Source organism: Coprococcus sp. AF51-11b1, from assembly GCF_027682785.1.
Taxonomy (GTDB): Bacteria; Bacillota; Clostridia; order Lachnospirales; family Lachnospiraceae; genus Allocoprococcus; species Allocoprococcus comes.
Genome location: NZ_JAQCZB010000003.1, coordinates 48,339 through 163,172 on the forward strand (window position 1 = coordinate 48,339; position 114,834 = coordinate 163,172).

129 protein-coding genes and 1 pseudogene (1 of these 130 cut by a window edge) are annotated in these 114,834 nt (G+C 41.1%); 54 read left to right on the forward strand and 76 right to left on the reverse strand.

What is annotated here, in order from left to right; all coding sequences use genetic code 11:
* The 13 genes from PGY05_RS04240 to PGY05_RS04300 form a co-directional block, all read right to left on the reverse strand.
* Positions 1-1,462, reverse strand: a 1,462-nt coding sequence (locus PGY05_RS04240; protein WP_270475407.1) for a hypothetical protein, incomplete at its 3' end; no start/stop codon positions are given.
* 40 nt (positions 1,463-1,502) lie between these two features.
* The gene (locus PGY05_RS04245; protein WP_195256023.1) at positions 1,503-2,243 is read right to left on the reverse strand and encodes a hypothetical protein; all 741 of its coding nucleotides are present in this window, start codon (positions 2,241-2,243) and stop codon (positions 1,503-1,505) included.
* Between the two features lie 18 nt (positions 2,244-2,261).
* On the reverse strand, positions 2,262-2,945 hold the full coding sequence (locus tag PGY05_RS04250) for a TIGR00266 family protein (protein WP_055156124.1): 684 nt from the start codon (positions 2,943-2,945) through the stop codon (positions 2,262-2,264).
* A gap of 43 nt (positions 2,946-2,988) precedes the next feature.
* On the reverse strand, positions 2,989-3,339 hold the full coding sequence (locus PGY05_RS04255; RefSeq protein WP_055283089.1) for a hypothetical protein: 351 nt from the start codon (positions 3,337-3,339) through the stop codon (positions 2,989-2,991).
* Positions 3,340-3,707: 368 nt separating this feature from the next.
* Complete coding sequence (locus PGY05_RS04260) at positions 3,708-5,150, reverse strand: helix-turn-helix transcriptional regulator (protein WP_270475408.1); 1,443 nt, start codon at positions 5,148-5,150, stop codon at positions 3,708-3,710.
* Positions 5,151-5,344: 194 nt separating this feature from the next.
* Entirely contained in the window at positions 5,345-6,709 is a 1,365-nt protein-coding gene (locus tag PGY05_RS04265) for an ABC transporter substrate-binding protein (RefSeq protein ID WP_330672953.1), read from the reverse strand.
* A 150-nt stretch (positions 6,710-6,859) separates the two neighbouring features.
* Complete coding sequence (locus PGY05_RS04270; RefSeq protein WP_055248353.1) at positions 6,860-7,483, reverse strand: response regulator transcription factor; 624 nt, start codon at positions 7,481-7,483, stop codon at positions 6,860-6,862.
* Positions 7,480-8,757, reverse strand: a complete 1,278-nt coding sequence (locus tag PGY05_RS04275; protein WP_270475409.1) for a sensor histidine kinase — start codon at positions 8,755-8,757, stop codon at positions 7,480-7,482. The genes PGY05_RS04270 and PGY05_RS04275 overlap by 4 nt, the downstream gene beginning before the upstream one ends.
* Positions 8,754-10,421, reverse strand: a complete 1,668-nt coding sequence (locus PGY05_RS04280) for a histidine kinase N-terminal 7TM domain-containing protein (protein ID WP_330672954.1) — start codon at positions 10,419-10,421, stop codon at positions 8,754-8,756. The genes PGY05_RS04275 and PGY05_RS04280 overlap by 4 nt, the downstream gene beginning before the upstream one ends.
* Positions 10,422-10,507: 86 nt before the next feature.
* On the reverse strand, positions 10,508-10,930 hold the full coding sequence (locus PGY05_RS16560; RefSeq protein WP_330672955.1) for a CHC2 zinc finger domain-containing protein: 423 nt from the start codon (positions 10,928-10,930) through the stop codon (positions 10,508-10,510).
* An 11-nt stretch (positions 10,931-10,941) separates the two neighbouring features.
* Positions 10,942-11,247 carry a plasmid mobilization protein gene (locus tag PGY05_RS04290; RefSeq protein ID WP_117824691.1) on the reverse strand — a complete coding sequence of 102 codons (306 nt, stop codon included), beginning with the start codon at positions 11,245-11,247 and terminating at the stop codon, positions 10,942-10,944.
* On the reverse strand, positions 11,237-12,316 hold the full coding sequence (locus PGY05_RS04295) for a site-specific integrase (RefSeq protein ID WP_270475410.1): 1,080 nt from the start codon (positions 12,314-12,316) through the stop codon (positions 11,237-11,239). The genes PGY05_RS04290 and PGY05_RS04295 overlap by 11 nt, the downstream gene beginning before the upstream one ends.
* Positions 12,313-12,507 carry an ICEBs1 excisionase gene (locus tag PGY05_RS04300; RefSeq protein ID WP_117824689.1) on the reverse strand — a complete coding sequence of 65 codons (195 nt, stop codon included), beginning with the start codon at positions 12,505-12,507 and terminating at the stop codon, positions 12,313-12,315. Before PGY05_RS04300 ends, PGY05_RS04295 begins: the two co-directional genes overlap by 4 nt.
* A gap of 187 nt (positions 12,508-12,694) precedes the next feature.
* Here PGY05_RS04300 and PGY05_RS04305 point away from each other — a divergent pair, with 187 nt between their 5' ends.
* From PGY05_RS04305 to PGY05_RS04315, 3 genes are all read left to right on the forward strand, one after another.
* Positions 12,695-13,240, forward strand: coding sequence for a helix-turn-helix domain-containing protein (locus PGY05_RS04305; protein WP_117824688.1), 546 nt, complete (start codon positions 12,695-12,697; stop codon positions 13,238-13,240).
* Positions 13,241-13,334: 94 nt separating this feature from the next.
* A complete protein-coding gene (locus tag PGY05_RS04310; protein WP_117824687.1) occupies positions 13,335-14,423 on the forward strand; it encodes an AAA family ATPase in 1,089 nt (362 codons plus the stop codon).
* Positions 14,423-15,166, forward strand: coding sequence for a DUF3226 domain-containing protein (locus PGY05_RS04315; RefSeq protein WP_117824686.1), 744 nt, complete (start codon positions 14,423-14,425; stop codon positions 15,164-15,166). The genes PGY05_RS04310 and PGY05_RS04315 overlap by 1 nt, the downstream gene beginning before the upstream one ends.
* Positions 15,167-15,407: 241 nt before the next feature.
* Here PGY05_RS04315 and PGY05_RS04320 read toward each other — a convergent pair whose 3' ends face one another.
* The 6 genes from PGY05_RS04320 to PGY05_RS04345 form a co-directional block, all read right to left on the reverse strand.
* Complete coding sequence (locus PGY05_RS04320) at positions 15,408-16,022, reverse strand: GNAT family acetyltransferase (RefSeq protein ID WP_270475411.1); 615 nt, start codon at positions 16,020-16,022, stop codon at positions 15,408-15,410.
* Positions 16,015-16,209 (reverse strand): hypothetical protein, encoded by a 195-nt coding sequence (locus PGY05_RS04325; RefSeq protein WP_117824684.1) that lies wholly within the window; start codon positions 16,207-16,209, stop codon positions 16,015-16,017. Before PGY05_RS04325 ends, PGY05_RS04320 begins: the two co-directional genes overlap by 8 nt.
* Positions 16,210-16,309: 100 nt before the next feature.
* Positions 16,310-17,245, reverse strand: coding sequence for a reverse transcriptase family protein (locus PGY05_RS04330; RefSeq protein ID WP_270475412.1), 936 nt, complete (start codon positions 17,243-17,245; stop codon positions 16,310-16,312).
* Complete coding sequence (locus PGY05_RS04335; RefSeq protein WP_118017733.1) at positions 17,245-17,538, reverse strand: helix-turn-helix domain-containing protein; 294 nt, start codon at positions 17,536-17,538, stop codon at positions 17,245-17,247. Before PGY05_RS04335 ends, PGY05_RS04330 begins: the two co-directional genes overlap by 1 nt.
* Positions 17,539-18,143: 605 nt before the next feature.
* Positions 18,144-18,539, reverse strand: a complete 396-nt coding sequence (locus tag PGY05_RS04340; RefSeq protein WP_270475413.1) for a TnpV protein — start codon at positions 18,537-18,539, stop codon at positions 18,144-18,146.
* Between the two features lie 104 nt (positions 18,540-18,643).
* A complete protein-coding gene (locus tag PGY05_RS04345; RefSeq protein WP_270475414.1) occupies positions 18,644-18,838 on the reverse strand; it encodes a hypothetical protein in 195 nt (64 codons plus the stop codon).
* A gap of 227 nt (positions 18,839-19,065) precedes the next feature.
* On the opposite strand from PGY05_RS04345, the gene PGY05_RS04350 reads away from it, so the two are divergent.
* The 3 genes from PGY05_RS04350 to PGY05_RS04360 are packed head-to-tail and all read left to right on the forward strand — an operon-like array spanning position 19,066 to position 24,766.
* On the forward strand, positions 19,066-20,016 hold the full coding sequence (locus tag PGY05_RS04350) for a helix-turn-helix domain-containing protein (RefSeq protein ID WP_270475415.1): 951 nt from the start codon (positions 19,066-19,068) through the stop codon (positions 20,014-20,016).
* Between the two features lie 44 nt (positions 20,017-20,060).
* Positions 20,061-22,100 (forward strand): DNA methyltransferase, encoded by a 2,040-nt coding sequence (locus tag PGY05_RS04355; RefSeq protein ID WP_270475416.1) that lies wholly within the window; start codon positions 20,061-20,063, stop codon positions 22,098-22,100.
* A gap of 2 nt (positions 22,101-22,102) precedes the next feature.
* Complete coding sequence (locus PGY05_RS04360) at positions 22,103-24,766, forward strand: DEAD/DEAH box helicase family protein (RefSeq protein ID WP_270475417.1); 2,664 nt, start codon at positions 22,103-22,105, stop codon at positions 24,764-24,766.
* Between the two features lie 221 nt (positions 24,767-24,987).
* Here the strand turns inward: PGY05_RS04360 and PGY05_RS04365 are convergent, their stop codons facing one another.
* The 6 genes from PGY05_RS04365 to PGY05_RS04390 form a co-directional block, all read right to left on the reverse strand.
* Positions 24,988-25,287 (reverse strand): type II toxin-antitoxin system RelE/ParE family toxin, encoded by a 300-nt coding sequence (locus PGY05_RS04365; protein WP_055248365.1) that lies wholly within the window; start codon positions 25,285-25,287, stop codon positions 24,988-24,990.
* A gap of 1 nt (position 25,288) precedes the next feature.
* A complete protein-coding gene (locus tag PGY05_RS04370) occupies positions 25,289-25,537 on the reverse strand; it encodes a type II toxin-antitoxin system prevent-host-death family antitoxin (RefSeq protein ID WP_021905858.1) in 249 nt (82 codons plus the stop codon).
* A 127-nt stretch (positions 25,538-25,664) separates the two neighbouring features.
* A complete protein-coding gene (locus PGY05_RS04375; protein ID WP_270475418.1) occupies positions 25,665-26,720 on the reverse strand; it encodes a helix-turn-helix domain-containing protein in 1,056 nt (351 codons plus the stop codon).
* A 162-nt stretch (positions 26,721-26,882) separates the two neighbouring features.
* A complete protein-coding gene (locus PGY05_RS04380; protein ID WP_270475419.1) occupies positions 26,883-27,470 on the reverse strand; it encodes a helix-turn-helix transcriptional regulator in 588 nt (195 codons plus the stop codon).
* Positions 27,471-27,669: 199 nt separating this feature from the next.
* Positions 27,670-28,044 carry a TnpV protein gene (locus PGY05_RS04385; RefSeq protein WP_195479127.1) on the reverse strand — a complete coding sequence of 125 codons (375 nt, stop codon included), beginning with the start codon at positions 28,042-28,044 and terminating at the stop codon, positions 27,670-27,672.
* 4 nt (positions 28,045-28,048) lie between these two features.
* Complete coding sequence (locus tag PGY05_RS04390) at positions 28,049-28,735, reverse strand: hypothetical protein (protein WP_270475420.1); 687 nt, start codon at positions 28,733-28,735, stop codon at positions 28,049-28,051.
* 21 nt (positions 28,736-28,756) lie between these two features.
* Between PGY05_RS04390 and PGY05_RS04395 the strand changes: the two are divergent.
* A pseudogene (locus tag PGY05_RS04395) lies at positions 28,757-29,110 on the forward strand (helix-turn-helix domain-containing protein); the annotation flags it as partial.
* A gap of 669 nt (positions 29,111-29,779) precedes the next feature.
* Here PGY05_RS04395 and PGY05_RS04400 read toward each other — a convergent pair.
* From PGY05_RS04400 to PGY05_RS04435, 8 genes are all read right to left on the reverse strand, one after another.
* Positions 29,780-32,458, reverse strand: coding sequence for a DUF4116 domain-containing protein (locus PGY05_RS04400; protein ID WP_270475421.1), 2,679 nt, complete (start codon positions 32,456-32,458; stop codon positions 29,780-29,782).
* A gap of 181 nt (positions 32,459-32,639) precedes the next feature.
* Complete coding sequence (locus PGY05_RS04405; RefSeq protein ID WP_117502880.1) at positions 32,640-33,932, reverse strand: plasmid recombination protein; 1,293 nt, start codon at positions 33,930-33,932, stop codon at positions 32,640-32,642.
* A gap of 129 nt (positions 33,933-34,061) precedes the next feature.
* Positions 34,062-34,337, reverse strand: a complete 276-nt coding sequence (locus PGY05_RS04410; protein WP_021869279.1) for a hypothetical protein — start codon at positions 34,335-34,337, stop codon at positions 34,062-34,064.
* A 74-nt stretch (positions 34,338-34,411) separates the two neighbouring features.
* Positions 34,412-34,645, reverse strand: a complete 234-nt coding sequence (locus tag PGY05_RS04415) for a hypothetical protein (protein ID WP_055168133.1) — start codon at positions 34,643-34,645, stop codon at positions 34,412-34,414.
* Between the two features lie 100 nt (positions 34,646-34,745).
* Entirely contained in the window at positions 34,746-35,876 is a 1,131-nt protein-coding gene (locus PGY05_RS04420) for an AAA family ATPase (protein ID WP_055168131.1), read from the reverse strand.
* Positions 35,873-36,196, reverse strand: coding sequence for a plasmid mobilization protein (locus PGY05_RS04425; protein ID WP_021869175.1), 324 nt, complete (start codon positions 36,194-36,196; stop codon positions 35,873-35,875). Before PGY05_RS04425 ends, PGY05_RS04420 begins: the two co-directional genes overlap by 4 nt.
* On the reverse strand, positions 36,180-37,280 hold the full coding sequence (locus tag PGY05_RS04430) for a site-specific integrase (protein ID WP_021869174.1): 1,101 nt from the start codon (positions 37,278-37,280) through the stop codon (positions 36,180-36,182). Before PGY05_RS04430 ends, PGY05_RS04425 begins: the two co-directional genes overlap by 17 nt.
* 20 nt (positions 37,281-37,300) lie before the next feature.
* Positions 37,301-37,480, reverse strand: a complete 180-nt coding sequence (locus PGY05_RS04435; protein ID WP_021869173.1) for a DNA-binding protein — start codon at positions 37,478-37,480, stop codon at positions 37,301-37,303.
* Between the two features lie 217 nt (positions 37,481-37,697).
* Between PGY05_RS04435 and PGY05_RS04440 the strand changes: the two genes are divergently transcribed.
* The 9 genes from PGY05_RS04440 (at position 37,698) to PGY05_RS04480 (ending at position 47,035) form a co-directional block, all read left to right on the forward strand.
* Entirely contained in the window at positions 37,698-38,258 is a 561-nt protein-coding gene (locus PGY05_RS04440; RefSeq protein WP_021869172.1) for a helix-turn-helix domain-containing protein, read from the forward strand.
* Between the two features lie 404 nt (positions 38,259-38,662).
* Positions 38,663-39,838: a MarR family transcriptional regulator gene (locus PGY05_RS04445; protein WP_023921589.1), complete on the forward strand. Its 1,176-nt coding sequence runs from the start codon at positions 38,663-38,665 to the stop codon at positions 39,836-39,838.
* Positions 39,839-39,840: 2 nt separating this feature from the next.
* Positions 39,841-40,371, forward strand: coding sequence for a hypothetical protein (locus PGY05_RS04450; RefSeq protein ID WP_005333547.1), 531 nt, complete (start codon positions 39,841-39,843; stop codon positions 40,369-40,371).
* 132 nt (positions 40,372-40,503) lie between these two features.
* Entirely contained in the window at positions 40,504-41,352 is an 849-nt protein-coding gene (locus tag PGY05_RS04455) for a MerR family transcriptional regulator (protein ID WP_117470887.1), read from the forward strand.
* Between the two features lie 328 nt (positions 41,353-41,680).
* Positions 41,681-42,208 (forward strand): DUF5697 family protein, encoded by a 528-nt coding sequence (locus PGY05_RS04460; RefSeq protein ID WP_117536971.1) that lies wholly within the window; start codon positions 41,681-41,683, stop codon positions 42,206-42,208.
* Positions 42,209-42,214: 6 nt separating this feature from the next.
* Positions 42,215-42,916, forward strand: a complete 702-nt coding sequence (locus tag PGY05_RS04465) for a DUF6100 family protein (RefSeq protein WP_117536972.1) — start codon at positions 42,215-42,217, stop codon at positions 42,914-42,916.
* Positions 42,917-43,025: 109 nt separating this feature from the next.
* Complete coding sequence (locus tag PGY05_RS04470) at positions 43,026-44,132, forward strand: hypothetical protein (protein ID WP_022415648.1); 1,107 nt, start codon at positions 43,026-43,028, stop codon at positions 44,130-44,132.
* Positions 44,122-46,092 carry a VirD4-like conjugal transfer protein, CD1115 family gene (locus PGY05_RS04475; protein ID WP_270475422.1) on the forward strand — a complete coding sequence of 657 codons (1,971 nt, stop codon included), beginning with the start codon at positions 44,122-44,124 and terminating at the stop codon, positions 46,090-46,092. Before PGY05_RS04470 ends, PGY05_RS04475 begins: the two co-directional genes overlap by 11 nt.
* 19 nt (positions 46,093-46,111) lie before the next feature.
* Entirely contained in the window at positions 46,112-47,035 is a 924-nt protein-coding gene (locus tag PGY05_RS04480; protein WP_023921587.1) for a S1 RNA-binding domain-containing protein, read from the forward strand.
* A gap of 495 nt (positions 47,036-47,530) precedes the next feature.
* Here the strand turns inward: PGY05_RS04480 and PGY05_RS04485 are convergent, their stop codons facing one another.
* The 9 genes from PGY05_RS04485 to PGY05_RS04525 form a co-directional block, all read right to left on the reverse strand.
* Positions 47,531-49,987: an ABC transporter permease gene (locus tag PGY05_RS04485; RefSeq protein ID WP_227617543.1), complete on the reverse strand. Its 2,457-nt coding sequence runs from the start codon at positions 49,985-49,987 to the stop codon at positions 47,531-47,533.
* A gap of 5 nt (positions 49,988-49,992) precedes the next feature.
* A complete protein-coding gene (locus PGY05_RS04490) occupies positions 49,993-50,664 on the reverse strand; it encodes an ABC transporter ATP-binding protein (protein ID WP_172676439.1) in 672 nt (223 codons plus the stop codon).
* 95 nt (positions 50,665-50,759) lie between these two features.
* Positions 50,760-52,013, reverse strand: coding sequence for a sensor histidine kinase (locus PGY05_RS04495; RefSeq protein ID WP_005333534.1), 1,254 nt, complete (start codon positions 52,011-52,013; stop codon positions 50,760-50,762).
* Complete coding sequence (locus tag PGY05_RS04500; RefSeq protein ID WP_005333533.1) at positions 51,986-52,660, reverse strand: response regulator transcription factor; 675 nt, start codon at positions 52,658-52,660, stop codon at positions 51,986-51,988. Before PGY05_RS04500 ends, PGY05_RS04495 begins: the two co-directional genes overlap by 28 nt.
* Before the next feature lie 225 nt (positions 52,661-52,885).
* A complete protein-coding gene (locus PGY05_RS04505) occupies positions 52,886-53,269 on the reverse strand; it encodes a hypothetical protein (protein WP_226850873.1) in 384 nt (127 codons plus the stop codon).
* A gap of 55 nt (positions 53,270-53,324) precedes the next feature.
* Positions 53,325-53,558, reverse strand: coding sequence for an LPXTG cell wall anchor domain-containing protein (locus tag PGY05_RS04510; protein ID WP_005333531.1), 234 nt, complete (start codon positions 53,556-53,558; stop codon positions 53,325-53,327).
* Between the two features lie 61 nt (positions 53,559-53,619).
* Positions 53,620-53,949, reverse strand: coding sequence for a DUF1648 domain-containing protein (locus PGY05_RS04515; protein ID WP_022415592.1), 330 nt, complete (start codon positions 53,947-53,949; stop codon positions 53,620-53,622).
* An 85-nt stretch (positions 53,950-54,034) separates the two neighbouring features.
* The gene (locus PGY05_RS04520; RefSeq protein ID WP_005333529.1) at positions 54,035-54,748 is read right to left on the reverse strand and encodes a hypothetical protein; all 714 of its coding nucleotides are present in this window, start codon (positions 54,746-54,748) and stop codon (positions 54,035-54,037) included.
* A 155-nt stretch (positions 54,749-54,903) separates the two neighbouring features.
* On the reverse strand, positions 54,904-55,215 hold the full coding sequence (locus PGY05_RS04525) for a helix-turn-helix domain-containing protein (RefSeq protein WP_179960461.1): 312 nt from the start codon (positions 55,213-55,215) through the stop codon (positions 54,904-54,906).
* 448 nt (positions 55,216-55,663) lie between these two features.
* Between PGY05_RS04525 and PGY05_RS04530 the strand changes: the two genes are divergently transcribed.
* From PGY05_RS04530 to PGY05_RS04590, 13 genes are all read left to right on the forward strand, one after another.
* A complete protein-coding gene (locus PGY05_RS04530; protein WP_005333524.1) occupies positions 55,664-56,041 on the forward strand; it encodes a hypothetical protein in 378 nt (125 codons plus the stop codon).
* Between the two features lie 18 nt (positions 56,042-56,059).
* On the forward strand, positions 56,060-56,770 hold the full coding sequence (locus PGY05_RS04535; protein WP_005333522.1) for a hypothetical protein: 711 nt from the start codon (positions 56,060-56,062) through the stop codon (positions 56,768-56,770).
* 15 nt (positions 56,771-56,785) lie between these two features.
* Positions 56,786-57,694 (forward strand): hypothetical protein, encoded by a 909-nt coding sequence (locus tag PGY05_RS04540; RefSeq protein ID WP_005333520.1) that lies wholly within the window; start codon positions 56,786-56,788, stop codon positions 57,692-57,694.
* 1 nt (position 57,695) lies between these two features.
* Positions 57,696-59,387 carry a lysozyme family protein gene (locus tag PGY05_RS04545; protein ID WP_005333517.1) on the forward strand — a complete coding sequence of 564 codons (1,692 nt, stop codon included), beginning with the start codon at positions 57,696-57,698 and terminating at the stop codon, positions 59,385-59,387.
* A gap of 10 nt (positions 59,388-59,397) precedes the next feature.
* Positions 59,398-60,018, forward strand: a complete 621-nt coding sequence (locus tag PGY05_RS04550) for a DUF5038 domain-containing protein (protein WP_023921583.1) — start codon at positions 59,398-59,400, stop codon at positions 60,016-60,018.
* A complete protein-coding gene (locus PGY05_RS04555; protein ID WP_270475423.1) occupies positions 60,015-63,212 on the forward strand; it encodes a TraG/VirB4 family ATPase in 3,198 nt (1,065 codons plus the stop codon). Before PGY05_RS04550 ends, PGY05_RS04555 begins: the two co-directional genes overlap by 4 nt.
* A 56-nt stretch (positions 63,213-63,268) precedes the next feature.
* Positions 63,269-66,901 (forward strand): VaFE repeat-containing surface-anchored protein, encoded by a 3,633-nt coding sequence (locus PGY05_RS04560; RefSeq protein WP_270475424.1) that lies wholly within the window; start codon positions 63,269-63,271, stop codon positions 66,899-66,901.
* A gap of 61 nt (positions 66,902-66,962) precedes the next feature.
* A complete protein-coding gene (locus tag PGY05_RS04565; protein WP_136017835.1) occupies positions 66,963-67,331 on the forward strand; it encodes a hypothetical protein in 369 nt (122 codons plus the stop codon).
* Between the two features lie 62 nt (positions 67,332-67,393).
* The gene (locus tag PGY05_RS04570; RefSeq protein ID WP_008373818.1) at positions 67,394-67,669 is read left to right on the forward strand and encodes a hypothetical protein; all 276 of its coding nucleotides are present in this window, start codon (positions 67,394-67,396) and stop codon (positions 67,667-67,669) included.
* A gap of 160 nt (positions 67,670-67,829) precedes the next feature.
* Positions 67,830-68,249, forward strand: coding sequence for a DUF3268 family zinc-finger domain-containing protein (locus tag PGY05_RS04575; RefSeq protein WP_173867491.1), 420 nt, complete (start codon positions 67,830-67,832; stop codon positions 68,247-68,249).
* Between the two features lie 13 nt (positions 68,250-68,262).
* Positions 68,263-68,850, forward strand: coding sequence for a sigma-70 family RNA polymerase sigma factor (locus tag PGY05_RS04580; RefSeq protein WP_173867490.1), 588 nt, complete (start codon positions 68,263-68,265; stop codon positions 68,848-68,850).
* 20 nt (positions 68,851-68,870) lie between these two features.
* Positions 68,871-69,557 carry a cell division protein gene (locus PGY05_RS04585; protein WP_173785600.1) on the forward strand — a complete coding sequence of 229 codons (687 nt, stop codon included), beginning with the start codon at positions 68,871-68,873 and terminating at the stop codon, positions 69,555-69,557.
* Between the two features lie 13 nt (positions 69,558-69,570).
* Positions 69,571-70,017, forward strand: coding sequence for a hypothetical protein (locus PGY05_RS04590; protein ID WP_117827098.1), 447 nt, complete (start codon positions 69,571-69,573; stop codon positions 70,015-70,017).
* 188 nt (positions 70,018-70,205) lie between these two features.
* Here the strand turns inward: PGY05_RS04590 and PGY05_RS04595 are convergent, their stop codons facing one another.
* The 9 genes from PGY05_RS04595 to PGY05_RS04635 all read right to left on the reverse strand — a co-directional run bounded on the left by PGY05_RS04595 (position 70,206) and on the right by PGY05_RS04635 (position 76,766).
* Positions 70,206-70,880 (reverse strand): helix-turn-helix domain-containing protein, encoded by a 675-nt coding sequence (locus PGY05_RS04595; protein WP_242992886.1) that lies wholly within the window; start codon positions 70,878-70,880, stop codon positions 70,206-70,208.
* A gap of 165 nt (positions 70,881-71,045) precedes the next feature.
* Positions 71,046-71,390, reverse strand: coding sequence for a hypothetical protein (locus tag PGY05_RS04600; RefSeq protein WP_109215035.1), 345 nt, complete (start codon positions 71,388-71,390; stop codon positions 71,046-71,048).
* A 74-nt stretch (positions 71,391-71,464) separates the two neighbouring features.
* Positions 71,465-72,262, reverse strand: a complete 798-nt coding sequence (locus tag PGY05_RS04605; RefSeq protein WP_173785603.1) for an EcsC family protein — start codon at positions 72,260-72,262, stop codon at positions 71,465-71,467.
* Between the two features lies 1 nt (position 72,263).
* Positions 72,264-72,623 (reverse strand): YccF domain-containing protein, encoded by a 360-nt coding sequence (locus tag PGY05_RS04610; protein WP_173785604.1) that lies wholly within the window; start codon positions 72,621-72,623, stop codon positions 72,264-72,266.
* A 3-nt stretch (positions 72,624-72,626) separates the two neighbouring features.
* Entirely contained in the window at positions 72,627-73,061 is a 435-nt protein-coding gene (locus PGY05_RS04615; RefSeq protein WP_173785605.1) for a hypothetical protein, read from the reverse strand.
* Positions 73,062-73,322: 261 nt separating this feature from the next.
* Positions 73,323-74,219 carry a sensor histidine kinase gene (locus PGY05_RS04620; protein WP_173785606.1) on the reverse strand — a complete coding sequence of 299 codons (897 nt, stop codon included), beginning with the start codon at positions 74,217-74,219 and terminating at the stop codon, positions 73,323-73,325.
* Positions 74,220-75,071 carry an ABC transporter permease gene (locus PGY05_RS04625; protein ID WP_173785607.1) on the reverse strand — a complete coding sequence of 284 codons (852 nt, stop codon included), beginning with the start codon at positions 75,069-75,071 and terminating at the stop codon, positions 74,220-74,222.
* A complete protein-coding gene (locus tag PGY05_RS04630; protein WP_117980468.1) occupies positions 75,064-75,990 on the reverse strand; it encodes an ABC transporter ATP-binding protein in 927 nt (308 codons plus the stop codon). The genes PGY05_RS04625 and PGY05_RS04630 overlap by 8 nt, the downstream gene beginning before the upstream one ends.
* 77 nt (positions 75,991-76,067) lie before the next feature.
* Positions 76,068-76,766 carry a response regulator transcription factor gene (locus PGY05_RS04635; RefSeq protein WP_005333481.1) on the reverse strand — a complete coding sequence of 233 codons (699 nt, stop codon included), beginning with the start codon at positions 76,764-76,766 and terminating at the stop codon, positions 76,068-76,070.
* Between the two features lie 325 nt (positions 76,767-77,091).
* Here PGY05_RS04635 and PGY05_RS04640 point away from each other — a divergent pair, with 325 nt between their 5' ends.
* The 12 genes from PGY05_RS04640 to PGY05_RS04695 all read left to right on the forward strand — a co-directional run bounded on the left by PGY05_RS04640 (position 77,092) and on the right by PGY05_RS04695 (position 86,374).
* On the forward strand, positions 77,092-77,793 hold the full coding sequence (locus tag PGY05_RS04640) for a single-stranded DNA-binding protein (protein ID WP_117980470.1): 702 nt from the start codon (positions 77,092-77,094) through the stop codon (positions 77,791-77,793).
* 141 nt (positions 77,794-77,934) lie between these two features.
* Complete coding sequence (locus PGY05_RS04645; protein ID WP_022415111.1) at positions 77,935-78,711, forward strand: hypothetical protein; 777 nt, start codon at positions 77,935-77,937, stop codon at positions 78,709-78,711.
* Between the two features lie 16 nt (positions 78,712-78,727).
* Positions 78,728-80,539: an AAA family ATPase gene (locus PGY05_RS04650; protein ID WP_005333473.1), complete on the forward strand. Its 1,812-nt coding sequence runs from the start codon at positions 78,728-78,730 to the stop codon at positions 80,537-80,539.
* 9 nt (positions 80,540-80,548) lie between these two features.
* The gene (locus tag PGY05_RS04655; protein ID WP_005333471.1) at positions 80,549-80,815 is read left to right on the forward strand and encodes a helix-turn-helix domain-containing protein; all 267 of its coding nucleotides are present in this window, start codon (positions 80,549-80,551) and stop codon (positions 80,813-80,815) included.
* Positions 80,812-82,929: a vWA domain-containing protein gene (locus PGY05_RS04660; RefSeq protein WP_270475425.1), complete on the forward strand. Its 2,118-nt coding sequence runs from the start codon at positions 80,812-80,814 to the stop codon at positions 82,927-82,929. Before PGY05_RS04655 ends, PGY05_RS04660 begins: the two co-directional genes overlap by 4 nt.
* 16 nt (positions 82,930-82,945) lie before the next feature.
* Positions 82,946-83,632: a hypothetical protein gene (locus PGY05_RS04665; RefSeq protein WP_005333468.1), complete on the forward strand. Its 687-nt coding sequence runs from the start codon at positions 82,946-82,948 to the stop codon at positions 83,630-83,632.
* Between the two features lie 62 nt (positions 83,633-83,694).
* A complete protein-coding gene (locus PGY05_RS04670) occupies positions 83,695-84,213 on the forward strand; it encodes an AbrB/MazE/SpoVT family DNA-binding domain-containing protein (RefSeq protein ID WP_117470410.1) in 519 nt (172 codons plus the stop codon).
* A 19-nt stretch (positions 84,214-84,232) separates the two neighbouring features.
* The gene (locus PGY05_RS04675) at positions 84,233-84,481 is read left to right on the forward strand and encodes a hypothetical protein (RefSeq protein WP_117718927.1); all 249 of its coding nucleotides are present in this window, start codon (positions 84,233-84,235) and stop codon (positions 84,479-84,481) included.
* 5 nt (positions 84,482-84,486) lie between these two features.
* Positions 84,487-85,065 carry a hypothetical protein gene (locus PGY05_RS04680; protein ID WP_117470479.1) on the forward strand — a complete coding sequence of 193 codons (579 nt, stop codon included), beginning with the start codon at positions 84,487-84,489 and terminating at the stop codon, positions 85,063-85,065.
* On the forward strand, positions 85,046-85,423 hold the full coding sequence (locus tag PGY05_RS04685) for a hypothetical protein (RefSeq protein WP_117470412.1): 378 nt from the start codon (positions 85,046-85,048) through the stop codon (positions 85,421-85,423). The genes PGY05_RS04680 and PGY05_RS04685 overlap by 20 nt, the downstream gene beginning before the upstream one ends.
* Entirely contained in the window at positions 85,423-86,037 is a 615-nt protein-coding gene (locus PGY05_RS04690) for a hypothetical protein (protein WP_117470413.1), read from the forward strand. The genes PGY05_RS04685 and PGY05_RS04690 overlap by 1 nt, the downstream gene beginning before the upstream one ends.
* Positions 86,038-86,089: 52 nt before the next feature.
* The gene (locus PGY05_RS04695; RefSeq protein ID WP_117470414.1) at positions 86,090-86,374 is read left to right on the forward strand and encodes an elongation factor Ts; all 285 of its coding nucleotides are present in this window, start codon (positions 86,090-86,092) and stop codon (positions 86,372-86,374) included.
* A gap of 34 nt (positions 86,375-86,408) precedes the next feature.
* Here PGY05_RS04695 and PGY05_RS04700 read toward each other — a convergent pair whose 3' ends face one another.
* From PGY05_RS04700 to PGY05_RS04760, 13 genes are all read right to left on the reverse strand, one after another.
* The gene (locus PGY05_RS04700; protein ID WP_243111592.1) at positions 86,409-86,729 is read right to left on the reverse strand and encodes a winged helix-turn-helix domain-containing protein; all 321 of its coding nucleotides are present in this window, start codon (positions 86,727-86,729) and stop codon (positions 86,409-86,411) included.
* A gap of 143 nt (positions 86,730-86,872) precedes the next feature.
* On the reverse strand, positions 86,873-87,745 hold the full coding sequence (locus PGY05_RS04705) for an ABC transporter ATP-binding protein (RefSeq protein ID WP_117718928.1): 873 nt from the start codon (positions 87,743-87,745) through the stop codon (positions 86,873-86,875).
* A gap of 4 nt (positions 87,746-87,749) precedes the next feature.
* Positions 87,750-88,406 (reverse strand): hypothetical protein, encoded by a 657-nt coding sequence (locus PGY05_RS04710; RefSeq protein ID WP_022415113.1) that lies wholly within the window; start codon positions 88,404-88,406, stop codon positions 87,750-87,752.
* Positions 88,403-89,467, reverse strand: a complete 1,065-nt coding sequence (locus PGY05_RS04715; protein ID WP_005333443.1) for an ABC transporter permease — start codon at positions 89,465-89,467, stop codon at positions 88,403-88,405. Before PGY05_RS04715 ends, PGY05_RS04710 begins: the two co-directional genes overlap by 4 nt.
* A 70-nt stretch (positions 89,468-89,537) precedes the next feature.
* Complete coding sequence (locus tag PGY05_RS04720; RefSeq protein WP_117718929.1) at positions 89,538-90,740, reverse strand: HAMP domain-containing sensor histidine kinase; 1,203 nt, start codon at positions 90,738-90,740, stop codon at positions 89,538-89,540.
* A complete protein-coding gene (locus PGY05_RS04725) occupies positions 90,728-91,402 on the reverse strand; it encodes a response regulator transcription factor (protein WP_023921570.1) in 675 nt (224 codons plus the stop codon). Before PGY05_RS04725 ends, PGY05_RS04720 begins: the two co-directional genes overlap by 13 nt.
* Positions 91,403-91,496: 94 nt before the next feature.
* Positions 91,497-91,898, reverse strand: a complete 402-nt coding sequence (locus PGY05_RS04730; RefSeq protein WP_008373942.1) for a winged helix-turn-helix domain-containing protein — start codon at positions 91,896-91,898, stop codon at positions 91,497-91,499.
* Positions 91,899-92,127: 229 nt separating this feature from the next.
* Entirely contained in the window at positions 92,128-93,333 is a 1,206-nt protein-coding gene (locus tag PGY05_RS04735; protein ID WP_117537007.1) for an ABC transporter permease, read from the reverse strand.
* Positions 93,317-94,207: an ABC transporter ATP-binding protein gene (locus PGY05_RS04740; protein ID WP_008373946.1), complete on the reverse strand. Its 891-nt coding sequence runs from the start codon at positions 94,205-94,207 to the stop codon at positions 93,317-93,319. The genes PGY05_RS04735 and PGY05_RS04740 overlap by 17 nt, the downstream gene beginning before the upstream one ends.
* Positions 94,191-94,955: a hypothetical protein gene (locus PGY05_RS04745; protein WP_117470419.1), complete on the reverse strand. Its 765-nt coding sequence runs from the start codon at positions 94,953-94,955 to the stop codon at positions 94,191-94,193. Before PGY05_RS04745 ends, PGY05_RS04740 begins: the two co-directional genes overlap by 17 nt.
* The gene (locus tag PGY05_RS04750) at positions 94,952-95,467 is read right to left on the reverse strand and encodes an RNA polymerase sigma factor (protein WP_117470420.1); all 516 of its coding nucleotides are present in this window, start codon (positions 95,465-95,467) and stop codon (positions 94,952-94,954) included. Before PGY05_RS04750 ends, PGY05_RS04745 begins: the two co-directional genes overlap by 4 nt.
* A gap of 103 nt (positions 95,468-95,570) precedes the next feature.
* Positions 95,571-96,296: a M15 family metallopeptidase gene (locus PGY05_RS04755; RefSeq protein WP_008373954.1), complete on the reverse strand. Its 726-nt coding sequence runs from the start codon at positions 96,294-96,296 to the stop codon at positions 95,571-95,573.
* Positions 96,297-96,369: 73 nt separating this feature from the next.
* Positions 96,370-96,624 carry a hypothetical protein gene (locus PGY05_RS04760; RefSeq protein WP_005333435.1) on the reverse strand — a complete coding sequence of 85 codons (255 nt, stop codon included), beginning with the start codon at positions 96,622-96,624 and terminating at the stop codon, positions 96,370-96,372.
* Between the two features lie 277 nt (positions 96,625-96,901).
* On the opposite strand from PGY05_RS04760, the gene ligA reads away from it, so the two are divergent.
* The 4 genes from ligA to PGY05_RS04780 all read left to right on the forward strand — a co-directional run bounded on the left by ligA (position 96,902) and on the right by PGY05_RS04780 (position 101,426).
* Positions 96,902-98,896: an NAD-dependent DNA ligase LigA gene (ligA, locus tag PGY05_RS04765; protein ID WP_270475426.1), complete on the forward strand. Its 1,995-nt coding sequence runs from the start codon at positions 96,902-96,904 to the stop codon at positions 98,894-98,896.
* Between the two features lie 77 nt (positions 98,897-98,973).
* Positions 98,974-99,477, forward strand: coding sequence for an NADAR family protein (locus tag PGY05_RS04770; protein ID WP_023921566.1), 504 nt, complete (start codon positions 98,974-98,976; stop codon positions 99,475-99,477).
* A 21-nt stretch (positions 99,478-99,498) separates the two neighbouring features.
* Entirely contained in the window at positions 99,499-99,972 is a 474-nt protein-coding gene (locus tag PGY05_RS04775) for an LPD11 domain-containing protein (protein WP_005333427.1), read from the forward strand.
* An 89-nt stretch (positions 99,973-100,061) separates the two neighbouring features.
* Entirely contained in the window at positions 100,062-101,426 is a 1,365-nt protein-coding gene (locus tag PGY05_RS04780) for an ATP-binding protein (RefSeq protein WP_008373962.1), read from the forward strand.
* A gap of 63 nt (positions 101,427-101,489) precedes the next feature.
* On the opposite strand, the gene PGY05_RS04785 is transcribed toward PGY05_RS04780, so the two are convergent.
* From PGY05_RS04785 to PGY05_RS04810, 6 genes are all read right to left on the reverse strand, one after another.
* Positions 101,490-101,852, reverse strand: a complete 363-nt coding sequence (locus PGY05_RS04785) for a type II toxin-antitoxin system HicB family antitoxin (protein WP_005333424.1) — start codon at positions 101,850-101,852, stop codon at positions 101,490-101,492.
* Complete coding sequence (locus PGY05_RS04790) at positions 101,836-102,093, reverse strand: type II toxin-antitoxin system HicA family toxin (RefSeq protein WP_005333422.1); 258 nt, start codon at positions 102,091-102,093, stop codon at positions 101,836-101,838. The genes PGY05_RS04785 and PGY05_RS04790 overlap by 17 nt, the downstream gene beginning before the upstream one ends.
* Positions 102,094-102,150: 57 nt before the next feature.
* Positions 102,151-102,450 carry a hypothetical protein gene (locus tag PGY05_RS04795; RefSeq protein WP_023921564.1) on the reverse strand — a complete coding sequence of 100 codons (300 nt, stop codon included), beginning with the start codon at positions 102,448-102,450 and terminating at the stop codon, positions 102,151-102,153.
* Between the two features lie 12 nt (positions 102,451-102,462).
* Positions 102,463-102,684: a DUF5348 domain-containing protein gene (locus PGY05_RS04800; RefSeq protein WP_008373966.1), complete on the reverse strand. Its 222-nt coding sequence runs from the start codon at positions 102,682-102,684 to the stop codon at positions 102,463-102,465.
* Between the two features lie 52 nt (positions 102,685-102,736).
* A complete protein-coding gene (locus tag PGY05_RS04805) occupies positions 102,737-103,390 on the reverse strand; it encodes a recombinase family protein (RefSeq protein ID WP_023921562.1) in 654 nt (217 codons plus the stop codon).
* Positions 103,391-103,595: 205 nt separating this feature from the next.
* Entirely contained in the window at positions 103,596-103,853 is a 258-nt protein-coding gene (locus PGY05_RS04810) for a winged helix-turn-helix domain-containing protein (RefSeq protein ID WP_005333415.1), read from the reverse strand.
* Between the two features lie 307 nt (positions 103,854-104,160).
* On the opposite strand from PGY05_RS04810, the gene PGY05_RS04815 reads away from it, so the two are divergent.
* Positions 104,161-104,502 carry a winged helix-turn-helix domain-containing protein gene (locus tag PGY05_RS04815; protein ID WP_005333412.1) on the forward strand — a complete coding sequence of 114 codons (342 nt, stop codon included), beginning with the start codon at positions 104,161-104,163 and terminating at the stop codon, positions 104,500-104,502.
* A 153-nt stretch (positions 104,503-104,655) separates the two neighbouring features.
* Here the strand turns inward: PGY05_RS04815 and PGY05_RS04820 are convergent, their stop codons facing one another.
* Positions 104,656-105,180 carry a PadR family transcriptional regulator gene (locus PGY05_RS04820; RefSeq protein WP_005333410.1) on the reverse strand — a complete coding sequence of 175 codons (525 nt, stop codon included), beginning with the start codon at positions 105,178-105,180 and terminating at the stop codon, positions 104,656-104,658.
* A 210-nt stretch (positions 105,181-105,390) separates the two neighbouring features.
* On the opposite strand from PGY05_RS04820, the gene PGY05_RS04825 reads away from it, so the two are divergent.
* The gene (locus PGY05_RS04825; RefSeq protein ID WP_005333407.1) at positions 105,391-106,746 is read left to right on the forward strand and encodes an MATE family efflux transporter; all 1,356 of its coding nucleotides are present in this window, start codon (positions 105,391-105,393) and stop codon (positions 106,744-106,746) included.
* Between the two features lie 130 nt (positions 106,747-106,876).
* Here the strand turns inward: PGY05_RS04825 and PGY05_RS04830 are convergent, their stop codons facing one another.
* On the reverse strand, positions 106,877-107,065 hold the full coding sequence (locus tag PGY05_RS04830; protein ID WP_005333406.1) for a helix-turn-helix domain-containing protein: 189 nt from the start codon (positions 107,063-107,065) through the stop codon (positions 106,877-106,879).
* On the reverse strand, positions 107,065-107,505 hold the full coding sequence (locus tag PGY05_RS04835) for a sigma factor-like helix-turn-helix DNA-binding protein (protein WP_023921559.1): 441 nt from the start codon (positions 107,503-107,505) through the stop codon (positions 107,065-107,067). The genes PGY05_RS04830 and PGY05_RS04835 overlap by 1 nt, the downstream gene beginning before the upstream one ends.
* Before the next feature lie 413 nt (positions 107,506-107,918).
* Between PGY05_RS04835 and PGY05_RS04840 the strand changes: the two genes are divergently transcribed.
* Positions 107,919-108,248 carry a helix-turn-helix transcriptional regulator gene (locus PGY05_RS04840; protein ID WP_005333402.1) on the forward strand — a complete coding sequence of 110 codons (330 nt, stop codon included), beginning with the start codon at positions 107,919-107,921 and terminating at the stop codon, positions 108,246-108,248.
* 150 nt (positions 108,249-108,398) lie between these two features.
* Here PGY05_RS04840 and PGY05_RS04845 read toward each other — a convergent pair whose 3' ends face one another.
* The gene (locus tag PGY05_RS04845) at positions 108,399-108,770 is read right to left on the reverse strand and encodes a hypothetical protein (protein ID WP_005333400.1); all 372 of its coding nucleotides are present in this window, start codon (positions 108,768-108,770) and stop codon (positions 108,399-108,401) included.
* 4 nt (positions 108,771-108,774) lie between these two features.
* A complete protein-coding gene (locus PGY05_RS04850) occupies positions 108,775-109,713 on the reverse strand; it encodes a ParM/StbA family protein (protein ID WP_020436706.1) in 939 nt (312 codons plus the stop codon).
* A gap of 217 nt (positions 109,714-109,930) precedes the next feature.
* On the opposite strand from PGY05_RS04850, the gene PGY05_RS04855 reads away from it, so the two are divergent.
* The 4 genes from PGY05_RS04855 (at position 109,931) to PGY05_RS04870 (ending at position 112,554) form a co-directional block, all read left to right on the forward strand.
* Positions 109,931-110,431 carry a hypothetical protein gene (locus tag PGY05_RS04855; protein ID WP_270475427.1) on the forward strand — a complete coding sequence of 167 codons (501 nt, stop codon included), beginning with the start codon at positions 109,931-109,933 and terminating at the stop codon, positions 110,429-110,431.
* Between the two features lie 149 nt (positions 110,432-110,580).
* A complete protein-coding gene (locus PGY05_RS04860) occupies positions 110,581-110,892 on the forward strand; it encodes a hypothetical protein (RefSeq protein WP_109215048.1) in 312 nt (103 codons plus the stop codon).
* A gap of 167 nt (positions 110,893-111,059) precedes the next feature.
* Positions 111,060-112,193 carry a hypothetical protein gene (locus PGY05_RS04865; RefSeq protein ID WP_004844113.1) on the forward strand — a complete coding sequence of 378 codons (1,134 nt, stop codon included), beginning with the start codon at positions 111,060-111,062 and terminating at the stop codon, positions 112,191-112,193.
* Positions 112,186-112,554 carry a hypothetical protein gene (locus PGY05_RS04870; protein WP_004844112.1) on the forward strand — a complete coding sequence of 123 codons (369 nt, stop codon included), beginning with the start codon at positions 112,186-112,188 and terminating at the stop codon, positions 112,552-112,554. The genes PGY05_RS04865 and PGY05_RS04870 overlap by 8 nt, the downstream gene beginning before the upstream one ends.
* A gap of 170 nt (positions 112,555-112,724) precedes the next feature.
* On the opposite strand, the gene PGY05_RS04875 is transcribed toward PGY05_RS04870, so the two are convergent.
* Positions 112,725-113,564, reverse strand: coding sequence for a helix-turn-helix domain-containing protein (locus tag PGY05_RS04875; RefSeq protein ID WP_004844111.1), 840 nt, complete (start codon positions 113,562-113,564; stop codon positions 112,725-112,727).
* A 283-nt stretch (positions 113,565-113,847) separates the two neighbouring features.
* Here PGY05_RS04875 and PGY05_RS04880 point away from each other — a divergent pair, with 283 nt between their 5' ends.
* Both PGY05_RS04880 and PGY05_RS04885 read left to right on the forward strand, forming a co-directional pair.
* Positions 113,848-114,180 (forward strand): hypothetical protein, encoded by a 333-nt coding sequence (locus PGY05_RS04880; RefSeq protein WP_270475428.1) that lies wholly within the window; start codon positions 113,848-113,850, stop codon positions 114,178-114,180.
* Positions 114,181-114,311: 131 nt separating this feature from the next.
* Positions 114,312-114,834, forward strand: the start of a protein-coding gene (locus PGY05_RS04885) for a replication initiation factor domain-containing protein (protein ID WP_242853877.1). Its footprint extends 596 nt past the window's final position; the window shows 523 of its 1,119 coding nt (coding positions 1-523); its start codon is at positions 114,312-114,314; its stop codon lies beyond the right edge, outside the window.

Sequence of the window (114,834 nt, forward strand, 5' to 3'; positions counted from 1 at the left end):
TGAAAAACATCAATTCATTTGCTGATCCGTCGTCTCGTTCCTGTGTCAGCATAATTAACAGAGAGCCGTCATCTAAAAGCTGCATATCTTCCAGCCATGGATAACTGACACCAAATATGTCCTCTGTAGAAATTGCACCTACGTGCGTTCCATCTTTTGCCCAAAATTGTATTTCACGCATATTTCCATCTGCAGCCACAAAACCATTTTCTGTTTCCGCCATGCCTGTAATGGAACCGAGCTTGTCCGGAGAACTGATATCTTCTCCACCTAATTTCAAAAGCTGATTGCCATCATAATCATAGACAACAATTTTTGTGCCTTCATCTTCCACAGCCATGGAGCCGGCAACCATAATATGACTATTCGTGATCTGTACGTCATCTATCATAGAAAATAGTCCCTTGCGTTCTTCATCTTTATTTAATCCGGTCAGTATCCACGGTTCTGCCGTCAGGTTACCGCCTTGATTCGCAATCTTCTGAGTATCACTGTTCACCCAGAAACTGATTCCCCATTCTCCGGATGGATGCATATTCAGATCTCCGTCTACTGTTGTCTGAAGTGCCTTTTCCCCATCTTTTACGCCAATTACATCTCCAATTCCAGGCGAAAGATATAACATTCCACTGCTGTCCCCAGACAAATATTCAAAATCATCGTCTAATTCCATCGAAGATACGAATTCAAGTCCACTTTCTGAATATTCATAAGTATCCAGTTTGTTCTCCAGCAAATGGAACACTTGATTGCCCTGTTTTACAAACTGATGATCCATAATCTGCATAACTCCCTGTGCTTCTTTAAATGGGATATATTTCGGAACGATTGTATAAGAACCTACCATCTGCTCTGCCAATACAGGTTCAACAGGCTCTCCCTCCCATGGCCATGGTGCGTCTTTATTTCCTTCATCCTCTAATTTCAGCACAATTCCTTCTAACAATTCTTTGTCAGAATCATCTATTTCCTGTCCTCTTACTCTGATATCATAGGATGTGCCAGACTGTTCATAACGATACATATACGTTTTTTCTATGGAATTACTTTCCGGCATTGCTGTATATTCTGCATTTCCTATTGTTACAGTGTCCATTTTTCCTTCAGCATATGCCTCTAAATCCACTCCAAAGGCAATTAAACTCTTTCGATATGTATATGAATCCTCCTTGGTCGCTTCTATAGAAATGACATTCTCGGATCCATCTACTGTATCTCCATCAAAAAATCTAACGTAAGAATATTCTTCATCTTTCTTCATATTCTCTTTATCGTAGTTCCATGCCTTCGGATAATACACTGTAAATAAACTTAATTTAAGACTTTCTCTGTCTTTAAATTCTGTTTCTTCCTGCTCTGCTTTTTCCGATTTTTTCTTCTCCGGATTCTTTTTTTGTCCACATGCCGCTATCATCATCATGCATATCATGATACACAGCACACACCATAGTTTCTTTTTCATGGCGTCTTCCCTCCTTTCATGATTTCCACATCCTTTTCAGTTATTCACTGTCACTTTTTACACAGTGGAATGTGTAGTAGTCATCATCATCACTGTAGTCTACTTTCAAAGTACCATCGTCATTTATCATCACTGTAAGAGATGGATTTTCTGATTCAATCGAACAATATCCCAGTGCAACTGACCATGGGAAAGTCCCAATCTCCTCCCCTTTATAAATAACTGTTACATTACGGTCACTTTTGAAATCAAGACGCAGTGCATCATTGATGTTGTCTACTCCTTCCATAGAAGTCTGAGGTCCGTCTCCTAAAAGTTCTTCCACGCTTTCTGCAGCCCACTCACCTATGACTGCATTTTCCTCCTCTGTCAGATAGAGTGCCGGATCCATTGCATCCGTTCCATCCTTTGCAAAAATCACCTTTACTCCCATCTCGAGCATATTATCAAAAGAAATAATATCTTTTCCGATGATTCCCACCATCTCTTCTCCTTCGATACTCAAGATAAACTGATTATCTTCGACAGACCATTTCCCATTCCCGGTAGTGTCTCCAACTGAAAAGGAAACTTTTCCGTTGTTTTTTACTTCAAATTCAAAAGCACCTCCGAAAGTTTCATCTATACTGACAGACATTCCCATCATCTGAGCGGACACCGCTACCCATTTTCCTTCATACGGGTTCTTCTCTTCTGTTTTTCCGGAGCCTCCACAACCAGTCAATATTATCATACTGATGATAAGCACTAGTCCAAATAACAAATTCAACTTCTTTCTCATAATCTTCTCCCCTTTCAATTACTTCTTATCTGCAAAAAAAGGAGTCAGCAATTCTGCTACCTTACTGATTGGCATTGTCTGCAAGATCACCTTTCCCGGTCCTTTCACAACGGTATTAAAAATGCCTTCTCCTCCAATCAGCATATTTTTTACTCCTTTTACAGCTACAACATCCATAGTGCAGGTTTCTTCCATTGCCGCTAAGTACCCCGTACTGATCAAAATTTCCTGTCCTGCACTCAAATCATACTCCACTGCATGTCCATCAATTTCTACAAACGCGGTTCCATTTCCGCTCAATCTCTGCATAATGAAACCTTCTCCTCCAAATATGCCTTTCCCTAATTTTTTCTGAAAATGCATGGACAGTTCTACGCCTTCTTCTGAAGCAAGGAATGCACTCTTCTGCACGATCATGGAGTGACCGTTGCTAATCTCCAATGCTTTAATCGCTCCCGGAAAACTTGATGCAAATGCAATCATTCCGTCTGCACCTTCTGCGGTATATCTGTTTTGAAACGCAGAATCACCAGACATCAGTCTGCCGAACATTTTCTTCATTCCGCCTCCGGAAATCGTCTCCATTTTCATGTTCGGGCTCATCCAGCTCATACTTCCGCTTTCTGTGATCATAGATTCTCCTGCTGATAATTCACATACAACAACTGGTAAATTTCCTCCTAAAATCTCATATTTTTTCATAGTAAAGTTCTCCTTTCTTTTTTCGTTTTTCATTTTTCTTTTTTCATCCTACAACAGTACCTTTTTCATTAAGTTTTGCGGCACATTGCACACACATATCCAGATCATCACAGATCAAAAAGCAATGGTCACATACAAGGCGCTTACATATCGGACAAATATTAAAGATTTCTTTCGCCTGATTCAATGCTTTTTGAAATGCTAAATTCTTTTCCCGGTCATAAAGCGTATCATAAATAATCTTCCGATTTTCATTTTCCGGTTTTTTCCCCGCTTTGGAAAAACGAATTGGTGTGCTTTTCCATACTGTTTTACATTCCATGCAGCATAGCGAAAAGCAAAACTCATCCGGTGTAGAACAATCTATTAAATCCTTCTTCGTAATATATTCCACATTTTAACCTCCTTGTTAACCTCCTTGCTCTATCACCATCCCACTCTCAGTTCTCCCTCCTTATCCATTTCCTTTATTTTTTCTTTTATCGGGCGGCCACCATTTCGTAATGAAAGCGTAGCAGATTCAGAAAGCAAATACTATGGTCGCCATTCGTATATTATGCTTATTTTTCAAAATACGAACGATTAGTATACTATATATAGCGTTTTATTTTTACCTCTCCGCTATATATGCGCAATATCTTTTTATGAAAATATAAAAGAGATCTATCGGCAAACAAAAAAAGACCCTAGCATCATTTCTGATGCTAAGATCTTGATTGGTCATCTTAACTTAATGACATTGCTGTAAAGACTCTTTTTCGTTTACTCAGTTCTGCTATATGTCAGCTTATCTAACTGATCGCATTTTCGAAATAACTCAATATACAGCATTAATTCCTCTCTGACAGTTATCCCCAGTTTTCGATTCATATTTGTATTATGCTTTCTCGCTGTTCCAATACTGATATAAAGCAAAGAAGCAATCTCCTGTATCGTGTATCCATCAACATAATACTGAAGAACCATCCTCTCTGACGGAGTCAGAGTTTCCACGCGCAAAGCAAACGCCTTGAGCATTTCTTCTATATTCGGAGGAATGCCTCCATTTTCCAGTTTCTCCGTATTCCTTTTTTTCTGCATAAAATCAACCAGTGCATCCACTTCTGAAATGCCTGATAAGTTTTCGTCCGTCAGCGTATCCTCCTGCAGTGCTTTTAAACTCCGAAGAATCGGCTTCACAAAACGATGGGACATACCGACAGAAACAACCAATAATAAAATCAGGAACAACAACGTACCGATGATCCAGTCCCTTCGATTGTCCGCTGTTAATTTTTCATAATTCGCTTCTGATATTAATGTCAGTACCGCAAGCGGCATACCATTACAACTCTTCAATCCAAGCAATTCATGCCTGCCTATATAATTCCCGAAAGCGGTAGAATATGTATTATAATATTTTCCTTTCTTCACTGTCATCGTTCCTGATGGTGAAAGATACGTTTCTTTTGTATCTCCGAACATCGCCTTATCCAGATAGATGTTTCCTTTTTTGTCCACAGGAGCCAGTACTGTCACTATATTCCCACAGGAACCTTCCACCATAGGATAAGACAGCCTGAAATACAGATTACTCATCTCCATACCGCACAAACCGCGTACTTTTCCGGTACTGTCTAAAACCGGGACATATAAAAGCTGCACATCCTCCCATGTATCACTCAGCTCCAGCCGGTCTGTCCACAGGCAGCTCTCTACCAGCCGGTTTCCATCAAACTGCATAATCTGTTCATACCCCGACAATGCGGACGTATCAAATTCTAAATTCCAACGGTTATGGAGCTGTACCTGCTCTGCTCTTGCAATATCAGCATTTCCCCTGAAAAAAACTACGTGCTGTTTGCTTGTATTTACTGCCTTTAAATCAGACAGGCGCAGGTAGATTCCCATGCGTGATGTATCTGCATATTCCGTCTTCGTATTTACCGTTGCATCCAATACAACAAAAACTCCACTGCAATACTTCACGTCCAATGCCGATTTCAAGGAGGGATACAACGCAGCCTCCAAATCCATAATCAACTGAGGATTATCATTCAAATCTGAAAATGTCTTTCCATTGACTGTCAGGCATTGGTTCAATTCTTTTGTAATGTCTTCCGATAAAGAAATACTTCTCGCCATCATAATATCAGTCTGCTCTGTCATAGTTGACAACGTATTTTTCTGCTGGGAAGACAACATTTCCCGTACTTTAAAATCCATTCCCGGAAGGACTCCCAAAATACTGAGTAATAGAACTGTCACTAAAAAAAGTGTTAAAATCACCACGCACCAATAAACAATCAGTCTTTGCTGCATACGGATGCTTTGTCTCTTTATTCCTTTTATAATCTTCCAAAAATTTATTTTCTTTTCTCCCATATGTCAGCCACCTCTTTTTGCCGATCCGGCAGACATTATTGTGTGTATGCTGCTTTGAAATCCTCTAATGTCTCTGAAACAAGTTTATCCATATCTTCCGGATGTTCCTGCCACTCCAACCGCTTTACTGACAGGGTTTGCCTGATAAGTTCTTCAAACTTTGTTTCCAGATCCAGATAGGAATCCAATTTCGGAGCAGTATAAAATGTATAGTTCTCCTGCGTCTTTAAAAAAGCCTGATACAGGGATACATACATCGGATCACTTAACCTCTCGATCGCCTCCGGAAGGTAAACATCGAAAGCTTCCTGCTTTACCGGCATATATCCAAGACTGGTCACAAATTCCACATTCTTTTGGACCTCCGTCAGCCATTTAAGAAACGTAATACAGGCTTTTTCTTTTTCCGGTGTAGATTTTACCGTACAAATACCGGCACCCCGCTGCATGACCATCGTTTCTCCCCTGGCAAATACGGGACATGGCATGGAAACAATCTCTACTTTTTCCGATGTATTATCCGCATACGTAACTTCGTCTGAATAATACAACACGCTGGCTGACGAAGCCACCGATACAATCGAATCTCCCGTTCGCAAAGGTTCCGTTGCATAACCGCTGCGAAGCCATACTCCTCCGGACAGTGCCGCTTTTGCATAAGGTTCCCATACTGTTTGAAATTCCGGTCCGAAAGCCAGATTCTCTCCCTTAAAGAAATTTTCACCCAGAGATTCTACACCTACCTGAAAATAGTTAAAATGATAATCATGAACGAAAAAATTCTTTCCATCATCAGGAATGTCCGGCGTCTGGTTATCTGTCCATGCAGCATATTGTTCTGCCATTGCGAAGAGTCCTTCCCATGTTTTTAAATCTTCCATCTTCGCTCCTGTTTCTTTCGCGAAACGATCAAATGCTGTTTTATTGATAAACATAACTTCCGTTGATTTTGCTACCGGCAAAATGGAAAGTCTTTCATGAATGACACCTTCTTCCAAAAAAGCCGGAATAAATTCGTTCAGTTCTTCTTCTGTAAAATAATCATAATAATCTACAAGTTCCGTATCATCCGGCATCGCCAGAACTGTTTTAGGATAGGAAACAAACATATCCGGCAGTTTAGAGGCTCCTGGATCTCCAAATGCGGATGCCAGTACATTTTCATGTATCGTATTCGTATTTGTAACACTGCCAACCTGTACTCGGATATTTTCCTCTTTTCCAATCGTTTCATTAAATTCATCAATCAGATCGTTTAATGGCGATTCTGTCTGTCCGCCATATACATGCCACAATGTAACGGTTACCGGATCTTCTTTTTTCTTCTGCCCACACCCTGTAAAAACTATAACCGCAATCATTACCAAGAACAGGCAGCTTCTTCTCATAATATATCTCATATTATTTATCTCCTTTCCAGACAGTGTCTTATAAACAATCTGACATCTCAGCAAAGAACAGAACCATCGGATTGAGACACTTTTACATAGTATATGATATCGGTTTTCAGAGTCTTAAGCACTCCCCATATGGGTAGTAAAATGCTATTTTTAAAATCCATTTATAATCAGATTTTTCTTTGTAACAGCTACCGCCAATTTCGTTTTGGAATCAAAATTCGTTTTCTGCAACATATTTTTGATATGCCATTTTACAGTTTCCGGTGATATACACAAGCTCTCTGCAATTTTTTTATAGGATTCTCCTTCCACCACTAATCGCAGAACTGCTAATTCTCCAGGTGTAAAATCACAGCTTTTCGCCGTTCCGATCATCACAACCGGCGGAGCATCCGGATACACGTTCTCCCCTTTCATCGTACGATCCATAACCTCCAACAGTTCTTCTTTACCGGCATCTTTATACCAAAAACTTTCTACTCCCGCTTTGCGCGCCCTATCAATAAAACTGCACTCTACTAAAGAAGTCACGATAATTACTTTTATCTGGGGCATTGTCTTTTTAATCTTCTCCGCTGCCACAAGACCACTCTCATCATTCTCCGTACAGACATCCATCAAGACAAGTTCACACCTGCTCTGTCTGCATACGGTTTCTGCCATAGCTGCGTTTGTGATAGAAGCCGCCAGACAATATCTCCCACTGGACTGAATATAATTTTCCATATCTTCCCGAGCCATACGCTGGTCTTCCACGATTAGTACCCGTATCATCTCCGCACCTCCTTTGGTATCTTAACGATTATTGAAAATTTTGACTCCGCACAAATTCTCAATGTACCTCCACATTGCTCCACCCTTTTTCGTATACCGGATAATCCTCCTCCTTCTTTGACATCCTTCTCCATTGCTTGTCCATTATCTGTAATCACCATAATCCATTCTTGTTCCCCACTACTGCATTTTACATACAGTTCGCTTGCCCCTGCATGGCGGACACAGTTGGAAAGTGCCTCCAAAAGTATTATATCCATCAGTTCGAAAATATGAGATTCCCAGACTTGTTCTCCTGTATAAATAATTTTCACACCCAAAATCTCCGCTCTTTCCTGCACCTGCCTGTGCAGTTGTTCGCCTTTCACAGACTCGTTATCTTTATTCAGCAAGTCTAATGTCTGCTTCCATTGCGAAAGGAAAACATCCCGGTCTGCTTCCGATTCGCGCAGCAACATCCGCTGTGCCGCCAGGACGCTATATCCCAGATTATCATGCACTCTCATTTTCATAGATAACATTTCTTCTTCTCTGGTCAGCGTTATTACATTCTTAGAAAGTTCTTTCATAGCCACAGACATTTCCTGAAGTTTCTGATTTTCTTCCTTCAGCAACACTTTGTTCCGATATAATTCCGACACTTCAGAAGCAAGAACTTGAAAAAAATGATCTCCGGCTGTCGTAATAATCTCTTTCTCTGAAAATTTCCACACACTTCCATCCGCAAAGCAGTATACTTTCAAATCAACATCATAAAATACATTCTCTTTCAGAGGATGTCCCAGTGCTTCCTCCAGTTCTGTAATATTCTGTATATCTCTTCCCGCCAGATTCTGGCAAATTTGATACATTTTTCGATTCATCAGTTTAGGCATTCCGTTCCCATCAAAAAAAACAATTCCGCTCGGCAAATTGTCCAGACTTTCCTGAACTGCATTTTCCCTCAGGCAGCTCTTGCGGTACTTATAAATTCCAAAAATCTTCAATCCCACATATAAAAAAACACCAATTCCTATAACAATTAAAATCACATACGGTATTTTAAATAATATCATGGAATCTTCTTCGTAAAACGCCCGTTGCCACACACACAAGACAGCTGTTATAAGGAAAATAACTATAAGCAATACACTGTCCAGCAGCAACATCTTTCTTTGTCTTTTTCCTGTTCCTTCATAAATAACCAGAATCATACACAGCAAAGTCAAAAAAATAAAAAAGCAAACAATCGTAATCTGATACTCCGGTGAACAGTTTTCAAATGTTTTTATCATTTGCCGCCACCTCCTCCCAGAATCAGAGAAAGCAGCCATGATCCGTCAAAATCCTGCTCCGCATAAGCTCCATATCGTCTTGCAATTTCCTGCAGATCTGTTTTGCATTCCACACTCATAGACATGATGATCCGCGCCTCTCTGCGTTTCAGATTTACATTAAATGCCAACAGATCTTCCAAAGATTCCTCTATGACTGCTTCAAAAAAATCATAAATCTGCATAGCATCTTCACTTCGTATTTCTTCTAACGCGGTGGAAAAACCTGCCTCAACATGATTCCATTCCAGATTCTTTATCGTTTCCCTGAAACATAACTCCAACTCTCTTATCGGAAATTTTACTGTCTGCTCCGCAATAAAAATAAGATTACTACGCCTTTTTATATAGGCTCCGATCACAACTATCTTCCCTAATATTTTTTCCCTTTTGTTCTCATCTTCTTCCATAGAATATGCTTCAATGAATTCCGTCAAAAGTTTACTCTGCCTTGCCGTCTGTTTCTGCATTTTATCATACAGCTGATTCTTCACAGAAAGTTTTTCTACTTCTCTTGTTGTTCTCAGATTTTCTTCCTCAATCAGATTCGCATCTTTTAATTCTTCCTTCCGATCTTCAAGCTCTCTTACGATTTCCTGTAATTCTGACAGGTTTTCCTTCCACAACACATAGCCTCCCAAAATTGGTTTTCCTGACAGCCTGATCCCATTTTCTAACATGATCGGACATTGAACTACCTGCCTTACGATTTCCGGTGCAATATATTCCGAATCCTGAGATTGATAAATGCATTTTCCACTCTGATCTGTAATCTGTGCTGAAATTGTAGATGCTGCAAATAATTGTGCGTATCCTGTATTGGAAGGGATCAATCCGCACTGGATGCAGCTTTCAATGATCAAAGCAAACAGAAGGCATAATGCAGCTGTCATATCGCTTGAAAATATTTTCCAGAAGGGCAGATTCAGATAATAGGCGATGCCATAGACAACCGACAGACCATAAGCACCAAAAGGCATCCAAAGCATTTTCCTGTTTTTAATTTTTCTACACCTTAATAGAATAATCAAGAGTGCCACCAGCAGACATCCAAGATCCCAGGCGACTATAGCATAATACATTGCTCCATATCCATAGACTCCTACTTCATAGGAAGCTGCTTCCCCCAGTCTTCCCTCCGGGAAAGTAAAAACTAACTGGTGCAGATCATTCGTTAATACAATCCCTATCAGAAACAATGCCGGAAAAAACAGCAGACACCGTCTTTCCGGTAATTTATAATTCTCCGGCTGCCGTATATAAAATGCCAGATAAAGACTGACCGTAGGGAGTAACAGCATAGGAATATAATAAAGATACCAGGCGTAGCGCAGTGCTGTCGGCATCTCATACGGTATTTCAAATTTACACATACGAACGAGCATCCAAAAAACCATCATCACTGCAATCATTATTAAACAACGACGGGGTTCCTTTTGGATAATTCTCTTTTGAAAAGAAATCGCCCATACCAGATAAAGTCCTATATAAATAAAAGGCCTTAAAAGGTGACAAATAGATTGCAGATAAGGATTGGTAAAGGACACATAATGAAGCAGAACTGCCACACCTACGCATAGTGCTACACTTCCGACGTATACTGTAAATTTCTTTTTATCTGACACTGTGCGTACTCCTTTCTGTTACGTTTTGCACTATATCTTGTTTACAGTATATCATAATCTCCATTTCAAATTATATCTTTTATTTTTCAGGTGTATGCAAAAAACTCGACTTTGCCATTGCAGCTATATCTCCAACTCCATTTTTTAATGCAATGCTTGACCTCTATCGGCAACCGGAAATCTTCTACAATCTTCAATGCTGCCTCATATTGCGATAAACCAAACATCCGGGATACATAGTCAATCGCATCCCCTCCCACGGCGCAAGCAAAGCAATGATAATTCTTATCAATCTTCATACTTGGGTGCTTATCATCATGGAAAGGGCAACAGGCTAACCCATTTCTTCTGACCTGCAGACCATAGTTTTCCGCTACTTGTCTCGCCGTCAGATACCCCTTTACCTCTGAAAAAATATTCAATATGCAATTTTCTCCTTTCCTCCGGAGAAAGCCTTTGCTATAATAAATGTGTGTGTTGGATAGAAAGGCTTTGTTCTTTTTATTCATGATTGCCCTTGTTATTCAGCAGGGGCATTTTTATTTACTTCGAGCAATTGCTTTACCAATTCCAGCAGTAATCTTTCCTCTTCTGTATTGCCATTTTGTAAATGTGCCAATATCTGCTCCAATACTTTTGCCACCCTGACCGACATATAATTTCCGGCAATCACCGTTACCTCCTGCCCTAAAACTGCTTTCCGGTAATATTCACCTTTAGATATCCCCGAAAAAATTATCTTCGCTTCCACTTGGCTTTTTTCTTCGTCGCTCAACCAAAAAGCAATTGTATTGCGCCGAAACCTGTCTTCTCGTTTACACGCCACTCTCCTCACCTCTTTCCACTTTTCCAAGTCTATCTGCAATTTTTACCTGCGCATCCATAGACTGATGACAATAGGTTTCAATCGTAGTCGTAACCTTTCCATGCCCTAACCGTTTTGCAATCTCAACTGGGCTGAATCCAATCTGCACAAGCATACTTGCATGACTGTGACGGGTACAATGAACTGTAATTTTCTTTACTCCCGACAACTTTATTCCACGCTCCATTTCGTGTTCAAAGAAGCTCTTTGTCCGTCCGGCAAAAAGACGTGTTCCCGGTCTCACATGATACAATATCGCAATATATTCCTTAAGTTCCTCCTGCAATTCCTTATGTATCGTAATCACTCGAACCGAGCTTTCCGTCTTTGGTGCCGTAATCAGATCCTCTCCATCAAGCCTCGTAAAAGATTCATCAACGGTTATGGTTCCCTGTTCAAAATCAATATCTTTCACCTGTAACGCCAGCAATTCTCCTATTCGCATACCTGTCCAAAATAAAATCTGAAAAGCAAGCCATGAATCCTGCTTATCCATAATCGCATCTGAAAACTTCTGAAACTCCTCCAGCGTCCAATACGGTCTTTCATCCGCTTTACTCTTTCCCATACTTCCGGCTTTACGACAGGGATTGGAACGCAAATCATAGAAATTTACTGCATAATTCAAAATGGCACTAAGCTGGTTATGTATTGTTTTCAGATATGTGGGCTTAAACCCTTTTTCAATCATTTCTCCCTGCCATTTGCGTATCATGGGAGCTGTAATTTCATTAATTGGCGTCTTTCCGAAGTATGGCAACACCTTGTCATTCATCACATACTCTTTCTGCTTCATGGTAGTTTTTCGTAAACGCTTTTCCATATCCGCCTTATAAATCTCCCAGAAGTCCGCCAACGTCATTGTCGGATCAGATGATTGCTGCAACATGAAATGTGCGTACCATTCTTCTGCTTCTTTCTTGGTCTTAAAACCTCTTTTTTGTGATTTCTTTTTGGTTCCCGTCCAATCTGTCCAGCAATATTGTATCCGCCATGTACCGTTCGGATCTTTCTTCGCATTGCAACTCATGCACTTACCTCCTTTGCTCCTCCGTACCATTTTTCCTTAAAATACTCCACCGGAATCTTTCCGGCGATTGTGAGAAACCTTTTACTTGCCAAATCCTTATTCATTTCTCTAAGGATTTTGTAAGATTTTCCCATGCTCACACCAAGCATTTTTGCAATGTCCTCTGCACTGTAATAGATTTTTTCATTCATATTCTTTCCTCCTGTTCTGTTTTTATTTGTTTTTGTATAGTATCATTTTGTTACGTTTTTATCATATCGTAACTTTTGTTTCGCGCCAATATCTTTTTGCTTTATTTTTTTGTTCTTGTGTGTTATCCTATATATGATGTTAAACAGTTTCACAAAAATATAGCTTTAGAGCAGGAGGCATGTTGTTATGACCATCGGGGAAAACATAAGACGTATTCGGCAGGAACGTAATCTTACTCAAAGACAATTAGGAGAAATGGTTGGAGCAAGTGAAGCCTACATTCGTGCCTATGAAAGCGGCAGAAGAAATCCCAAGCCATCATCCCTTGAAAAAATAGCAGACGCTTTATCTGTCAATCCTGAAGTACTGGCAAATTCTGATTTTGATGGTATAAAAACCATACACAGACTTTTTCAGATATTCCGGCAATACGATGGACAACTCTTTGAATGCCAGGATAAAGATGGAAATGATATGGTTGGAATCAGCTTTGGAACATTGTCTTTGATGCGATCATGGTTAGATCGTTATGAAGAATATATGGAAGAAGTTGAAAAATGCAATGAAATAAAAGATGTTAAGAAACGCGGGGAAGCTCTGTTGAAAGCGGAGGCAGACTTTAACCTTTGGATGGATATTTATCCTGAGTCGGAACCATGGCAGGAACGGCTTAAGATTCAGAAGGCTCATGATGAAGTTATGGATAAGATAGGACGAACTTTTTTCGAATAAGAACATCAAGAATAATGGGGAAAAATAAGAGTATAATAAACAAATAATATTAGATGATGGTTCCTATATCACAAAATAAAAGGAGAAATTGAAAATGGCTATTCACATTAAAAACTTTAATATTCAATCATACCGTGGAATACAAAATCTTACATTAGAAAATTTAAATAGTATTAACATTTTGACCGGTAATAATAATAGTGGCAAGACTAGCATCTTAGAAATATTATCAACTGTTGATAATCCTCAAGATATTGGAGCTTGGGTGTTACCTTCTAGGACTACTAATAGCCGCATTCGTAGTCATTCATTTTTTAATGGATTTTCTAGTATGTTTCCTGTCGATAATGAAAACAAGTATGTATCATATGAATTTTTAACTTCAGATAACATAAAGACTCAGGTAAAATTAGAAGGAGAATTAGAATCTACACAAATTCCTGAAGATGAAATGCATCGATTGAATGGTTTATTAAGAACAGGCTCCTCTAAAGAGGAAAGTGAGATTATTGATACAACATGTTTACATTTATCAACATTTATAAATAATCAAATAGTAAATGAATATACTTTATACGATTTTCAAACAAGAATATCAAGATTTGTAAACAAAAAACCCTTTTTCGTGCGAACAACCTATGTTTCGCCCGTTGACCATGCCACTGGAATGCTCTATCTTGATGATGTTTTAGCTGATACTCAACTGTATGAGCAATTACTAAATATACTTCAGGAATTCGATAATAATATTATTAGTATCACTTCAATAAAAACTAAAAATGCAATACCTGAATACATGGTATTGACTAAGAATCATCATTCTGCTATTCCTTTAAACTCATATGGTGACGGAATGAAAAAAGCCTTATTATTATTAAGCGCCATTGTACGTTCGCAAAATGGAATTTTGTTGCTAGATGAATTCGAAACTGCTATCCATACCTCTGCAATGGATTCCGTTTTTTCTTGGTTATTACAAAGTGCCCTAAAGTTGAATGTTCAAGTTTTTTTAACTTCTCATAGTAAAGAGGCTATTGACAAGATATTAAAAATGAATGATACCATTCAGTCAAACATCAATGTTTACACTTTGTATAATTGCAATGGTAATAATTATGCACGAATGCTAAATTGCCTAGATGCAATAAATGCACAAGATAAATTAGGATTGGAGTTAAGATAATGAATAATATAATAATATGCGAAGGCTCTACAGATTACTATCTCCTTCAGTACTATATGCGAGAAGCCTTAGATTGGAATGATGACAAACAAATTCAATCAAATATTTTAAAAATACCAGGTCAAAAGTCTAGAAATTTAATAAAGGATTCGAATATACTAACCATTATGTCTGCAGGAGGATGTAGCAGACTTACAGAAGGTCTTAATGAAACATTAACGAGAAATTATTTAACACCACCTGACTTATCTGAAATGTATTCAAAAATTATCATTGTTACAGACAGAGATGAACATGATACTGAAAATGATTTTATTCAATCCATTCAATGCAAATTAGACCATTTTAATGTATCTTACACAAAAACACTTACCAATAACAACTGGATATCATGTGAAATGAAAAACCAATTAGGAATACCAGAAAAATTTGATATTTTACTGCTTGTTATTCCTTTTGAGAAAAATGGTGCCATGGAAACTTTTCTACTTGATGCAATTAGCAATGAAAACCCTTATGACAAAAAAATAATACAGTCATGTAACTCATTTGTCGACAATGTTGATCCAGAAAAAAAATACTTAACCTCTAGAAGATATATCACTAAGGCTAAGTTTGATACATATTTTTCAATAAGAACTCCTGCAGAACAATTCGCAGAAAGACAGCAAATATTAAAAAATGTCAAATGGGAACAATACACTAAAATCCAAACAGATTTCTTAAAATTATCCGAAATATAAATGTACCCAAATCGTACCCAACGCCATCAAAAAAATCCCTACAAAGCCTATAAATACAAGCTTTGTAGGGATTTACCTATTTACTCAAACTCGATTTAAGCAACTATATATTGTGTCTAACCAAGTGTTATATTGCTATATTTTGTATAATTATTCTTGATATTCTATGTATTCTTCATTGTTTTGAGGCTTTTTGCAAGCATTTTGCAATCATACATATACTGCGTTTTCATTTATTATCTTACATTACCTTCAACAATTGAACCAATTTATGAATCTCATCCTTATCCCTACATTTCATTTCTCGGACATCAAACTGTTTAAACCCATTCTTATCTTCATAAAAATGCATTAATTTGTCATTATCCTCAGCTTCAAGGAAAATTACCATTCCTCCAGCCATATATTGAAGTTCCTTTATAGTATCTACAGCCGCATGAAGTAACTGTCCTCCGGTAATCTTCTCATTAGCTCCATCCTTAAAGTTCTTTCCCAATTGTGCAATAAGATATGCTGAAAGTGTATATATACCATTTTCTTCATCCAATTCACTTACTCTGGCTATTTTACGTTTCATAGTATTACTAAAATTTTCTGCATTTACAGTAATTGGTTTAATCGTGATTGTAAAATATCCAACTAATGAAGCATCTTCATTAGAAAATACCAGATATGTAACGGACTGATTTTTCTTTGTAAATTCTATTGATTGTTCTTTCAAAAATCTCTCTACATCCGGATTCTTATCACAAAAAAACTCGGAAAGGAGTTGTCGTAACTCATCCTCTCCGAGATCTTTATCGCCTTTGGCAGACAAGTATTCACGAATGTTAAAGACTGTTACATCATTAAGCATTTGTTTTCTTCCTTTTTGCCATAAATTTTCTAACTTCTTCTGCGCCATGCAAATGTGTAATCCTTAAGTCTGGTGTTTGTGCTCTATGAAGAGACTCCTGATAGGATTCCTCGATAGCATTAGCAAACTTTTCTACTTGTCTTTGACCAGAAACGACAAAGTTCTTAGTAATACTTGAAGTTGCCATATCTAACACCTCCTTCTATAGTATGGCTCATACACAATTATTGTATCCCTCACTTATATTATATGGTCGAAAAAAAACTTTTTCAACTATTATTTTTTATTCAGCTTATCAAATTAGTTAATCGATTGATTTCTGGAAATTTTCCTTCTTCAATGTTTCTCGAAGCTAAAATTCTCCCTTTCAAACTATTCAGCTTTCTGATTTCAATATCTGACAGTTCTTTTCCGCCAAGATATTTCAATTCTTGAAAGTCATCATACACTCTCTTTTGTAATCTATTTGGAACTTTCAATTCATGCTGTCCTGTAACAATCGTACCTGTTATCGGAACACTCTTGCCTTTTGAATAATACTTTACTTTTTTATATTTAGGTTTATGTCCATATTTTCTCAAAATACAATCCACTTCATTTTTCATTCGATTTATATCAAATGGCTCTTTTGCTGAAAAAGTCATATCATCAACATATACCGTATATTCGCATCCATACTTACATGCTACACTATATATCTCGTTAAACATGCTTTCATATGCATAATATGCAATGATCTGACTGGTAGGACATCCCGTCGGAATTCCTCCATCATAAGTAACTATATCAGTACATAATCCTGCCAAATCACCTGCCATCATCAATCGGTTCTTAAAGAAAAGAAAAACATATTCTCTAGAACAATTATCATAAAACTTCTTGATATCCATCGTCAAAAAATAATTTGAATTTAAATGACTTTTTCCATTATCTATATAGCATTTTCCTTTTTCTCCGGAAATTAGCCATATAGGTCTCTCCACATTCTGTAATAGCTTTAATATTCTGGTTTGTATTTCCTTAATTCTTTTATCTGGAGCTGTAATATTTCTCTTCTCTCTACTATCCTTTTTGTCAATTTGAAAACTATGATAATGTACAATAGATAATATGTCTTTATATTCTTCTTCAGTTATACAAAGAACTTTTTTCAATTGCTTGGAACTTTTTTTCTTATATAATGCACACTGTGTAATATCATACTTATGACTTTCTTTCCGCATTACTCCTCCATATCAGGTGTCATTTTTTCAATAAGCTTAATCATCATATTTCTAATAAATTTATCACCTTTATTGCTTTTGCTTGCCTCTTCATAATTTTCCGACAACAATATTAAAGATGATAATTTCATATCATATATCTTTGAATACTTCTCAAGTAATTCCAAAGAAGGTTGTTTCTTATTATTTTCTATTTCGGAAAGGTAGCTTTTTGAAATACCAAGCAATTCACTTAATTCAGATGCTTTATAACCATATATTGTTCTTGTGCGCTTTAAAATATCTCCTATCAAGCCGATCCCTCCTTCCGAAAATAATTTATATAATATAAAGTCTTACGACGAATAATCAAAATTAGATAGGTTTTCCATAGCCACCTCTTTACTTAAAAATCTGAAGAACATACTGTATTATCTGTACCAGCATCCATATTGCTTCGATTCCTTGAAACAGAAATTTAAAAATTTTGCTTCTTAGTTTCTTACGCTTTTTCTCAGATTTTTTGTTAGGTTTCTGAGGTGTCATTCGGACATTCTGCACGAGCAGCATTTTTTTCATATAATTCACTCCTTTAGAAGTTGGTAATATAGTGTACAACTTCCACCCCGAAAGAAGTGTGGTGCATACAGAACAACCTATCTAACCCTTTGAGCTCTGCCGAGCTCCCCGAGCGAGGCAGAGCGTGCGGTGCTTGCAGCGTGCTACGGGTCTTTGCGTAACATGCCGGCCCCTAACAGTAGAACATCCACATTTAAGAATGTTCCTCAAGCGCTAAGCGCTCCAATTTATGGGATTTGACCTCGATACAAATAGTATCGTTATGCTGTACTTATATAATAGAGAATGATAATTTAATTGTCAATATCTTTTTTCGCTAACAGCGAATTATTTTTACCGATCACACATACACCACCTCCATCACCACAACCTCCTCCGCGCAAGCAATAATATTATTCATCTTCCCTACCCACAGCATCTGATTCTCAGCTTTTAACTGCTCTGTCACGCCTTGTTTCTCCTTCATCTTTTCCACGAGCCTGTCCCGCATCTCATAACATGCCTCGTCAATCTCATGCAGATATTCATTTAGTCTTCCATCAAGTAACAGCTCCATATAATATCCATGTTTGAACTCTTTCAGATACTCACATCTCATATGTCCAAACTTTCCGATATTATAATTTGTTCCCTCCGGTAACTGTAAATCCGGATAATAAATATCATCATCACCTAATACATAAGTAATACCATTCTCTACAATAACTTTTATCCACCTTTCTACGATTTTTCTCAAATCTCAACATCAATAATAGCCTCTGTGCTATAGTAAATGTGTAAGCGATACATCACAGCTTCTGATGTGTTATTGACCTTTCTCTTGCCGGAGAAAGGTCTTTTTTATGCTTGTTTTACCATGCCATAACAGTTTTCCTCGTAAAACTTTCGTTTTGCCTTGCCAGACAAAACGATAAGATTCGGATTGATAGCAAGCATGCGATCATTGAGCTGCTTAATAATCTTATAGACTTGTGCTCGGCTGACTCCCCAATCATCACAGACTTCTGTAACGTCTACATACATCTTTTTATTCATAGGTTGATTCTCCCTTTCTTCACTTCAATGTCTTATGAAAACATTTGCGATTATTCAATGCGTACATTTTTGTACTTGTGTGATTATGGTATAATATCTTTTTTCGTAAAGTACTTTTTTGTACTTTAATTCTATTTTATATTAACTTTTCTGTTCACTTTTTTATTTGTTCGTGGTACAATAATGCTATTAAGCAATAAATCACTTATCGTAAAGGAGATTTTTATATGACTCTTGGAGATAAAATAAGAAAATATCGAACACTAAAAGGTCTGACACAGGCACAACTTGGCTCCATGGTCAAATTGACCGGAGACCGCATACGTCAATATGAAAATGATGTAAGAAAACCAAAGGATGGAAAACTGTTTGAGATTGCTGATGCACTGGACATAAATCCTTCTACGCTTGCTGAACCAGATTTCGATGATCCCACAAGTGTAATGCATGTACTTTTTGAATTAGAAGATATCTATGGATTGCATTTCGAAAAAGTTGGTGAGAATTATCAATTAGCCTTTTCAAAGGGAGAATATTCGAGTGCTAACTGGATTATTGAGGGACTTTCAGCATGGGTTAAAAAAAGAGACGAATTACAACCGGATATCAATGACTCAAATAGTACCATTGCGGATAAGAAAAACGATTATATCCGTTGGAAGGCAAGATATCCATATAATTTTGCCGAAGAGATTACCAACAATTTTGCACTGGTGCAAAAGTTTAATGAAGATGCCTCTTCTCTGCTATCTTCTGACAGGCACCCGATTACTCGTTTTTCTGAATTTTATCGAAGCTTGCTTGCGTTGGAAGATGCCGGAATCAGATCCACTATATCCGTTGATGAAATTATGAGCAAACGAAGTGCCACTTTTTATATTGAATTAGATTACATTATGAACAGTTCGAATGAAATCAAGAAACTCTATATGGAATTCAGGCAGTGCTGGTATGATATGAAAGAAATCGGAATTGAAATACACGAATCGCCGGTTCCTGTAAATGGAAATATGAACATAGCACTATATTCCGATAACATGCAGCTTATAACATTGTTTCACGCACATATGCGTCACTTAGAAGAAAAAAATTCACCTATGTATGACGAGGACATGTATAAAGCTGAAATTGAGGATACATTGCAGATATTCAATGTTCCTCTCTGTGACTATATTTAAATAATACTACTATTAAAAAAGAAAAATACTATGGAGGCTTTTCAATGTTTGGAGAATTTGAAAATGTGTATGATGTTTTAAAAAATGATGATAGATTAGTTGCATCTGATGGAACATTAATGAAAAATAGAATATACGAATTATCATCAAAATTAGATGAAACATTTTTACAGCTACTTTTAGATAATGAAGTTACTAAAAATATGTTTTTTAAGAATGTAAATGGTATCTTTGTTTTTGATTCACAAAAATTCAATTGGGTAATTGATAGCAAAGAATTTTTACCGGATTCTTATTCTGAATACAAAAAAGATATTATGCTTGTGGACGATAATAATAACTCTATTTCCAAAAGGGATAATGTTGTTCTTTCTTTTCCTTACAAAGATTGTATATTGGAGATGGACTCAACAGAGGAAACAGAAAAGCGCAAAGAAGTGTTTTTCAATGAAACATTAATGAAGAAGGAAATAGATACATTATTGTCTCCTAAAATTTTTGCTAATGTAAAAAGAATAAGCAAGGATGGAGAAGAAGCTGCTGTTGATCTTCAAAATGACAATTTAATTATTAAGGGTAATAATCTTTTATCAATGTATAGTTTGGTTCCTAGATACAAGGGTAAAATTAAATGTATGTATTGGGATATTTTATATAATCGTGAAAAAGATTATGTTCCATACAATGATAGTTTTAAGCATACTTCTTGGCTTACTATGATGAAAAATAGATTAGATGTTTCAAAAACTTTACTGAAAAAAGATGGCGTTATTTTCTTGCAATGTGATGATACAGAAATGCACTATCTAAAGGTATTATGTGATGAAATTTATGGAAGAGATAATTATGTGAATACATTATCTATTAAAATGAAAAACCTTGCAGGAGCTTCTGGCGGAGGAGAAGATAAGAGGTTCAAAAAAAATATTGAATATATTTTGATTTATGCAAAAGATTATGAGAGTTTAGAACCATTTAATGGGGTATATGTATATACAGAGATGTCAGAGCTTATTGAACAATATATTGAGAATGGTGTTGATTGGAAATATAAAACTATTTTATATGATGCTGGTGAAAAAGAATATATTGGTTCAACAGTAGATGGTACTGGAAATGAAATCAAAGTATATAAAAGAATAAATCCAATTTATAAATCAATTAAACAAGCGGCAAAAGACGAAAATATAACAGAAAAAGAGGTTTATTCTAAGTATGGGACGAAAATCTTCCAAACAACAAATGCCCAATCTTCAATCAGAACAAGAATTATAGATTATAAAATTGAACAAAATATTCAAGAAGATTTATTATCAATTGAGTATATTCCTAAAACAGGAAGAAATAAGGGAACTTGGTATGAACAATTTTATAAAGGGGATAAGTGTAGATTATTTGCTTGGTTAAAAGATACAAGTGAAGAAAAAGATGGTATCTTATATAAAAAAGAAATGCAGGGAACATATTGGGATTTTACTGGTGCAATGAAAAATGTCAATAAAGAAGGTCAAGTTCAATTGGCAAACGGAAAGAAACCCGAAGAACTTGTTGGTGCAATTCTTGATTGTTGTATGAAGTCCGGAGATATTGTTTTAGATGCTTATTTAGGTTCTGGAACTACTGCGGCCGTTGCTCATAAAAAAGGCCTTACCTATATTGGATTGGAGCAATTAGACAAGCATATTGAATTAGCAAAAACAAGATTATCTAATGTTATCAATGGTGATAAATCAGGAATTTCTTCTGATGAAAATTGGAATGGTGGTGGTTCATATATTTATTGTGAACTTGCAGAGAATAGTCAAACTTATATAGATAAAATTTATAAAGCAAATACCATTGAGGAATTGGTTGATATATTCAATTTCTTGAAGGAATCAGAATTTATTTCTTATAGAGTAGATATTAACAAGATGAAAGATGATGACTTTATTCAATTGTCAATTGATGATGCTAAAAAAGTGCTTATAAGTATTATTGATAAAAATACTTTATATATTAATTATTCGGATATGGACAATGAAGATTATGTTATCGATGATAATGATAAAGCATTTACAAAAGACTTTTATGAGGGGGTATAGTTATGCCTGATATTGATAAGAGTAAATTCAAATATTATCAAATAGAAAAGCAATTTAAAGAAGGGTTTGTTGAAAGACCGGAAATACCAGAATATATTGTTAATAATTTGAACCATAAATTTGAATTAAGAGAATATCAAAAAGAGGCTTTTCAAAATTTCATTACATATTTTGAAGATGATAGGTTTAACCATAATAAGCAAATTTGGACTTTGTTTCATAGTGCAACAGGTAGTGGAAAAACCTTAATTATGGCTGGTTTAATTTTGTATCTTTATAAAAAAGGTTATAGAAATTTTATCTTTTTTGTAAATCAAAGTAATATTGTCGCAAAGACAAAAGAAAATTTTAAAAATGAATATTCAAGTAAATTTTTGTTTGAAAGAAAAATTGTAATCGATAGAAGGACTGTTGAAATCAATGAAGTAAAATCATTCCAAAATATTGATGATACAAGTGATGATATTAATATCCTTTTTACAACTATTCAAGATTTACATGGTAAGCTCAATAATATAACAGAGTATTCTATTTCATATGAAGATTTTGATGATAAGAAAATAGTATTGATTGCAGATGAAGCTCATCATATTAATGCTGCGACCAAGAAAAAATTATCTGCTGCTGAAAAAGAAGAGGACAGAAATTGGGAAGATACAATCAATAATATTTTTAGAGCAAATCGAGATAATGTTTTATTAGAATTTACTGCTACTTGTGATTTGAAAAATCCTAACATTTTAGAGAAATACTGTGGAAATCCTGCAGAAATCATTTTTAATTATACATTGTTGGAATTTAGGGCTAGTGGATATACAAAAGATTTATTTAATTTAAGAACTACTTTAGACCCAATAACAAGAACTATTCAAGCAATGCTTCTTAGTCAATATAGATTGAAACTTTTTCAAGATAATCATATCCATGATATGAAGCCTGTTATTCTTCTTAAAACAGATGGAACAACAGATAATTGTGATGCTTTCTTTGAGAACTTCAAAGAATATATGAAAAATGAACTTGATGAAAATGTGATTGCTATTATTAGAAATCAAGCGAAAGACATCATTAAGGAAATGTTTGATTATTTTGATTCTCATGGTTTGACTAATAGATTATTAGTTGATGAATTAAAACAAGAATTTTCAGAAGAGCATTTGATAAAAGTTCATAGTAAAGTTAAAAATATAAACGATTTACAAGTAGAATTAAATGATTTGGAAAATCCTAGAGTTCCATATAGAATGGTATTTACTGTTGATATGTTGCATGAAGGTTGGGATGTACTAAATTTATTTGATATTGTACGATTATATGATGAACGAAAGGATGGTACAAGTGTTTCTCCTGTTACAACTCAAGAAGCACAATTAATTGGTAGAGGGGCAAGATATTTTCCTTTCAAGCTAAATCAAGAAATTATCGGAGCTGAAAATGAGCAATACAAAAGAAAATTCGATGCAATTCCAGACAATCCTTTAAAAGTTTGTGAAACATTATACTATCATTGTATTGATAATTCAAAATATATTTATGATCTGCAAAGAGCATTAGAAGAAACGGGATTTAAACAGATTAATGAGGAGGTAAAATTTGAATATAAATTGAAAAAAGATTTTATCGAAAGCGATATTTACAAGTACGGAAAATTGTTTATAAACTCTTATGAAGAAAAACCGGCTGCGGAAATATCAAAAATACCTGATACCTTTACAATAATGTCTAGTACAAATTTAGTTAAGAGATCCTCTGTTTCGAAATTATATGAGAGAATAGAAGAAGAAAATACGATAGATGAAAAAATTGTCGAGCGTACTCACAAAGTAACCAAAGTTGACAAAAGAATTTTATTAAAGGCATTAAGAAAATTTCCTGTTTATGAGTTCTCAAGATTAAAGTCATATTTCCCGTTATTAAAATCTCATAGCGAATTTCTATCTTCTAAAGATTATGCAGGCAGATATGAATTTGTAACAATAACATCTGGAGAACCAACTAATGAAGATATTTATCAAGGAGCATTAAGATTATTTGAAATATTGTCTAATAAGATTCTTTCTATAAAAGCACCGTTACAAGGAACCCATGTATTTAAAGAAATAAAATTATCAGATTATATTGTCGATTCTCCAAGAGAGAAGAAATACGATAATAATGAAATTGAGCAAAAAGAAGGTGAAGGAATTTCTCAAAATGCACCTAATATTAACCCAGCTTACAGATATGACTTATCAGATAAATCCTGGTTCGTATACGATGATAATTATGGAACAACCGAAGAAAAAAGATTTGTAAGATACTTTGCAACACAAGTAGAAGAATTAAAGAAAGTATATGAGACTGTTTACTTGATAAGAAACGAAAGAAAATATCATTTATATTCTTTTGATGATGGCAAAAGATTTGAACCTGATTACATTTTAATACTCGGTAACAAATCAACAGTGGTTGAACAACAGCAGATTTTTATCGAACCCAAAGGTCAGCACTTAATAGACAACGATATCTGGAAAGAACATTTCCTTTTACAATTAGAAGATGACTCAAAATGTATAGCTTATCCAGGTTATGACAATTATTCCGTCAAGGGATTACCATTTTACACTCACAATGTAAAAGAACAACGATTCAAAGAATATTTTGAAAAGCTTTATAAACACAACTAATTTCAAAAAACTGCAAGCATTTTGCAAGCACAGAAAACGGGAAGTCTTGATTTATAAGGCTTCCCGCTATTTTTACATTATTCAAACTCGCAAATAAAATCTTATCACTATACACTTTTGTATAGGGATTATGGTTCTATCTGGTTTTATATGTGTTCCACTGTCCAAAGTCCACAGACTGTACTGAACGGTGTTATCAATTTGTTATCACATCTCTGTTATCAATCAAAGATTCTCGTGATATCCTGATATCGGTTAACTACACGATAAATCTCTACATATTCGTTACCGACCTTGTAGATAATAACATAATCTTCCCATATCGCATATTTATAATCTGTCCGAAAGCTGACCCGTTTGGAGAGATCCGACCCCATTTCAGGAAACATCTGAAGGTTTTCAAATTTACCGTAAATTTCCTTTATGGTCTTTGCTGCATATTCTTCGTTATCTTCAGCAATATAATCTCGGATGTTTTTCAAATCCTTTGCAACAATCGGATTGATCCGCAATTTTAACATCTTATTCCCCCACAAGTGCTTTCAGTTCGTCCAGATCCAGCCAACCTTCGCCATCTTTCACTGCTTCTTCAGCTTCCTGCAGCTTCAAGAGAAGCTTTTTCTCTGCACGGTCACGCTCATAATCTTCAATATCCATGACAACGAAACGTCCTCTGCCATTCTTAGTCAGATATACCGGTTCTCCTTTATGACAGTTTTTCAGGACTTCATTATAATTTCTCAAATCAGATACTGGTAAAATATTTGCCATATTCTTTCAGCTCCTTCCTTTGATTTTAAATTGTTTCTGCTACTTCTATTATACACAAAAAGCTGTAAAATTCAACGTAGATTTTTACAGCTTTTATTTTATCATTTCTATATATTTTTATCGCAATCTATTTCAAATATTGAGAAAAAATCGCCTCCAATTCTTTATTTCCTTTCAAAAATTCATACTCTTCTTTATTTTCAATTTCTGCAGCTAATGCACGAACAAAATTATTTCCAACGCCTGAAAAAGACTTTCCCTGTACTGTATCCACATATCTGTAATATAAAGGTGATTCCACCATCTTCCATGGCTTCTGTGACTCCATCAGCACTTCTTTTATCAACTGAATACATTTTTCTACATCCTTTCGATACACGGCAATCAATAGATATGGTACTACTTTACCGTAATCCCACAGACCAAATAACGATACCATATGTTCTGTGATTTCGGCAATCTCCTCTGCTTTACAATGATTTCCGGTTTCTTCTTCCATTTCTATCAACTTATACAGATAGTTTTGTATATTCGTAACTGTCTGCATCAGTTTTCCCTCTAAAAAGAACGCTGCAATATCTGTCCCTTCCTGGTGTGCTAGTACATTCGTCTTCATAATTGTGGCATCTATCACAGTATCTGGAATTTTATCCAAAAAGATATTTGCTTCTTTATATTTTTCCATTTGTATATATTTCGCTGCAAGCATAAAAATACTGGAAATCCTTACCTTTTCATTCGGACTTTCAGCAGTTCGTTCCAGCCATTCAACAATCACATTATTGCATTCCAACTTTTTCTCATCATCGACATCGGATAAAGTTAACGCCGCATTTAAAACAGTAGCAATTGAATAAATCAACGAATCACAATGAGGATATTCCTTTATTTTATTTTTTCCCATCTCAAAAGCTTTTATAAAGCTATCCAATGAAACTTCCGAAAGCTCATTCACAAATTGTCCAATCTCTTTTTCTGTCAATTCTTCACGAAATGAAAATAGTTCATTCATATCAATTTTTAATAATCGAGCAATTGCCGGAAGTAATGATATATCTGGATATGTGTTTCCTTTTTCCCATTTATTTACCGCAGGAGTAGAAACGTCCAAATAATCCGCCACCTGTTCTTGTGTTAATCCCGCAGTTTTCCGATAGTTTTTTATCTTCTCACCAATTTGCATTGTTCCTACCTCCTGTTTATATTCTCATTATAGTATTTCTAATATGTGTTTACAATTGAGCCTTCGTTTAATTATGGCTTCGATTTCTTAACTACCGGTTAAAATCTGCGAGAAAAATGCTCTATTTTATAATTCTACAAATCAAAATATCCTTAAATTTAATTAATTCAAGAATACGTGCATCAGTACTCCAATTAAGAAGCAAATCATCGCTGTAACACCCGCACTGATAATAACCTTTAATATATTTTGATAAGGACGTTTTCCCACTTCAACTGCCTTATGAAGTTCATCCAATTTTTTTCCCTCCGTAAATGCAACAATTTCCTTATAGGTTTGTATATCATTTTTCTTTTTTAGTTTTTCAATCTTTAACGCCCAGTACATTGTAATAATAAATAAAATCCCAAACGGAATATACGCATACCTTCCGAGCCACATAAACAAAGGTACTGCCGATATAATCAACACGGCCAAATGAACTGTATAGATGGAACCATAATAATTAAACTTTTTAATTTCTTGCTCGCTAATAATTTCTTTCATTTTCTCTATATCTCCTTTAATTAATTGATCGAGAGATGCATTAAACAATGAACTAAGAAGTAACAAGCTATGAATATCAGGATAACTCTTTTCGTTTTCCCAATTAGAAATTGTCTGTCTTGTTACATATACCTTTTCTGCCAATTCCTCCTGTGATAGATGAAGCTCTGTTCGGTATTTTTTTATCTGTATACTCAGCTCCATATAATTTCCTCCCTTCGCAAGTAATTTGTTCTCTTGATCTAAACCAAGAATAATCATTTTTTCATTATCTGTCTATCAAAGATATTTTACTTAACGGAAAACACAATGTCAAAAGAGTTTTACACTACAAAACTCATACCTTTTCAGCAATTTTTATTTTCATCTTTGTAAAGAGCAGCCTTTCGACTACCCTTCCGACTCACATATATACCCTCTCTTTCAACACAATTTCTTCCGCACTAACTTTGATATTATTCATCAATCTAACCCACTTCATCTGATCCTGCCTCTTTAAGTTTTCGTTCACGCCCTGTTTTTCTGCCATCTGTTTCATTAACACTTCGACCTGCTCTGTTACTTCCTGGTCAATCTGATTCAGATGTGCTGTCAGCTTGCCAGATAATAACAAGTTTTGATACCGTATTGGTCTATACTCTTTCAAAAACTGTTTCCGTAACATTCCATATTTTCCATATGTCGCTTCTTCTTCATTCAATACCAGATCCGGCAAATAATAATCTCCACACAGAGTATAGCTTAATCCGTTCTTTTCATCATAAACGTGTTTTTCCATGATTTTATCTCTCCATTTCTCTATTTTTTGATTTATTTTTCTTACGCTGCTGATTCTCCATCTCACTCTTTTTTATTCCCCAGGCTAATCTTTCATGAATACTTCCCTTCGGCATTTGTTCCATCCGCTGCTTTTCTTCCAGAGCTTTCTCGTTACGAATATCCTGCTGTACTGCCGCATCTACCGTCTCTATTCCCAGAACTCGTACAACACGGTCATACCTATCAGAAACACCTTGCATTATATTCTTTTCTTCTGATAATTTATGATTTTCTTTACGCATATCATCCAACTCCTTCTGAATACCGTTATATTTTTGTTTCAGCTTTTGATATTTACTCTTCCAATTTTCCACCTCTTTTGTAAGTTCTTTAACCTGCGCAGCCATTGCCGCAACCTTATTTTTTATCTGAAGAAACAGCGGTTTGATTTTTTTGTCCCGGTAGGTTGCTGCCCGTTCCAACGTGCCAGCTTCCGGTAACAACATTTTAACTGTTCCATATTCTTTTATTTCCTTACTCACATTATCCATAATCGGCTGTAACTGTTCCCTGCGTTCTTCCAGGCTTTTTAATTGTTTTTCTGCTGTTTCTGCACACTTTTCTGCGGCTTTTTTATCTCTAAGCGCCTGTTCTTTACTTTCCTTCAAAAGCTGTACGTCTTCTCTGAATTCTGCGATTTGTACGGCCAATCCTTCGTTCTCTGCTGAGGTGCCCGCAGTCCAAAAGAAAACTATCTGAATGCACTGGCTGATATTTTTGATGTCTCTCCGCATGCACTGGCCGTCCCGGATATTGACAGCTATGTAGGACTTATGCATACCTTATTTACATTAGAAGACCTTTACAGACTTCATATTGGTGAGATTGACGGAGAACTCTGCCTCCGGTTGGACAAATCCAAAGGAACCACCTACCTTTCTATGTTTGATATGTTCCATGCATGGCAGAAACAAGCTGAAAAGCTAAAATCCGGAGAAATCACTCAGGAAGAATATGACCAGTGGCGGTATAATTATCCAAAAACTACAAATAAAAACCAACGAAAAAAGGCCTTACCAAATTGATTTCACTCAATTCAGTAAGACCTTTTTGTTGGTTTCACACATATTACCTGATAACCACAAGATTCCGGATAAATAATGCCAAAATCTCTCGTGTTATCATTTTGTTATCAAATAGAACTTTATCTGCCCTGAAATGCCCTGTTTATAAGGGATTCCAGAAAATTTTTTGTCCGTTATCACTCCTCATTATCCTGTTTTTTGCAATTTCCGTTATCCACCTCTCTTGCCCCTCGACACTCCATTTATGCCCCGAAAAGCACGAAAAAAAGAGCTTTGAAACTACTATGTGGTTCCAAAACTCTTTCTTTTATAGACTATTTCTTTTTACAAAAAACGGAATAATCGTGAGTGGTGATTAACAATTTTTATTACTCAAACTCGGCGTGTCCCTCGTTGTTATTAACTATATTTGTTTAAGTTTTATGCAAATACACACCGATTTTTACTTCGATTACATCATTTATTCTGGCTTGCTGATTTTCTGTTGCCAAAATGTTGCCACGCCTTTATTATAGCAAATCTTCGCAGATTGACAATACATTTTTGAAATGTTACGCAATAGAAGCCCGTTTTCGAGGATATAGGTATAAAGTATCACACCCTCTCCCACAGCGTTTGAAATTCCTTACAAAACAAGCATTTCAGAATGTCTAAAACGTAACATTACCATTAAATACTCTTTTCATCAATCATTAGTCTGTCATCTACAATTTCGTCAATTTTGTTCGATTGTTTAATCCTATTTACAAAATCGTAATTAAGTAATTCTTCATTCCAAAGACGTACAATATTTTTCTCCGCACAATACTGTAAACTTTTTATAATTCGAGAAATTTTATATAGATAACCTCCCTCATCATACATGGAATCTTCATTTTCCCATTCTTCCATCTGCCCCGAATACTGAATAGTCGGTAAATTATGCACAGATTCTTTTTCAAGCCTCAAATAATTATTAGCCATTAACTTGCAACTATCATGTGCTTGCAGTAAAGCCTTAAAATCTTTGTATACAATTCTTGATTTTACATCATAAGCAAAATATGGTGTCACTTTCCCATCTATCGGATTAACAAACAAATGACAATATGAAAATCCTTCTAATTCATTAGGTCTTTCTACATCAACAATGCAACCATGTATCTTTCCAGAACCGCCAAGATGTTTGATAAATTCGGAAATTCTCTGTTGACCTCCCACGTACCTGTATAGTAGTTGATTTACATTTTCCACATATTTTTTGAGGTTATCATAATAATAAGCTAAATCCTCTATCCTATTTCGTCCTAATCTCCCCAACTTTCCACCATTCATAAGATATAGTGATTTTCCTCTTGAACGTTTGGAGTATTCACAGTATATCAAAAATAAATATATACTATTTCTTTTTAGCATATAAATTGTTCCATCTTCCCTTTTAAATGACATGGAAACCAATTTCCCTCTGTTAAAATCAATATACTGCTCCCGTGTTATTTCATGTATTCCGTCTTGATAATAAGCAAATATATCATAATTATTATCACAATAGAAATATTTTAACCCAATATTCTTTGTTCTATATCCAATTTGGTTATCAGCATATATAGTTCTTCTATCGCTCACTTCATAAAAGTTTTGGTGATTGTGCCCATTCAAATATATCCAATACGGATTATGTGGTTCAGTATTCCAGTCTCCTTTTTTGACGTGTGTAAGGACAATAACTCTGCTTTTGTCTAAGCTTTTTAATATTTTGGTGTATATCGTATTAAAACGAATTGCCTCTTGTATATCTTTCCTCAAAGCTGCTTCTCTTGATAATTCATCAAAACTTTTCCCATATCGAATATTTGAGGCATTGAATTTTTCATTTAAACCACTAAATCCTATTCCACCCAAAATAATGACCGAACAACATTGAGACTTGCTCCTTATTTCTTCTTCACTCATTTTCAATATTTCTACTTCACTGAATATCTCACATTTTTTCCTATCTTCTACACACATTAAATCATTTTGTAAAAATATTATACCTAAATCATCAAAAAATTTCCTATATACTTCTATATTATCTTCCATGTCAATACAAGGATCCCATAATTCGTGATTACCAGGCACAACCACTATCTGATTTGGATTCCACCACTGTATAAGTTCGTTATAAAAAATAGCGGCAAACTCAAAAATAGATGAAGTATCTCCTGCAATCAGCAAATAGCTATTATATGGCCTGGTTCCAATGGAAGAAACCATACTTCTTGCTAAATACTTTATATATGAGCGTATTTCTTCTTTTGTTGCCTTATCCTTAAATTTATTGCAAACTCGATGTGCTAAGTGAATGTCACTAATATAAAAAAACGGAATATGACTAATATCAAATCGCTCATGTTCATCATCATCTATAGGTTTGGGATAACAAAATTCATTAGGTATCATAATCTCATTACTTCCCATAAATTCATCTGAATCTGTTTCCAAAATCTTTTTAATAGATGAAAAATATGTCCCGTCATATAATCCTTGTAATTGCAATATTTCACTATTGATAGTAGCACCATCAATATTATATTGCTTTAAATCTATTCCTTTAAAATCAAAATTTCTTAATTCTGCATCAAAAAGATCTCCATCTAAAAAGCTATAAAACTTGTCAAAGTCTCCAAATTCCATCACAACACAATATGATTCTTCTATCATCTCATTTTCATCAAATATTGAGGCATGTTGTCCACATACAACCTTAATTTTTACACAAAATTTTCCTTCTTCGGAATTATAATACTTGTGTATAAAATGTAATTTTCCTTTCGTTTTTTGATAGTTCAGAATATCATCAGCAATTTTTATCTGCTCTGGCATATACTGTGCAACAGAAAAATCTTCTTCCATACAACTTATACAAAACGCCCTCACATCTGGGCGGTTAGGCATATACATTAACCATTTAGAATTATGCTCTACAACCTTTTTAATTAAATCAATTTCTGTGTTATTGTCAAACAATTCATATCTTTTTTCTCGTGATACATATGATAAAGTACTTACATCTTTTTTAATAGCATTTATACAAATTCTCAATGTCCTAAAATTCTCTGGTACATTATTCAAAAGTTCCGGGTCTGCCTCAACTGCCAATTCGCACATTTTCCTCGTAATAAATTGACTAGGAACATACCGAAATGCCTGTCCATCCTTTTTTACCGCTGCTAAGCACATTTTTGAATCCAAACATTTTCTGGACACAAATTGTAAAGCTAAAGGATTCTGTCTAATAGCCATTTTGCAAATATCTATCGTTTGTTCCTTTTTAGGAATCTTTTTTAGTAACATACCATCCTTTTTTAATTCCTTTGTAATATCCATTCTCCCTTAACCTTTCTTCAGCCTTTATATTTTAATTATAACTTCTTCGTTTGAAAGAGTAAATGGAAATAGCAAATCCCCACCAGCCAGTCAAGAGTAAATTAACGGCTACGCCACTCTTGACTAACTGGCGGGGATTCGCTTCATGCAGCTAAGAGGTCTTTAAGCAGCCCTCCGCCTGTCAGCGGGCTTCCCGATTATGTTTTCTCCTTGCAGCCCGTTTCTGCTCGGCTTCTATCTGTTCCTGCTGCTTTACCCGGTCAATCACAGCATTAACCTGTTCAGAGCCGACCACAGCTTTTATACGCCCAAAATCTTCCACCACTATCCTCAATTCCCGGTTTTCCTCCAAAACTTCTTCCAGCCTGTTTGTCAGTCGCTCGTTTCCGCTCCGTTCCCTGTTATACGCCGCTTGCAGCTTTGTAAACTTATTTGAAATATCCAGATATGCCGAATAAACGGAGCGCATAACTTGTACAATTTTCTTTACCAGCGGTTTTGCTTTCTTTTCCCGATACGACTTTGCAGATTCCATAACCGCCGCTTCTGGAAGCGTCTGCTCCGGATCTGCGGAAAAGTCTGCCGCCAGCTTTTCCATGTTCTTTACCATAGGAGCAAGTTCATTCATGCGCTTCTGATATTTGTCCGCCTGTTTCTGTGCTTTCTCTGCTTCCTGCCGGGACTCCTGCAAATCTTCCTGTAAGGAACGAATCTCATCATCAACCTGTAACAACTGTTCATGCAAATCTTCGTTGATTTCTTGAAAAGTAGCGTTTTCTTCCTGCAATTCCGCTTTTTTCGTTTCCAGTTCTGCAACTTCCTTTGCCCGCTCCTTTTTTTCAAAATCCAAGACAGATAAATGCTTTTCATGTGTGCCTTTCTTCTCCCACTCAATCCCATGTTCCAGCATGACAGCGGCAAGCTGTTCTTTCTCATAAGCCACCCACTGATTTAATTCCGTTTCCCGTCTTGCGCCGCCTTTAAATCCGAGAGCAGATAACGCCTGTTTCAAAGAAACTCTTGTATCAAGTCCCCGCTTGCTTCCTGTCGTATACGGTACAAAATCTATATGCAAGTGGGGCGTTGCTTCGTCCATATGAAGATAGGCACTGAACACCCTCAACGTAGGATTTCGTTGCTGAAAGTCCTGCATATATTTATCCAACACTTTTACCGCAAGCTGTCCGTTCTCCGTTTTCGCTCCCATGTTGTCCTTATCCCCGATTTGCAGGATAATCTCATGGAATGGTTTTTCCTGCTTGCCGGAACAGATTTTCCCATAATAATCATCAATCCGGCGGTCACTTCTAGTCTGCTTCTCATTGTACCGGGCGAGTGCTTCATCAAACAATTCGTGATATACGTCCTTAATATTTTCGTTGCAGTATTCCACGTTCAGACAGCTTCTTTCCGGGTCAGTATTCTTTGCATGAAATTTTCTGCTGTTATGGTTGACAGAGCCTTTTCCTGTCATAAAGCTGATTGTTCGCTTCAATCAATATCCTTTCTCCCTGTTCGGGTAATCAGCGCCGGATACGGCGCATAAGCTTTGTTACTTTCGCCGAAAGTAACGCAAAAGCACTTTTGACAGCCGTTCCGTCCATCAAAAGCTGCCTTTGCGCTCTGCCGAGGGCTTTTCCGTCCTACGGACGGGCGGCTGTTCCCGCCGCTTTGCTTCCGCCATAGCTTTTCGGATAGCCGAAAGTACGTTTTCTACTGTACATTCCTCCCACCCACACAGCCATACCAGCGTCCGCATTTCTGCCGCAGTCAGTTCCACATCTCCAAAGATTTCATTGAATGCGGCAATCCTACGGGCTTCATTTTCGTAAAAATATTTGTTCACGTTCCGGGTTCCCCATTCCGGCTGAATTATCATCAAATCACACCTTTCTCGTTATCTGCTATCCACAGGAGCGTGACACGCTCCTGTCTGTTATCATCAAAGGAAAACTACCAGCGGAAGCTATCCGGCACTCCACGTTTTTCCAGATATTCCTGTCTGGCATTTTCCCGTTCTTCCTGTGTGGGCGCAGTCTTATATTTCGCATATAATTCATGGCGCACCAGAGAATCCAATTTCTGCTCCAATCCCTGCCGGATTTCATTCAGACAATCATCATCTTCCATTAGATGATAGCGGAGCAGAGATACAAACAATTCATAAGGAATTTGCACGTTTTTCATCACTTAATCCTTTCTGCGTCGGTTTGCGTCGATAGCGTCAATATTTTCTATACCAGCCCACTGTAAAAAATACCGTCGCAACCGACGCATATCGTCGCTTTTACTCTCTCGGCTCAAGCCGTTTCAGAACAATCTTCCTTTCATGCCCTCGCTTATTGTCATAGAAAATTCCATAGTTATTAAGCAACTGACTATTGACTACATTCAATTTTCTGGAAAGCACGTTTGCCTGTATCTGCATATCCGGCAACTGGCTCACAAGTTCTGTTGCTGTCCCCTCCCATTCCGGCTTATCCTCTGTCAGAAAATTGTTGATTGCTTCCAGCAGAGGATTCGGCGGTTGTTTCCACAGTTCCGTCTCCGCCTTTTTAAATTTCCAGACGCAGCACTCCCGGTCAAACTCTATGGTCAGTTCCTGATCCGGCTGGTCACGCCCCACAATATCCAGCACCGCCTCATTGTCAGTACGCTTTTTCTTGTGCATGATAAACGCCCCGTCTGCCGCTCCAAGCAACCCATTTGTGCCGGAAATCATATCAAAGCTGTCCTCGGATTCCAGCTTGCGTGTGTGATGAACCACCAGCAGGCAGATACCGTATTTATCGCTGAACGATTTTAACTTTGTCACAATCTCGTAATCACTGGAATAGCTGTACCTGTCCCCGCCAACCTCACGCACTTTCTGGAGCGTGTCAATGATAATCAGCCTTGCGTCTGTATGCTCTTTCAGAAATTCCTCTAATTGCCTGTCTAATCCCTCATTCAAGGTCTTTGCCTGTGTCGCAAAGTACAGGTTATCCGCACATTCCACACCGAACATACCGGAGAGTCGGCGCTGAAGCCTTGCGTAATCATCTTCCAGTGCCAGATACAGCACCGTCCCCTTTCGGACGGGATAATCCCACAGTGGAAGCCCCATTGCCACATGGTAGGCAAGCTGCCCCATAAAGAACGATTTTCCAACTTTCGGCGCACCTACAAAGAGGTAAGTACCGCCGTAGAGAAACCCGTCCACAACCGGTGTTCTCGGTGGATATACGGTATCATACAGTTCCGTCATGGAAACGATTTGAAGCCCGCCGCTCCTGGATTTCTCCGGGTTTTGTGCGGCTTGCAGATTGATTTGTGCTGTTTCATTTGCTATAATTTCTTTGTGATTTTTTGTATTCGGCTGTTCCCTATCTGCGCCAACAGATAATACGGGAGCAGTCGTTTTTATTTTTTCTGTCATTCATCTTCTCCTTTCAGACCGTCTAATGTGATTCCGATTACCTGTAACGTATAGAGCAGTTCGTCATTGTCCGGGCTTAATGCTTCCAGCCGCTTCAATTCCTCGTAGATAGCCGCCATTTGATTTTTCAGAGCCTTATACACCCTCGGATTACCCTGTACCACCACGTCCCGGCACAGCAGCCGCCTTGTGATGTAGTCCTGCTTCGTCAATCCCGACAGTGCCACCAAATCGTTAAGCAGATTCGCTTCCTCGTTCGATACCCGGAACGCTACTGTATGATTGCGCCACCGCCCTTTGTAATCAAGTGTTCTTTCCATTTGTATCCTCCTTTGTCATTCGCTCCATTTCCAATTTTTCTGCCATTTCCGTCTGCACCGTAGGGAATAAATGAGCATAGCGGTAAGTGATTTTCTCCGCTTCATGCCCCATGCGCTCCCCAATCGCCAACACCGAAAATCCCATGTCGATTAACAGAGAAACCGCACTATGACGAATATCATGCACACGAATCTTTTTCACCCCTGCCTGCTTCGCCCCTCGCTCCATCTCATGGTTGAGATAGGATTTCGTGACCGTAAACAACCGCTCGTCTGGCTGAATGTCGTAAAGCATTTTGATATATTCCCGTATTTCCTCACAGAGAAATGGCGGCATTTTGATTGTACGGTTACTCTTTTTTGTTTTCGGACTTGTGATAATATCCCGCCCTTTAGATCGGTGAAACGTCTTGCTGATTGTGACTGTCTGCTTCTGAAAATCAAAATCAGCCGGAGTGAGTGCCAGCAGTTCGCCGGAGCGGATTCCGCACCAGTAAAGCATTTCAAAGGCATAATAGGAACGGGGCTTATCCATCATGGCTTCGGAGAATTTCAGATATTCCTCTTTCGTCCAGAAGTCCATTTCTTTCGGAACCTCATTTCCCATTGTGCCGGCCCGCCTTGCCGGATTGTAGGGCAGGTTATAGAAGTTCACAGCATGGTTGAAAATTGCTGTAAGCTGGGCGTGTATGGTTTTCAGATAATCCGCCGAATAAGGCTTCCCTTTCTCGTCCCGGTACGCCATGAGTTCATTCTGCCATGCGATAATGTCTTTTGCTTCAATCTCCGCTATCTTCCGATTTCCGAAATACGGTAAAATCTTTGTGCGGATTACATGGCTTTTGGATTCCCATGTGCTTTCCTTGACACGCTGTTTCTTGTCGGCTTCGTAAACCTCAAAGAAGCTGGCAAATGTCATATCCAGCTTTGCACCTTGTTTCAGCATGGCTTCATGTTCCCACGCCTGTGCTTCCCTCTTCGTAGCAAATCCTCGTTTCTGGGTCTGCTTCCGCTCCCCTTTCCAATTCGTGAAACGATAGATTACCCGCCACGTTCCTGTAGCATTGTCTTTGTATACAGCCATTCAAATCATCTCCTTTCCGCTTAATCGCTGTAACAGACCTTTTTATGAAAAAATGTAGCGTTCACACGACCAGCCACCGTCAGATAGCCCTGTTTCTGTAATTCTGCGTTTAGTTCCCGCACAATCTGGTAGGCTTTTGACTTTGACACCCGCAGTTCCGCTGCCACTTCCTCCACAGTCATAAATGATTTTTCTGCCATTCAGTTATCCTCTCCTTTCTTTATTTAACTGTTTTTGTTTAAGTTATATTCATGATACTAAATAAATTCCGTTAAGTCAAGTGGTTTGCAGAAAAATCTTAACTTTTTTTATTTAAGTTCCTCTTGCTATTCCTATTGCACAATGTTATACTAACTTCAACAGAAATGTTTAAGTCAAGAATGGTTGTATCACTATAACTACAACGGAGGTTTTATTATGGCAATCGGCAAACGAATCCGCTTTTTCCGTAATCGGAAAGGCATGACGCAAAAGCAGTTAGGCGAAATCCTCGGTTTTCTCGGAAAGACCTCTGATGTCCGTATGGCACAGTATGAATCAGAAGCCAGAACGCCGAAGCAAGACCTTGTAAAAGAAATGGCAAATATCTTTGATGTCAGCCCACGAGCAATCACAGTCCCGGAGATTGACAGCTATATCGGGCTTATGCACACACTTTTTGCGCTGGAAGATATGTATGGACTGAAAATCGGAGAGATTGACGGGGAAGTGTGTCTGCGGTTGGACAAGTCCGACTGTTCCACCTATTCCTCCATGTTCAAAATGTTCCACGCATGGCAGGAACAATCTGCCAAGCTGGAACGGGGCGAGATTAGCAGAGAAGAATACGACCAGTGGCGATACAAGTACCCAGAACTTGACACCTCTGGACATTGGGGGAGTGTTCCCTCGCAGGCGGTCAGTGATATGCTTGCCAAAGAATTTCAGGAAATCGAGAAAGAAGAAAAGAAAGCGTCTAAAAAGAAAAAGCAGAAATAAGCATAAAAAGACCTTGCCGATGTTCAGTTTCCATATCTGAAAATCAGCAAGGTTTTTCTCTTATTGAAGTATTCTGTTATTCAGTGAGTGATACCCAAAATGTTGCCAAATCGTTGCCAAGGCTTAAACAAATTTGCTTGCAATCAGCATAAATAAAGGCTTTTTCAAGTTCATTTCATCACTCAAACTCCAGATTGACAGTACGGAGTATTAACGCATATAGACGATTTTAAAGGCTTTTTAACCAGTTAAGAGCAACATAGCCACATAATCTAAATTTTAAAAATGCAATAAAAATGCAATGAGTGAAACGACTACTTGCTATACTTCCATCGGCTTCTTCTTGATACCAACACTATGAAAAGTCCGATTACAATTAAATATACTTTGAAAGGAAGATCACCATGAATTACAAATTAGAACTCAAACAAATCGTGGAATTTCCACGCTGTCGCATTTACCGTGACTTCATACAAACTTTAATCACTACCAAGAGCATCCGAACTACCGGGGGCTCTTTTCTTTTTTATTATCTGGTATTATGCTCCTATGCAAATTACCGCACATCCTACCGCCGGATGGAACACATTACCTATACCATTGGTCCAGGAGAGTGGATCTGCACAGTCACAGATCTTCAGGAATGGTTTCGCTGCCGTTTCCAACATCAAGCGTTGTCCATCCTTCGATTTTTTGAAGAGCAGAATTACATTACCTACTCTCTTCTCGGCAAAAACCGCCTGGTCAAATTCAAAATATCAGACTGGCCCAAAGACAATACCGTATTGGAATACAACTATCCCTGTAAAAAAGATACAGGGTTTTTCTTTTTCCCGATTGCCAAAGTTCACGAACTAATTGGCATTGGAAAATGCTCGGAAATGGATGTTATTCTGGATCTGTGGATTCATGCAGTTTACAACGATTCCTCTGTCCTGGGATCTGATTCCGGTCCCATTGTCTATTACCGGGATAATACCGGAAATCCCCTTACCAGCTTTAATGAACTGGGTGAAAGGTGGAGTCTGTCAAAGGCATCGGTATCACGACTCTTGAAGAAACTGGAGGAAAAAGAATACATTACACTTATCTCATTTACAGGAAAACACGGAAGCGTAATTTATCTCAACAATTACCTGTCCGTGATGTTTAATATCAGCGACGTTATGATTGACAAGGAGGAGATCGCTATGAAGATGCAATTACCAATCCATGTACCTGAAGAAATCACTATTGAGGATTCTGCTTCTGTTAGCGTTTCAGAAACTGTCACAGACTCACAAATCACCGTTACAAAAAATGATTCCTGCGTTCCAGATTCACACATGAAATTTATCGTGCAAAAAGTCGCAGAACTATTGGATTCACAAGGGATTCCATGTTGCCACTGCTCCAAAACCCGCTATATATTATCTCCATTATCAGCCTGCAAAGATATATTTAATACATTTACTCTAAATATTATCTGTCCCTACGGAAATGCCGCTTATCGGTTTGAGTTGTCCGTAAGTCCGGGGGATGAGTCTGCCCAAAAGATGCCTGCCGTGGCAGAGCCTTCTGCACTGAAAGGGGGGGAATAGACATGGCAAACCGCAATACACAGGGATTTCCTTCACCCGAAGAAGATCCACGTTTTCACGACACCTATCAGTTTTTACGCAGATACCGGGATGCAACCTACAGCCTGAAGGTAGTCGTACACCAGATGGAGCACCAGTTTAAGCTCCAATACGACAATGACATCGACAAATTTCTGGACTCCATCTATGCTGCCGGGGCTGATCTTACCGGAAGCGACATCGAACAACGGGCAAAAAGTATTGCCAGAAGCAACCAGATGCTGAAGCTTTTGGAATCATCCATCGATCTCCTCCGGAACAATCACAAGCATGGGGAACAGTATTACTGGATTCTCTACTACGCTTTTCTCTCTCCACAGGAAATGAAAAATACAGATGAGATATTGGATAAGCTGGCTCACCACATCACCAATATTTCCTACCGCACCTATTACCGGAAACGCAGGGCTGCGATTGAAGCACTCAGTACCATCCTTTGGGGATTTACTGCAAAAGAGACATTGGATACGCTCAACAAGTTCTTTCCAGAGTAATACATATCGCCTATCTTCTCGGCTTTTCGTAATATCATAAAAATGTTATACTAAAAAATGCAAAATATATATTGACTCTCACGGAACGTCATAGCGTACAGTTATCTTATCAGGAACAGGAGGTCAGCAACTATGAGGACAGTCAAAGAAATATCAGGACTTACAGGTATCAGCGTTCGCACGCTTCACTATTACGATGAAATCGGGCTTTTAAAACCAACACAAAAAAGTGATGCGGGATACCGGCTTTATGACGATAGGGCATTGGAAATATTACAGCAGATTCTGTTTTTCCGTGAGTTTGACATTCCTTTGAAAGAAATCAAAGCTGTTCTGGAGAATCCTGCTCTTGAAAGGAACCAGATCTTGCAAATGCAGAGAAAAATGTTGGTAGCAAAGAAAGAACGTATGGAACATCTGATTGCCAGCATTGATGATATCCTGAAAGGAGAGAATAAAATGGATTTTGCGATTTTTAGTAAAACGGAAGTTGAAGAAATGTTCCAAACTATGTTTGAACATATGCCTGACAATATGAAAGAACTTGCTGTAAAAGAGTTTGGAAGCATTGAAGAATGGAAAAAGCATTATATTAAAACAGTTTCATCAGAAGAAATGCAGAAAGGCTATGCTAAAGTTGTTGAGTGGTATGGAGGAAAAGAGCAATTCCTGTCTGTTGCCAACAATCCTATTAGCAAAGAGGCTGCAGAAAGTTACAACCAACAATTTGACAATCTTTTATACAAATTAGCAGCTAAAAAAGTATGTTCACCAGATTCTTCTGAAGTAAGAGAACTTGTTTCCGAATACGGTTTTCTTATGAAACAACTTTCACAGATAAAGAAAGAACACGGTCTGATGGTTGCACAGGCTCAATATTACCGTAATGAAAAAATCAAACCTATGATAGATGAAAAATACGGCAATGGTACAGCCGAATTCTTCGCACAAGCTTTCGAAGCATTTTATAAAGACAAGTAATCATTAGAACTACACAAAAGCACAACAATACACCATGCAGGGAATCAAAATGGTTTCCTGCTTTTTTTATGCCAACCAGTGAAAATGGCACAGAAATGACCTGCTTCTGCGATTGAAGCGTAAAATTACCCATGCTACAATAGGTATTGCTTATAGTTTTCCTTATTTCCAGCACCCATAGATGGTGCTTTTTTTGTACCTGTAAATTCAATCGCTGACAGCAGGTTCTATGTACTTTGTACGTACACTATACCTACAATACCAAACGTATTCTGTACGTACAGCCATACGTATAAAGTTTCCTATTATATATAGAAGGGAGTCAATCATGAAAACAAGGAACGAAATCTATCAAGGAGAGGGAGCCAAGCTCTTACGGTTCATTACCACTTACCATACTCTGAAGTATGACCAGGTTTTACAACTTTTCTCCCGACATGAGCAGTCTATCAAGTCATTGGTTACCAGCCTCATCAAACAAGGGCGCATCATTTACGATAAAGAGCATGACCTTCTTTGTGACAGCCAGCAGTCTGCTGAGAATCCTGACTATGCTATAATTACATGCTTTTGGGTACTGCTGGATTTTAAGAAAGGTATTGTATACCACACCAGTGGCGAATTTCCAATCAAGCTCAATTTCTTTTCGCAAGATGAACAATACGAAATCATCTATATCGGTGAAGAACAGGAGGCTCTGATCAATCATGTGATGGAAAGTATCCCATCAAATGGTTCCAAACGCCTGATTGTCTTAGAATCCGAAAGCCAGGCTGCCAAAATCACCATTGATGATGTAGCCGCTTACTGCCTTGTAAATGAATCCGGTGCTGTCAGTTACTACATGAGAAAGTAGGTTATTATGACGCAAAATACACCAACCATTTACCAGCGGCTTGAAAAACTGGAAGGGGAGCTGCAAAAACTGACGAATACCGTTTACGCTCTGAAGGTCACTGATATCCAGAATTATGATAAAAATTTTGAGGAACTGAGCGTCAGTGCTGCTCTTCGGGCGGAGCGGATTGCCTGCCAGATGCGTAACCTTGTCTGTCCGGCTCTCTCCCCAAATCAAGCAGTTTATCTTCCCAAAGCGGCAGATGCACAGGGAATGCGGATTGCAGAACAGCAGGGGATTCTCACCATTACGCTTCCCGGACTGCTTCCGAAACGAAGAGTCCACACAAACACTGCATTTCTCCATGAACCGCTTAATTATATGCTTCGGGAGTATGTAAAACAAAATGCCCTGCCCCTCTATCGTGACTGCGTGATATGTTTCAGTCAAATATATGACAGGGAACTTCCTCAAAGACGTATCCGGGATTATGACAATCTGGAGTTTAAACAGATTCTGGATACACTTTGTACTTATGTTCTGACAGATGACAGCGGCTTTTTCTGTGATTCCTACTACACGACACAGCTTGGCTTAAAGGACTGTACACTAGTATCGGTTATGGAAAAAGCTGACTTTCCGAAATGGCTGCAGAACCAGAAAAATCATCACGAAAGCATGTCGGAAAATCTCCTGACTTCTCAGGCAGAAATCCGACATCGGTAAGAACCACCGCAGGGAACTTTGTTTTCTTGCTTTTTTTATCTCCAAACCACCAGAGATTTACCCAAGTATAGGCTTGCATGGGTAAGAACTGAATTGAGGTGATGCTTATTTGATAAGACCTGACACTACGAAATACCGCTTACTGGAAATGATAGGGATGTGCGGGGAATTTCCCGCAGACCAGCTAAACAGACTCATCCCAAGTGCCTCCTATGCGGAAAAACTCATTACGGATTTGAAGGCGGAACACCTCATCCGTACCCACTACCGGGATGCTCTCAGAGGCTACCGTCTTACAAAAGCTGCGAAAGAAATGCTGTTATCTGTCTCGCCGTTACGCTTCCAGTGCTATCTGACCGGCAATACCGAGACGAACCTCATCCGAAGTGAAGTATCCCGACGTATCCGCTTACATCAGAAAGCCGAAACGTATCTGACACTCCTTCATGCCGGGATTCCCTTTTATCCGGATGTAAAACCTGACATCTTCTGTAATCACCGCGAAGCTGGTTCCATCGGTATGCGAAGCCTTCCTCTTTTTTACGCTTCCAGAGAAATTAAGGAATTGGGCCCGGAGACCACGAAGATTAGGAACTCCCGCAGCATGGGCATCCTGATGGCACCGCAATGTGTCTATGTCCTTTACAACACGGGAAACGGAGTCCTGAAATGGGAATATCGAACGGAAGTCCGCTTAAACGCCTTCCTGCAGCATTACCTGCAAGGCTACCCTTACAACGGACATCCACAGATCCGGGCAATCATGACCGGAACCGACATGGAAATGGCTTTCCGGCTGTTTACCAGTACAGGAGGCTACAAAAAGAGCCTGTTTATGCTGGACACCTCCTTCGAGCATTTCCATTACCTTCCCAATACTCCGGAAGGGGAAGTGCTTTTAAAACTGCTGGTTCACCCTGAGATCATGGAAAAGCTGGACAACCTCCTGCTGTCCGATCTGGGCTGCCGCAGCGATTCAATTCCACTGGAACATGATGCCACGGATGCTTCCGGGAACCCCATCCTTCTTGCTTATGATTTTGACATGCAGCGAATCAACCGGTTCAATACCGGCTTAAATGTATACGGCAGATCCGGGAACCTGATCTGTTTCGATTTTCAGATTCCGGTCCTGAAAAAATACTTAACTGCCACAATCCATTTCTCCAGTATTGACCTTTGCAAATTCAAAAGGGGGTTTTTACATGAACCGTAAATGGTGGAAGCTCATTTATATGCTTCCGATCACCTTCTGCACCCTCTATGCAGGAGGCTATGTTGCTCAATTTATCCGCAACTATCAGACCTGGGAATCTGCCGGCAATTTTGCTGGAAACGGAACTGCCCCGCAGATTCCCTCCCCGCACCCGCTCGCCTGTCTGGATGCCCTGACTGCTTTCCCGTACAATCTGTATGGGATTTTTCTATGTCTGGCAGCTTTTGGACTCCTGACCTTCCTTCTCATGCGTATGGGATTTGACCGAAACGGGGAAATAACAGACCGGGACCGGAACCTGAATTATTCCACAAAGGGAACCTATGGGACTTCCGGTTTTATGACTTTGGAGGAAATGCATCAGGTACTGGAGCTTACGAATGATGTCAAGAAACACAAGGGAACCATTCTTGGAAAACTGAACGGAAAAGCCGTTTGTCTCCCGAAGGATACCCGCATGAACCGGAATATTGCCGTTTACGGTGCCAGCGGTTCCATGAAAAGCCGGGCCTTTGCACGCAACATGATCTTCCAGTGTGTTGCCCGCGGGGAAAGCCTCATCATCACCGATCCAAAATCGGAATTGTACGAAAGTACAGCCACTTACCTTGAGAATGCCGGATATATCGTGAAATCCTTTAATCTTGTAAACCCGGAAAACTCGGATAGCTGGAATTGTCTGGGTGAAATTGGCGGACAGGAAACCATGGCACAAGTATTTGCTGATGTCATCATCCAGAATACCGGTTCTGCCAAAGGCGATCACTTCTGGGACAATGCCGAGATGAACTTATTAAAAGCTCTGATTCTCTATGTGGATCAGGGATTCCCACCGGAGGCAAAGAATATCGGACAGGTATACAAACTCCTGACCATGAGTTCTGAAAAAGAACTGAACAGCCTCTTTGACCTGCTTCCGGTCTCCCATCCGGCAAAAGTCCCCTACTGCATCTATAAGCAGGCAAGTGACACGGTACGTTCCGGCGTCATCATCGGACTCGGTTCCAGACTTCAGGTATTCCAGAACAAGCTGATCCGCCAGATCACTTCCTATGATGAGATCAACCTGACGCTGCCGGGAAAAGAAAAATGTGCATACTTCTGCATCACTTCGGATCAAGACAGCACTTTTGATTTTCTTTCTTCCCTGTTTATGACCTTCGTATTTATCAAACTGGTCCGTTATGCAGACACCTATGGGGAAGATGGAAAACTGCCGGTTCCGGTACATATCCTGGCTGATGAGCTGGCGAATACGGGAGCAATCCTATCGCTCAACAAAAAGATTTCCGTGATCCGAAGTCGAAACCTCAGTATTTCCTGCATTTTCCAGAACCTGCCTCAGATGCAGAACCGGTATCCCTTAAACCAATGGCAGGAAATCATCGGGAACTGCGACACTCAGCTATTTTTAGGCTGTACGGATGAGGTAACTGCTACATTTATCTCTAACCGCTCCGGTGATGTGACCGTTGGTGTCAGCAGCGAAGCCAAACAATTAAATAGCTGGAGGGTATCCGATTATACACCGGAATACCGCCAGACCAGATCCATCGGGAAACGAAAGCTCTTAACTCCGGATGAGATCCTGCGGCTCCCGCTGGATACTGCACTGATTATCCTGCGTGGTCAGAAGGTACTGCAGGTAGAAAAATACGATTACACCCTGCACCCGGATGCCCAAAAACTCATTCCCCGGAAGGCTTCCGAACATATTCCGGAATGGAGAAAAGGAGCATGTAGTGAAGAATATACGTACACTCCAACTATTCCTGCTTCCCACCCGAAAAAAACCGCTTCTTATGGAAAGCAGAAAAAGAAAAAAGCTGAACCGCACTTTGACCAGCAAAGCGTTTATCAGGAACCTGGCTATCACGATTTCCCGGATGACTTCTCAGCAGATAACTATTCGGATCACACAGACATGGTTCCTTTAGATAAAGATTCTATCATGTCATAATTTGAAAGGAGACACTATGATGCCAAACGAAACAACCAACACACCTATTTTAACTCTGGATTCCGATGCGAAGCTGGAAACAGCCCAGTCCATTTCAGACCTTACCTGGCATGAGATCCAGAATGCCTACCGTACCCGCCGGATCTTAACCGGAATGCTTGGCGGTATCGAGAAAACAGAAAACGGCAGCCTCATTGCCGTGGTTTACTACAAGGATTTCCGTACTGTCATCCCAGTAACTGAGATGATGATCCATCTCATGCAGGATGAAGCACACGATTATGGGGAGCTTGCTCTGCGGCAGAACAAAATCCTCAACAATATGCTTGGATGTGAGATTGATTTTCTGATTAAGGGATTAGATCCGAAGACACGCAGCATTGTCGCCAGCCGGAAAGAAGCGATGCTGAAGAAACGCCAGATCTTCTATCTGGATAAAGATGCTTCCGGAATGCCGAAAGTTTATGAAGACCGTATCGTGCAGGCAAGAGTCATTGCTGTTGCGGAAAAGGTAGTCCGGGCAGAAATTTTCGGTGTGGAAACCTCCATTCTTGCCAGAGACCTGTCCTTCGACTGGATGGGTGATGCCAGAGAACGCTTCCAGGTAGGCGATCACATCCTGGTACGCATCCTGGATGTGCGGGCAGACTCACCGGAGCAGGTCATTGTCCACGCAGATGTCAAAAGTGTGGAAGGCAACACCAGCAAGGAAAACATGAAAAAATGTAAGATTCAGGGAAAATACGCCGGAACTGTGGAAGACATCCATAAAGGCACCGTCTTTGTCCGGCTCTCCATCGGTGTCAATGCCATTGCCCACTCCTGCTATGACAGCCGGACAGTCGGGAAAAAGGATCAGGTATCCTTTGTGGTGACGCATATTGATGAAGAGCGTAATGTTGCCCTCGGCATCATCACCCGCATCATCAAGCAGACCATATAAGGCTTCCACCTTATTTTTAAATAGCTTTTTTTCATATACAGCACCAATTAGTCCAGCAAATACTCACGATACAGCTACATAAGGTGACAGAATAAAGTATTTTTCAGACCATTACCTTATTGTACTGAAAACGGTAACGTGTTATACTGATTCGGTATTACTGAACCGGAAAGACGGATGCATTTCGATTTTGCCCTCTAGTATCCAAGGAGGGTGATGCCCATGAATACAATGGAAGTATTGACTTTACTATTGGTAATTTTTGCGGCTTTGACTTATATAGATCGACATAATAAGAAATAGCATCCACGACCCTAGGAAAGTTTTGGATGCTATGACTTATACATAGAATATAAAATTTAACTGAGGGCATCAGATTTTGCATCTGAATACCTTTCTTGAGTTCATTATACACTGGGGGATTTGAGAAATCAAGTCCCCCTTTTTATTATGACATTGATTAGTATCTGCATTAAACATCAGAAATTTATATTCTTACTCACTGAAACGAATTCTCTCTATCAATGAATCTTTCCTTACTGACTTTGCAATGAATATTGCCAATAACATCTGTATCACAAACAATGTTAAAATTATAATAATAGCTGCTGTTACCGGATAATGGTATGTGCTGATATCAAACATTCCTGTACGCTTTGCATATAAAAACAACGGATATCCTGCAAGACTTCCCACTCCGATACTGATAATAAGAGTGCCTACTGTATAGAATATACCTTCCAACTGGAGCATCTTCATCAACTGACGGTCCGACATTCCGATTGCCTGCATCATGCCAAGCTCCTTTTTTCGCACATGGACACTATTGATCATTGTGTTAATCAAGTTCATAATGCTGATTGCTGCCAGAATGATGATAAATGCATAACATGCACCTCTAGTCATCTGTATGGCATTTTCCCATGTATCGTACTCATTCTTCCAGGTACGCATCTGCAGTCTGCCTGATCCATCCACAATAGCCTGTAGAGATGCTTCCAGTGCCTCATCATAATCCTTATCTGCAATCACCTGAAAATAGCTGGAAGAATTATTTATGGTAAGTTTCTCTGCCCCTTCTTTTGCCATGATAAGACAGTTATAGTTTGTCAGACCTCTTCCATATTCACCAATTGCTGCCACTTCAATCTCTTTTTGAAAGGTATTATCTCCATCATGAATATTGAGTTTCAGCTTATCTCCCACTTTAATATCTGGATACCAGTGAAGTAGCGCGCGGTCCAGAATCACTTTATCCCCGGATTTCAATTCCTCGTATGTGACATTGCCTTCAGTGATTCCTTTTTTCAGCTCTTCTGCGTATTCTTCCGGCACTCCATTGATAAATTCGGTTCCAATTTTTTCTTCAAAAGGTCCTCCTGATACCTTCAACGCGGTAAACACATCTACCCGCTCAACACCGTCAAGCTCCTCTATCTGCTGCTTTAGTCCTTCATTTAATGGATTATTCTTTTGAACCTCCGCCCATTCATATTCAGGATGCTCTTTATTCCCGGATTCCACAATTGGAGAAATCTCATATTGCCCCACAATCGAACTCTTTGCACTTTCCATCGGATTTGCACAAGACAGCACCGTTGCTACCATCATGACAAATATTCCGGTAACGGCCATAGATACAATCGTGATAGTACTCTTCTTTTTATTCTCTGCAAGATTTCTCTTGGTCAGTCGTCCGATATTCAGAAATTGATATCCCTTCCTGCTGCTTTTCTGTCGCTTACTGCCTCCCTGGTAACGCATAGCTTCTATTTCTGATACCTTCGCCGCCATACGCATAGGCTTCATCAGTGACAGATACACTGTACACAGAGTCACTGCAATTGCCAACAGATAAATCCACCAATAATAAAGTTGGACTTCTCCTTTAGCTACAACCTTGTATGCCTCTGTTATAAGTACGTTTGAATCCTTTGCATGTTCTACAAACTGGAGAAGTACAACTTTCACAGCAACTGTTCCGATCAAAAGTCCTATCGGAATGGCAAACAACGCCACTCCCATTCCCTCTCTTAGTACGATTTGTCTAAGCTGCCGTTTCGTAGCCCCGATTGCCTTTAACTTTCCAAATTCCCGAACCCTCTGGTTCATAGATACATAATAAACACTATAAATTGTGATAATGCCCGCCAATACAACAATAAGCATGATTCCTACAATCACCGGAATTGTAGCCGGATCCACATAATTTGCTGCAAGATACTCTTTATTAATATTCATGTCATCCTCGGAAATCCCGAACTGTCTGGCAATATTCTGTATCGTCTCTGTATAATCTGCAGTCGTATTTCCTTTCTGTCCATTCACCTGAAGTAAAAACCGATATTTCACCTGTTCTACCGGTATCTCCGCTTTCAGAAAGGCCTCTGAAACCAATGATGTATATTGTTTTTGTTCTTTGCTGCTCTCATTATCTGCTAAAAAACCACAGATTCGAAAGTCTTTCTCCTTCGTATAATCCAGTCCGTCATCTTTCAGAATCTGATAAGGTACTGTGATAGTGTCACCGATTTTCCCATTCTGTCCTAATGCTTCCAGTATTCCTTTTGAAACCACAATATCATTTTCTTTCTGCGGAAGTTGCCCCTCTTTCAGCTTCACTTTATAAAGTTCCATCCCTGTTCTGTCCATATACATCATGGAAACCGTCGCATCTTCCAGATTCATGTACCCCGCATCGCTGCGGAGTCCGTAAGTTTTCACATCATGATGTGCCGCCAGTTTCATAACTGTACTCTCGTCCACGTTCCGATAAAGGGCATGCCATGTTGGATAAATCTTATTGATTACCGCAAAGTTCACTTCCACCATATCTTTTCCGATTGATGGGATTACGAACAGCAGTAATGTTGTCAGGATAATGGCAATTCCAATCAGTATGTTTTTGCTCTTATAATGCCGCATATTGCAATATGCAACTCTGGTCGTCATCTTCATTATCTTCTCACCGCCTTGCCATCTTCAATGATAATCATTTCATCCGCCATCTGGGCAATCGTTTCATCATGGGTAATCATGATAAGCGTCTGCCCGAAATCCGACACGCAGCTTTTCAATAGGCTCATAACCTCTAGCTCAGTCTGGGAATCAAGGTTTCCAGTCGGCTCATCCGCCAAAATTATCGCCGGTCTTGTCACCAATGCCCTGGCTATCGCAGTTCTCTGTTTCTGTCCACCAGACAAAGCAGACGGCATCGCATCTTTCTTATCCTGCAGTCCGATTTTTTTGAGAATATCTTCCACTTCCCGCGGCTTTACCTTGCGATTATCAAGTCCCAGCGGAAGAACGATATTCTCCCACACATTCAGCGATGGAATCAGATTAAAATCCTGAAAGATAAATCCTATCTTCTTTCTTCGAAACTGTGCCAGTTTATCATCTTTTCGAGAATAGATATCGGTTCCATCAATCCATACTTTGCCGGAATCCGGTCTGTCAAGCCCTCCAATCAGATGCAGAAGTGTAGATTTTCCGGAGCCGGAACGTCCTACGATAGCTGTAAACTTGCCTCTCTCTATCTGTAAACTTGTATGATCCACGGCTCTCACCTGATTCTCGCCTTCTCCATAATACTTTACTAGATCTTCTACTTTTAAAATACTACTCATATCTTCAAGTCCCCTTTCCATTTCATACCCCTACTATAACATTCCTGCATTACAAAACCCTTACAACAACCATAACAGTTTTGTAAGGGTTCCGACTATTCTCCTATTATGAGCGGCAGTGTCACTTTAAATATCATACCTTTCTCAGCCTTTCTTTTGGCTGCTATTGTCCCCCCCTGTTCTTCTATGATCTTTCTGGCAAGATACAGACCGACACCCGCTCCGTCTTTTACCTGTTCCTTTGCTTTCCTTCCCCGGTAAAATCTCTGATAGATCTTATGCAGTTCCTCCGCAGGAATGCCCATTCCTTCATCTTCTACTTCAATAAGCACATTGCTTGCTAGCTCCTGCGTCCTCACTGTAATCGTTGTATGTTCCGGTGAATATTTGACTGCATTCTCAAGGATATTCGTTAATGCTTCTACCGTCCATTTTGAATCATGGTTCACAACTATATCATCATCCATCTCCACCTGAATGGAAATATCTTTTCCTCTTGCCTTCATATAAATCTGACTGACAGCCTCTGTTAGCGTTTTCTTCAGGCTTTCATGAAGCGAATGTATCTGGATCATATGTGTTTCCAGCCTTGAAAGATTTACCAGTTCATTCAAGAGCTGTTCCAGTTTGGTAAGTTCCTGTGATTCCTGCTCCAGAAACTCCCTCTGTTCTTCTCCTGTAACCCGATTTTCTGCCACCAGCTCATGACTCATCCGGAGTGATGCAAGCGGAGTCTTCAACTGATGGGAAATATCTGTAATCAGACTCTTCGTACCATTTTCTTCCTGCTCCAGACGTTCCTTCAAATCTTCGAAATATTGCCCCAGCTCCTTTACAGATTCCCACACCTTTAACCATTGTTCCGATTCTGATGTTTCTTCAGGATATGTTTGGAATTTTCCTTTTCTGAATTCCTGCAGACATTCATATAATTGCTGTAATTGTTCCTCATCACCGTATCTGCTCCAGTTTTTTCTTCGGTCCAGGTACAAGAACAGGCTACATACTATGACTCCCACTAGTAATCCAATTCCCCAGATAATCCTTATAACCACATCTGAAGATCCACTCCCTGAGTGATAACCATAAGTTTCTTCCAGCATCTGTACGACTCTTTCTATCTTCTGATCGTCCCGGTCTCTTATAAAATCTACTGTTCCTGACTTTTCCCAGATTGCAACTATTTCCCCTTCCAGTTCAGGATGTTCTGCAAGGAGCAGTGCTATCTGCGTTGCTTTCGCATTTTCCTCATACTTTGTTATCAGATACATTCCTACTGTAAAAAATACTGCAAAGATTACATATACGATAAAATACCGTTTTAATTTTTGTTTACCTTTCCGGTCCATATATATCCCAGTCCTCTCACATTCGCTATCTCTTCTGTTCCAAGTTTATTCTTCAGTCTGCTTATATTGACAGTAACCGTATTATCATCGACAAATTGACCGTCTATATCCCATACATGCTCCAGGATACTTTCTTTTGAAACAATCTGTCCTGCATTCTCCCAGAGATACAGCAACAGAGAGAATTCTTTCTTACTTAAAGTAACTGGTTCATCCCCTTTATACACCTGCATCGTTTTCATATGCACCGTAATCTCTCCGGAAGACATAATCTGTGCCTGTACCTTAGAAAGCCGTCTCATCAATGCGTTCACCTTCGACACCAAAGCCATCAGTGAAAATGGTTTGGTAATATAATCATCTGCCCCTGTATCATAACCATTTACAATATCTATTTCCTGATCCAAAGCCGTAAGATAGATAAGATATGTATCTCCACCTGCACGTACCATCCTTCCAAAATCCAGTCCTGTACCATCCGGCAATGTAATATCGCTGATAACAAGAGCATAATCTCCTTTTTGAAATGCTTCTTTTGCTTCCTTTATTGTATAAACCTGACGAACCTCATACCCTTCCCGTGAAAGTAACAGGGCAATTCCCCGATTTAGATTCAAGTCATCCTCCAGTAATAATATTTTCTGCATCAAATACTCCACCTCTATTTGTAATAACCTGTTCTTTTATCATATCAGTCCTATCTTTTGTCTACAATAAAAATAAAATTAACATACATACTTTTCCTTCATATGTTCAAGGATTTCACCGGATACTGCTTCAGAAATCGATCAATCCATTTCTGATTGCTTCTCTGTAACATCCGAAGTCTGGATAAAAGCTGTAGACAACTGCAGCTCTATGTTACTAAAGTCCTATCCATCAATACAGGAGTTATAGAATGCCGTGAAGATACCGTCAAATTCCATTTCAATAATATGTAGGCTGTCCATTGTGTGCTCCAGATAAGTCAGTGTTCCTCTATCCAAATCTATACTCGGCTTTCCTAGTGAGTTTGCTATTACATCTGGATTTGTAATTCCAAACATCTCCTTTATATCCGGCATAAGATAATCCACGATATCCGGCAGCCTTTTCTCATACGCCTGTGCCAGTTCAACTGCATGCTTCTCATAATCGGAATGTATACTGTCACAGACAAATTCAATCCCGTTTATTTCCATCTTATAGTAATCATTATTCTCATCATAGACAAACGCTGTACCCTTACTTTTTTTATTTTTTTCCAAAATCCCCATGATATATCTACACTTTCCCGGTTCTTCCGCCATACACAGTCTAAAAAACTGTAACTTAATGCTTACGTTTGTAAAAAATAACTCCTGCCAAAATCAATAAAATAATTCCAACTACAATCATAAAAATAAAATTATCACCATTTAACTTCCCTGCTATGAAAATAGAAGTCGGGCCATCCGCACCACCAATAACAGAAACGGCTGTGTTTTCTTTCTGCTTCAGTACAATGCCAATGACTGCCAATACAATTCCTAAAATTCCGGCTATGATTCCCAATCGCTTTTTCATTGCTACCACCTCAAATCATTTTTATCTGCTCAATCAAATGTAAATTGTTATGCAAGTATTTCTATGCAAATGAAGCATAGATAACCCATATTTCTGCAAACATTACCAATAAAAGTACACCATCTATCATCCAATTAAACTGAATGTCCGTTAAGAAAGTTTTTGAATGTGTCAGGCAATATTTTACTTTTTCTCGTCCAGTCAAAAAAGTGATAAGCACTTGTAATATAGGAAATAAAAATATTTGTATTTTTCTTCCATAATCATCCGCAATCCCATTTGCAAAATGTACTGGAATAATACTCGGTAAGAAAAATATACTTACAAGAGCAAGCAAAAATCCTATTATACAAATTATCCATGTGAATTTTCTAGTATTGATAAATTTCATAACAATCCTTCTTTCTGCTAAATTCAAGTTTTTCCAATACATAACACGTACTTACATTATACTCCTCACCAATGCAAACCTCAATTTATTCTCCATCCTTTTTCCCGTTATTAAGCTTCGGGCAGTAAAATGCCTTTACTTCCACCCCATCTTCCTCCGACTCAATTTCCACATAATAATCCCGGATAAAGTATCCCGCATTATGCTCCTGAATGGCGTACAGCTCCAATGTCTGAAAATCCACCAGTACCAGATCACGGGGCTTGGGTTTTTGCGTTTCCTCACAGAATACCTCCATGCTTTCCACCAGCTTATCCAGGCATTCCTGACACAGATGGTTCTGTACTTTTTTCACATCGAAGATACTATCTTCCCCGTAATCCACCGATACTTCGGAAATCCCGTAATCCGACATCTGCTCCGTATGGAAAAAGCAGCCGCCTTCTCCTGTCCCGGTATAACCCATATGCCCGTTTCCCTGCGGGCCGGTAAGATTCCCGTCCTCATCATGATTCCGGATATGCATATCCATCACATACCAGTGATTGGTACAGATCACTCCCAGATCGTCAAACTTCCGGAAATAATCCATCATACTCCGTTCATCGCTTCCACACAGCCAGCACTGTTTTGGATCTTTCAGCTTGCTTTCTACTGATTCAGGCACCTTTCTTTCTACCGGGTGATATTCCTGCTCCTGTGTTTTTTCAAGATAACCTGTCAGATCCAGCCGGCTGATTCCCAGTCCGATCAGAATTCCTGACGCACATGCCAATAATCCCACATATCCCTTTTTCATATTATAGTCATCCTTTAAGAATTAGTTTTATAATGCTTTTAGGATTACTATATCAAATCTTGCAATCACTTTCATCATAAATCGCATATTTTTATGTGTTTTATTGCATATACAGCTTTCAAAAAAACTGCCTGCGGCAATTTCGCAGACAGCTTCTATTTCATCATCTCTTCAATTATCACATCCAGCATCCGAAGCACGCTTTCCTGCTTCTTCGGTGTGAGCCTTTCCAGCTTTCCTTCCACTACAGAAGTATGTTCCATTCTGGTAAGAGGAATCACTTCCTTCAGCACTTCATTCGGTTCCGCACCTAATACATTCAACAGCTTTACAAATGTTTCCATCGTAGGTGTTTTCACTTCCCGCTCAATCGCACCCAGATGGTTGGTACTGATATCCACCAGTTCAGCCAGTCTCTCCTGCGTAATTCCTGCCTCTTCCCTGTACCTGCGGATTGCCTTTCCCATTCCTTTCACACGCACACCTCCTCCTTCCAGTATTCACTAACGCTTAAAGCATTAGTCATGTAAATCCAGTATAATTGGTTGCAAATCACGCTTACAGTATCCATAAGGATTGCATTTATAACGCTTTTAGCGTTGGTCACATTTTTGGCACTCCATCGTCTGTAACTGGCACAGTCCTGCGATTGTAGCGGTAATTTACCCATGTTAAAATTGATATTGTCAAAATTATATGCAGAACGAAACGCAGCACTGCCGTATGGGAAGCCTCTCCTGCGGCAAATAAGCTGCGTTTTTTCTGTAAGATAGGAGGATCTTTACAATTTCATACTTTGATTTAGGACGCAGCCTGCATTGACCGGGCTGCGTCCTTTCTTGAGGCAGGAAAACCATAAGCAAAGGCAGGGGAGGTAATTCTCCTGCCGCTCTTATAAAAAGGAGGTACTTTTACGTGAAACACAAACTGAAAAACGCTCCGCCGGACACAAAACGGCATGTCAATTATGGCAGATGCCTGTATGCTGCATTTCTGGCTGTCACAGTCCTCTGCGGATACACACAGCCGGTTTTTGCCGCTACCATCTGGACCAAAGCCAATGAGATCATGAAGGATGTCTATAACCAGATTATCCTCATTTCCACCATTGCTGCAGTCGTAACGGCATCGGTTGCCCTTCTGATGATGAATTTTTCCAAAAGCGGAAAAACCGTGGACGAATCACGTGCATGGCTCAAGCGTATCGTCATTACCTGGGCGATCTTAAACGGGCTTGGCTTTATCATGGCTTACATCACCCCGTTCTTTGCAGGCGGAAAATGGAACGGATAGACGAAAGGAGATGCCACTATGGGAATACTTGACGGAATCGTGGAATGGATTGCCGAACAGGTCATGAACATTCTGGATCTGATCACCACTTCAGTCCTCGGTGCTCTGGGCTGTTCCATGGATACGTTTCTTCGCTACTTTCCTGCTGCCGAGACCATGTATCAGGTCTTTCTGGCACTGGGCATCGGGCTGATCCTCTTAAACTGGGTATGGCAGCTCTTTAAAAATTACTTTATGGGAGCCGGTATCGAAGCGGAAGATCCCATTAAGCTGTCCATCCGTTCCTTCCTCTTTATCTTTCTCACCTTCTATGCGAAAGATATTGTGGATCTGCTCCTGAAGATTTCAGGAACACCGTACAACTGGATTCTGACGGAAGACCTGCCGCCTTTAAAATTTGCGGATTTTAACTCCGTAGTCACAGTCATCCTGGGAGTCTGTGCAAATGGGGCGGTAGCCATCATTGCACTGATTCTGGTACTGATTCTGGCGTGGAACTACATCAAACTGCTCTTTGAAGCGGCAGAACGCTATATTCTTCTGGGGGTACTGGTCTACACAGCCCCGGCAGCTTTTTCCATGGGTGCCAGCCAGTCAACCGGAAATATCTTCAAAAGCTGGTGCCGGATGCTTGGCGGCCAGTTCTTTTTGCTTCTGATGAATGCGTGGTGCCTGCGGCTGTTTACTTCTATGGTCGGCACCTTCCTTGCCAATCCGTTATCCCTATAAGAAAGGAGGACCAAAATGAAACTTAGAAAGAAACTCATACCATTCCTGGTACTAACTGCCTGTCTGGTACTGTTTTGCTCCATGCCGGTCTTTGCAGCGGAGCTTACGGAAGCAGACGTGGAAGCGGCAGTTGCCAGTCAGGGAAAGGAAGCGGTAACCGGAAATGTCTTCGTCTGGTTCCTGTGTGCCATTGCCTTTTTAAAGGTATCCCAGAAAATTGATTCTTTTCTGGCATCGCTTGGCATCAATGTCGGCAATACCGGAGGAAACATGATGGCTGAACTTCTGATTGCAGGACGGAGCCTGACCGGTTCCATGCGTTCCCATGGTGGTGGCGGCTACCACAAAGCCTCTTCTCCCGGAAGTGCGGCTGTCGCAGGAAGCTTCCTATCCGGCGGGCTTGCCGGGGCAGTGGGAAGACAGGTACAAAGAGAAGCGGTCAATTCCGCAACCGGTTATACCGAACACAGCAGTATCGGAAACATGCTCTACCAGTCATCCCTGAACAAAGGCGGAGACTTTGCCAATCAGGTCATCAGCAACATTGCACAGGGAAATTACGGTCAGGTAGGTTCCATCAAGGGAGCAGACGCACAGAAAGCCTTTACTTCCTATATGGGCATCAATCCGGGCGGCGGTTCTTCCTATGATAATGTAGAAATCGGTGGCGGAAGGATCACCGGTACCGAAACCGGAAGCTCCGGAAACCGGGATTTTGCCCTGTACCATGCCGACCAGTATGCAGCTCCTACTCAGGGCTCCTACTCTACGGTACAGTCCGTGGATGGTTCCACCTGGTACAAGCAGTATGCACAGGATACGGTCGAAAAAACACCATATACTTCCGGCAGCGGCAAAGTAGCCTACAATGAATCCATTGTCCAGAAACTGCCGCCAGCCCCACAGCGAAAGGAGCGTATGTAACATGCCAAAAACAGCCTTGATGGGCAGTCCTCTTGCTGTCATCGGTACAGTATTCCGGCACAGGCGCACCCTTGCGAAAACTGGAGCAGCCGTCGGCGGTGTACTGATGCTTCCCATTCTGTTCCTTGTCATGCTTCCGGGACTCGTCTTCGGAGACCTCTCTGAAAATACCGGAGCACTGACCAGCAACACGGTAATCAGTGAAAATATCCGGGCTTCCAATCAGGCAATCGTGGAGGTGCTTCAGGAAAGCCATGATGCACTGCTTGCTAAGATCAATGCGGAAATTGCCAGACTCCCGGAAGGAGATACTGCCTCTATCAGCGATCCTTACGCTTCCAGTATCATCGTAAATGCGAACCAGCTCATCGCACAGTTTTGTGCCAGCCAGGATGACTATAAAAATATAAATATCAGCAAACTCAAAAGCCTGATCCGGGAAAACGAGGACGGGCTTTTTTCTTATGACGTTACTTCAGAAACGGCCACGGTGGAAGTTCCGGCGGAAGAGGAAAATGCACCACCCAGAAAGGTTACTTTTACCCGCCATACCTACACGGTCAGCTATGCCGGAGATGCCTACTTTGCAGATCACGTCTTTCATCTGACCGATAAGCAGAAAAAAACGGCAGACAGTTATGTGGAAAACCTGACCATGTTCTTTGGCGGCTCCGCTTCCGGTCTTGCCATGGCGGTAGGTGTCAGCGATGAGGTGCTGGCTTACCGGGCTACCATCCAGCAGGTCGCACAGAAATACGGCATGGAAGCTTATGTGGAACTCCTCATGGCAGTCATGATGCAGGAAAGCGGCGGGCGTGGAAGCGATCCCATGCAGGCGGCAGAAGGCGGCTTTAATAAGAAATACCCCCATGTCCCCAACGGCATCACCGATCCTGCTTATTCCATCGAATGTGGGATTCAGGAATTAAAGTATGCACTGGATAAAGCAGGATGTACCGGACCTACCGACCTGGACCGCATCAAGCTGGCGCTTCAGGGTTACAATTACGGCTCCGGCTATATCGACTGGGCAATGGAACGTGACGGCGGTTATACCAAAGAAAACGCCATTGCTTATTCGGATATGATGTGTGCCCGTCCGAACTGGCATTATGACCGGTATGGGGACAAGGAATATGTGGAGCATGTTCTCCGGTATTATCAGATTACCAATACCGGCGGAAGCTATCCGGCAAACGGAATGCAGATTCCGCACTATCTCCAGACCGATTACGGGAACATTCCTTATGGCGGCGGCTCCATCGCATCTTCCGGCTGCGGGCCTACCAGCTTTGCCATGATCGCCAGCTACCTGACCGGGAATACCATTACCCCTCCGGATGCGGTGGCATGGTGCGGGAATTCCTATTACAAGCCGGGAGTTGGAACCTACTGGAGCTACTTTCAGGCTGCAGCCAGTCATTTCGGCTGTGGCAGCGTCACACAGACCAGCAATGCCAATACGGTACTTCAGGCACTCTCCGAAGGCTGTCCGGTCATCTCCTCTCAGCGGGCAGGACTTTTCACCAGCGGCGGACACTTCATCGTACTCCGAGGTGTTACGGCAAACGGCAAGGTACTGGTCAATGATCCCAATGACAGTGACGCAAAGAACTATATTAACCGTGAATTTGATATGATGTCGGAAATCCATGCTACGGCAAATGCCTACTGGATCTTCGACAAAAAATAAAGGAGCCATTATGAACAGAACAAAAGTGATTCTTTCCATTTTTCTGATGCTGTTTCTGCTGCTTGCCGGACTGGTTCTCCCCAGTTTCTGGAAAAGCCAGAAAAAAGAAGCTTCCGGAAACAAAGGCAGGGAACCGGCAAAGGAAACAACAGAAACAAATTCTGATACCCCCATGCCGGAATATCTGGATTTTGATGCTTTAAAAGCATTTTTCTCCGACAGCCAGATTGCTTCTCTCAAAGGGCAGTTTCCTGTCTACCTAAAAGAGTATGTCAAAAAAGAACAGACAAGCATCACCTTCCTGCCGGAAAAAACCAGCTACCCTACCGAAACAACCGTCTGCCTGATGTTTTCACTTTCCGATCAGGATACGCTTCCGGTTACCTACCACACCCCGACGGGTGTGTTTTTATTTGGAGAAGACGGGGTACAGGTCTCTGCAGATACGACTGTTTACGAAAAGCAAACCGATGATTCCCTGCCGTCCCTGACTTCGCAGGACATTGAACACCTGCAGGAAGGCGGGTATCCGGATACTTCTGACAGCCCGGAAGCTCCGGACACAGAATCCGGCAGTGCCTCTGTGCCTTCCGAAGATGCGAAAGATACGAAAAAGGAGGTGCAGCCATGACACAGCCAGAAGAAACACCGGTTTCCTTTATCCCTTCCAACTTCATTGAGAAAGGCAAGATCCTAAACGGAACTTTTGACATCCGCAATGCCATAGAAAGCATTGTTCTTTCCCTGGCAATCGGTATCCCTGTTTTCCACCTGCCGCTGTCCCTGACTGCCCGCATCATCATTCTCTGCATGACCGCACTTCCAGCGGCAATGGTAGCCCTGATTGGAATCGGCGGGGAGAGCATCACTGCCTTTTTGATGAATGCCCTGCGTTTTGTAGTGAACCGCAGGGTAATCTGGAGGTCCGACAGTCTTCCGGAAGGAAAGCCACGCAGGAAACCACGTTTCAAAGAGCCAAAGACAAAGAAACACCGGAAAGCAGAAAAAATGGCAGAGCCTTCCAAAGTAATGGCATCGGCTCCCCCACAGTCTGAACCGGACGCACCAGCTCCGCCAAAAAGTAAAAAAAAAGAACACCGGCAGTTTGATACCTCCACCAAGCGGGGCATCAAAAAACAGGCAAAGGAAGATATCCGTTATCTGAAGTGGGAGCAGAAAGAAGCCAGCCGACAGAAAAAAGAGGCGGCGAAACAGATAAAAATACAGAAAAAAACGGAAGCCCGGAGACGAAAGGAGGAAGAAAAACGGACAGTTTCCGAAAAGCGGGCTGCAAAAAAAGAGCAGAAAAAAAAGGTGGTTTCCAAGGAGGACACCTCATCTGCCACGTCAAAACCCGTTTCCCGGAAAAAGCGAAAGAAAGACCAGACCTTGGAGGATTATCTTCCGGTGGAAAAAATCGCAAACGGAATCGTCTATACCACAGACGGACGGTACGTGAAGATCCTGGAGATTGAACCAATCAACTTTCTGCTTCGAAGTGCCAGGGAACAGCAGGGCATTATCTACAGCTTTATCAGTTACTTAAAGATCAGCCCTGTCAAACTCCAGATCAAGATGATCTCCAAAAAAGCAGACATCAATAAGCATCTGGAGCAGTCCCAGCTGGAGCTGGAGCGGGAAACCGATCCCCACTGTCAGGAACTGCAGCGTGACTACATCCAGTTTGTCCAGAACTTAAGTTCCAGAGAAGCAGTATCCAGACGGTTCTTTCTGATCTTTGAATATGAACCATTCAACGCAAACCGAAAGGAAGAGGAACGGGAAATCCTTGCTGCTCTTGAGACAGCCTCCCAGACCGCCAAAACCTTTCTATACCAGTGCGGGAATGAAGTGGTCTCCCATGACAATGAGGATGAATTTACTACGGATGTTCTCTACACCCTTTTAAACCGTACCCTTTGTACGGAGGTTCCGCTTTCGAACCGGATCAGCACTGTACTGTCCGCCTATACAAAGGAAAATCGCATGGAGGAACTGGATCACATCCGGATCAACGAGTTTCTCGCACCGGAAAGTGTGGATTTCAAGCACTCCCATTATGTACAGATCAATGGGCTTTACCATTCCTACCTGCTTGTGCCGTCTGACGGCTACAAAAACCGGGTAACTCCCGGATGGCTGTCACTCCTTGTCAATGCCGGGGAAGGGATTGATATTGATTTCTTTCTCCAGAAACAGCCAAAGGACAAGATTCAGCAGCGTCTCGGTCAGCAGATCCGTATCAACCGTTCCAAATTAAAGGATGCGTCCGATACCAACACTGATTATGACGATCTGGATTCTGCCATCCGCTCCGGATATTTTCTGAAGCAGGGACTTGCCAACAACGAAGATTTCTATTACATGAATCTTCTCATCACCATTACTGCTTCCACGTTGGAAGAACTGCAGTGGCGGATTCAGGAAATGAAAAAGCTCCTGATCTCGCAGGATATGAACTTACACTCCTGCTACTTTTTACAGGAGCAGGGATTTTTATCCTCTCTGCCGCTGGCAAATCTGGACAAGAAGCTTTTTAAGCTGTCCAAGCGGAACGTACTGACTTCCGGGGCGGCAAGCTGCTATCCCTTCGTCAGCTACAGTATCTGCGATGATAACGGAATCCTCTTTGGGGTAAACAAGCATAACAATTCCCTGGTCATTGCGGATATCTTTGATTCCAGGCAGTACAAGAACAGCAACATCTGTATCTTAGGCTGTTCGGGAGCAGGAAAGACCTTCACCATGCAGACCATGGCACTAAGGATGCGAAGAAAAGGCATCCAGGTGTTCATCATCGCTCCGCTAAAGGGACACGAATTTTACCGGGCTGCAAGGAATGTCGGCGGAGAATTTATCCAGATCTCTCCTGCCAGTAAGAACTGTATCAACATCATGGAAATCCGGAAGGTAGACAATTCTGTAAATGAACTGCTGGACGGACCGACACTGGATGCCTCCGCACTGGCAGGCAAGATCCAAAGGCTTCACATCTTCTTCAGTCTGCTGATCCCGGATATGTCCCATGAGGAGAAGCAGCTTCTGGATGAAGCCCTAATCAAAACCTATGCCAGAAAAGGGATTACACATAAAAATGAATCCCTGACAGATCCGCAGCATCCGGAGCAGTACAAAAAGATGCCCATTCTGGAGGATGTCTACAATGTCCTGCTGGAAAGCGAGGATACCAAACGTCTGGCTCATATCCTGAACCGCCTGGTTCACGGTTCTGCTTCTTCCTTTAACCAGCAGACCAATGTGGACCTGACCAATAAATATACGGTACTGGATATCTCCGAACTGACCGGTTCCAGCGATCTTTTAACGGTCGGCATGTTCGTTGCCCTGGATTATGTCTGGGATAAAGCGAAGGAAAACCGTACCGAAGAGAAAGCCATCTTTGTCGATGAGGTCTGGCAGCTCATCGGTGCATCCAGCAACCGGCTTGCAGCGGAATTCGTACTGGAGATTGCCAAGATCATCCGTGCTTACTCCGGAGCCGGCATCTTTGCCACACAGGATTTAAACGACTTCTTTGCTCTGGATGACGGGAAGTACGGCAAGGGTATCATCAATAACTGCAAGACCAAGATTATCCTGAACATGGAGGATGAAGAGGCACAGCGGGTGAAGACTATCCTGCATCTATCGGAAACAGAAGTAATGAACATCACCCATTTCCAGCGGGGCAACGGTCTGATCTCAACCAACAACAATAACATCACTGTGGAATTTAAGGCTTCCAATCTGGAAAAGGAGCTGATTACCACAGATCGGCAGGAGCTTCTGGAAATCCTTGCGAAACAGAAGAAACAGGCTGTGTAACTTTTGGCAGCACTGACGCTGCCCTTTTCATTTGAACTTCAAGAAGGAGGAGACTTATGTTACAGACATACAAATCCTATACCAGACGGACGCTGGCTATGCTGCTGGCAGTCCTTGTCGCAGTCGGCGCATTGTTTTCCGGCAGTTTTCCGGTTCATGCAGCCGACGGCACCATCAGCTATAAGGCAGGTGCCAATATCCCTTACGGCAGCTATTTTACCTCCCGCATGAGCTTTGACGGGAGCAATACTGCCTACTGCGTGGAACCACTGAAGAAAACACCTTCCTCTGGTTCCTATTCCTATGACCTTTTAAGCCAGAACTCCCCGCTCAGAAAAGCGCTCTACTACTTAAACGGCGGTTACGGCTACGATAAAGTCGTCAAGGATAAATATTTCAGTGGCTGGAGTGATGATAACAGCTATGTCATCGGACATCTGGTTGTCGCTTACATCTATGCCGGTAATTCCGCTGACACCGGAGCTTTCCATGGCGCCCCGCAGTCCTATATTGATAAAGCACTGGAAGTAGCCAGTGCCATTCAGGGACTTCCGAACCCGCCGGAAGGCTTCCGGGCATTCATCGTTCCGGGACAGGGCAGCCAGACCATTGCCGGAAGCTGGTATCAGGTTCCAAACGGCTGGATCGAACTGAAAAAATCTTCTGCCAACGGAAGCGTATCGGACGGGAATCCGAATTACAGCTTAAAGGGTGCTGTGTATGGGATCTATCAGGGTGAGAAGCTCATCCAGAAACTGACCACTGATGAAAACGGGTATGCCAGATCCGGCGAACTGGAGGAAGGCGATTATACCATAAAAGAGCTCTCTGCTTCCAAAGGCTACATTGTAGACACCAAAGCTCACAAAGTCACCGTAAAAGCAGAACAGACTTCTGCTGCAAACGTAACAGATATTCCGCAGAATAATCCCATGAATCTGGTGCTTGAAAAGCTGGATGCCGAAACAAAGAAAGCCTCCCCACAGGGAGCAGCTTCCCTTGCAAACGCAGAATTTACAGTCAAGTTCTATACCGAGCAGTCTGACAGTGATCCTGCGGAAGCTGGAAAGAAACCGGCACGTACCTGGGTATTAAAAACAGATGTTTCCGGAAAGATGCATTTTACCAAAGATTCCTTTGTAAGCGGCGATGCCTTTTACTATACCAGTGATGGCAAGACCGTCTGTCTTCCGCTCGGTACCATAACGGTACAGGAAAGCAAAGCCCCTGCCGGATACCAGCTCAATCCAACTGTCTTCGTACAGAAAATTACAGGTGACGGTAAGCAGGAAATGGTTTCGGTATACCAGTCTTCTACCATAGAAGAATCTGTCATCCGTGGCGGAGTGAAGATCCAGAAACGTGACAGCGAGACCGGAGAAGCAAAACCGCAGGGTTCTGCCACTTTGGAAGGTACTGTCTTTGCGATCACTACGTTAAATGAAAATCCGGTATTAGTAGACGGAACATCCTACACGAAAGATCAGGTTGTCCTTACACTTACTGCCGATAAATCCGGTTCTGCTGCAACTGCAAAAGATGCTCTCCCATTCGGACATTACCGTGTGGATGAAACAACTGCACCTTCCGGTTATCTGAACAGCGGAAAGATCTCTGTAGAATTTGACATCACAGAACAGGGAAAAATCGTGGAACTGACTGCAAAAGACAATTCCATCTCCAATCAGGTCATCCGCGGGGATCTGGAATTTGTCAAGATTGCTGACGGCAGCCAGAACCGTCTGGCAAATGTGCCATTTAAGATCACTTCCAAAACAACAGGCGAAAGCCATGTGATTGTGACAGATGCCAACGGTTATGCCAGCACTTCCTCCAAATGGAACAAACATACCGCAAATACCAACCGGGGTGAGTCTTCGGAAGACGGCATCTGGTTCGGCACCTCCAAACCGGATGATTCCAAAGGCGCTCTCATTTACGATACTTACACTCTGGCGGAACAGCGTTGTGATTCCAACAAAGGCATGGATCTTTTAACCTTTGAAGTCAAGGTTTATAAGGATTCTGTTATGATACAGGTTGGAACTCTGACCGATGATGCCATTGAGATCGGCACGACTGCTCTGGATGCCGAGACCGGTACACACATGAGCCAGCCGGCAAAAGAAGTGACCATTGAAGATGTTGTGGAATACGAAGGACTGAAAAAGGGCCAGAAATACAAACTGACCGGAACCTTAATGGATAAAGAAACCGGGGAACCAATCCTTGTGGATGAAAAACCGGTGATTTCTGAAACTGAATTTACTGCAAAGAAATCCTCCGGCTCCGTCAAAGTAATCTTTACCTTTGATGCAACTTCCTTAAAGGGCAAAACAACCGTTGTCTTCGAGGAATTATATCAGGATGAGATGCAGCTTGCAGTCCATACCGACATCAACGATGAAGACCAGACCATCTATTTCCCGGAAATCAAGACTACTGCGAAAGATGCGGACACGAACTCCAATATTTCCTGTGCAAAGAAAGAAATCACGCTGGTGGATACGGTTTCCTTTAAGGGGCTGGTTCCTAACCAGAAATATGAAGTGACCGGAACTCTGATGGATAAAGAAACAAAGAAACCAGTCGAAGCAGACGGAAAACCGGTGACAGCAAAAGCATCCTTCAAGCCAAAAGAATCCGCTGGTACGGTAGAGGTTACCTTTACCTTTGATGCTAGCTCCTTAAAAGGGAAAACGGTAGTTGTCTTTGAATCCCTGGCTTACAAAGACAAGGAAGTTGCCGTACACGCAGACATTGCGGATGAAGGACAGACTATTTACTTCCCGGAAATCAAAACCACTGCAACAGATGCTGCTTCCGGCACACACTATACAAAACCGGAAAAGGAACTGACGCTTACGGATCTGGTGGAATACGAAAACCTGATCCCAGGCAAAGAGTACAAACTGACAGGCACACTCATGGATGCGGAAACCGAAAAACCGTTCGAGGTGGGCGGAAAGGCTGTGACAGCGGAAACAAGCTTCACACCGGAAGAACTAGGTGGAAGTGTCGAGCTTTCCTTTACCTTTGATGCCTCTGCTCTCTCCGGCAAAACACTCGTTGCCTTTGAAACACTTAGCTATGAAGAACACGAAGTAGCGGTACATGCGGACATCAAGGATGCCAACCAGACCATCTACTTCCCGGAAATCAAAACCACAGCCAAAGACGGCAGTGACGGGGATCAGGATGTCTCTGCTTCCAAGGAAGCGACTATCGTAGATACGGTCACTTATCATGGTCTGATGCCTGGATCTGAGTACAAAGTCATCGGAACCCTGATGAATAAGGAAACCGGAGAGGCTTTGTTAAAAGACGGAAAACCAGTTACCGCTCAGGCAGAATTTAAAGCAGAAAAAGCCAACGGCTCTGTGGAAGTTACCTTTACCTTCGACGCTTCTGCTCTTGCAGGACAGGATGTGGTTGTCTTTGAAAAGCTCTACTATACAGACGGAAAAACCGAGCATGAGATTGCTTCCCATGAGGATCTGAAGGATGAAGGTCAGACCGTACACATGACAGAGCTTCCGAAAGAACCGGAGACGCCTCCGGTAGCTCCGCCTGTAAAGACCGGCGATGAGACGCCGCTTCTCCTGTATGCCGGAATCGCCATAGCTGCACTTGCAGGTGCAAGTGTCCTGGGCATCGTTTACTTCAAACGCAAAAAGAAACATCAGTAACTCATAACGAAGACTCCTGCAGGCAGCTCCCACATGGAACTGCCTGCTTCTTTAGTAGGTGATGAATATGAAACACCCCCACTGCAAGACAGATGCCAAGCACATCCGTCATTTTCTGAACCTCTGTGAAGGGAACTGGCACTCCTGTATCTACGTCTGGTGCCGCACTTGTAACGCACAGGAAAGCTGTGAGAACTCTGGCTTTTTATTCCATCCGGATGAAACGGGAAGCCCCTGCATCCTCCCTCTTTCAGATGCAGCGCTTTTGTTTCCCCGGATACCGGAGCCAACCGAATGTACCGGAAGCATGAGCATTGCTGCTTTTACAGAGCTTTATCTGCCCTATCTGGCCGCTCAGAAGCTGCCTTTAAAGCCATGTCCCATTCCGGCACTGCTCCGGCTTCAGGAGAACCAGCAATATGACTGGTAACAAAAAGTTGCACTTTCAGGCTCTTATACGTACAGGATATGTAAAGAAAGGAGGCACTGCCTATGTTAAACGTAATTTCAATCATCCAATGTATCGATCAGGTCTTTACGAACCTGATATTTATTCCCATGATTTTTGTCCTGTATGTGAAATTCCGTCCGAAAAAGCCATGGACCAGAAGGCGCAGGAACACTTACCTGCTCTGTCTGGTACTGATCAGCTTATTCCTGCTACGGATTTTCTGTGAGAAGTTCATCTTTACACCGGTTAATTATCCACGTTTCACAGACAGCGGCTTATTCCCGCTCATCCGGGCAATTTTCTATCCCGGCATCTGAAAAATGGGGATTCGTGCCATTTAGTCCGAATCTGGGATCAGTATCCGCTTGCGTCCTATGGGAATTCATCACCTGCTTACTTACAATATAAGTATACAGTACGTACCTCTTATCTACGTACACATTAAGTATTCTTTATGTACATGCGAGGTGAAAATAGATGAAAAAGATGAAAAATATCCGCTGCCCTTACTGCGGCGGAACAGCCATATTAAGAGATGCATCCTTTGTCTACGGAGAGCAGTCTCACGGAGGACAGGTTTACGTCTGCTCCCACTATCCATCCTGCAATTCCTATGTAGGGGTACATCCGGGAACCAAGATACCAAAAGGAACGCTCGCCAACCGGGAGCTTCGTCAAAAGCGGATTCAGGCACATCGAATTTTCGATCAGATCTGGCAACAGGGCATCCTCTCCAAACCGGAAGCATATCGCTGGGTGGCAGATAAGTTCTGTCTGACAGATAAGCAGGCTCACATCGGACAGTTCAGCAACTATATGTGCGACCAGCTCATTCGGGAATCCGCAGATGTTTTAAAGAACAACCATATTCCCTTCTGCCTCCGGGCAGCCAGCTGAAAGGCGGTGATTGATGATGACCTTACCGCTAAATAAAAAGCAAAAACAACTGGTGGAAAAATCCATGGATCTGGTTCCAATCATGATTCATTCCATGACTCGCACCGCTACCTATGTAACTGAGGAAGAACAACAGGAATTATGTCAGATTGGATATCTTGCTTTGTGCCGGGCGGCTGTCGGATTTGAGGAAGGAAGATCATTCCAGCCTTATGCCAAAACTATCATCCGTCATGCCATCTTTGATTACTGGCGGAAAATTGCCCGTGACCGCTCCATGCTCTGTTCTCTGGACGAAGCATCATCTGAAGATGAACATCTCCATTATCGTGATTTGTTTTCCTACGAGGATACACAAACAACTCACCCGGAAAAGGACACAAATCAGACATTGCTTCTTGAGCATTTAACCCAGCTTGGCACCGGACAGTCCCCAACTATTCAGAAGGGAATTGTAGCCCTCTATCTGCAACATCAGGGATATACCAGCTTTGAACTGGCAAAACACTACCAAGTACCAGCCAATCGTGTACGGGCATGGCAGAGCAAAGCACGGAAACTATTACAGCAGGATGATGCACTCTATGCACTTCTGACTTAACTTTGAAGGAGGGAACTTTTATGCTGACACTTTATACTGCTGTCGGAACCTTAAAATTTCAAAAAACGACAGGCGGAAAAACCATTCCTCTTGTAATCAACAATAGACAAGAATATGGTCTATCGGATGACGAACTACTACTTTGGAGCTGTCTTGCTTTTCAGATTCTGACGCTCCATGAACTCCAGGATGCCTATACCCTGCGCCAGATTCAGAAAGAAGGTCCGAAGAACTTATCCTTCCAACACTATCTGAACCGACTTTCCTTACGTGGTCTGGTTGTAAGCGGAATTGGATTGACAGGGGTGGATGCCCTATATCGCCTTCTCGGCAGTCTGACCATTATTCCCTTGGAGGATACCTTTCCCATCCGGCTCTTTGGCTGCATTCAGCTTTATCTGGAAGGAAGTATTGGTGCAAAAGAGTTTGGCAGATATTTAAAGAAGAAACCCTCTTCACCGATGGAAGATACCATTCTGAAGCTGGCTGAAAAGGTTTCCCTCACGACCGCTGAGCTTATCACAAGCATGGATCAGAAAAAAGTAATCCACAACGAATCGGATATTATGGATGAGTTATACACAGAACCGGAGACAACTTACCAAACACTTGTGGATGATGTCCAGATTCACCATACCCAGTATCCGGTGCTGCAGGCTATTGCTAATTTGTACCTGAATAAACAAATCACATTTCATACATGTTAAAGGAAGGAACCTTATGCCAAAACCATTTTTCACAAAGCTGGTTGCCATCAGTGCAATCGGCTTTTTCTGTGTACTTTTTGGGTGCATCTTCGGAATCGCCACCCATGACCGGCTCTTTATCCTAATGAGCCTCCTCATCGGAATCTGCAGCATCCTGCGTGCACTCAGTTTCTACCACCTGATCCATACACATGCTTATCTGTCACTGGACGTAAGCTGCACGAAACGGGAACAGACACTCTTCGGGAAAAACCAGCAATATTGGTTTGCCAGTGATAACGGAAAGGAATACGCCTTCTCACTGGAAAAGAATATCAAACTCCTAGAGGGACATCGGTATCGGCTGTACTTCCGGAAACCACAGCAGGGGACAGGGCAATCGATGCCATGTGCCGGAGATTTTCTCGGATATGAAGAACTCACCGATCAACTGCCGGAACTTCCGGATACATCCGTTTAGATAGAAAATGAGCCGCCTGTACTGCATCACCCCTACAGTTCTGGCGGCTCATTTTATTATAAATAACCTCTCTTATTTCTATCAAACAATAGTGTTTGTATCCGCTTCAATGCCATGAGCATTTGCTCCGGAAATGTCTTAGTTAAACTTGAAAGAATTAGATTTTCATTCTCATTACACAAATATTATTAGATAACCAATTCAGAAATATCAATGCTCGTTTTATAGTTTTGTTTTACTCCGCCAGGAGAAGTAATAAAAATCGTAGCGTATTCCCCATTTTCATAAAGGGTAATTTCTTTTATATCTTTTTCTTCATCTTGGTTCGTAGTATCGCAATAAAATTTTATGGTATATTTAGGGTTCATACCTATGCTTTTTTCTGTCTCTTTCCATGATTTTATATTTAAAGCAGAAATAACCTTATCTATATTATGCTTATCATCATACTTTACCAGCAATTCCTTATTTGCGGCATCATATATCTCTATAACTTTTACACCTTTTACATAATTGTCCATATAATCTTTTGCAGTGTCATTCATGCTTTCATTATTGAATTGAATAAAAGCAAATAAACCAACAACCATAAAAACCAAAACCACTATTACACCTTTATACAGAGAATGCTTTTTTATCTTCTTATCAATATCTTTTACCATAGTAGTATCTCCTTTCAATAAAACATCGAGAGATAAATTAAACTCATCGCTGATTTTTATTAACGTATGCAAATCTGGATAGCTCTTCTCATTCTCCCAATTTGAAACTGTCTGTCTTGTTACATCAAACTTTTTAGCAAAAGTTTCCTGTGTCATCCCTTGTTCCTTTCTGATTTTTGCAATCATCTGACCTAATTGCATAGCTTACTCCTCCTTGCAATTTCATTTTATCTAAATTTACTACTATGACAAGCAATTGACTTTTTACATTGATATTTTCGCTTCGCAAATATTCTTTGCTTGCTGATTTTAGGCTGGTTTCGAGCTAAATTCTAAAAAAATAATTCATAGTTTCGTATCCACACCCTATTTCAATTCCATACTTACTATTTCGATTTCATCAATATTTTCAATTCTAAGTAATTTCGTAATCTGATTATTCTTCTTATCAGTAAACCGGACTTTCATCCACTCATCATCCGTATCCAACACCAGACATTTCATTTCTGTACTTCCCACCAACTGTAAAGCATCATCTGATTTTATTTTACACTCCGTATTGACCAATTCATTTATCAATTTTGACATATTATTTTCACCTCGTTGTTTTCTTTCCAATCTTTTCACCGCTACTTCAAGCCTTTTTACCTTCCCAGGATATGAGGAATAACAAAGCAAGACAGCTAATGCAATGAATCCTATCCATTCCATAATCTTACAACCTCCTTCTCTGGTCGATTCTGTCTAATGCACACATTATACTCCATACACATCAAAACAACAATTTATTCTCTGTCTTTTTTCCACTCGTCCAGATATCTGTGCCGGTATTTCAGCTCTGCATACTCTGTGATCCTTTTCATATAGACTGCATCATAAGCTCCGCCTACAGCACCAACCACTGGAATCCCCTGTAAGAACTTTATATAGAGAAGCTCTTTTGACAAAGATCCCGCTGTTTGTTCGATCTGCTCCTTATCCTGATATTCTTCCGGCAGCATTCCGTTTCTGATAAATTCATTTACTTTCCCGTCAATCTCACAAAGTGTATCCCCATAGGATACTGCTCCCCGGATCAATAATAAGATAAAATATTTTTCTTCCCTGCTTTCATAGCTGTATCCATACTGCAGGGCAGTCTCGTAAATATTCTTTAAAATCATTCCTGTAAATACCGGAATATCCGGCAGACCGATTCCCAATACGCCCATCCCGATTCCAGACACACCGGATAGCAGTAAATTCTTTGTTCCTGTATCTCTCGCTTTTTTAGAAAAGGCTCGCAGGGATTTGGAATTCTGCTTTACATCCGCCGTATACTGTCGTACCTGATAGTCCTGCTCCAGTTTTGCCCGCTGATACGTCTTTTCAATAACCCTGGTTCCTTTCTCGAAAATCAGAGCAAATGCCTTCGCAAAAGCAGTATCCAATGTTTCCTGAAGTTTCGGCGGTATCTTTTCCTCCAGTTTTTGATTCAGAATGTTCTCCCTTTTCTCTGAACGCTTCTGAAGGAATCTCTGCTCCTGTACTTCCAGCTTTTCCCACTCTTTCTGAAGCGGCGTCCTTTTATCAAATAATCGCATCTTAATACACCTCCGCACCAAACGGCATCAATGCCAGTTTCGCCAGCTTAAACTGCTGCAAACCAAACGGGATACCGATAATCGTTACACACATAGCTACACCGATTGCCAGATGTTCCAGTGCAAGAGGCAGACCAGATACGATCAGCCAGATGATATTCAAAAGGAACGAACCAGCTCCGCCACCATACTGCACCTCTTTTCCAAAGGGGAAAAAACTAAGCGCCGCAAATTTAAAGCACTGCATCCCTACCGGAATCCCCACAACGGTAATACACCAGAGGCAGCCTGCCAGACACCAGCTTAGCCCGCTAACTGCGCCGCCAAACACGAACCACAACACATTTCCCAGGCATCCCATATGCTACACCTCCACATTCATTCGATTTTTCACATCAGCAAGTATTGTTTCTATCCGGTTGATGGCATCATCCACCTGTTCTCTTGCATCTGCAATCTTACTCTGCACCATGTAATCTGCCACCAGCCCGTCCAAAAAGAAATCCGCAAAGGAAAGGAAACTGCCGATTTCCATGCGCAGATCCAAGGAAACCTGCACATCTCTTAATTCTCTCTGAAAACGCTGAATATCGCTTTTCGCCTGTTCCATCAACGCAGATGCGTCATTCATTTTAGAATGCTTCACAAGGTCACTGATAAAGCCTCCTCCAAGCATATCAAAAATGCCCCAGTTTCTCGCACTTCCCAACTTATCCCTTGCTGCGTAAAGGCTCTGAAGTGCCCGCTCCCCTGCCTGTACTGCTTCCTGCATTTCCCGTTTCATCATTTCGTTACTCATCGTTTATCCTCTCTTTCTTTTTAGCAGCCTATTGCGGCAGATTTTCTATATTTCATAATAAAAAAAGACTCCTATCATGACCTCTGCCACAATAAAAGTCTTGCTATCTTATTTGCTACGGGTATCTCTCGATACCGGTTGTCGGTTACAAAACCACCTCTTTCGAGGCGTTCAGCTACTCCCTTTTTTGCTTGAGATGAATATAACATATTGGAAATAATTTGTCAAATAATAGATTCTTCTTGTCCAAGAAGATTCCTTCTATTCTGGAAACACAATCTCCACACAGAAATCATTCCCTTCTATCCGGGCACTGATTTTTCCTTCCATACGGAGTACCAACTCTTTTGCGATTGATAAGCCGAGGCCACTGGAAGTCTTACTGCGTGCTTCATCCGCTTTATAAAACCGTTCAAACACCTGATCTACATTTATTTTTTCCACATGACATACCTGATTTTTTATCTGTATCCGAATGCTGTTTTCAACTTCTTCCAGTGAAATACTGATTTTCTTCTCCCCATGATCCAGTCCGTTTTTTATGATATTCTGAAGGATTCTCCGGATTCCCTGTTCGTTTCCGTTCATAAACAGCAATTTCTCTGTAATCTGTATCTCCGGTTCAATTCCTCTACCCGTCCACTCATCATAATAGGAAAATATGGTATCTTTCAAAATCTTGTTAATACAGCAAGATGACATTTCCAGATGGAAGGAATCGTTTTTTAGCTTTGTAAAAGTAAATAATTCTTCCAGCATTTCTTTCAGGCTGCCGATTCTCTCCTGTATGATCTTCATATACCGTCTCTGCTCTTCCTGGTCTTCACAGGTTTCCATTAACTGAAAATATCCGTCAAGGGACGTCAAAGGAGTACGGATATCATGTGAGAGATTTGTATATGTATCCGAAATCATCTCCTCTTTCTTCAAGTATTCCTTCTTTTCCCTTCGCTTCAGTTCCAGCCATTCGTTTAAAACATCTGCCAGCTCACCAATGCCTCCCAAATCCATTTCTCTGGTAATCAGCATGTTGCTGTCGTGCTTCATCAGAAACGACAACTGGCGGCAGATGTCTTTCACCTGCCGCTGGTATTTCCAAAATAACATTCCCTGTACCAGTATCACTGCTATCAATAGCACGAACCCTAGTTTTATCATTTAGATATCTCTCTTTCTGAATACCCATCCTGTCAGTAATGTAACCACGATTCCGAACGCCGCCGCAATCACAACTGCCGTCAGGCATTCCTTATTGGTCGGTGACATGGATAAAAGTGCAATCTTTCCTGTCACTGTATATTTCAAAATCTGGAAATTCTCCACGCCTGCCTTCTGGATCAAATGATTGATCACTCCGTATAAAACAATCATGGTATTCATACACAGGCAGATAACAATCGTCATGCTGAACACGTTGCTGTTCAAAACCACCGCAATCGCCATACTGATTAGTACCAGTGCATAATGAAGCAAAATCTGAATACCAAAGTATCTCAGCAGCTCGCTTCCATTCCCCCACTCCAGATATCCGAAATACATCTGCTGTGCAATAATCTGAAGGATAAAATAAATCAGCATGGTAACAGTCGTATACACAAACAACACTGTAGCTTTGGAAAAGATCAGGTTTCTCCGGCTCCTTACCTGTCCGCCGATATTTTTTATATAACCGCTTCCTATATCCGCACTGGAAAACAGCACTGTAAAAATCACCAGAAACAACGCCACAAACTTCGCCTGCAGGTTTGCATAAACCTGATCAAAGACCGTTACTTTTTCTCCCGGCTGTGTCGGCAGGAATACGGACATTCCCATATTGATGGTTTCCGGTTCCACTGTTTCTGCAATACTTTCTGTCTGCTGTTGTTCCGCTTCCTTGTTCATCGTATCAATATCCAGTTTCGACATGGATGTGGAGAAGAATATAGCTGCCGCCATCACAATCCATACCACATACATACTTTTTGTCCGGACCATCCGGTACAGATCCATTTTTATCATATTAAGCATTTTGATTCCCTCCTGTCAGATTCAAGAAATAGGTTTCCAGTTCTTCACTGGTAATGGAAATTCCATTGACCAAAATTCCTTCTTTTGCCAGCTCCATATTGACATTGGCGCTTTCATTCAATCGTTCAAATATGTGGATATGGCTCTTATCTGTAACCTGATAGTTGGTAAATCCCATTCTGTCCAGAATCGGAACCGCCTGCTCCGGATGGACTAACTCTATTTCAATCCGTTCACTGCAGCGTTTCATCAGTTCTTCGCTTGTCAGCTCCTGCAGAAGACTTCCATTATGGATAATTCCATAATCTGTTGCAATCTTAGATAATTCCTCTAAAATATGACTGGATATCAAAATCGTCATATTCCGTTCATCGCGCAGTCTCTGTATGGTGTCACGCACCTCTGCAATTCCCTGGGGATCAAGCCCATTGATTGGTTCATCAAGAACCAGGAGATCCGGCTCCCCGACCAGTGCCAGCCCGATTCCGAGACGCTGCTTCATTCCAAGGGAAAAATGTTTCGTTTTTTTCTTTCCGACACCTTCCAGCCCGACCGTCTCTAAGATATCTTCGATGTATCCCTTTTTCCGAATACCAAACAATTCACATTTTATTTTCAGGTTTGTATATGCATTCATGTTGCCATACAGCCCCGGTGCTTCAATCAGACACCCCACACGAGAACGAATCCTCTCCAGTTCTTTTCCTTTACACCCGAACATCTCAATCTCTCCGGCTGTCGGTCTTGCAAGTCCACTGATCATCTTCAGGCAGGTCGTCTTTCCCGCACCGTTCCGTCCGATAAATCCATAGATAGCACCCTTTTTTATGTGAAGGTTTACTTTATCCACTGCCTTATGATGACCATACTGCTTCGTCAATCCATTTGTACTTAATAACAATTCACTCAATGCTTTCATCTCCTTTTCTTATCTGCTGTTATCATATCGGATAAATCCTAATCAAACGCAAATAAATAGTAAAAAAAGAGTAAAGATTAAGAATGCAGACGGTAGCCGATTCCCCATACGGTATCAATATATTCCTCCTGCGTTACTGCTTTTATCTTTTTCCGGATATTGCTGATATGTACATCCAGTGTCTTTGTCTCTCCCATATAGTGTTCATCCCACGCATATTCAAAAATCTCTTCTTTGCTGAAGACCTGTTTCGGATGCTCCAGTAAAAGCTCCAGAATTGCAAATTCCTGCTTTGTAATTTTGGGAAGCAGCACTCCGGCAATCCGGACTTCAAAGCGCTCACGGTCCAGTTCCAGGTTTTTATATGACACGCTTTTATGTTCCGGCTCCTGCTGCATATGGCGGAGCTGAACCTGAATCCGGGCAAGCACCTCCTGTATCTCAAACGGTTTTGTAATGTAATCATCTGCCCCACTGGTAAGAAGCCCGATTTTTTCATCCAATCCGTCTTTGGCTGTCAGGACAATAACCGGCGTATTGCCCTGTTTCCGGATCTGGGCAAGCACCTCTTCTCCTGAAATTCCCGGAAGCATCAGATCCAATAGAATCAAAGAAAAGCCCGCCTTATCCATCTGGAACAGCATCCTCGCTTCCGTCCCGGAAAAAGCCTGTACCGTCTCATACCCTGCTTTCTGTAATGCCGTATATAAAAGATTATTGATATCCGTATCGTCTTCTACAATCAGAATTCTGTTTTTCTGCTCCATTTTTCTCATCCTTCCATTTTCCGATTTAAACAATATTATATTGCACTTTTATAACTATGTCCAAAATTCTTTTGATATTATCCTTCCACCTCGTCTACATATGCTATATATAGTTCTAATTCTTTTGACATACGCTATATATTGTGGTAATATAATCTTGTATTTAAGTTTTTGTGCTATCCCGTCATGGGAGTCTGGACCATTCCTCCAGAAGCACATGCAGTTTAAGTTTGGAAAATCGTGTCATTATACTGCCGTTTTATACGGTGCTATAATGGCACTTTTTTTATTTTAATCTATTTTAACGCCCGAAGAGGCAGAAAGGAGAATTTTTATGTCAGCAATTTTAACAATTTTAGGGAGGCCCACAAAAGATCCTGAGATGCAGCAAGGGAAAAATTCCGGTACGGAATATGTTTCTCTGGACATTGCAGTTTCACAGCGAGGCCAGGATGGAAAGGAAGAAACCATTTACTATCAGTGCTATTTTAACAAGTTCCTTGCAGAACGCTTAGCAAAAGCAGGCGTAAAGAAAGGAACCGGGCTGATGATCTATGGTGATCTGGAACTTCATCCGTTCATTTATCAGAAAGGAAAGAATGCGGGGCAGGCAAATGCCGGTCCGAGGATCAATGTCAAGGACTGGCACTTTGTACCATCCAACCGTTCTGACAGCAATACCGGACATCCGGGTGCAAACCAGAACAGCCAGCCGAATGGTGGTGCGGCAACGCCCGGTGCAGCCGGCAATGGCAGCTACCCAATGCATGGAAATCCCAATGGCAGCTACCAGAATCAGGCAATGCCTGGCGGCTATCCACAGCAGGGAATGGCTCCAGCTAACGGTGCCTACGCGTCTCCTGCAAATGGCGGACAGTATCAGGCTCCTCCAAACAGAACCGGTCAGCCACAGAGTAGCTACCCGCCGCAGGGCAGTTATACCGGAATGCCAAATTACGGAGGTATGCCGGGCAGTCAGCCAACTGACGGCTTTCAAAATGTGCCGGAACAGATGGCATCCCAGTTGCCCTATTAACTCTCAAGGAACCCTATGTTGAGGAATTGCATTTATCATCTTTGTGATGATGCAGTTCCTCTTTTTCATGTCCGGAAGCGGCGATTTCCCATCCAGCTTCCGGGCTTGTCTAAGAATCATGAATCAGAAAGGAATCAGCTCATGAAAAAATCAAATCGAAAAAAATTCTTACAGTTTGTCGTGCTTGTACTGTTTCTTGCAGCACTTTTCGTACCACAGGATGCCAACCGGCTTCTGATTGCAGGCATTGCCCTGATCGGTATCGGAGTCACGCTGTTCAGTTATCTTCTCCCGCTTTTCACGGAACGCCTGAAAAACAGGGAGCATAAGCTACGAAAACGCCCAGAAAGAACTCGTCATCTGGAAGGAACACCTGATCTGGAAACCATTCTCTGGAGACAGATCAAATTCCAGATTACCGGAAAGCTCAAGGAAGCCTTCCCGGATGCCACATGGGATTTTGTGAAAGAACCACCGCTCTCCCAGATACTGGATGGGGAACCATTACGGATTCGCACACGGAATACCGGAAGTTATAATTTTGCGGAAATTCTCATGGATGCCCGTGGCAGTCTGACGCTTCAGATGATGACCATTGAATCCTTACATAAAAAGGAACCGTCAGAAGGAAATCCGGATTCCAGACCAGCCGTTAATCCCAAATCATGGTATTCCCTGATTGGGAAACCGCTACTGATGGAATTGGTCGGTGACTTACAGGCAAGGGGCTATGAAAAGCTGTTTATCAACGAGCAGGGAGATGTCTATATTCTGAACGGCACTGAACCGGAAGTCCGGGGAAAGCTGGAACATTTCCCGCCCAAAGATTACTGGGGCGAATTGACGGAGATTTTTACTGAAGATGAATTGACCACAGAAGAGACCGAGCAGGCACTGGAACTGTCCTGGATCTCATAAGAAGGAGGAACGAATCATGGCAAATAACATCGTAGCAACCTGGGGGTTCAAACGCAAACTCCCGGAACCATTTGAGGATTATACGGACCATGCAATCTTTGATGACATTGCATCCAAATACTGTACTCAGCCACGGAAAAAATCCACGCTTCATGCAGCTACCCTGCGGGCAGTCCTTGCTTATCTGGAGCTGGAAAACCCGGTTGGCAGTACCCCGCCGGAAAAGCTTGGGGCGGTCGGTACCCAATCCAACAATTTTGTTGTGGCGGAATATCCGAGCAAAACCGGTGATCTTCAGGTGGTTGTCTACAACCAGCTAAACGGAAAGTTTTACGGAGGCTGCTATACTCCTCCGCCGGATGTGGAAAGCACACCGGAAAAATACGAATTTAAAGACTCCAAACAGTCCGGTGCGGCTCTGCTGTTCGCACTGATGCCGGTTTTTCTGGCAGATGAAGAGTGTAATGAAAAGTATCAGGAATTAAAAGCGCACCGGGACAACGGTTATCCCGATCTGGACGCCGCTGCGGAAACAGCAGCCGTTCTCTGCGACAACATTTACCGGAGAACCCGCTATGCATCAGGTCTCCCGACCGGTGGTGTTAAGATTGACCTTCCGGCAAACGGCGTATTGTCGCTGATCAAACCGTTAAATATCCAGAAGGGGGTCTATGCACCAACCGAAGTGCTCCATGGAGACTTTCAGGTGTTACGTCCAGGAAGTGGATTTAAGAAAGCACAGGCAGCCATTTCCAGAGATGATTTTGTTGGGAAATTTATCCTGACCGCATCCCGAAGGCTGTCTCCGGAAGAGGAGGTATCTGTTCCGACATTGGCAGAGTGGTACATCATCCCTCCGGAAATCAAACGGATCTGCGAACACGCAAAACTGACAACGGATACCACACAGCCGATGCGGAATTTTCTTTTACGGGGACCGGCAGGTACCGGAAAGACCGAAGGAGCCAAAGCCATTGCTTCCGCACTTCACCTTCCTTACCGCTGCATTACCTGTTCCGCAAATACAGAGGTATTCGACCTTTTAGGTCAGATTCTTCCGGATGTGGACGGAAAACGCACCCGGCTTCAGCGGCAGTACCCGTCTTTTCAGGAAATCCAGTTAGATCCCTCCGGTGCCTATCAGAAGCTGACCGGAAACTATGATGAAGAAATTTCTGCCGAGGACACCTACCAGAAGCTGATCGATACGATTTTTGATGAAATGCACAGCTATTATAAGGAACACACCTCCGGACAGAACTTCCAGTATGTGGATACGCCTCTAGTCGAAGCCATCCGCTATGGGTATATTCTTGAGATACAGGAGCCTACGGTCATTGCTAATCCCGGTGTACTGGTTGGACTTAACTCCCTTTTAGACCGCTGTAACAGCGTATATCTTCCAAACGGAGAAACCATCCACCGTCATCCGGATACGACCATCGTAATCACCACAAACAATGACTATGCAGGCTGTAAACAGATGAACCAGTCTGTCATTTCCCGAATGAACCTTGTGATTGATCTGGATGAACCGGATGAGGATACACAGGTAGAACGTGCCATGGCTGTTACCGGATGCAAGGATGCAAAAACGGTACGTCTGATGACACGCATTGTCAAATCCATGGCTGTCTACTGCCGGGAAAATCTCATTACAGATGGCTGCTGTGGCATGAGGGAGCTGATTTCCTGGGTGCAGTCCTACATGGTCTGCGGGGATATCCGGGAAGCGGCCCGTTACACGGTGCTTGCCTCTGCCTCTGCCGATGCTGAGAACCGTACGGAAGTGGAAGAAAGCTGTCTGGATACTGTGCTTGCTGCGTAGGACACGCCTATGAGAAAAGCAGCACTCACAGAAGCCCAGATCCGAAAGCATCTGGCAGATAATCTGTCTTATCTCCGGCAAGCCAAAACACCGAAGTTATCACAAAAGGCAGTTGCCAGAATCTTAAATCTTCCCCCGAAAACCATTATGAATTATGAAAATGCAAACTCCTCCCCGATGGCTTATGCCGTCCTTCGCCTTGCTGTGTATTACGGCTGCACGATGGAGGAACTGCTGACAAAAAATCTAAGAAAAGAAAGGAAGAATATCACGTGAATCACAGCCAAAGAAATTTAAAGAAACTAATCCGGGCAAAAGAGGATTCCATTGCGGATGAGGAGTTATTCCTCTCCGCTGCCTATCAGAAGTACCAGACCTCCCTTGCCAGAGCCGTTACCGGACGTTACCGGTATGGACTGCAGGTACTGCTGGACTGGGACATTTCCGAACAGGCAGGCGTTGCATATACCGACAATTATAAGGTACATCTCAACGCAGCGAACCCGATCACCCAGTCTTTCCCCACCCGTTTCTTACGTTCCCAGAGCCTGACAGGGCTCACCGGGCATGAAGTGGGGCACTTACTCTATTCTGATTTCACAGCCCACGCTGTTCATCTGAGGAGTCTGGAAAACGGTTCCTTCTATCCGAAGGAGCCGGAGCTATCCCTTCCAGCTTATCAGACAGCACTGGAGGAGATCAAAGAAGTGTTAGAAGAAAAGGACAAAGCCGGATGCCTGACACTGGCACGATGCGCCGCAACTTTTCAAAACATTCTGGAAGACATCCATATTGAAGACCGTATGTGTGAGGAATTCCACGGCACCTTCCGACAGGGGATTGAACTCAATAACCTGCGTATGTCCGAACAGATTCCTTCCATACAGGAACAAATTGACAAAGAATACCAGCCATTTTCCATCATTGCCAACCTGATCCTTTCCTATTGCCGGACCGGAAACATCAACAATCCCACCGGCTATCAGGGGGATTATCTGGATACCATTTCCGATTGTACCGATCTTCTGGATACGGCAATGGAATCGGAAAAAGGCACTGACCGGATGCTGGTTTCCAATGCGCTCTTAGCCCTGACCTGGAACTATATCCAGCCGCTCATCGAAAAAACACGGGAGGAATTGGAAATGCATGGCGAGGATTCCGCTGCCGATGCTCTGGAAGATCTTCTAGGGGATGAAGTCAGCAGCGGCGCTCCTCTTCCGACCGGAAAAAGCGGTGCCATTCCAAAGAATATCAAACCAGCTTCCCAAAAAGGAAGCGGGAATGATGAGGGCAATGCTCCTTCCGGTCCACGTACCAAAGAGGATGCTATAGAGGAAGCCAAACAGGTGCTTTCGGAAGAAGGCGGGCGCATCGCTCTTACAAAGACCAATACCATTCTGGATGAAAACAACCCCGGCGTCACTTATGTCAGTCAGTATCAGGGCAGCGGCTATGAGCATGCTGCAGAGGATCTGTTCCGGATCTTGAACGATGTGGCTGCAGAAAAGGTGCAGGAAGACTGTCAGACGGAACTGACCGAGGAACTGCAGAAAACAGCCAATGATATTCATTACGGCAATGCCCATGCAGGCATCCATGTTACCATCCATCGCCTGACCAGTGTTTCCGATTACCTGAAGAATGAATACCAGACAGTTGCTCCCCCGCTCCTGCGGGCTTCCAAAAAGCTGCAAAGCACCATCCTGCCGCTTTTGAAAGAAGAACAGCAAGGCGGAAAGCAGAAGAATCTCCTGTTTGGAAAACGTCTGGACTCCCATGCTCTCTATAAGACAGACGGAACCATCTTTACCAGAACCAGACTTCCAGGAGAGGAAAAACGTCTGGCTGTTGCCCTCCTGATTGACGAGAGTGGTTCGATGGGTTGGGGTGACCGGATGACACATGCAAGAAAGACTGCCATTGTCCTTTATGATTTCTGTAAAAGCCTCGGTATCCCTATCACCATTTACGGGCATTCCACGGATGCAGGCGGCGTTGCTCTTTACTCCTATGCAGAATTTGATTCTGTGGACAATGAGGACTGTTACCGGCTGATGGATATGTGCGACCGCAACGGGAACCGGGACGGCGCAGCTCTCCGCTTCGTAGCAGAGCATTTGTGCACACGCCCGGAGCTTCAGAAGCTGCTGATCCTGATTTCTGACGGTCAGCCAGCCGATTACGGCTACAGCGGAACGGAAGCAGAGGCAGATCTGCGGGGCATCAAGAAAGAATACGAAAAACGGGATGTCATCCTGTTTGCGGCTGCCATTGGTGACGATAAGGAAAATATCCGCAGGATTTACAAGGACGGATTCCTGGATATCACGAAACTGGAAGAGCTTCCAAAGAATATGGCACAGCTTGTCAAACAGCATCTCAAATAAAGGAAGGTGAATACTCATGAATGAAACTTATCAAAACCGGATTACCGACCAGATCTGCAAGATCCAGAATGACCGGGCACTCATTGCCTTTTATGACCGGCTCCGCTACGCACCACTCGGCAACTATGCACAGCTACATGCCAAAGGGGAATATCAGGAAAACGGGCATAAAGTACATTCTTTAATCTGCATCACCATTCAGGATTATTCCAACGGTACCGGAGACCGGAATATCATCACCCGTTTCAACCTGGCACCGGAACAGATCCAGTTCCTCTTAACCCGGATCACTTCCGGTTTTCAGGAATTTGAATGGAGCCAGAGCAAGATCTACGGCAATCCCGATCAGAACGGTTATTCCACAGCCCAGATGTTTTATATCTCCAGACATCCCTATGATTCCAAAGGGCAGCCTATGAAAAGCCCATGGAAAATCCAGATTGTAAATGGGAAAGGCATCAAAGCACAGAATAAGAACGGTGGTTCCTACATGCAGCCACGCAGCTTCCAGTCCGAAAAGACGACAGCCATCCAGCTTACCGACATGGATCTGTTCACGCTTCTGAAGCGGACGGATTCCTATATTTCCAACTGGGAAACGGTGATTGCTGCATCACTGATCAATAACGGGAAACGGATGCTGGCAGACCAGCAGAACAGTCAAATGCAACAGACAGCACAGGCTCCGCCTTACGCTGCCTAAATTTTCAGAAGAGAAGCGGTACTTTGCTGCTTCTCCTCTTTTTAAGAAAGGAGACTTTAGTTATGAATATTACACTCATCCGGACTATGGACTCTCAGGGGCGTATCGTCATCCCTGCAGAAATCCGGAAACAAATGAAGCTATCAGACGGCGATGCACTGGAATTAGAAAATGTGGGCACGGAGCTACTTTTACGAAAATGTCCCGCTCGCCTAAATGGAAAAGAAGAAATGTCTTCCTATCTTTCCGTCCTCTACAGTGTCATCCACTGTGGTATCGCAATTTGCAGTGAGAATCACATCCTCGTATCTGCGGGCATCTATCTTCCGGAAGGCACTCCCGTTACAGAAGAACTCGCCGAATTGGTTGTGGGCGGCCAGGAACAGATCTTTGCTGAGAACTGCCCTGTCTACCCGGTATCCAACGCCCGTCAGCCGGTTTGTGCTTTTTTCCCGATTTTAAGGGAATGCAAAGAACCGCTGGCACTTCTTCTCTGTTCCAGAACCGGACAGCACTTATCCGAGATGGAATTGGGATGCGCCAAACTGGTCGCTGCCGTAATTGCAAACAAAATTAAGTAAGGAAAGGAGCGTGAAATCAATGAAGAATACAAATATAACCTTACACACCACCCAAAAGAAAGAATATGTCCTCACCGGAATCCTGTCCCTGCCCCTCCATCTGGGAGAACGGGCGTGGATCTATAGTTATAACCAGACCTTTGCTACCAGTCCGGTGCAGAGTATTCTGGAAGTATCCGAAAACGGTGTGGTATTTGAGACCTGCAACAGTATTTACCGTCTCAGCTACACCCGTGTTCCGATGGAGATGGAGGCGATGTGTGCTTGACAAGAATGGAAGAACTGGAGAGCTGCCTTTCGGGGCTCCTCTCCACCTTAAAGAAGAACCGGGAACATGTGCCTCTGGAAGTGCTGAAGACACAGTATAAGCAGCCGTATGAAGAACTGGTCAGAAACATCAACCTGACCGCTTCTGCCTATGCGAAATCTGTACTGCTCCACCGGCTGGTCCTGAATCCGGATGCGGATGTAGCGGAACAATGTGCCGTCATCAACCAGATGATACAAACTTCCGGGATGCTGAAGAAAATCAGCTCCTGCATGTCCAAAACCTATGATGTAGGACAGATGTATCCTCTGATACTGGAACTACGCCATATGGTCGAACAGGCACTCTGGCCCTACGTGAATCAGGCTACCTGTCTAGTCGCAGATCTGGATGATATAGAAAAAGAACCGATTCTTTATAACCTTTTGACACACGCAGTTTATGAAAATGATACCTGGATTCATCGGGAGATTGACCTACACTGGAAACTGCTGGTACATCTTACTCCCGAACAAAGAGAATCCGTACCACCAGTCAATTATAGTATGAATGGAGGAATTTACCATGAAAGAACAATCATCTAATCCTTGCAAGAAAGTCTCATTTATTTTGACTTATGACCAGTTTGAAGCTGCCTATAACATCTACCGGGAACAATTTATTTCCTGTGACTTCATCCGCCGCTCCTTGGAACGTCTGGAGGAAGGAATCGGACTTTGCAACCTTCCATATGAAACGCTGCATGATGATCCAAACCTTCTTCATGAAGCATACCTGCAGTTTCTCCGACTGGAAGACTGCAATGTAGCTTACAATGACACGCTGGATCAGGTGATTGATGCAATCGAACAACGGCTTGCCACTGGCACCTTATCCCCTGTAAACCTTACGGTTTCCAACCAGAATATGGGTGAAACTTTTGGAACGGAGGTGGATGTGTAATGGCAAATATCTGCTGTGATGATGTAATCTTTTATACAGAAGGAAATCCGGAAGGACTATATGACTTGTGGGAGGATCTGGAAACCTACATCATTCTGAACCAGAATCCTGATTTATGCTGGATTGGCAATTTATTTTCCCACAAGAAAATAGATTCCACCGGAATATCTCTTCGTGGAAATGTCAGCTACATGGAATGGAATGATACGTATATTCTGTTGTCCTTATCAACTGCCTGGTCACCGCTTTACGAATCATATCAGGCAATCGCTGCAGCATATCATCTTTCCTTTGTGATGCAGAGCATGGAGCCTGGAGAACGGATCTACTACAACACAGATGCCGCTCACATTTTCTTTCCTGACCGGTACTGTATCCGCTTATATGAGGAAAGCCTGGTAACTCCATCCGGTATCATCATCGGGGAAAAACTGGAAGACGGAGAACCGTTTGCATCCGAACAGGATGTAATAAATCGGTTTCGGGACTGCGGATATCCGGCAGACACACTAAAAGAATTACGACTTATGCTGGATGAGGATGACATCACCATATTCGAATTTACAAATCCTTATCTTAGCAAGCATACAGAAATCGGAGGAAAATGTGCATGAAACTTTATATCTTAACCAGTTACAACATTATCAGATTTGAAGGAGGAACACCATGACTGATTTGGAACTGGATGTCTGGGATGCATGGCTCAGGGAACGTCAGGAACATCTGGAAGAAACTCTGTCCAATATCTCACCATCGGAAGAACCCTGCCGATATTACCTGCTGACCGGATATCTTCAGGGAATGATCGAAGCCCTTACCATGCTTACAACTGTCGAGGATGGGAAACGCTTCAAGATCAAACTGGAACACTTTCGCCAGAAGCTGCTCCTCTCCGGAGATTACGATGCTGCCGGTAATTATAAACAGGCAACAAAAGAATCTGTTGTTTAAAGACTTCGAGCCGCCCATTTCTGGACGGCTCTTTTTATGCCCGGAACCGGTAGCCTACACCACGTATCGTTTCTATGTAGTGCGGTTCTTCCGGATTTTCTTCTATTTTCTTTCTCAGATTCTTGACTAACCCATAGACACGGTTATCCACTTCTGACTCCGCATCCTCATAAATATGCTGGTAAATCTGTTCTTTTGTAAATACCCAATTGGGGGATGAGACCAGATAAAAAAGCAGGTCATATTCGTATTTGGTAAGATCTATGCGCTTTCCTACCCTTGTCACTTTTCGCTGAAGCTGATCTATTTCTAAATCTCGGAATACTAGCTGCTGTTGCTTTTCAATCTCAACCACCTCTATCGCTCCTTCACAAGCCAGCACAGATTTAATCTTATACAGAATTTCCTCCTCGGAATCAGAAATGGTAAGGATCATCACTTTCCCATGACATCACCTACTTTTCTTAGCATTTTGCTTTCACTCCTCATTAACAATGTTTATCGATTGGTTACATAGATATATGCATCTTCCAAAGTTACGTCACACGCTATACATCCAGTTTCTAACGGCATATTCTCCCCTAACAGTCTTAATCTAATTCCTTCCTCCGTATACTGCTTACTGGAAATATGATATTTTCTTTCTAATTCTCTTGCAAGGCTTTCGTCTTCTGTACAGCATTCCCATACATGCCCTCTTGCCTTATTCAATAATTCCCTCATTGTTCCTGTATACAGGAATCTGCCTTTTTTCATAACCGCAAGCTGATTACAGGTTGCCATCAGATCCTCCACCACATGCGTTGAAAATAATACGGTGCGTTCTTCTGCAAAATCTACCAGTAAATTACGGATACGGATGCGTTCCTCCGGATCGAGCCCTGTTGTTGGTTCATCCACAATTAAAAAATCCGGCTCATGGAGTAATGCCTGCACTAATCCGACTCTTCGCTTCATTCCACCTGAAAGCTGCCGCATTTTCTTTTTCTGATGGTCTGCAAGACTGGTCTTCTCCAGATAGTAATCAATCCTTTTCTTGCTTTCTCTTTTCTCAATTCCAGCCAGATCTCCCATATACTCCAGACATTCTCGAACAGTCAAAGACGGATACAGATCAATTTCCTGTGGCAGATACCCAATCTTTTTCTGTATCTTTTCGTAATTTGCTTCGCAATATAGCGTACCATCTAACAGAACTTTTCCACTTGTGGGTGCAAGCACCGTTGTAAGCACCCGCATCAACGTTGTTTTTCCTGCACCATTTTCACCTAACAGACCAAATATCCCATGTGAGATTTCCAGATCCACATGATCTACCGCTGTCACTCCATTTTTAAATGTTACTGTTAAATCGTCTATTCTTATACTCATAATCTTACCCTCTCTTCTTTAATATCTTAGGAACAAATGCAAGCATCATCCCCGCAAATACCACGCACAGCACCTTCCCGCCAAGCCATCTCCACTCTGTCAGCTTACCGAAATCACAAGTTCCGTAGGAAAATGGTCCCCAGTTTTTCAAAAACTGAGTTGCCTTTCCGGAAATAGAGAAAAACCAGAAAAGCAGCACGACACCCATACCAATCCATCTGTTTCGAACCAGATTGCTGACAGTTACGGAAAGCACACTCCAAAACAAAACAGTTCCGGGAATCGCAATACAATAAATTCCAAACAAGGCACCGCCATCTAATTCTTCTGTCAAATTCACCGGTTTCTGCCAATAAAAGAGTCCATATGCCAACAAACTGATTCCAATCAGATAAGCTACCTGCACAAATAGTCTTTTATAAACTACTCCTGCCTGCTTTTTTAGATTATAAAGGCAGAATACTTCCGAGCGTTTGCTCTGCACTTCCACCAGATAAGTATCTGCACAGAAAACGACTGCCAGAAGCGAAACAGCTCTTTCTACTGCCTGCCCGATTTCATTCGCATATACAACAGGCTGGATTGCACTCAATATCACAACAAAAGCGATTGAATATGCAATTTTATAATATGGCATACATATTTTTACTTCTTTCTTCAATATACTCTCCTCCTTTTCCACATCCACACCGCTATAAACATGAGCAGTATGGATGCTGCCACAAGAAGCAGTTGATTGAGATATACCTGATGTGGCAATTCCGTTTCAAAAAAATTCCCCGGAAATCGAACCATAATAGAGAATGGTCTTGCATGACACTGTCCTTTGCTATCCCATGTCAGCATATTAGAATAAATGATATAAAGAACCAGCGCCGGAACCGCTGGAAGCGGATTCTTAAACAGCAGCGCTGTAACCGCATACACACAGCAGATCATCAGGATGTTCGGCAGGACATACAGGATCGAATTCTGAACAAAATCCAGTATGTTCATAGCAAATCCTGATTTTACTGCCGTGGCGTAACACAAAATGATAAATACGATATTCATAATGACCAGTGCCGCCGTCATAATGAGAAATCCACTGCTTATTTTCCCGGCAATATATTGAAAAGCCGTCATCGGTTTGGTGTGCAGCAATTCATAAGTATTTTTCCTCATATCCTGGAAAAATAAAAACGCCAGCAGAACCGTTGCAAAGAATGCCATATGCAGGCTTGCAAAATCTGTAAATTTTCTTCCGAAATAATAGGAGAATGGATGTTTCTCAAGATTTTCTCTGATATACCGGTTGACTTCCTCCGGGCTTCCCTGATACCATGAAACGTCCTCATACACATAATTGGCACCATTAAAGTGGTATTCCGTTTTCAGATACTGACACGCCTCCGTAATCTTCATCTGTTTCATCTCAGATATCACTGCCTCCGCCTCTACTTCCGACATGCCAAACCCATTCTCTGTGTCCTGAAGTATCTTTACAATCTCTTTCTCCCACAGTTCTCTCTCCTTATCCGGTGTTGCCGGAATACATCCCTCCATAACATCCCCATCGGAGGCCATTTTTACCTTCCTGAAGGTTTCATCCGACTTCACGTAATGAATGGACAGATAGGGTGCAAGTGTCTGGTACATACTGATTAAAACAACAATCAAACCGATCCAGAATATCGGATTTTTAAGATAATTTTTCAGATTCCTTTTTATGATTGCTTTCATAAGTCATCCCGCCTTTCTTTTTTCTACAAACAGCATAGCCTACAAATCACAACAAAAAAACAACAGCCATTTATTTCTGCTGTTGTTCTTCTAATACATAATTTTTAAACACTGCCTCAACTTCCGCACCGCCATCTGCTACATTTTTTATCAGCAGTTTCCCACCATGCCGTTCGCAGTAGATACGGCTGATATACATACCCATTCCAAAATGCTTTAAGTCATCCTGTGGATTCTCATGATAAAACGCCTGTGTCACCCTGTCGATATTTTCCTGAAATCCAATTCCGTCATCCCTGATACTCATTTTCAGATATTGGGGTGTCACTGTCAGCTTCAGCCTAACTTCCTGATTGGCATAGCGGAATGCATTGGACAACAGATTATCCGCTACTTCCATGATGATTTCCGCATCTGCGACCAGAGTTTCCGACTCTCCCACTGCCGTTACCGTGAAGTCCTTTTCTGATTTTTCTTCCATGACTTCTGCCAGCGTTTTTATCTGGCTGATCAACTGCCGGATATCCACCACGGAACAGTTTAATTCCCGTTCTTCCAGTTTCGTCATCTTCCGCATACCATCAATAAAATGGTTCATCCGTTCAATCTGAAGCATACCGCCCCTTAACATCTCCATCATTTTCTCTTGATCAAGCATATCTTCCGGAACAAATTCCAAAAGCATTTCCTGATATCCCCGCATGATTGCAAGCGGCGAGCGGATATCATGGGCAATCGCTGCACGCAGTACCCGCTCATCTTCGATCATCTGCCAAAGTCTACGGTTATTTTCTTCCAACTGCCCACGCATCCTTTCAAATTCCCTGCACAGCATCCCCATCTCGTCCTCGTTCTCATAAGCCATATGAAAATCCAGATCTTCCTCCGCAATCATCTGTGATGCCATCTTCAGTTCCTGAATCGGTCTCTTTAATTTATTTTTGTAAAACAGGCTGACCGCAATTCCACATCCGGCAAAAGAAAAAATCAATACTCCGTACGTCTGAAGGAAATCACAGGTTTCTGAAATATGCCAGTCCATTCTGCTCATTTTACTCTGATTCGGTCTCGGTACCACTACCTCAAAATTTTCATTGCGGTCATTCATTGCCTGATAATACTCGTCCTGATCCACGTACTTCCACCAGACCTCCTCCTGTATCTGCCCGGCAATCTCAATAATTGACACAGAAAGAAAAAAAGTGACAATCAAGCTGAGTATCGTATATAAAACCATTGTCTTTTTCAAGGATAAATTTCTTATCTTTTCCATCGATACCCCATCCCCCATACTGTCTCAATGTATTCTGTCTGCGTATATTCCGCCAGTTTCTTTCTCACTCTCCGGATCAGTTCCGTAACAACACGGCTGTCACCTTCCGCATCATAACCACACACCTTTTCGTATATCCGCTCCCTGTCAAAAACCTGTCCTGGATTCATGGACAAAAACTCAATGATTGCATATTCCAGCTTCGTAAGCTCCAAATCATTTTCACCGATCTGAACCCTCTTTGCTCCATAATCAATACTGAGGTCTCCGTGGAATCTGTATTCAGACTTCCCTTTATGACGCTCCTCACGCTTCAAATGTGCAATAATACGAGCATCCAGTTCTTTCAGACTAAACGGCTTCAGTATATAGTCATCCCCACCGGATAAAAGCCCGTTTACCCTGTCCTGCTCCTCCACTTTTGCCGTCAGGAAGATAATGGGACAAGTTACTTTGCCCCGGATACGTCTGCATACTTCTAATCCGTCTATTTTAGGCATATTGATGTCCAGCAAGATAATATCCGGTTTCTTATGGATTTTTTCCAAAGCATCTGTGCCATCTTCTGCCATCATTACATCATATCGTTTGATTTCAAAATAGTTCTTTAACATCTTTAATAATTCGATGTCATCATCCACGATCAAAATTCTATATGCCACTTTTATCACCTCGTTTTATCAGTATACAACGAAAAAAACAATAAATAAACAACAAGAGAAACACTTCGAGCCGCCCATTGCCGGACGGCTCCTTTTATGCCCGAAAGCGATAACCAACACCACGTATCGTTTCTATGTAGTGCGGTGTTTCCGGATTTTCTTCTATTTTCTTTCTCAAGTTCTTAATCAGACCGTAAATTCGGTTATTCACTTCTGACTCCGCTTCCTCATAGATATGCTGATAGATCTGTTCTTTCGTGAATACCCGATTAGGAGATAACGCAAGATATAGAAGCAGATCATATTCATGTCGGGTAAGCCCCACTGTCTTATCTTCTCTGATTACACAACGCTGAAGCTGGTCTATTTCCAGACTTGGGAATCTCAACTTTTGAATGTTTACATTATCCATAAACTCTACTGTGTTTTCACAGACTAGAACCGATTTAATCTTATTCAGAATTTCTTCCTCGGAATCAGAAAACGTAAGAATCATTACTTTCCCATGGTATCACCTGCTTTTCAACCCTTCCTGATCTTTTTCAAATATCCGGAAATAGTTTATAAACATATCCCGAACGAGTTCACGTGATGTCATTTAATTTCTCTTTTATATAAAGAGGCACAATTACGCAATTTATCAGTAGCCCTCTTTTTTATCCGGATCATAAAATTTCTGCAGTAACAGCCGAAAGTTTCAATAGCTTTATCAGACGTTCGTAATACTATTTCTTCTTTAACCCATATCGACTATAACCTATATATATTAAAGGCAACAGTACAATAAATAATAAGATGTACAGAAACATCAATAACGAAATCTGACGAAATACAAACGAACCAATCTGAAAAAGAATCGGCGTCCTCACTGCATTAAAAATATTAGTCAATACAGTTGGCAGCAAATTGAAAAAAGCATCAAATGCCGGTAATACTCTTGCGATAAACGGCATCATACAAAGCAGGAAAAACGGGATACAAATCGCCAGATTCGGTGTATGCATCTTAACTGTCACCAGCATAGTCAACGCAGCACAAAACATTGTCACGATATACCCGCCCACAAGTATCAGCAAATAATATTCTCCATATGTCATAACATAAATACTGTATGGATCATCAATCTGATACGGCGTGAAAAATCCGCTTGTTCCCATTACTGCAAATGAGATAAGAGACAATACCCCCACTCCGATCCAATAGGTAACCGTTGACACAAGTATTCCCGCAAAAATCTTGTTTTTTATTGCCTTCGTTCTTCCATATTTAGTGGCAAAAAAAACATCCTCTGTTCCCGGGCGGAACTCTCCGGAAAATATACCAGCTACCAAAAAACCTATGATCACTGCCATTAACAGTACATAAGTTTGTGCGTACATTGTCATCGTAGTCCAGGAATCTTTTGCTTCGAACATAAAAGGTATTTCTATCTTTTTATAAACGCTTTCCAGATAACTTCTCTTTTCAGGTGTAGTACCATACTCTTCCACTATTTTCTTCATATTGTCCTGATAGATTGTATAGATATTCTGTAGCTGTTCATCTGAAAGCTGATATACTACACTTTCATTCCATTCTGAATCTGGAGTCATTATGCCAATTACAAAACTATAAATATCATAATATGACTGTACTGTTTTTCCATATTCTGTATTTGGTATTTCATCCGGATATTTGGCAGATATCGTCTTGTAATCATTTATTACTTCGGAAATTTTCTCCGCTGTAAGTTCCCCTTTCCATTGATTGATATTTTCAGCCAGAAGCCGTCCCGATTCAATCCCAGTGTGATTTTGCCCCTCTTCATCCACATAGCGCATACTTCCGATTGCCATACCGGAATAAATAATCGTCACCACAAGCACTGCCGCAAGCAAAACCTGATTAACCCGCTTAGAAAAGATCTTTTTCAACTCATATTTGAACATCATCTTTATCACCTGCCTTTTCTCCAAAATACAGAAGAAATGCATCCTCCAGTGTTGTCTCCACCTGTACTGCATTCCTTGCCGGCGGCGTCTTTGAAAGGACTCTTAGTTCCACTCCGTCGGCAACTGTCCTTACATTTCCAGTCAGATATTTCTTCATATAATTATTCAGTTCCCTTTTAGGAACAGTACAATTCCATACTGACATATCCATAGACAAAATAATCTCATCCGATGTTCCTGTATAGAAAAATTTTCCTTCTTTCATCAATATGATTTCATTTGCCACGTATTCGACATCTGACACAATGTGGGTAGACAGCAGGACAAGGCGGTCTTCCGACAATTCACTGACCAGATTTCGGAACCGGATTCTCTCATTCGGATCAAGACCGGCGGTTGGCTCATCCAATACTAATATCCGCGGATCATTCAACATCGCCTGAGCAATTCCGACTCTCCGGATCATTCCCCCTGATAAAGTGCGCATCTTTTTTTTTCGCTTTTCAGCCATCCCGACCTGCTCTAGCAGTTTTAAAGCCCTTTTCTTTGCCACGATGGGACGGAGTCCTTTGATGGATGCAATATACATCATGTAGTCATACACTGAAAGATCCGGATAAAACCCGTAATTCTGCGGCAGATAACCGAGTATCCCTCTATAAGATGCTCCCAAACTGAAGATATCCTTTCCATTCCACAAGATTTCTCCGCTTGTCGGATTTATCGCTGTACACAGCATCCGCATCAAAGTGGTTTTCCCCGCTCCGTTTACTCCCAATAACCCATATACACCTTTCTCCATAGAATGTGTTACGTGATCTACTGCATGTACATCTCCATAAGCTTTTGTTACATTTTTAAATTGCAGTTCCACTCGACTTCACCTCCCAGTTTATTTCGCAGTTACATTGCGATTTGTGAACACAAAAGATCAGATAACCAAACGATATGATCAGCAAGCCAACCCAGATCGGTACCGAAATTTTCTGATAAATAGAATCTGTGGACACAATCAGCGTCCAAATCAGTATGCAGGATATACTTAGAAAAACAGCAATATGCTCCATATCATTCCATTTGCTATACAATAGTCGGAAACAGATACAACAGGAAACATTAAGCGGCACTAGAAAATCTATGATGATCCGGTATGCCGAAATCTGTAGTGTATAAACTGAAATACTGAAAAAAGCTGTAATCATAACCAGATCCACTGCTGCAAATAGCAATGTCCTTGCAGCACAGATCTGGCGCAGTGAATAGAATGCCGTTTTTTCGATCTCGACTGCAGAAAATCTCCGGTTCTTCCAGATTTCAGGTACGATCATCACAGAAAACATCACCGACATAGCCCCCAGTGTCCGCTCTGTATTTGCTCCTCCATCTGAGTCCGCCAGCAGAATCCAAAGCAGAAACAGGATTCCTCCCTGCAGGGCCCACCATCTTTTCTTGATAAATTTGAACTGCTCAAATAAAAATTCGAAATATGACGCCCGTCTGTTATCCTGACGGCTCACAATGTCTGAACACCGTTCCATTACTGTGCAAACTGCCGTTTCCTGTATATATTCCTTCTGTATCAAGGATTTATACTCCTTGATTTTTCTCTGATACTGCTTCAATCTCTTCCCTCCTCCAACTGTTTTGACAGTAATTCTTTTGCTTTCGAAACACGATATTTTACAAGTGATAATTTTATATGTAATAAATCAGAAATTTCTTTTTGTTTTAACCCCTGAAAGAAAAACAAGATTGCCGTCTCTTTTATTTCTTCCGGAAGCAGATCCAACGCCCGTTCTACATCAAGCCGGATTTCTATTTCTGTCAGATTATCCTTTTCTATATCCGGCAACTGATCCAATAATATTTCCTTCTTTTTTTTATAGTAGTTTTTAATGATATTTCCCGCTATGCTGTATAGATAGCTCTTCGCCTTTCCTATTTCAGCTCCGCTCATCAGCGCTCCGAAAAACCTCACAAAAGTTTCTTGTACCATATCTTCTGCACATTCTTGATTGTGGATGTGCAGAAAGCAATATTGATAGATAAAAGAATAATATTTTTCAACAAACTGATTACCTGCATGGTTGTTGCCGTTTCTGATTTTCTGTAGTAATAAGAAGTCAGAAGTCATCTCATTCCTCCTTCCTCATTTGCCCCCTATATTTTACCCTCCTATATACTAAGACACCTAACAAGCATAAAAAGTTAGTTAAAGATAAATTATTTTTTAATTTTTATTTTAGAGTCTCGATATACTCCTCCAGACACAATCCTTTTTTCTGCATTTCCAGGGCAGCATCCACCCCTACATACCTATAATGCCAGGGTTCATTGTTCACTCCTGTAATTTCTATCTTATTATCAGGATACCTTTTAATAAAACCATATTTATATGCATTATTGGCAAGCCATGTATAAACAGCATCCGAAGAACACTTGGACGTATCCGCATTGATATCAACGGCTATCCCAAGTTCATGCTCACTTGTTCCAGGTTCGGCAACATATTCTTTCGCAAGTTTTTTTGCCTCCCCACGTGAATAGCCTTCATCCTGATACTGCTGAATTCTCTCATTCATAATATCTTTCTGATCCTGAGTTGTCCTGTACCCTTCCCTTACAAATAATTCAAGTCCCTCAGCTCTGGCATCATCAAACATCTGCTGAAGCTGAGGATAGATTCTCGAATCCACTTTTTCTCCGTTTGATAATTCTGTGAGTTCTACCTCATAATTACGGGGAACACAATAATCGTCATTTACAAGAATCAAGTTCCATCCAAAAGAAGTATCAGCTTCCCTTCTAAATAGATTGAAACTGTTAATCATCGGAATTTCACCCTGAATCGCCATATACGAAACAGCCCGCAAAAGCACAAATCCCAATATAAACACTAAAGCAACCACAGCGATTTGCTTCAAAAGTCTCTTTCGCCTGGTATACCGTTTATAACTTCTCATGTTTATCACCTTCAATCTGCTTTCAAATTTAATAATCTATATTTTATGACAATTCAGCATATAGAAAAGTTAGTTATTCGTGAAAATTATTTTTAAATTTAGAACTTGCATAACCACTACGATGTAAAAACAGTTTAGAGGCATTTATGACAGAGATTGATTTTATCTGGTTTTCGACTTTCTCCACGAAAGTGGCAAAAAATACCTGGCTACGAATTCCTTCGCTTAGGGCAAATCTGAAATCCTGAACGCTTTTATTCCTGTAGCCGACAAATTTGTCATCAACATAAGGCAAAAGCTTCATTGAGGAATCTATTTCATTTGACATATACTACATCTAGTGTTATACTGTTCTTATATCAATTATTTGTGTCAATCCGGAAAGGATTTATCACACGCAGTTTAGGTTTGAAACGTAGTCAGGAGTTTTCCTATGCCCAACAAGCAGCAGGGACTTCTGGCTTTTTTTATTTTGCAGGAAACTGCATCTATTTTGAGAATGAACATAAGCGTCATTCTCTTTTTTTATGCCTGAACGCAGGGAAAGGAGGATTACGGAAACAAATGATTCCGGAACTGGCACGCCACAAAAGAAAGGAGACTCTATGTCAGTCAAAAGAATTAAGAATCTTGTAAAACAACTCAATGAATACCGTCATGCCTACTACAATCAGGATGCCCCTCTGGTATCTGATGCCGAGTATGACCGACTCTTTGACGAACTGAAGGAACTGGAGGAACAGACTGGTTTCATCCTGTCAAATTCTCCGACACAGACGGTTGGATATTATCCGGTCAGTGAACTTGCCAAAGTCACCCATCCGATTCCACTGCTCTCGCTTGAGAAAACAAAACTGATTTCAGAGCTTTTAGATTTCATGAAAGGACAGGAAGTTCTCTTTATGCTGAAACTGGACGGTTTGACTACCAAACTCATTTACGAAGATGGCAGACTGATTCAGGCTTCTACCCGTGGAGATGGTGAAGTGGGGGAAGATATTACACACAATATCCCGGCATTTTTAAATGTACCGCTTACCATTCCACACAAAGAACGTCTGGTCATTACCGGTGAGTCTTTTATACCAACCAATGATTTTGAACGTCTGAAAGATACTCTGCGTGATGGAAATGGAAAACCTTATAAAAACGGACGTAATTTTGCTTCCGGATCAGTACGAAGTCTTGATCCGAAGAACTGTATCGGACGTTGTGTTCGCTTTCTTCCGTTCAATGTATTAGAAGGAATGGAGGATGTTCCCTTCCCGGACAGCAGAGCCTGCAAATTAGAAGGTTTAACACACCTGGACTTTGGTTACTGCCCGTTTTTCTCAATTTCAGGAACCGGACTTTCAAAAGAATATGCGGAGAAATTCATTCAGGAATTGGTATCCACAGCAGCAAATTTACATCTTCCTATCGATGGCATTGTCATGATTTTTGACAGTCTCAGCTACTCCAAAAGCTGCGGAAAAACCGGACACCACTATAAGGACGGCCTCGCCTATAAGTTTGAGGATGATACCTACGAAACTTTCTTGCGTGAAATTGAATGGACACCGACCAGATTCGGAGAGATTGCTCCGGTCGGCATCTTCGATACCGTGGAGATTGACGGCTGTGATGTTTCCAGAGCTTCCCTTCATAATCTGACCTTTATCAAAAATCTGGAGCTTGTACCCGGATGCCGGATTCTTGTTTCCAAACGAAACATGATCATCCCACATATAGAGGATAATCTGGATCGTGGAAGGTATACCGACATCACGCCTCCGGTCTGCCCTTGCTGTGGTTCCAAAACCAGAACCTACAGCCGTAAGACCAGCGACGGTCGCACCGTAGAAACTCTGCATTGTGATAATCCGCAGTGCGACAGCCAGATCACAAGAAGGTTTGTCCATTTTGCCAGCAAGAAGGCAATGAACATCGAAGGACTGTCAGAAGCCACTTTAGAAAAATTCCTGAATCTGGGCTATCTGCACTCTTTTCAGGACATCTATCATCTGGAGGAACACCGGGAAGATATTGTGGCACTGGACGGATATGGTGAGAAATCTTTCGACCGCTTGTGGGAATCCATCAACGCCAGCCGGAGGACCAGCTTTGTCCGCTATCTGGTTTCCATGGATATTCCTATGATCGGCAGAACCAAAAGCCGGATTCTGGACACCGTATTTTCCGGAAATTTAACTGCATTTGAACAGGCGGCTGTCGGAGATTACGACTTCACTCAGTTAGAGGATTTTGGCGAAATCTTAAATCACAACATCCATTCCTGGTTTGCAGATGAAGCAAATCTTGATTTATGGAAAAACTTACAGAACGAATTCACATTTGAACAAAGAAAGGAAGAGACCATTATGACAAAAGAAAACAAATTTACAGGATGTACCATCGTAGCAACAGGGAAACTGGAGCATTTTACCAGAGACGGTATCAACGATAAGATTCTGGAGCTTGGTGCCAAACCTGGCAGCTCTGTAACAAAGAAAACCGATTACCTGATCTGCGGGGAAAAAGCCGGCAGCAAACTGGCAAAAGCCCAGAGCCTTGGTATTCCAATTCTTACAGAAGCTGAATTTTTGGAGATGATTGCATAACCATCTCTGCAATAGATGAGAATTATTTTGAGGTGTGGCTGAAAGGCCGCACCTCTTTTACAAAGGAGGAATTTATAATGAATCAAACAAATACAAGCAAGCGCATACCTACACAGATCAATGAATTTCGGGGAGATTATGCTTTTCTAAGCAATTTCTATCCGGCACCGGTCTCTTACATGGGACAAACCTATGCAAATAATGAAGCTGCTTTTCAAGCGCAGAAAACACTCTCTGCGAGAGAGCAACGCAAATTCTGTATTTTTCGGATGCATAATCCTTCTGATGCAAAGAAACTCGGCAGAGATCTTACATTACGCCCGGACTGGGAAAAAGTGAAAGTCCGGCTCATGTATGAAATCTGCATGTGCAAATTCATGCAGAACCCGGAACTCCGGGATAAACTTCTTGCAACCGGAGAGTCCACACTTATTGAAGGAAACAACTGGGGTGACTATTTCTGGGGCAAAGTCAATAACTGCGGAGAAAACCAGTTAGGAATCATCCTGATGGATGTACGTGCGAAGCTGCAGTGGAATGCAGAAACAGCGCCCAATAATATACCTCAATGTCTGCAATAAAGGAAAGGATGGTCTAATAGAATGAATGAAAATGCAAAAACAAAATTAGTGCTTGAGTATACTGGCATGGATGATTTTTCCTGTCCGGTATATAAGGACCAATTCGGAAAGTTGTGGAAGGATATTGACCTTGGCAAAGAGCCTGAACCGAATCTTTATTCTTTATCTTTTAACCATATTGATGGAGAACCTTCCCATCCCATACAGCAGGAGTACACATTTCATCCGGCTCCGTATCAAAGAAGTTCCTATGAATTCGAGTACCGGATGTTAAGTAAATTACAGTCTGACTGTGAATACTATCTGGGCTACGGAAATCGCAGTCCGTCTATCCTATGCAATCATAGCGTTCAAAACCATATTGCCCGTATGAAAGAATTATGGAATGGTTTTCCCACAGATCAGAAACCGGAATGGCTGACCTGGGAACAGCTTCTTCAGTACGAAAAAGTAATGACAGAAACCGGAATACCCGTGAAGAACTGCTCAGACTAGACAATTCATCATTTATCAGAAATTACCCTCTATATTATCCATTCATATTTTGATATAATAGGAACAGTTGAAAGAAAGGAGCATTTCCCATGTATCTGAAAAGAAAAGTTTACGATCAGCTTCTGGATTGGAAAAACGATACCGTCCACAGCACCTTGGAAGTGAATGGTGCCAGACAGGTCGGAAAAACATATATTATCAATAAATTTGCGGATGAGAACTTCAGGCACAAGATCTACATTAACCTGTTTGATTTGTCCGGCAAACAATTTATGGAATGTTACAAAAAAGCCACAGACTGGACTCCCGGTACAAAACGACCGGAGCAGCCGCTTCACGATGCTTTTAAACTCTTCGATCCGGATTTTGAAGATACCAACGATACAGTCATCATTATTGATGAAATTCAGGAATCCTCAGAGATATTCAACCGTATCCGAGAATTTACCCGCTATTTTCAAGCGCATTTCATTGTAACTGGAAGTTATCTGGGACGTGTACTGGAACCGGAATTCAAATTCTCCAGTGGAGATATTACCAGTATCCGTATTTATACCCTTTCCTTTAAAGAGTTTTTGGAAGCATTGGATGACCAGCTTTTTCAGAAATATCTATCACTTCCACTGGATCATGCAGATGACACCGTACCGGAACTATATGACGAATTAAAGAATGTTTACGACATCTATAGACAGATTGGCGGCTATCCAAAGGTTGTGGAAACATACCTTAACACAAAAGACGTGGAAGCAGCTCAAAAAGAGCTTGTTAGAATCATCCGCATTTTCTTAAACGAATCTATGCGGTACTTTGATGACATCACAGATATTAGTGTTTTTACCAACATCTTTTTAAGCATCTGCCGTATTCTGCTTCGTGAAAAGAAAGGATTAGATGAGGACAGTATAAGTGAAGAACTGCAAAAGCTCGTTACAAAGAATTACTCCAGTAATCTTTCTAAAGCAACCTGCTATCGTGCTATCAACTGGCTTTATCATTCTGGAATCATCGGTTTCTGTGGCAAAATCACAGAACTGGACATCCTGAATTTCAAACCGGGAAGCCGCTGCTTCTTCATGGATCTTGGAGTTGCATATTATTATCTCTCCAGAACTGGTGCTACTGTATCAACTATGGATGGCTCATTGAACGAAAACTATGTTTACATTAACTTGTCCAAACGCCAGGAATTCCCGGAAGAAATTATCTTTGAGACACCGGCTTTTGCTACTTATAAAGGTGGTGAAATTGATTTTGTAGCTCAGACATTGAAAACTCACATCCGCTATCTGATTGAAGTTAAAGCCGGTAAGGGAACTGCATCTACTGCCTTGAAGGCATTGGAACAGGGGAAGGCCAATAAACTACTATATCTGAAAGGTGATACCAAAGGCGGAACCGCTGGGAATGTACAAACACTTCCTATCTATCTGCTAGAACAATATCATTTTTAATCAAAGAAAGAATACTTCGAGCCGCCCATAAGGACGGCTCTTTTCATCTATATTCTTGTATATTTATTTTACTAACAGCGCATCATTCTTTGAAAGAAGATATATACAGTATTGATTCATACTGATGCCTTCTTTTTTTGAGTGTTCCGCCAGATCCCGGTGTAAGCTGCGTGGCATCCTTATTTTAAACTGTCCCGAATACTCTTCCAGGCTTCCCGGTTCGTGAATCTCAATCCCTTCTTCCAGTGCAGCTTCTAACCATGCTTTTTTTGCATCCGCTGCATTTTCAACTGCCCTTTCTATCGTCTCTCCACAGGTGATGCATCCCGGCAGTTCCGGATAAGAAACCACAAATCCACCTTCATCCTTATCTTCCACAATTTCCATGCGATAGGACATTGCCAAATAATCATTCAGTGTCTTCATCGTTTTTCGCCTCACTTTCTACAATCTGCTTTACCATTTCAACATAAATTTTCTTGATTGGTTCGTGTTTCGGTATTGTTATCGGCTGGCATCCCGCTTTACGGAATGTATAATGGCTGCTCCCACTTCTCGGAGCATTTATCTCATATCCATAACTTTCTAATACTTTTCTTAATTCATCAAAACGAAGGTCTTTCGATAATGAGCAAATTCTTGTCAATAGTTTATCCCATTTCGACATCTTTAATGCCTCCTATCTATAGTATATGTGGTGTCATATGTGGTGTCAATCTGTTTTTCATCTTTCTTGGTCAAATAAGGGATGTAGCTCTTTCTTAGCATCCGCTACAAATGCTTCTTTCCTCGCACTTACCATATATATCTTCCAGAGCATCAAATGCAGGATTTCCGCATCCACCACACTGCATTTCTTTTGAACCATGCGGACAAACGGGCAGATTACTGTATCTGACAGCTTTTCCCCTTTAAGCAGCAGCTCCCCATCCGTTCCATATACTTCATACAGACATTCCAGAATACTCCCCAGATCTGTCACAAATCGGAAGGCGGGCTTTACATATTTCTTTTTGGCTTCCATCATCTATCTCCTCTACATCCGAACAGTCAGCCCGCCGAGGCGTGTCTTCGAAAGTCCCACAAGATACCAGTTCTCGTCCATTTCAATCCGAACCGGAATCCATACATCCCTTACCTTCACATCAAAGCAGTCTCCACAATGCAGTCCCCCATAATAGGATTCAATACCAAACCGGATATCATATCTTCCCATAGATGGATCATAAATCAAAGTACCTATTCTTTTTTCACTCATATTGCTTTCCTCCTGAAATTCTTTGTTCTATATAAGTAATAGGGCTTTCATTCTAGGTATTGGAAAGTTCCGGATATTTTTCATAAAAAGTTTTACGATACCGGTAAAAAGTCGAGTGTGTCATTCCCAGACTCTTCCGAAGCTGCGTCGGTGTCATTTTTCCGGAAATAACGCTCTGGAAGTTCTCGTCAAAGGTTTCCTGCTTCATCACGCTTGGTCTTCCATAATCATCCCATTCACCCCGCAATTTCTTCGCTTCTATACCTTCCCGCTGTCGCTTCTCCTTTTTCTCCAGCTCTGCCTGCGCCATAGAAGCATAAAGCTCCAGCATCATGTTATTGATTGTTTCCAGCATCATCCTTGCCATCGCATTATCCATCACAGATAAGTCCATAAGCGTAGTCGGCAGTTCCAAAACCATAAGCCGCACTCCCATGTCCTTGATCCGCTGGATCTGCTGCATGGTGTCATGCTTGTTTCTCCCCAGTCTGTCCAATTCTGTAACAATCAAAATATCTCCCAGCCGCAGGACATCCTCCACTAAAACGGTATATCTCGGACGATTAAAATTCTTCCCTGTCTCCTGATCCGTAAAAATATTCGTAAGTGCCATCTCATGCTCGTTACAGTACCGCTCAATTTCCTGTATGCCACGATCAAGATGCTGCTCCTTTGTACTGGTGCGGTGATATCCATATATCTGCATCCACATTTCTCCTTTCCCTGTCCCAAAATATCCACACTTTTGTTGGCATATCTCAAAACTGTGTGTGTAACCTTTTTAAGATATAATCCCCCTTTCCGGAACGTACTTCTAAAATGTATACATTTTGGGATATGTTTCTTTTCTATTTCTGTACGTACCAGAGCCGAAAAGTGCAACAAATATGACAAAAAACTCCCAGAGGATGTTACTCCCCTGAGAGTGGTTGAAACTTATAGCCCACACCTCGGACGGTGCGGATGTAATTCCAGTTCCGTGAATCTACTTTTAACTTTTTACGAAGCTGGCTAATGCAGCACATAACCGCATTAGCACAGTCAATCGGTTCTTCCTTCCAGACATTACGATAAATCTCCTCGTGAGAGAATACCCAGCCAGGATGTTCTGTTAGATATTTTAGTACCGTAAATTCTTTCAGACTCAATTCAATCTTTTGATCATTCATAAAAACAGTATGACAGCGAATATCTATCTGTAGGTTTTTGTCTTTGTAATGCAATTTACTTTCCTCCTAATCTGTTTCACCTTATCACAGCTAATCTAAAATGCTATTATTAGACTGCCAAAACTCAAATTCAAAACCAGAGCAATGCTTTACCTGCAAATAGTCTGGTAATAGACCAGTAGAATCGCAATAGCTGCAAGAGCCAGAAACGGCAAACACATAATTACCGGGGCAGAGTGAAGTGATAAATAAGAACCACTGATTTTTTAGCATTTCAGCCGGATATACAAGCCATCCCCATAGATTGGTGACCGTTACTGTTAAAATTACAGCACTGCCTATATATGTGGCAGCTCCTTTCCGGGTAAAGTTAAAGTCGCAGACCTTTACGACCTACGGCTTAATAGTACGAAAAGACATTAACTTTTCTGTAAAAGAATTTGATGTACTTTATATGCTATATTCTAATCCAGGGATGGCTTTTACTAAACAACAGATTTATGAAGCAGTTTGGCATGAAAAAGCAAATGGTTATTTCCACGCCGTGGAAAACACTATTTTTCAAATACGCAAGAAGATAAAAAAGTATTCCAGCGACAAGAATTACATAAAAACAGTAGTTGGATATGGGTATAAATTTGAAGTTTAATCTGCAGGATATAAGGAGCACCGGGTTTGAGGGAGATTCCCCACTAAGAAAATTTCTATGTTCTGGCTACAAAGCCGGAACATAGGTCGGCATCCATCCCTGTTTCTTCCCAATCCTGCAGACCTAATAAGAAATCAGCTAGTGACTTCTTCATCAAAAGTCTTTTTTTAGAGAAATAATCCATTTTTCAATAGCATCCGCCAAAACTATCTGCTGTTGCAATACTGCCATACCAGTCTTAGGGATTTCCGGATCATTCTCTTTCTCTCGAAGATTTTCCTCCAGATAAGTTTTTAATATTTCAATATTTTCCTCAATACTGGCAATACATGATTGTTGACTTTCAGGCGGTAACTTATCCAAATTTACAATTACTGCATTAAAATCTAAAAAAAAGTGAATGGGTTTAGAGGCTGTTTCCATCATAAGCTTTACAAATTCTTTTTCGCCTTCATCTGTTAATGAATAAACTGCTTTTTCAGGCATCTTACCTTCTTTCACAATTTCTCCTTTAATGAAGCCTTTTTCCTCCAACTGAATTGCTTTTTTGTAAATGGATGGTGTACTGATTTTTACCCATTTTGATATATTACGATATTCCACTAATTTTTGAATATCATAGGCTCCCATCGGTTCCTTTTTCAATATTCCTAACACAATTAAATCTATTGTAGCCATAGTTCACCCACTTTCTATATCCACGAAAGCTATAAAATACTTACGGTTATATATACTGTAATTTATAGTATTTGATTTTATACCTCTTGTCAAGGAAATTGCAGGATACACGCTTGACAACTACTATAAATTATAGTAGTATTCTCTCACGTAGTATACTATAATTTATACTACTATAATTTATATTCTTAATTGAAAGGAGTATTTGAAATGAACAAGAATAACAACAAAATGGATTTATTAGGAAATGCACCTGTTCCCCAAGCACTAATGGCTCTTGGTATACCGATAATGATTGGTATGCTTATTAACGCTCTCTACAATTTGGTGGATGCTTATTTCATAGGAGGACTTGGCGAGAGTCAAATGGGTGCAATTTCCATTGCGTTTCCTTTAGGACAAGTAGTTGTTGGTTTAGGTCTGATGTTTGGCAATGGTGCCGCCTCCTACTTATCAAGACTTTTAGGGCGAGGAGATAGGGAAGCTGCAAGTAAAGTCGCCAGTACTGCATTATACAGCAGTGTTTGTATTGGCGCAGTTATTATTATCGGAACTGCAATTTTTTTGAAACCTATTTTAACCATGTTAGGTGCAACAGACACGATTATGCCATACGCCCTTTCTTATGGAAGAATCTATGTTATTTCATGTATTTTCAATGTATTTAATGTAACGATGAACAATATCGTTGCAAGTGAAGGCGCCGCAAAAACAACTATGTGTGCATTATTATTAGGAGCTGTATTGAATATTGGTTTAGATCCTATTTTCATCTATACTCTCGACATGGGGGTTGCTGGTGCGGCAATCGCTACAGCAATTTCTCAAATGGCTTCTACTCTTGTATATTTAATTTATGCATTACAGAAAAAAAGCGCTTTTACATTTTCCATTAAGGAATTTTGTCCTTCTAAGCAGATCATAACTGAAATTCTGAAAATCGGTATACCCACATTGACTTTCCAGCTTCTTACAAGCCTTTCTATCGCATTCATAAACCGGGAAGCTAATATCTATGGAGATGCTGTTATCGCCGGAATGGGCGCTGTTACAAGAATCACTTCAATGGGAACTCTGGTTGTGTTCGGCTTCTTAAAAGGTTTCCAACCAATTGCCGGCTTTAGCTATGGTGCCAAAAAGTTTGATCGGCTCAGGGAAGCAATTAAAACTTCTATCTTATGGTCAACAATATTTTGTGTAGTTGTGGGATTGACAATAGCCCTATTTTCCACACAGATTATTTCGCAATTTACAGAAGGCAATACAGAGATGATTTCTGTAGGTCAAAAATCGCTAATGGCAAATGGATTTTCCTTCTTCGTATTTGGATTTTACACAGTGTATTCTTCTCTGTTTCTTGCACTTGGAAAAGGCACCGCCGGATTCGTTCTTGGGGCTTGCCGACAAGGTATTTGCTTTGTTCCGATCATTCTGTTGCTCCCATCATTCTGGGGCATAAATGGAATACTATATGCACAACCGATTGCCGATGTAATTTCTGCTATTGTTACTGTGTTTATGGCTCTACATCTTCATAAAGAACTGGCAACAACAAAAGAGCATTAAAGCATCAGGCAACATAATAGATCAACACCGTCTGCCGCTTCGAACTGAGGCAATATCACCCTTCAAAAAACAATCACTCCCAGAGGATGTTACTCCCCTGAGAGTGATTGCAGCCTTTGTTTAAGATAACTTACTCAATTATCTGGAATCTCTGGATACACTGAAGCAATGTACTTACCAGTTCCTGATACAGATCTTCATCAAATCTGCCATTCACAATCGCATTCTTAATTAAAAGCGGCTTATATATCTCTAAAATCTTCAGTACCGCATCTGCATTTCCTTCTTTTGCCTTTAAAAGTAATCGTTCAAAATTCATTAGTTTTCACCTCCCATCACCTTGCGGATCTTCCGGATTGCATAATAATAAATACCCTTGCATCGCTCCTCTGATAACCCGTTTAGCCTGCTCATTTCCTCAAAAGTACGTTCTTCAAACACATGCTGGTAAATCAGCTTCCGTTCTTCATCCCGCAGCGTATGAAGCGCTTTCATCAGTCTTTCATCTGACATCTTATTCCATTCTGGATATTTCCCCTGTGCCTCCTGCAATAAAAGCTGCTCCCTCGTTTGGTTCTCCAGCAATTCTTCGATTACAATTCTTGCCTCCATCTGTCCAATATCCTCCAACAGTTCTTCTGCATCAGCCATCTGGATTTTCTTCTCCAGATAATCATGTCGTTTTCCACGGACAAACTGTATCAGATATGCTGTAAAGTGATTTTGTATCTTTGATCCTGTATATGTTTTTTTGTTCATTTGTTTTATCCTCCGAAATTTTTTATCACGTTCCAAAAAATTCCGAGGATGGCGGTGAGCGGCAACAAAACGTGACACTGCCTTCATTTTTTCGAAAAAAAGAAAGGCTGGACCACTCTATTCGTAGTCCAGCCGATACTTCTCTTTCTATGTAATTGTGTAGGATATGCGATGATAGTATCTCATATACTGCATATTCTAACTTCTCTCCGACACATTGTATGGATAAGATTTTTTTAACAGATTCAGTTCCTCTTTGGCTTTTATCTTATGCTGTCCATTCATGTCTGTCGTACTTACTTCCATGTTTCTCTATTTGTGCATGTGTTATCCTGCTTATCATAACGCACTTTAACGCATTTCGTATAGTGTTAATCTACGATAAAATATATGCATTAAGTGAGGTGATATAGATGGTGAAAAAATTATTGGGAGATGCAGTCAGGGAAGAACGTCTCCGCCGCAATCTTTCGCAAAACAGCCTTGCGGAACAGGCAAAGATTTCTTTACGGACTGTCTCTGATATTGAAAACTATATTGGCAATCCACAGTTGGAAACACTTTATGCCTTGGCAACTTACTTACATATTTCCATAGATGCTATATTTTCTAACCAGAAAACGAACCCGGATTCTACCATGCAGCAAATCATGGCAGAACTAAATTCCTGCCCGGAGGAGCAGAAACAGCTTGCCCTTTCTACACTGCGTGGACTTCTGGATGGATTCAAGAACCTAAGTTAAGGCTCTCCCGTATCCTTCATCATCTACACATTATACAAAGACAATCTGTGAGTAATCTGTGAATAGTCTGTGAGTTTTCTGTCTATTCCCATTCTGATACAAAGAACAGGAGAGTACACTGCCATAAGCATGTGTATCTCTCCTGCTTTTTTATGCCCTGCGAAATGCACTGATAGCATCCACTACATTCTGTCTCATAGTCTGATCCATCCGCAGCGGTTCTTCTTCCATCAAATCAACTTCTGTGGGCATTTCTCTATTTATCTTAGAAACGTCCTGCCCTTCCAATACCTTTCTTACTTCTTCCCGGATGATTTGCTGCATCATTGGCCGGAGCATATCCGGTTCCATGCTTATACTGCCATTACCTGTCTCATCCGTTCTTCCCGTATATGCCAGAATTGCCGCAACGATCAGTTTTGCTTTTTTCTCTGTCGTATTCAGAAGTTCTGTCACATACACGTGATCTGGATCCGACTTATCAAAACCAATAGTGAATACAAACGGATTTTTCTTTCCCATAAAATCACACTCCAGCCTGTGTCATGCGATACAAAAGATCATATCCATCGGCATTTGCTTTCATATCCCGGATAAAGGTATGTTTTCCCAACCGGTCTGCCTGCTCCAGAAATCGTTCCAGAAGCACTGCTCCGCCGCCGATAAACACCGTATAAGTAGATTTTGTATCAATGCCCCGCTCTCGGATGCTGTTCAGAAGATCGGTAACAAAATTCTGAACCATGGTTTCTACTGCCTGTACAACAGCTTCCTCATAATACTGCGTTTTTCCCTTGATGATACTGTCGATATCTGCCTCCTCCAGAAGCATGTCATATTCACTGTTAATACTGGAAATGATATCGTTATACATGGTAATCACACCTTTTTCCAGAGAATCACAATAATCCATATCCGGTCTGCCACTTCTCATCAGAAGATAATCAGAAGTAAATCCGCCAATATCAATCCCTACGACTTTCGGAATCTCACGGATTTCCATCATCCTCGTCATCATGGCTGCATAATCCTGCGGAAACGCCATTACATTCTGTATACAGAGGTGATAGACTTTATCGTTGAAGCACAGTTCCTGCACCTTCCCGTCCCCTTTGAAATAGCGTTCATATCTCTCACAAAGCTCTGCAAAATGCTTCGGCGGAAGCCCAATCGGGAGTTCCACCTGAATGACATCCTCCGGCTGGATCTGGCTTTTCTGCTCCAGCTCCATTGCAATGGCAAATAAGGTCAGAATCCAGAATCGGTTCCGGCTGTCCTGCGTCTTGTCCCTCTGGTACGGAATCCGCTTCTCACTAAGGGTATAATACTTTCCCTGATATTTCAGATACTTCTCTCCCCTGGCAGGCTTTTTATCCTGTTCCGTCAGTCCTGTGGTAAAGATAAAATGACAGGTTTTCATGTTCCGGTTCCCGTGATCCACGGCTACTCTTAATTTTTTAATCATAATGATTTCACTCCTTTGTATTTGATACTTATTCTGTACGTAGGAGGTACCTAGAGTGCAACTCTTTATAATCCATTTTCTTATTTTACCAATCAAAAAATTCAAAAAACAAAAATTAAAAATTATCTTTTTTAATTTTTTAAATAAATGCAACCGTTACAATATTTACTGTGTATCTTATTACAAAGGGAACCTTGGAAAGGAGTCGTGTACATATATGAAGGCTTATAAAAAAATAATCAGTTTTATCCTAACACTCGTTATGATGCTGTCGCTAAGTGTTAATGTTTTTGCAGCAGAGTCGCTTACAGATGACCCTAATATGATTGAATGGAAGTACACTGTGTTTGCTGACGAAAGCCTGCAGAAAGTTGTTGAAGAAGGTGTTATTCCAAATGCATATGCCCGATATACTTGGCGCGGAATCACATTGAAAAATGGCGAAGTCGCCATATTAACACCATCAAATAACAGTATGGGACTTTATTGTAATAGCGGCAGATACATAACTATAAATTACACTTTGAGCCGTTCTGCTTTTCATCGTTCAAGAGTACGCGCATACGTAGCTGGACCTTCATCAGAATTTGTGCGTGAGATTACAGCAAGTGGTTTGCGTTCAGGATTTACGACACAGGCAACAGATTACTATTACGGCATGGTAACTAATCTGTCCTCTGATGCCTTTACAATCAAATCATTTTCTATTACATTTTAATAGTGGAAAATATTTCAAGTGCTGGTGAGTACTTATCCTGATTTTAATTGAAGCTTTTTAACTTGGTTTCTCGGTTCCCTTTTTTGAAAATACACATTCCCATTATTAAACCACTGCTATAGTATTCACTGAATTTATGAGGTAGAAGCATGTTATTTAACATAGATGAGAAACAACTGATGCTCGAACTAAAAAATAAAGATGAGCGCGCTTTAAAAATATGTATGAACAAATACTACAGATATGTTGTATACATAGTCGAGAATATTATTGGAAGTGCTTTGCCATATGAAGACAAGGAGGAGGTCGTGTCTAATGTTTTTGTAGCTCTATGGAATTACAGTGCAGATTTAGGGATTATCGAACTGGTTTATATTGTGTTACAAAGTGTTGTAAAGCCCGGAATTACAGGCTTTTTTAAAATTGACTTACATATAAAGTGTTATATTTATTTATCCTGATTTGACCGAAATTTGCCCCGAGATTCTTTGTTTGGATTTGTTTGAAAATAGTTTGATAAAAATAAAATAGAATGAAATATTTGAAATAAACATAAAAAAATATAGACAAAATAGGGAATAAGATATAATATTAAAGTAAATATATAATCTAAGGAGGAAGGATATTTATGAGAAAAATTTTTAAACGATTTGCTTCACTTTTGACAATCTTTATATTGACTATTATGTCAATAGTTCCTGTCCATGCATCGGAGAATACTTCTGTTGTAAATGTTACGGATGATTTGGCGATACAGATGGCAGAACGTTTTGCAAAGGGAATAGGAGAAAATAGCAATATTGTTGCTAATAATCCGAGAAAATTTTATGATACAACAGGTCAAGCTATTGGATATATTGTAAATTACAATTTAGAAAACAAACCATATGGATATGTAGTTTTTGATACTACGTGTGAATCTTTGATATCAGAATACTCATTTGGTAATAATTCAGCAAATCCATATGAGGTGATTTATCAAAGTGAAGCAAATGTATTTAGTGAAAAAGCAAATACCTCTGAAATATATAAAATAGCTCCGTTTGAATATGGTATTGTTGATAATTTGGGAAAGATTAGAACGAATTATGGTGAAACATTAGAAAAAACAGTACTGTCCTTGAATGAGAGTAGGGGAAAAGACCCAGCTACTTGGGATGAGGTTTTGCTAGATATTGATGAAGTTTATGAAAACTACACGCTTGTTTCAACAAATCATCTTCAAGAATTTATTTCCTTTAATGAGCCGTATATAGAAAGTGTAACAGGACATTATGCATGTGCAGTTAGTGCATTATTAGCATGTGGTGCATATTATAATGCTGTTGATTATACAGATATTGCAGGTGATTATATGGATATTTGGGATTCAACAGGAACGACAGTTTCATCGGAGAGTGGAGGAATAACATATGGTTCAACAACTATTGGCAATATTGGACCTGGATTTGTGGACTTTTGTGCTGGAAAGAATGTTTCTGTAACACAAAATACTGACTATAGTCCCAATTATAATTTTTTCACTAATTGCATTGATAGAGGAGATATAGCAGTTGTCCATTGTGGTATAATTAGCAGTGATACTGGAGAACGTGCGGGGCATTCAATGGCAGCAGAGGGATATGCAACTTTGCGAGCATATAATTCTGGAAATACAGTACATACATTGATGGTATTTGATGGATGGGGGGATACAGTACGTTATTTGAATTTTGATTTTGATAGTTGGACAGACATATCGGGGACTACATTTAATGGATAAGAAACGATTGATTTTGTTAATCATACTTTTGCTTGCAATAGTATTAATTGTGCTTGGCGTAAAAGGAAATGTTTTTAAGGAGAATCGTCAAAATATGGAGTTGCGTTCTAGTGGAGATGATAATTCTCATTGGTTTCATTTGAGTGGGGTTGTTGTAGAGAAAACTTTTGATACACTTTTAATAGAACTAAATGAGAAGGAAGAAAGTAGTCTATTTTTTGATACGACAAAAGTTAGTTTAGATTGTACTAAGTGTAAAGGTGATCTAGAACAAGTATCAGAAGGAAATGTTATTAAATTTTATTTTTTTAAGTATAATATTGATGGTGAAACGGTAAAAATTGAAAGAATAGTAAGATAAAAGTATAAGTAAGAGTTCTGCTATCAGAACATTATTATTAGTGAGGTAAAGGAACAAGGCGAAGCCGAGACGCCGTAGGGCAGTCCTTTACGGAACGGACACAGCCAATACCATCATGATACATAAGAGGACTTGAAAGGTCACAAACCTTGCAAGTCCTCTTGTTTATCTTATGGGTTACTTCTGTCGGATTGCATTTTCCAATAGACCGCTTCTTTCGTGGCTTCTCGGAAAAAGCTATCCTGTCTGGTATATGACAGATGTTCATTCTGGATATAAGCGTCTGATTCGCAATCATATTCGTAAGGGATTACCTGTGCTGTTCCCTGTTTTTCATCAATTCCATAGATAATTACTTTGGAATCTCTCAATGCCAGTCCGAGTGTCAGAAAGCCGGAAGTGAAATAATTGTTGTTGTGTGGAGCGGTTATGCTTTTCAGTGCATGAAAGAAGTCTGCTACTTCCTCAGTCTGTCCATTCTCAAAAGCCGGAATGATATGTAAGGTGTTGTTTGCCTTATCTGCATATGCCCGGCAGACCAGAACGGAAGAATCCGCTTTTTGTATGATACCGTCAAAATAATCGCCGGAGTATGCAGTTGGCTGATAGAAAATGGCGGTTTCTTTTGTTGTAAGGTTATGATAAGTCAGAAAGCCGTTTACAAGCCGGACAATCTCGATATCATCCCCGTAGGTAAATCCGTTCTGCTCTAAAAGAGAATAGAAAGTTCTGGTAAATTCTTCCGGCAGTTCAATCCCCAGTTTTTCTGTGATAAGCATATCTACATATTCTTTAAATGAACCATACAGAAGTTCATTCAGCGTCATATTGCCCAACGTGGCAATCTGCTTCAAGCGTTTCTCATTGGGAAGATTCACACCCTTTTCCCAACTGTTTACAGAGCCTTTCGGGGCATTATCTATGATTTCCCCAAACTTCTGCATACTGTAACCGTATTTCTTGCGTATCTGTAAAATTCGTTTTCCTACTGCTTCTTTATTCACAAACATATGCACACCTCGTTTCTGTTTTCATCATAACACAAGATAAGGATAAATGTAAGGGTAAAATTATAATAAGTTATAAAAAGATATAGTTAAGCGTTTGAAATACAAAAATAAAAAGTAAGGGAAAAAGTAAAATAATTGTTGACAAGAAGAAAAAACAGGTCTATGATGAGGTTAAGAGGTAAGGAGAAAAGTAATGAAATAAATATAGACGTGGATATGAAAAGGACTTGTCACACTTACCAGACACTCATTCACCATGATTTCAAAAAAGGAGAAATGTAGCATGCAGATTACATTGACAAAAGAACAGGTCAGAGAAGCGTTCGGGGAACTCCGTTACATGGGAGCAGACTACTGCTACAAGTATGATAAGGAAACCCGGAAGAAAACCGAGGAAGTGGAAGCATTGAAACTTCACCTCGGAAGCATGAAACTTGGAAACAGCGTATATATCCGTCTGGAAGCAACAGAACTTCCAAAGGTAGAGCCTTACACAGTGGTAGAACTAGAAGAAGCGGTATATGCCCCTTATGTGCAGAGAGGAAACTTCCCGGTATTGGTGGACAGAATCTCCTGCAAGGGTATCCGTGTTGTTACCGGAAAAGGAAACGTGTAGAGACTGTTCCCGGAAATTCTCTGCGGACTGCTCCGTACAGCGTGAAAGGAGCAAAGGGAGTAGAGAAGTTCCGGGAACGTGGCGAAAGCCACGGCATACTACGAAAGGCAGGGATGATGATAACAGAGGTAATGAAAATTTCAGAACCCCCCTATACTAACAGGGGGGTAACTCGTCAGAAAGAAGATTTGACAGCACTGATTGACTGGTGTCAGATTACTGTCAAAGGTGTAGACGTGTTCATAATCATAGAAGATATCTTGCGGATTCCACTGAGTTTTATGGAACTGCATGGTAAGGAAAAAGGAATTGCTGGACACGAACTGATAGCAAGATTTGACAATATCAAGATTCTGAAACCGACAGGAAATGCACAGTATGAGGGATTTCAGATTCTTATGAGTGGTTCGGGGTGCAGGAATTATGAAAATTTCCTTATGATGAATAAGGAAACATGGTTTGATTTTCTGGAAAGAGTTTGCAGATACCCGGTGAATTTTCCGAGGATAGACTTGGCAATCGACGATACAAAGCCTTATCTGTCTATCCCGGAATTGATTCGTCTGAAAAACGAGGGGCTGATATCTAGTCAGTTGCGTGATACAGCAGAGAATCGTTCTGATAGACTGAAAGAGGATGAAATAGAAGCGCAGG

Excerpts from the sequence above, each read along its gene's own strand:
- PGY05_RS04360 (WP_270475417.1), top strand. The coding sequence starts at position 22,103 with ATGCCTGATATTGATAAGAGTAAATTCAAATATTATCAAATAGAAAAG.
- PGY05_RS04305 (WP_117824688.1), top strand. The coding sequence starts at position 12,695 with ATGACCATCGGGGAAAACATAAGACGTATTCGGCAGGAACGTAATCTT.
- PGY05_RS04615 (WP_173785605.1), bottom strand. The coding sequence starts at position 73,061 with ATGAGTAACGAAATGATGAAACGGGAAATGCAGGAAGCAGTACAGGCA.
- PGY05_RS04645 (WP_022415111.1), top strand. The coding sequence starts at position 77,935 with ATGAAAAAATCAAATCGAAAAAAATTCTTACAGTTTGTCGTGCTTGTA.
- PGY05_RS04635 (WP_005333481.1), bottom strand. The coding sequence starts at position 76,766 with ATGAGAAAAATGGAGCAGAAAAACAGAATTCTGATTGTAGAAGACGAT.
- PGY05_RS04760 (WP_005333435.1), bottom strand. The coding sequence starts at position 96,624 with ATGTCAAATGAAATAGATTCCTCAATGAAGCTTTTGCCTTATGTTGAT.
- PGY05_RS04325 (WP_117824684.1), bottom strand. The coding sequence starts at position 16,209 with ATGGCAACTTCAAGTATTACTAAGAACTTTGTCGTTTCTGGTCAAAGA.
- PGY05_RS04630 (WP_117980468.1), bottom strand. The coding sequence starts at position 75,990 with ATGAAAGCATTGAGTGAATTGTTATTAAGTACAAATGGATTGACGAAG.
- PGY05_RS04265 (WP_330672953.1), bottom strand. The coding sequence starts at position 6,709 with ATGAGATATATTATGAGAAGAAGCTGCCTGTTCTTGGTAATGATTGCG.
- PGY05_RS04580 (WP_173867490.1), top strand. The coding sequence starts at position 68,263 with ATGATGACCTTACCGCTAAATAAAAAGCAAAAACAACTGGTGGAAAAA.
- PGY05_RS04475 (WP_270475422.1), top strand. The coding sequence starts at position 44,122 with ATGAACCGTAAATGGTGGAAGCTCATTTATATGCTTCCGATCACCTTC.
- PGY05_RS04545 (WP_005333517.1), top strand. The coding sequence starts at position 57,696 with ATGCCAAAAACAGCCTTGATGGGCAGTCCTCTTGCTGTCATCGGTACA.
- PGY05_RS04775 (WP_005333427.1), top strand. The coding sequence starts at position 99,499 with ATGAATGAAAATGCAAAAACAAAATTAGTGCTTGAGTATACTGGCATG.
- PGY05_RS04525 (WP_179960461.1), bottom strand. The coding sequence starts at position 55,215 with ATGGGAAAGGCAATCCGCAGGTACAGGGAAGAGGCAGGAATTACGCAG.
- PGY05_RS04380 (WP_270475419.1), bottom strand. The coding sequence starts at position 27,470 with ATGGAGCTGAGTATACAGATAAAAAAATACCGAACAGAGCTTCATCTA.
- PGY05_RS04675 (WP_117718927.1), top strand. The coding sequence starts at position 84,233 with ATGAAGAATACAAATATAACCTTACACACCACCCAAAAGAAAGAATAT.
- PGY05_RS04355 (WP_270475416.1), top strand. The coding sequence starts at position 20,061 with ATGTTTGGAGAATTTGAAAATGTGTATGATGTTTTAAAAAATGATGAT.
- PGY05_RS16560 (WP_330672955.1), bottom strand. The coding sequence starts at position 10,930 with ATGAATAAAAAGAACAAAGCCTTTCTATCCAACACACACATTTATTAT.
- PGY05_RS04880 (WP_270475428.1), top strand. The coding sequence starts at position 113,848 with ATGCAGATTACATTGACAAAAGAACAGGTCAGAGAAGCGTTCGGGGAA.
- PGY05_RS04385 (WP_195479127.1), bottom strand. The coding sequence starts at position 28,044 with ATGGAAAAACACGTTTATGATGAAAAGAACGGATTAAGCTATACTCTG.
- PGY05_RS04770 (WP_023921566.1), top strand. The coding sequence starts at position 98,974 with ATGAATCAAACAAATACAAGCAAGCGCATACCTACACAGATCAATGAA.
- PGY05_RS04750 (WP_117470420.1), bottom strand. The coding sequence starts at position 95,467 with ATGACTTCTGACTTCTTATTACTACAGAAAATCAGAAACGGCAACAAC.
- PGY05_RS04585 (WP_173785600.1), top strand. The coding sequence starts at position 68,871 with ATGCTGACACTTTATACTGCTGTCGGAACCTTAAAATTTCAAAAAACG.
- PGY05_RS04610 (WP_173785604.1), bottom strand. The coding sequence starts at position 72,623 with ATGGGATGCCTGGGAAATGTGTTGTGGTTCGTGTTTGGCGGCGCAGTT.
- PGY05_RS04790 (WP_005333422.1), bottom strand. The coding sequence starts at position 102,093 with ATGTCGAAATGGGATAAACTATTGACAAGAATTTGCTCATTATCGAAA.
- PGY05_RS04685 (WP_117470412.1), top strand. The coding sequence starts at position 85,046 with ATGAAAGAACAATCATCTAATCCTTGCAAGAAAGTCTCATTTATTTTG.
- PGY05_RS04665 (WP_005333468.1), top strand. The coding sequence starts at position 82,946 with ATGAATGAAACTTATCAAAACCGGATTACCGACCAGATCTGCAAGATC.
- PGY05_RS04515 (WP_022415592.1), bottom strand. The coding sequence starts at position 53,949 with ATGAAATTTATCAATACTAGAAAATTCACATGGATAATTTGTATAATA.
- PGY05_RS04755 (WP_008373954.1), bottom strand. The coding sequence starts at position 96,296 with ATGAGAAGTTATAAACGGTATACCAGGCGAAAGAGACTTTTGAAGCAA.
- PGY05_RS04375 (WP_270475418.1), bottom strand. The coding sequence starts at position 26,720 with ATGCAAATTGGTGAGAAGATAAAAAACTATCGGAAAACTGCGGGATTA.
- PGY05_RS04490 (WP_172676439.1), bottom strand. The coding sequence starts at position 50,664 with ATGAGTAGTATTTTAAAAGTAGAAGATCTAGTAAAGTATTATGGAGAA.
- PGY05_RS04840 (WP_005333402.1), top strand. The coding sequence starts at position 107,919 with ATGGTGAAAAAATTATTGGGAGATGCAGTCAGGGAAGAACGTCTCCGC.
- PGY05_RS04270 (WP_055248353.1), bottom strand. The coding sequence starts at position 7,483 with ATGATACGGGTACTAATCGTGGAAGACCAGCGTATGGCTCGGGAAGAT.
- PGY05_RS04705 (WP_117718928.1), bottom strand. The coding sequence starts at position 87,745 with ATGAGTATAAGAATAGACGATTTAACAGTAACATTTAAAAATGGAGTG.
- PGY05_RS04780 (WP_008373962.1), top strand. The coding sequence starts at position 100,062 with ATGTATCTGAAAAGAAAAGTTTACGATCAGCTTCTGGATTGGAAAAAC.
- PGY05_RS04805 (WP_023921562.1), bottom strand. The coding sequence starts at position 103,390 with ATGCAGATATATGGATATCACCGCACCAGTACAAAGGAGCAGCATCTT.
- PGY05_RS04590 (WP_117827098.1), top strand. The coding sequence starts at position 69,571 with ATGCCAAAACCATTTTTCACAAAGCTGGTTGCCATCAGTGCAATCGGC.
- PGY05_RS04830 (WP_005333406.1), bottom strand. The coding sequence starts at position 107,065 with ATGAATTTTGAACGATTACTTTTAAAGGCAAAAGAAGGAAATGCAGAT.
- PGY05_RS04250 (WP_055156124.1), bottom strand. The coding sequence starts at position 2,945 with ATGAAAAAATATGAGATTTTAGGAGGAAATTTACCAGTTGTTGTATGT.
- PGY05_RS04320 (WP_270475411.1), bottom strand. The coding sequence starts at position 16,022 with ATGCTTAATGATGTAACAGTCTTTAACATTCGTGAATACTTGTCTGCC.
- PGY05_RS04300 (WP_117824689.1), bottom strand. The coding sequence starts at position 12,507 with ATGAATGAAAAAATCTATTACAGTGCAGAGGACATTGCAAAAATGCTT.
- PGY05_RS04435 (WP_021869173.1), bottom strand. The coding sequence starts at position 37,480 with ATGGCAGAAAAATCATTTATGACTGTGGAGGAAGTGGCAGCGGAACTG.
- PGY05_RS04445 (WP_023921589.1), top strand. The coding sequence starts at position 38,663 with ATGAATTACAAATTAGAACTCAAACAAATCGTGGAATTTCCACGCTGT.
- PGY05_RS04410 (WP_021869279.1), bottom strand. The coding sequence starts at position 34,337 with ATGATAATTCAGCCGGAATGGGGAACCCGGAACGTGAACAAATATTTT.
- PGY05_RS04795 (WP_023921564.1), bottom strand. The coding sequence starts at position 102,450 with ATGGAAGCCAAAAAGAAATATGTAAAGCCCGCCTTCCGATTTGTGACA.
- PGY05_RS04800 (WP_008373966.1), bottom strand. The coding sequence starts at position 102,684 with ATGAGTGAAAAAAGAATAGGTACTTTGATTTATGATCCATCTATGGGA.
- PGY05_RS04510 (WP_005333531.1), bottom strand. The coding sequence starts at position 53,558 with ATGAAAAAGCGATTGGGAATCATAGCCGGAATTTTAGGAATTGTATTG.
- PGY05_RS04655 (WP_005333471.1), top strand. The coding sequence starts at position 80,549 with ATGAGAAAAGCAGCACTCACAGAAGCCCAGATCCGAAAGCATCTGGCA.
- PGY05_RS04850 (WP_020436706.1), bottom strand. The coding sequence starts at position 109,713 with ATGATTAAAAAATTAAGAGTAGCCGTGGATCACGGGAACCGGAACATG.
- PGY05_RS04650 (WP_005333473.1), top strand. The coding sequence starts at position 78,728 with ATGGCAAATAACATCGTAGCAACCTGGGGGTTCAAACGCAAACTCCCG.
- PGY05_RS04695 (WP_117470414.1), top strand. The coding sequence starts at position 86,090 with ATGACTGATTTGGAACTGGATGTCTGGGATGCATGGCTCAGGGAACGT.
- PGY05_RS04540 (WP_005333520.1), top strand. The coding sequence starts at position 56,786 with ATGAAACTTAGAAAGAAACTCATACCATTCCTGGTACTAACTGCCTGT.
- PGY05_RS04480 (WP_023921587.1), top strand. The coding sequence starts at position 46,112 with ATGCCAAACGAAACAACCAACACACCTATTTTAACTCTGGATTCCGAT.
- ligA (WP_270475426.1), top strand. The coding sequence starts at position 96,902 with ATGTCAGTCAAAAGAATTAAGAATCTTGTAAAACAACTCAATGAATAC.
- PGY05_RS04825 (WP_005333407.1), top strand. The coding sequence starts at position 105,391 with ATGAACAAGAATAACAACAAAATGGATTTATTAGGAAATGCACCTGTT.
- PGY05_RS04600 (WP_109215035.1), bottom strand. The coding sequence starts at position 71,390 with ATGGAATGGATAGGATTCATTGCATTAGCTGTCTTGCTTTGTTATTCC.
- PGY05_RS04425 (WP_021869175.1), bottom strand. The coding sequence starts at position 36,196 with ATGGAAAGAACACTTGATTACAAAGGGCGGTGGCGCAATCATACAGTA.
- PGY05_RS04855 (WP_270475427.1), top strand. The coding sequence starts at position 109,931 with ATGAAGGCTTATAAAAAAATAATCAGTTTTATCCTAACACTCGTTATG.
- PGY05_RS04720 (WP_117718929.1), bottom strand. The coding sequence starts at position 90,740 with ATGGAAAAGATAAGAAATTTATCCTTGAAAAAGACAATGGTTTTATAT.
- PGY05_RS04415 (WP_055168133.1), bottom strand. The coding sequence starts at position 34,645 with ATGAAAAACGTGCAAATTCCTTATGAATTGTTTGTATCTCTGCTCCGC.
- PGY05_RS04835 (WP_023921559.1), bottom strand. The coding sequence starts at position 107,505 with ATGAACAAAAAAACATATACAGGATCAAAGATACAAAATCACTTTACA.
- PGY05_RS04295 (WP_270475410.1), bottom strand. The coding sequence starts at position 12,316 with ATGAGTTGCAATGCGAAGAAAGATCCGAACGGTACATGGCGGATACAA.
- PGY05_RS04625 (WP_173785607.1), bottom strand. The coding sequence starts at position 75,071 with ATGCTTAATATGATAAAAATGGATCTGTACCGGATGGTCCGGACAAAA.
- PGY05_RS04690 (WP_117470413.1), top strand. The coding sequence starts at position 85,423 with ATGGCAAATATCTGCTGTGATGATGTAATCTTTTATACAGAAGGAAAT.
- PGY05_RS04785 (WP_005333424.1), bottom strand. The coding sequence starts at position 101,852 with ATGAAGACACTGAATGATTATTTGGCAATGTCCTATCGCATGGAAATT.
- PGY05_RS04330 (WP_270475412.1), bottom strand. The coding sequence starts at position 17,245 with ATGCGGAAAGAAAGTCATAAGTATGATATTACACAGTGTGCATTATAT.
- PGY05_RS04505 (WP_226850873.1), bottom strand. The coding sequence starts at position 53,269 with ATGGGGATTTTGGAAAAAAATAAAAAAAGTAAGGGTACAGCGTTTGTC.
- PGY05_RS04860 (WP_109215048.1), top strand. The coding sequence starts at position 110,581 with ATGTTATTTAACATAGATGAGAAACAACTGATGCTCGAACTAAAAAAT.
- PGY05_RS04465 (WP_117536972.1), top strand. The coding sequence starts at position 42,215 with ATGACGCAAAATACACCAACCATTTACCAGCGGCTTGAAAAACTGGAA.
- PGY05_RS04520 (WP_005333529.1), bottom strand. The coding sequence starts at position 54,748 with ATGAAAAAGGGATATGTGGGATTATTGGCATGTGCGTCAGGAATTCTG.
- PGY05_RS04450 (WP_005333547.1), top strand. The coding sequence starts at position 39,841 with ATGGCAAACCGCAATACACAGGGATTTCCTTCACCCGAAGAAGATCCA.
- PGY05_RS04430 (WP_021869174.1), bottom strand. The coding sequence starts at position 37,280 with ATGGCTGTATACAAAGACAATGCTACAGGAACGTGGCGGGTAATCTAT.
- PGY05_RS04365 (WP_055248365.1), bottom strand. The coding sequence starts at position 25,287 with ATGTTAAAATTGCGGATCAATCCGATTGTTGCAAAGGATTTGAAAAAC.
- PGY05_RS04405 (WP_117502880.1), bottom strand. The coding sequence starts at position 33,932 with ATGACAGGAAAAGGCTCTGTCAACCATAACAGCAGAAAATTTCATGCA.
- PGY05_RS04870 (WP_004844112.1), top strand. The coding sequence starts at position 112,186 with ATGGATAAGAAACGATTGATTTTGTTAATCATACTTTTGCTTGCAATA.
- PGY05_RS04400 (WP_270475421.1), bottom strand. The coding sequence starts at position 32,458 with ATGGATATTACAAAGGAATTAAAAAAGGATGGTATGTTACTAAAAAAG.
- PGY05_RS04420 (WP_055168131.1), bottom strand. The coding sequence starts at position 35,876 with ATGACAGAAAAAATAAAAACGACTGCTCCCGTATTATCTGTTGGCGCA.
- PGY05_RS04620 (WP_173785606.1), bottom strand. The coding sequence starts at position 74,219 with ATGATAAAACTAGGGTTCGTGCTATTGATAGCAGTGATACTGGTACAG.
- PGY05_RS04275 (WP_270475409.1), bottom strand. The coding sequence starts at position 8,757 with ATGATAAAAACATTTGAAAACTGTTCACCGGAGTATCAGATTACGATT.
- PGY05_RS04560 (WP_270475424.1), top strand. The coding sequence starts at position 63,269 with ATGTTACAGACATACAAATCCTATACCAGACGGACGCTGGCTATGCTG.
- PGY05_RS04810 (WP_005333415.1), bottom strand. The coding sequence starts at position 103,853 with ATGAATGATCAAAAGATTGAATTGAGTCTGAAAGAATTTACGGTACTA.
- PGY05_RS04350 (WP_270475415.1), top strand. The coding sequence starts at position 19,066 with ATGACTCTTGGAGATAAAATAAGAAAATATCGAACACTAAAAGGTCTG.
- PGY05_RS04715 (WP_005333443.1), bottom strand. The coding sequence starts at position 89,467 with ATGAAAGCAATCATAAAAAGGAATCTGAAAAATTATCTTAAAAATCCG.
- PGY05_RS04485 (WP_227617543.1), bottom strand. The coding sequence starts at position 49,987 with ATGACGACCAGAGTTGCATATTGCAATATGCGGCATTATAAGAGCAAA.
- PGY05_RS04595 (WP_242992886.1), bottom strand. The coding sequence starts at position 70,880 with ATGCAATTAGGTCAGATGATTGCAAAAATCAGAAAGGAACAAGGGATG.
- PGY05_RS04495 (WP_005333534.1), bottom strand. The coding sequence starts at position 52,013 with ATGGACCGGAAAGGTAAACAAAAATTAAAACGGTATTTTATCGTATAT.
- PGY05_RS04455 (WP_117470887.1), top strand. The coding sequence starts at position 40,504 with ATGAGGACAGTCAAAGAAATATCAGGACTTACAGGTATCAGCGTTCGC.
- PGY05_RS04575 (WP_173867491.1), top strand. The coding sequence starts at position 67,830 with ATGAAAAAGATGAAAAATATCCGCTGCCCTTACTGCGGCGGAACAGCC.
- PGY05_RS04370 (WP_021905858.1), bottom strand. The coding sequence starts at position 25,537 with ATGGCAAATATTTTACCAGTATCTGATTTGAGAAATTATAATGAAGTC.
- PGY05_RS04735 (WP_117537007.1), bottom strand. The coding sequence starts at position 93,333 with ATGATGTTCAAATATGAGTTGAAAAAGATCTTTTCTAAGCGGGTTAAT.
- PGY05_RS04680 (WP_117470479.1), top strand. The coding sequence starts at position 84,487 with ATGGAAGAACTGGAGAGCTGCCTTTCGGGGCTCCTCTCCACCTTAAAG.
- PGY05_RS04535 (WP_005333522.1), top strand. The coding sequence starts at position 56,060 with ATGGGAATACTTGACGGAATCGTGGAATGGATTGCCGAACAGGTCATG.
- PGY05_RS04865 (WP_004844113.1), top strand. The coding sequence starts at position 111,060 with ATGAGAAAAATTTTTAAACGATTTGCTTCACTTTTGACAATCTTTATA.
- PGY05_RS04310 (WP_117824687.1), top strand. The coding sequence starts at position 13,335 with ATGGCTATTCACATTAAAAACTTTAATATTCAATCATACCGTGGAATA.
- PGY05_RS04245 (WP_195256023.1), bottom strand. The coding sequence starts at position 2,243 with ATGAGAAAGAAGTTGAATTTGTTATTTGGACTAGTGCTTATCATCAGT.
- PGY05_RS04260 (WP_270475408.1), bottom strand. The coding sequence starts at position 5,150 with ATGGATTTTAAAGTACGGGAAATGTTGTCTTCCCAGCAGAAAAATACG.
- PGY05_RS04605 (WP_173785603.1), bottom strand. The coding sequence starts at position 72,262 with ATGCGATTATTTGATAAAAGGACGCCGCTTCAGAAAGAGTGGGAAAAG.
- PGY05_RS04875 (WP_004844111.1), bottom strand. The coding sequence starts at position 113,564 with ATGTTTGTGAATAAAGAAGCAGTAGGAAAACGAATTTTACAGATACGC.
- PGY05_RS04460 (WP_117536971.1), top strand. The coding sequence starts at position 41,681 with ATGAAAACAAGGAACGAAATCTATCAAGGAGAGGGAGCCAAGCTCTTA.
- PGY05_RS04570 (WP_008373818.1), top strand. The coding sequence starts at position 67,394 with ATGTTAAACGTAATTTCAATCATCCAATGTATCGATCAGGTCTTTACG.
- PGY05_RS04565 (WP_136017835.1), top strand. The coding sequence starts at position 66,963 with ATGAATATGAAACACCCCCACTGCAAGACAGATGCCAAGCACATCCGT.
- PGY05_RS04555 (WP_270475423.1), top strand. The coding sequence starts at position 60,015 with ATGACACAGCCAGAAGAAACACCGGTTTCCTTTATCCCTTCCAACTTC.
- PGY05_RS04820 (WP_005333410.1), bottom strand. The coding sequence starts at position 105,180 with ATGGCTACAATAGATTTAATTGTGTTAGGAATATTGAAAAAGGAACCG.
- PGY05_RS04440 (WP_021869172.1), top strand. The coding sequence starts at position 37,698 with ATGGCAATCGGCAAACGAATCCGCTTTTTCCGTAATCGGAAAGGCATG.
- PGY05_RS04670 (WP_117470410.1), top strand. The coding sequence starts at position 83,695 with ATGAATATTACACTCATCCGGACTATGGACTCTCAGGGGCGTATCGTC.
- PGY05_RS04845 (WP_005333400.1), bottom strand. The coding sequence starts at position 108,770 with ATGGGAAAGAAAAATCCGTTTGTATTCACTATTGGTTTTGATAAGTCG.
- PGY05_RS04730 (WP_008373942.1), bottom strand. The coding sequence starts at position 91,898 with ATGATTCTTACGTTTTCTGATTCCGAGGAAGAAATTCTGAATAAGATT.
- PGY05_RS04640 (WP_117980470.1), top strand. The coding sequence starts at position 77,092 with ATGTCAGCAATTTTAACAATTTTAGGGAGGCCCACAAAAGATCCTGAG.
- PGY05_RS04550 (WP_023921583.1), top strand. The coding sequence starts at position 59,398 with ATGAACAGAACAAAAGTGATTCTTTCCATTTTTCTGATGCTGTTTCTG.
- PGY05_RS04500 (WP_005333533.1), bottom strand. The coding sequence starts at position 52,660 with ATGCAGAAAATATTATTACTGGAGGATGACTTGAATCTAAATCGGGGA.
- PGY05_RS04315 (WP_117824686.1), top strand. The coding sequence starts at position 14,423 with ATGAATAATATAATAATATGCGAAGGCTCTACAGATTACTATCTCCTT.
- PGY05_RS04345 (WP_270475414.1), bottom strand. The coding sequence starts at position 18,838 with ATGAATAAAAAGATGTATGTAGACGTTACAGAAGTCTGTGATGATTGG.